Annotated in this window: 104 protein-coding genes, 2 tRNA genes and 1 pseudogene (2 of these 107 cut by a window edge); 54 read left to right on the top strand and 53 right to left on the bottom strand. The window is 47.6% G+C overall.

The window, feature by feature from the left end; translation table 11 throughout:
• Positions 1-518: the 3' portion of a glycosyltransferase gene (locus ACHZA2_RS03985; RefSeq protein WP_394698479.1), read on the top strand. It extends 496 nt beyond the left edge of the window; 518 of the gene's 1,014 nt are visible here — the last part of the coding sequence; the start codon falls outside the window, past its left edge; its stop codon occupies positions 516-518.
• A 193-nt stretch (positions 519-711) separates the two neighbouring features.
• Here ACHZA2_RS03985 and ACHZA2_RS03980 read toward each other — a convergent pair whose 3' ends face one another.
• From ACHZA2_RS03980 to ACHZA2_RS03970, 3 genes are all read right to left on the bottom strand, one after another.
• Positions 712-1,839 (bottom strand): glycosyltransferase, encoded by a 1,128-nt coding sequence (locus ACHZA2_RS03980; protein ID WP_319578617.1) that lies wholly within the window; start codon positions 1,837-1,839, stop codon positions 712-714.
• A gap of 290 nt (positions 1,840-2,129) precedes the next feature.
• Entirely contained in the window at positions 2,130-4,049 is a 1,920-nt protein-coding gene (locus ACHZA2_RS03975; protein WP_319578616.1) for an FG-GAP-like repeat-containing protein, read from the bottom strand.
• A gap of 595 nt (positions 4,050-4,644) precedes the next feature.
• Positions 4,645-6,258 (bottom strand): hypothetical protein, encoded by a 1,614-nt coding sequence (locus ACHZA2_RS03970; protein ID WP_319578615.1) that lies wholly within the window; start codon positions 6,256-6,258, stop codon positions 4,645-4,647.
• A 145-nt stretch (positions 6,259-6,403) separates the two neighbouring features.
• On the opposite strand from ACHZA2_RS03970, the pseudogene ACHZA2_RS03965 reads away from it, so the two are divergent.
• The 3 genes and pseudogenes from ACHZA2_RS03965 to ACHZA2_RS03955 all read left to right on the top strand — a co-directional run bounded on the left by ACHZA2_RS03965 (position 6,404) and on the right by ACHZA2_RS03955 (position 10,988).
• Positions 6,404-7,318, top strand: a pseudogene (locus ACHZA2_RS03965) (IS5 family transposase).
• Positions 7,319-7,866: 548 nt separating this feature from the next.
• Positions 7,867-10,800 carry a C25 family peptidase propeptide domain-containing protein gene (locus tag ACHZA2_RS03960; protein WP_319578614.1) on the top strand — a complete coding sequence of 978 codons (2,934 nt, stop codon included), beginning with the start codon at positions 7,867-7,869 and terminating at the stop codon, positions 10,798-10,800.
• Between the two features lie 65 nt (positions 10,801-10,865).
• Positions 10,866-10,988, top strand: a complete 123-nt coding sequence (locus ACHZA2_RS03955) for a hypothetical protein (RefSeq protein ID WP_319578613.1) — start codon at positions 10,866-10,868, stop codon at positions 10,986-10,988.
• Between the two features lie 1,086 nt (positions 10,989-12,074).
• Here the strand turns inward: ACHZA2_RS03955 and ACHZA2_RS03950 are convergent.
• The 10 genes from ACHZA2_RS03950 to ACHZA2_RS03905 all read right to left on the bottom strand — a co-directional run bounded on the left by ACHZA2_RS03950 (position 12,075) and on the right by ACHZA2_RS03905 (position 25,565).
• Positions 12,075-14,543 carry a S8 family serine peptidase gene (locus ACHZA2_RS03950; protein ID WP_394698478.1) on the bottom strand — a complete coding sequence of 823 codons (2,469 nt, stop codon included), beginning with the start codon at positions 14,541-14,543 and terminating at the stop codon, positions 12,075-12,077.
• A 1,098-nt stretch (positions 14,544-15,641) separates the two neighbouring features.
• Positions 15,642-18,038 carry an oligosaccharyl transferase, archaeosortase A system-associated gene (locus tag ACHZA2_RS03945; RefSeq protein WP_319578611.1) on the bottom strand — a complete coding sequence of 799 codons (2,397 nt, stop codon included), beginning with the start codon at positions 18,036-18,038 and terminating at the stop codon, positions 15,642-15,644.
• Positions 18,039-18,093: 55 nt separating this feature from the next.
• Positions 18,094-18,657, bottom strand: a complete 564-nt coding sequence (locus tag ACHZA2_RS03940) for a flagellin (RefSeq protein WP_319578610.1) — start codon at positions 18,655-18,657, stop codon at positions 18,094-18,096.
• A gap of 1,425 nt (positions 18,658-20,082) precedes the next feature.
• Complete coding sequence (locus ACHZA2_RS03935; RefSeq protein WP_319578609.1) at positions 20,083-20,646, bottom strand: flagellin; 564 nt, start codon at positions 20,644-20,646, stop codon at positions 20,083-20,085.
• 325 nt (positions 20,647-20,971) lie between these two features.
• Complete coding sequence (locus ACHZA2_RS03930) at positions 20,972-21,535, bottom strand: flagellin (RefSeq protein ID WP_319578608.1); 564 nt, start codon at positions 21,533-21,535, stop codon at positions 20,972-20,974.
• 169 nt (positions 21,536-21,704) lie between these two features.
• Positions 21,705-21,992: a hypothetical protein gene (locus tag ACHZA2_RS03925; RefSeq protein WP_319578607.1), complete on the bottom strand. Its 288-nt coding sequence runs from the start codon at positions 21,990-21,992 to the stop codon at positions 21,705-21,707.
• 106 nt (positions 21,993-22,098) lie between these two features.
• Complete coding sequence (locus tag ACHZA2_RS03920; RefSeq protein ID WP_319578606.1) at positions 22,099-22,650, bottom strand: archaellin/type IV pilin N-terminal domain-containing protein; 552 nt, start codon at positions 22,648-22,650, stop codon at positions 22,099-22,101.
• 118 nt (positions 22,651-22,768) lie between these two features.
• Entirely contained in the window at positions 22,769-23,899 is a 1,131-nt protein-coding gene (locus ACHZA2_RS03915) for a HEAT repeat domain-containing protein (protein ID WP_319578605.1), read from the bottom strand.
• Between the two features lie 71 nt (positions 23,900-23,970).
• Positions 23,971-24,951: a hypothetical protein gene (locus ACHZA2_RS03910; protein WP_319578604.1), complete on the bottom strand. Its 981-nt coding sequence runs from the start codon at positions 24,949-24,951 to the stop codon at positions 23,971-23,973.
• A 68-nt stretch (positions 24,952-25,019) separates the two neighbouring features.
• Positions 25,020-25,565 (bottom strand): acylphosphatase, encoded by a 546-nt coding sequence (locus ACHZA2_RS03905; protein WP_319578603.1) that lies wholly within the window; start codon positions 25,563-25,565, stop codon positions 25,020-25,022.
• 159 nt (positions 25,566-25,724) lie between these two features.
• Here ACHZA2_RS03905 and ACHZA2_RS03900 point away from each other — a divergent pair, with 159 nt between their 5' ends.
• The 3 genes from ACHZA2_RS03900 to ACHZA2_RS03890 all read left to right on the top strand — a co-directional run bounded on the left by ACHZA2_RS03900 (position 25,725) and on the right by ACHZA2_RS03890 (position 27,060).
• Positions 25,725-26,162, top strand: coding sequence for a nucleotidyltransferase domain-containing protein (locus ACHZA2_RS03900; RefSeq protein WP_319580936.1), 438 nt, complete (start codon positions 25,725-25,727; stop codon positions 26,160-26,162).
• Complete coding sequence (locus ACHZA2_RS03895; protein WP_319578602.1) at positions 26,159-26,569, top strand: DUF86 domain-containing protein; 411 nt, start codon at positions 26,159-26,161, stop codon at positions 26,567-26,569. The genes ACHZA2_RS03900 and ACHZA2_RS03895 overlap by 4 nt, the downstream gene beginning before the upstream one ends.
• A gap of 92 nt (positions 26,570-26,661) precedes the next feature.
• The gene (locus ACHZA2_RS03890; protein ID WP_319540059.1) at positions 26,662-27,060 is read left to right on the top strand and encodes a tetratricopeptide repeat protein; all 399 of its coding nucleotides are present in this window, start codon (positions 26,662-26,664) and stop codon (positions 27,058-27,060) included.
• Positions 27,061-27,073: 13 nt separating this feature from the next.
• Here ACHZA2_RS03890 and ACHZA2_RS03885 read toward each other — a convergent pair whose 3' ends face one another.
• Both ACHZA2_RS03885 and ACHZA2_RS03880 read right to left on the bottom strand, forming a co-directional pair.
• Positions 27,074-27,541, bottom strand: coding sequence for a DUF5814 domain-containing protein (locus ACHZA2_RS03885; RefSeq protein WP_319540060.1), 468 nt, complete (start codon positions 27,539-27,541; stop codon positions 27,074-27,076).
• On the bottom strand, positions 27,538-28,179 hold the full coding sequence (locus tag ACHZA2_RS03880) for a DUF2150 family protein (RefSeq protein WP_319540061.1): 642 nt from the start codon (positions 28,177-28,179) through the stop codon (positions 27,538-27,540). The genes ACHZA2_RS03885 and ACHZA2_RS03880 overlap by 4 nt, the downstream gene beginning before the upstream one ends.
• 122 nt (positions 28,180-28,301) lie before the next feature.
• Here ACHZA2_RS03880 and thiI point away from each other — a divergent pair, with 122 nt between their 5' ends.
• Positions 28,302-29,507, top strand: coding sequence for a tRNA uracil 4-sulfurtransferase ThiI (thiI, locus tag ACHZA2_RS03875; protein WP_319578601.1), 1,206 nt, complete (start codon positions 28,302-28,304; stop codon positions 29,505-29,507).
• Between the two features lie 51 nt (positions 29,508-29,558).
• Here thiI and pscS read toward each other — a convergent pair whose 3' ends face one another.
• Both pscS and ACHZA2_RS03865 read right to left on the bottom strand, forming a co-directional pair.
• Positions 29,559-30,740 (bottom strand): O-phospho-L-seryl-tRNA:Cys-tRNA synthase, encoded by a 1,182-nt coding sequence (gene pscS, locus ACHZA2_RS03870; RefSeq protein ID WP_319578600.1) that lies wholly within the window; start codon positions 30,738-30,740, stop codon positions 29,559-29,561.
• Positions 30,737-30,919 (bottom strand): hypothetical protein, encoded by a 183-nt coding sequence (locus ACHZA2_RS03865; protein ID WP_319540064.1) that lies wholly within the window; start codon positions 30,917-30,919, stop codon positions 30,737-30,739. Before ACHZA2_RS03865 ends, pscS begins: the two co-directional genes overlap by 4 nt.
• Positions 30,920-31,036: 117 nt before the next feature.
• On the opposite strand from ACHZA2_RS03865, the gene ACHZA2_RS03860 reads away from it, so the two are divergent.
• Positions 31,037-32,539 (top strand): ATP-binding protein, encoded by a 1,503-nt coding sequence (locus ACHZA2_RS03860; protein WP_319578599.1) that lies wholly within the window; start codon positions 31,037-31,039, stop codon positions 32,537-32,539.
• Between the two features lie 32 nt (positions 32,540-32,571).
• Here the strand turns inward: ACHZA2_RS03860 and ACHZA2_RS03855 are convergent, their stop codons facing one another.
• The 10 genes from ACHZA2_RS03855 to argH all read right to left on the bottom strand — a co-directional run bounded on the left by ACHZA2_RS03855 (position 32,572) and on the right by argH (position 42,465).
• Positions 32,572-33,432 (bottom strand): formate/nitrite transporter family protein, encoded by an 861-nt coding sequence (locus tag ACHZA2_RS03855; RefSeq protein ID WP_319578598.1) that lies wholly within the window; start codon positions 33,430-33,432, stop codon positions 32,572-32,574.
• A gap of 73 nt (positions 33,433-33,505) precedes the next feature.
• Positions 33,506-35,251, bottom strand: a complete 1,746-nt coding sequence (locus tag ACHZA2_RS03850) for a DUF2070 family protein (protein ID WP_319578597.1) — start codon at positions 35,249-35,251, stop codon at positions 33,506-33,508.
• A gap of 11 nt (positions 35,252-35,262) precedes the next feature.
• Complete coding sequence (locus tag ACHZA2_RS03845; RefSeq protein ID WP_319578596.1) at positions 35,263-36,165, bottom strand: PfkB family carbohydrate kinase; 903 nt, start codon at positions 36,163-36,165, stop codon at positions 35,263-35,265.
• The gene (locus tag ACHZA2_RS03840; RefSeq protein ID WP_319540069.1) at positions 36,162-36,500 is read right to left on the bottom strand and encodes a DUF555 domain-containing protein; all 339 of its coding nucleotides are present in this window, start codon (positions 36,498-36,500) and stop codon (positions 36,162-36,164) included. The genes ACHZA2_RS03845 and ACHZA2_RS03840 overlap by 4 nt, the downstream gene beginning before the upstream one ends.
• A gap of 39 nt (positions 36,501-36,539) precedes the next feature.
• Positions 36,540-37,067, bottom strand: a complete 528-nt coding sequence (locus tag ACHZA2_RS03835; RefSeq protein ID WP_319540070.1) for a nitroreductase family protein — start codon at positions 37,065-37,067, stop codon at positions 36,540-36,542.
• On the bottom strand, positions 37,054-37,410 hold the full coding sequence (locus tag ACHZA2_RS03830) for a hypothetical protein (RefSeq protein ID WP_319578595.1): 357 nt from the start codon (positions 37,408-37,410) through the stop codon (positions 37,054-37,056). The genes ACHZA2_RS03835 and ACHZA2_RS03830 overlap by 14 nt, the downstream gene beginning before the upstream one ends.
• 66 nt (positions 37,411-37,476) lie before the next feature.
• Entirely contained in the window at positions 37,477-37,821 is a 345-nt protein-coding gene (locus ACHZA2_RS03825; RefSeq protein WP_319540072.1) for a DUF5350 domain-containing protein, read from the bottom strand.
• 77 nt (positions 37,822-37,898) lie between these two features.
• Positions 37,899-39,749: a Glu-tRNA(Gln) amidotransferase subunit GatE gene (gene gatE / locus ACHZA2_RS03820; protein ID WP_319578594.1), complete on the bottom strand. Its 1,851-nt coding sequence runs from the start codon at positions 39,747-39,749 to the stop codon at positions 37,899-37,901.
• Entirely contained in the window at positions 39,746-40,990 is a 1,245-nt protein-coding gene (gatD, locus tag ACHZA2_RS03815) for a Glu-tRNA(Gln) amidotransferase subunit GatD (RefSeq protein ID WP_319578593.1), read from the bottom strand. Before gatD ends, gatE begins: the two co-directional genes overlap by 4 nt.
• On the bottom strand, positions 40,987-42,465 hold the full coding sequence (gene argH, locus ACHZA2_RS03810) for an argininosuccinate lyase (protein WP_319578592.1): 1,479 nt from the start codon (positions 42,463-42,465) through the stop codon (positions 40,987-40,989). The genes gatD and argH overlap by 4 nt, the downstream gene beginning before the upstream one ends.
• A 361-nt stretch (positions 42,466-42,826) precedes the next feature.
• Between argH and ACHZA2_RS03805 the strand changes: the two genes are divergently transcribed.
• The 14 genes from ACHZA2_RS03805 (at position 42,827) to ACHZA2_RS03740 (ending at position 54,084) form a co-directional block, all read left to right on the top strand.
• Positions 42,827-43,900: an ABC transporter substrate-binding protein gene (locus tag ACHZA2_RS03805; RefSeq protein WP_319578591.1), complete on the top strand. Its 1,074-nt coding sequence runs from the start codon at positions 42,827-42,829 to the stop codon at positions 43,898-43,900.
• A gap of 145 nt (positions 43,901-44,045) precedes the next feature.
• A complete protein-coding gene (locus ACHZA2_RS03800; protein ID WP_319540077.1) occupies positions 44,046-44,834 on the top strand; it encodes an ABC transporter permease in 789 nt (262 codons plus the stop codon).
• Positions 44,834-45,601: an ABC transporter ATP-binding protein gene (locus ACHZA2_RS03795; protein WP_319540078.1), complete on the top strand. Its 768-nt coding sequence runs from the start codon at positions 44,834-44,836 to the stop codon at positions 45,599-45,601. The genes ACHZA2_RS03800 and ACHZA2_RS03795 overlap by 1 nt, the downstream gene beginning before the upstream one ends.
• A 53-nt stretch (positions 45,602-45,654) precedes the next feature.
• On the top strand, positions 45,655-46,167 hold the full coding sequence (locus tag ACHZA2_RS03790) for a 50S ribosomal protein L16 (protein WP_319540079.1): 513 nt from the start codon (positions 45,655-45,657) through the stop codon (positions 46,165-46,167).
• A gap of 107 nt (positions 46,168-46,274) precedes the next feature.
• The gene (locus tag ACHZA2_RS03785; RefSeq protein WP_319578590.1) at positions 46,275-47,114 is read left to right on the top strand and encodes a fumarate hydratase; all 840 of its coding nucleotides are present in this window, start codon (positions 46,275-46,277) and stop codon (positions 47,112-47,114) included.
• A complete protein-coding gene (locus ACHZA2_RS03780) occupies positions 47,111-47,686 on the top strand; it encodes a FumA C-terminus/TtdB family hydratase beta subunit (protein ID WP_319578589.1) in 576 nt (191 codons plus the stop codon). Before ACHZA2_RS03785 ends, ACHZA2_RS03780 begins: the two co-directional genes overlap by 4 nt.
• Positions 47,683-47,955, top strand: coding sequence for a ferredoxin family protein (locus ACHZA2_RS03775; RefSeq protein WP_319578588.1), 273 nt, complete (start codon positions 47,683-47,685; stop codon positions 47,953-47,955). The genes ACHZA2_RS03780 and ACHZA2_RS03775 overlap by 4 nt, the downstream gene beginning before the upstream one ends.
• Positions 47,952-49,067, top strand: a complete 1,116-nt coding sequence (locus tag ACHZA2_RS03770) for a 2-oxoacid:acceptor oxidoreductase subunit alpha (protein ID WP_319578587.1) — start codon at positions 47,952-47,954, stop codon at positions 49,065-49,067. Before ACHZA2_RS03775 ends, ACHZA2_RS03770 begins: the two co-directional genes overlap by 4 nt.
• On the top strand, positions 49,064-49,855 hold the full coding sequence (locus tag ACHZA2_RS03765; RefSeq protein WP_319540084.1) for a thiamine pyrophosphate-dependent enzyme: 792 nt from the start codon (positions 49,064-49,066) through the stop codon (positions 49,853-49,855). Before ACHZA2_RS03770 ends, ACHZA2_RS03765 begins: the two co-directional genes overlap by 4 nt.
• Positions 49,845-50,378 carry a 2-oxoacid:ferredoxin oxidoreductase subunit gamma gene (locus tag ACHZA2_RS03760; RefSeq protein ID WP_319580935.1) on the top strand — a complete coding sequence of 178 codons (534 nt, stop codon included), beginning with the start codon at positions 49,845-49,847 and terminating at the stop codon, positions 50,376-50,378. The genes ACHZA2_RS03765 and ACHZA2_RS03760 overlap by 11 nt, the downstream gene beginning before the upstream one ends.
• Positions 50,379-50,390: 12 nt before the next feature.
• A complete protein-coding gene (locus ACHZA2_RS03755) occupies positions 50,391-51,476 on the top strand; it encodes an ATP-grasp domain-containing protein (RefSeq protein ID WP_319578586.1) in 1,086 nt (361 codons plus the stop codon).
• Positions 51,473-52,339, top strand: coding sequence for a succinate--CoA ligase subunit alpha (sucD, locus tag ACHZA2_RS03750; RefSeq protein WP_319540086.1), 867 nt, complete (start codon positions 51,473-51,475; stop codon positions 52,337-52,339). Before ACHZA2_RS03755 ends, sucD begins: the two co-directional genes overlap by 4 nt.
• A gap of 5 nt (positions 52,340-52,344) precedes the next feature.
• Complete coding sequence (locus tag ACHZA2_RS03745; protein WP_319578585.1) at positions 52,345-53,325, top strand: hypothetical protein; 981 nt, start codon at positions 52,345-52,347, stop codon at positions 53,323-53,325.
• A 3-nt stretch (positions 53,326-53,328) separates the two neighbouring features.
• Complete coding sequence (locus ACHZA2_RS03740; RefSeq protein ID WP_319578584.1) at positions 53,329-54,084, top strand: heparan-alpha-glucosaminide N-acetyltransferase; 756 nt, start codon at positions 53,329-53,331, stop codon at positions 54,082-54,084.
• A gap of 24 nt (positions 54,085-54,108) precedes the next feature.
• On the opposite strand, the gene ACHZA2_RS03735 is transcribed toward ACHZA2_RS03740, so the two are convergent.
• Positions 54,109-54,870, bottom strand: a complete 762-nt coding sequence (locus ACHZA2_RS03735) for a tetratricopeptide repeat protein (protein ID WP_319578583.1) — start codon at positions 54,868-54,870, stop codon at positions 54,109-54,111.
• 65 nt (positions 54,871-54,935) lie between these two features.
• A complete protein-coding gene (gene ade / locus ACHZA2_RS03730) occupies positions 54,936-56,603 on the bottom strand; it encodes an adenine deaminase (protein ID WP_319578582.1) in 1,668 nt (555 codons plus the stop codon).
• Positions 56,604-56,846: 243 nt separating this feature from the next.
• On the opposite strand from ade, the gene ACHZA2_RS03725 reads away from it, so the two are divergent.
• The 12 genes from ACHZA2_RS03725 to ACHZA2_RS03670 all read left to right on the top strand — a co-directional run bounded on the left by ACHZA2_RS03725 (position 56,847) and on the right by ACHZA2_RS03670 (position 69,981).
• Positions 56,847-57,746, top strand: coding sequence for a hypothetical protein (locus tag ACHZA2_RS03725; RefSeq protein ID WP_319578581.1), 900 nt, complete (start codon positions 56,847-56,849; stop codon positions 57,744-57,746).
• Positions 57,747-57,754: 8 nt separating this feature from the next.
• Positions 57,755-58,243 carry a hypothetical protein gene (locus ACHZA2_RS03720; RefSeq protein ID WP_319578580.1) on the top strand — a complete coding sequence of 163 codons (489 nt, stop codon included), beginning with the start codon at positions 57,755-57,757 and terminating at the stop codon, positions 58,241-58,243.
• A gap of 15 nt (positions 58,244-58,258) precedes the next feature.
• The gene (locus ACHZA2_RS03715; RefSeq protein WP_319578579.1) at positions 58,259-58,741 is read left to right on the top strand and encodes a hypothetical protein; all 483 of its coding nucleotides are present in this window, start codon (positions 58,259-58,261) and stop codon (positions 58,739-58,741) included.
• A gap of 58 nt (positions 58,742-58,799) precedes the next feature.
• Positions 58,800-59,570 carry an ATPase domain-containing protein gene (locus tag ACHZA2_RS03710; RefSeq protein ID WP_109968305.1) on the top strand — a complete coding sequence of 257 codons (771 nt, stop codon included), beginning with the start codon at positions 58,800-58,802 and terminating at the stop codon, positions 59,568-59,570.
• A 2-nt stretch (positions 59,571-59,572) separates the two neighbouring features.
• Positions 59,573-61,435, top strand: a complete 1,863-nt coding sequence (locus ACHZA2_RS03705) for a type II/IV secretion system ATPase subunit (protein WP_319540094.1) — start codon at positions 59,573-59,575, stop codon at positions 61,433-61,435.
• A gap of 13 nt (positions 61,436-61,448) precedes the next feature.
• Positions 61,449-63,050 carry an archaellar assembly protein FlaJ gene (flaJ, locus tag ACHZA2_RS03700; protein WP_319578578.1) on the top strand — a complete coding sequence of 534 codons (1,602 nt, stop codon included), beginning with the start codon at positions 61,449-61,451 and terminating at the stop codon, positions 63,048-63,050.
• Between the two features lie 2 nt (positions 63,051-63,052).
• A complete protein-coding gene (locus tag ACHZA2_RS03695) occupies positions 63,053-64,126 on the top strand; it encodes an MFS transporter (protein WP_319578577.1) in 1,074 nt (357 codons plus the stop codon).
• Positions 64,127-64,158: 32 nt separating this feature from the next.
• The gene (locus tag ACHZA2_RS03690) at positions 64,159-64,980 is read left to right on the top strand and encodes a CheF family chemotaxis protein (protein WP_319540097.1); all 822 of its coding nucleotides are present in this window, start codon (positions 64,159-64,161) and stop codon (positions 64,978-64,980) included.
• Between the two features lie 68 nt (positions 64,981-65,048).
• Entirely contained in the window at positions 65,049-65,414 is a 366-nt protein-coding gene (locus tag ACHZA2_RS03685) for a response regulator (protein WP_109968301.1), read from the top strand.
• A 1-nt stretch (position 65,415) separates the two neighbouring features.
• Positions 65,416-66,444 (top strand): chemotaxis-specific protein-glutamate methyltransferase CheB, encoded by a 1,029-nt coding sequence (gene cheB / locus ACHZA2_RS03680; protein WP_319578576.1) that lies wholly within the window; start codon positions 65,416-65,418, stop codon positions 66,442-66,444.
• A gap of 3 nt (positions 66,445-66,447) precedes the next feature.
• Positions 66,448-69,459: a chemotaxis protein CheW gene (locus ACHZA2_RS03675; RefSeq protein WP_319578575.1), complete on the top strand. Its 3,012-nt coding sequence runs from the start codon at positions 66,448-66,450 to the stop codon at positions 69,457-69,459.
• Positions 69,460-69,477: 18 nt separating this feature from the next.
• Complete coding sequence (locus tag ACHZA2_RS03670; RefSeq protein ID WP_319540100.1) at positions 69,478-69,981, top strand: chemotaxis protein CheD; 504 nt, start codon at positions 69,478-69,480, stop codon at positions 69,979-69,981.
• Positions 69,982-70,003: 22 nt separating this feature from the next.
• On the opposite strand, the gene ACHZA2_RS03665 is transcribed toward ACHZA2_RS03670, so the two are convergent.
• On the bottom strand, positions 70,004-71,758 hold the full coding sequence (locus tag ACHZA2_RS03665) for a tetratricopeptide repeat protein (protein ID WP_319578574.1): 1,755 nt from the start codon (positions 71,756-71,758) through the stop codon (positions 70,004-70,006).
• Between the two features lie 139 nt (positions 71,759-71,897).
• Positions 71,898-72,446, bottom strand: coding sequence for a pyruvoyl-dependent arginine decarboxylase (locus tag ACHZA2_RS03660; RefSeq protein ID WP_319540939.1), 549 nt, complete (start codon positions 72,444-72,446; stop codon positions 71,898-71,900).
• 177 nt (positions 72,447-72,623) lie between these two features.
• Here ACHZA2_RS03660 and carA point away from each other — a divergent pair, with 177 nt between their 5' ends.
• The 3 genes from carA (at position 72,624) to ACHZA2_RS03645 (ending at position 78,139) form a co-directional block, all read left to right on the top strand.
• Entirely contained in the window at positions 72,624-73,679 is a 1,056-nt protein-coding gene (gene carA / locus ACHZA2_RS03655; RefSeq protein ID WP_319578573.1) for a glutamine-hydrolyzing carbamoyl-phosphate synthase small subunit, read from the top strand.
• Positions 73,679-76,846, top strand: coding sequence for a carbamoyl-phosphate synthase large subunit (gene carB, locus ACHZA2_RS03650; protein ID WP_319578572.1), 3,168 nt, complete (start codon positions 73,679-73,681; stop codon positions 76,844-76,846). Before carA ends, carB begins: the two co-directional genes overlap by 1 nt.
• 102 nt (positions 76,847-76,948) lie before the next feature.
• On the top strand, positions 76,949-78,139 hold the full coding sequence (locus ACHZA2_RS03645; RefSeq protein ID WP_319578571.1) for an argininosuccinate synthase: 1,191 nt from the start codon (positions 76,949-76,951) through the stop codon (positions 78,137-78,139).
• Positions 78,140-78,217: 78 nt separating this feature from the next.
• Here the strand turns inward: ACHZA2_RS03645 and ACHZA2_RS03640 are convergent.
• From ACHZA2_RS03640 to ACHZA2_RS03570, 15 genes are all read right to left on the bottom strand, one after another.
• Positions 78,218-78,289, bottom strand: a tRNA-Arg gene (locus ACHZA2_RS03640).
• A 52-nt stretch (positions 78,290-78,341) separates the two neighbouring features.
• Complete coding sequence (locus ACHZA2_RS03635; protein ID WP_319578570.1) at positions 78,342-79,139, bottom strand: response regulator; 798 nt, start codon at positions 79,137-79,139, stop codon at positions 78,342-78,344.
• A gap of 158 nt (positions 79,140-79,297) precedes the next feature.
• Complete coding sequence (locus tag ACHZA2_RS03630) at positions 79,298-79,996, bottom strand: glycosyltransferase family 2 protein (RefSeq protein ID WP_319578569.1); 699 nt, start codon at positions 79,994-79,996, stop codon at positions 79,298-79,300.
• Positions 79,993-80,973, bottom strand: a complete 981-nt coding sequence (locus ACHZA2_RS03625) for a glycosyltransferase family 4 protein (RefSeq protein ID WP_319578568.1) — start codon at positions 80,971-80,973, stop codon at positions 79,993-79,995. The genes ACHZA2_RS03630 and ACHZA2_RS03625 overlap by 4 nt, the downstream gene beginning before the upstream one ends.
• Entirely contained in the window at positions 80,970-82,277 is a 1,308-nt protein-coding gene (locus ACHZA2_RS03620; RefSeq protein WP_319578567.1) for an FAD-dependent oxidoreductase, read from the bottom strand. Before ACHZA2_RS03620 ends, ACHZA2_RS03625 begins: the two co-directional genes overlap by 4 nt.
• An 88-nt stretch (positions 82,278-82,365) precedes the next feature.
• A complete protein-coding gene (locus ACHZA2_RS03615; RefSeq protein WP_319578566.1) occupies positions 82,366-82,986 on the bottom strand; it encodes an MBL fold metallo-hydrolase in 621 nt (206 codons plus the stop codon).
• Between the two features lie 93 nt (positions 82,987-83,079).
• Entirely contained in the window at positions 83,080-83,679 is a 600-nt protein-coding gene (locus ACHZA2_RS03610; RefSeq protein WP_319578565.1) for an MBL fold metallo-hydrolase, read from the bottom strand.
• A gap of 1 nt (position 83,680) precedes the next feature.
• Positions 83,681-84,292 (bottom strand): CheR family methyltransferase, encoded by a 612-nt coding sequence (locus ACHZA2_RS03605; RefSeq protein WP_319578564.1) that lies wholly within the window; start codon positions 84,290-84,292, stop codon positions 83,681-83,683.
• Positions 84,293-84,379: 87 nt separating this feature from the next.
• Positions 84,380-85,336: a DNA methyltransferase gene (locus ACHZA2_RS03600; RefSeq protein ID WP_319578563.1), complete on the bottom strand. Its 957-nt coding sequence runs from the start codon at positions 85,334-85,336 to the stop codon at positions 84,380-84,382.
• 60 nt (positions 85,337-85,396) lie between these two features.
• Positions 85,397-85,759, bottom strand: coding sequence for a response regulator (locus ACHZA2_RS03595; RefSeq protein ID WP_319578562.1), 363 nt, complete (start codon positions 85,757-85,759; stop codon positions 85,397-85,399).
• A gap of 81 nt (positions 85,760-85,840) precedes the next feature.
• Positions 85,841-86,980, bottom strand: a complete 1,140-nt coding sequence (dnaJ, locus tag ACHZA2_RS03590; protein ID WP_319578561.1) for a molecular chaperone DnaJ — start codon at positions 86,978-86,980, stop codon at positions 85,841-85,843.
• A gap of 9 nt (positions 86,981-86,989) precedes the next feature.
• The gene (gene dnaK, locus ACHZA2_RS03585; protein ID WP_319540161.1) at positions 86,990-88,837 is read right to left on the bottom strand and encodes a molecular chaperone DnaK; all 1,848 of its coding nucleotides are present in this window, start codon (positions 88,835-88,837) and stop codon (positions 86,990-86,992) included.
• 11 nt (positions 88,838-88,848) lie between these two features.
• Positions 88,849-89,397, bottom strand: coding sequence for a nucleotide exchange factor GrpE (locus tag ACHZA2_RS03580; RefSeq protein ID WP_319578560.1), 549 nt, complete (start codon positions 89,395-89,397; stop codon positions 88,849-88,851).
• Positions 89,398-89,571: 174 nt separating this feature from the next.
• Positions 89,572-89,898 carry a hypothetical protein gene (locus tag ACHZA2_RS03575; protein WP_319578559.1) on the bottom strand — a complete coding sequence of 109 codons (327 nt, stop codon included), beginning with the start codon at positions 89,896-89,898 and terminating at the stop codon, positions 89,572-89,574.
• A 162-nt stretch (positions 89,899-90,060) separates the two neighbouring features.
• Positions 90,061-90,660, bottom strand: a complete 600-nt coding sequence (locus tag ACHZA2_RS03570) for a hypothetical protein (RefSeq protein ID WP_319578558.1) — start codon at positions 90,658-90,660, stop codon at positions 90,061-90,063.
• Positions 90,661-91,016: 356 nt separating this feature from the next.
• Here ACHZA2_RS03570 and ACHZA2_RS03565 point away from each other — a divergent pair, with 356 nt between their 5' ends.
• The 3 genes from ACHZA2_RS03565 (at position 91,017) to ACHZA2_RS03555 (ending at position 93,526) form a co-directional block, all read left to right on the top strand.
• Positions 91,017-91,508 (top strand): ferritin-like domain-containing protein, encoded by a 492-nt coding sequence (locus ACHZA2_RS03565; protein ID WP_319540165.1) that lies wholly within the window; start codon positions 91,017-91,019, stop codon positions 91,506-91,508.
• Between the two features lie 156 nt (positions 91,509-91,664).
• Entirely contained in the window at positions 91,665-93,155 is a 1,491-nt protein-coding gene (gene putP, locus ACHZA2_RS03560; RefSeq protein ID WP_319578557.1) for a sodium/proline symporter PutP, read from the top strand.
• A gap of 119 nt (positions 93,156-93,274) precedes the next feature.
• On the top strand, positions 93,275-93,526 hold the full coding sequence (locus tag ACHZA2_RS03555) for a hypothetical protein (RefSeq protein ID WP_394698476.1): 252 nt from the start codon (positions 93,275-93,277) through the stop codon (positions 93,524-93,526).
• A 126-nt stretch (positions 93,527-93,652) separates the two neighbouring features.
• On the opposite strand, the gene ACHZA2_RS03550 is transcribed toward ACHZA2_RS03555, so the two are convergent.
• From ACHZA2_RS03550 to ACHZA2_RS03540, 3 genes are read right to left on the bottom strand one after another with little or no spacing between them, the layout of a single operon-like run.
• Complete coding sequence (locus ACHZA2_RS03550) at positions 93,653-94,384, bottom strand: UPF0280 family protein (protein ID WP_319578556.1); 732 nt, start codon at positions 94,382-94,384, stop codon at positions 93,653-93,655.
• Positions 94,384-94,770 (bottom strand): 4Fe-4S binding protein, encoded by a 387-nt coding sequence (locus tag ACHZA2_RS03545; RefSeq protein ID WP_319540168.1) that lies wholly within the window; start codon positions 94,768-94,770, stop codon positions 94,384-94,386. The genes ACHZA2_RS03550 and ACHZA2_RS03545 overlap by 1 nt, the downstream gene beginning before the upstream one ends.
• On the bottom strand, positions 94,767-96,278 hold the full coding sequence (locus ACHZA2_RS03540) for a homocysteine biosynthesis protein (RefSeq protein ID WP_319540169.1): 1,512 nt from the start codon (positions 96,276-96,278) through the stop codon (positions 94,767-94,769). The genes ACHZA2_RS03545 and ACHZA2_RS03540 overlap by 4 nt, the downstream gene beginning before the upstream one ends.
• 124 nt (positions 96,279-96,402) lie before the next feature.
• On the opposite strand from ACHZA2_RS03540, the gene ACHZA2_RS03535 reads away from it, so the two are divergent.
• The 6 genes from ACHZA2_RS03535 (at position 96,403) to alaS (ending at position 102,030) form a co-directional block, all read left to right on the top strand.
• Complete coding sequence (locus ACHZA2_RS03535; RefSeq protein WP_394698475.1) at positions 96,403-96,813, top strand: hypothetical protein; 411 nt, start codon at positions 96,403-96,405, stop codon at positions 96,811-96,813.
• A complete protein-coding gene (locus tag ACHZA2_RS03530) occupies positions 96,785-97,399 on the top strand; it encodes a hypothetical protein (protein ID WP_319578554.1) in 615 nt (204 codons plus the stop codon). The genes ACHZA2_RS03535 and ACHZA2_RS03530 overlap by 29 nt, the downstream gene beginning before the upstream one ends.
• 66 nt (positions 97,400-97,465) lie before the next feature.
• Positions 97,466-98,110, top strand: a complete 645-nt coding sequence (locus tag ACHZA2_RS03525) for a response regulator (protein WP_319578553.1) — start codon at positions 97,466-97,468, stop codon at positions 98,108-98,110.
• A gap of 86 nt (positions 98,111-98,196) precedes the next feature.
• Positions 98,197-98,907 (top strand): Nif3-like dinuclear metal center hexameric protein, encoded by a 711-nt coding sequence (locus tag ACHZA2_RS03520; protein WP_319578552.1) that lies wholly within the window; start codon positions 98,197-98,199, stop codon positions 98,905-98,907.
• Positions 98,904-99,242 (top strand): SWIM zinc finger family protein, encoded by a 339-nt coding sequence (locus ACHZA2_RS03515; protein WP_319578551.1) that lies wholly within the window; start codon positions 98,904-98,906, stop codon positions 99,240-99,242. Before ACHZA2_RS03520 ends, ACHZA2_RS03515 begins: the two co-directional genes overlap by 4 nt.
• 37 nt (positions 99,243-99,279) lie before the next feature.
• Complete coding sequence (gene alaS / locus ACHZA2_RS03510; RefSeq protein WP_319578550.1) at positions 99,280-102,030, top strand: alanine--tRNA ligase; 2,751 nt, start codon at positions 99,280-99,282, stop codon at positions 102,028-102,030.
• Positions 102,031-102,147: 117 nt separating this feature from the next.
• Here the strand turns inward: alaS and ACHZA2_RS03505 are convergent, their stop codons facing one another.
• The 3 genes from ACHZA2_RS03505 to ACHZA2_RS03495 all read right to left on the bottom strand — a co-directional run bounded on the left by ACHZA2_RS03505 (position 102,148) and on the right by ACHZA2_RS03495 (position 104,036).
• Positions 102,148-103,002 (bottom strand): hypothetical protein, encoded by an 855-nt coding sequence (locus ACHZA2_RS03505; RefSeq protein WP_319578549.1) that lies wholly within the window; start codon positions 103,000-103,002, stop codon positions 102,148-102,150.
• A 43-nt stretch (positions 103,003-103,045) separates the two neighbouring features.
• Entirely contained in the window at positions 103,046-103,384 is a 339-nt protein-coding gene (locus ACHZA2_RS03500) for a hypothetical protein (RefSeq protein WP_319578548.1), read from the bottom strand.
• A gap of 97 nt (positions 103,385-103,481) precedes the next feature.
• Positions 103,482-104,036, bottom strand: coding sequence for a ferritin (locus tag ACHZA2_RS03495; protein ID WP_319578547.1), 555 nt, complete (start codon positions 104,034-104,036; stop codon positions 103,482-103,484).
• 231 nt (positions 104,037-104,267) lie between these two features.
• On the opposite strand from ACHZA2_RS03495, the gene ACHZA2_RS03490 reads away from it, so the two are divergent.
• Positions 104,268-105,857 (top strand): FMN-binding glutamate synthase family protein, encoded by a 1,590-nt coding sequence (locus ACHZA2_RS03490; protein ID WP_319578546.1) that lies wholly within the window; start codon positions 104,268-104,270, stop codon positions 105,855-105,857.
• A gap of 101 nt (positions 105,858-105,958) precedes the next feature.
• On the opposite strand, the gene ACHZA2_RS03485 is transcribed toward ACHZA2_RS03490, so the two are convergent.
• The gene (locus tag ACHZA2_RS03485) at positions 105,959-107,137 is read right to left on the bottom strand and encodes a hypothetical protein (protein WP_319578545.1); all 1,179 of its coding nucleotides are present in this window, start codon (positions 107,135-107,137) and stop codon (positions 105,959-105,961) included.
• Positions 107,138-107,454: 317 nt separating this feature from the next.
• Here ACHZA2_RS03485 and ACHZA2_RS03480 point away from each other — a divergent pair.
• The 6 genes from ACHZA2_RS03480 to rpoA2 form a co-directional block, all read left to right on the top strand.
• Positions 107,455-107,528, top strand: a tRNA-Lys gene (locus tag ACHZA2_RS03480).
• Positions 107,529-107,603: 75 nt separating this feature from the next.
• On the top strand, positions 107,604-107,855 hold the full coding sequence (locus ACHZA2_RS03475) for a DNA-directed RNA polymerase subunit H (RefSeq protein ID WP_319540941.1): 252 nt from the start codon (positions 107,604-107,606) through the stop codon (positions 107,853-107,855).
• 16 nt (positions 107,856-107,871) lie between these two features.
• A complete protein-coding gene (locus ACHZA2_RS03470) occupies positions 107,872-109,431 on the top strand; it encodes a DNA-directed RNA polymerase subunit B'' (protein WP_319540181.1) in 1,560 nt (519 codons plus the stop codon).
• Complete coding sequence (rpoB, locus tag ACHZA2_RS03465) at positions 109,428-111,248, top strand: DNA-directed RNA polymerase subunit B (RefSeq protein WP_319540182.1); 1,821 nt, start codon at positions 109,428-109,430, stop codon at positions 111,246-111,248. Before ACHZA2_RS03470 ends, rpoB begins: the two co-directional genes overlap by 4 nt.
• A gap of 13 nt (positions 111,249-111,261) precedes the next feature.
• Entirely contained in the window at positions 111,262-113,922 is a 2,661-nt protein-coding gene (locus tag ACHZA2_RS03460; protein WP_319540183.1) for a DNA-directed RNA polymerase subunit A', read from the top strand.
• On the top strand, positions 113,922-115,343 hold the 5' portion of the coding sequence (rpoA2, locus tag ACHZA2_RS03455; RefSeq protein WP_394698474.1) for a DNA-directed RNA polymerase subunit A''. Its footprint extends 570 nt past the window's final position; the window shows 1,422 of its 1,992 coding nt (coding positions 1-1,422); its start codon is at positions 113,922-113,924; its stop codon lies off the right edge, out of view. Before ACHZA2_RS03460 ends, rpoA2 begins: the two co-directional genes overlap by 1 nt.

The raw sequence follows: 115,343 nt of genomic DNA, 5'->3' as shown, positions 1-115,343 counted from the left end.
ATAATATCCGTCAACATGGAATATGGACATATGGAAGACCCAAGAAGATTCAGGTGGTTGATATTCAAATAGATAGTAACACAATTGAAGATGAGTTGTTAAAAATTGATATAGGATTATGTCCTGGATTAAATAATCCCTCTCACTTTTCTTTCAAAGTAACTGAATTAATTAATAGATTTTTGGTTATTAGAACTAATCCGCATGAAAATGACTATATTATTCGGTTTAAGCAAAAAACGAATGCGGGAAGATCATTTGTATTTCATCAATTAGGAATACCTGTAATTAGTGATTTTACACCAAGTAACTTTCATATATTATCTGATCCTGAATGTGGGTATTTAGCCCATTATAAGGAGGGATGGAAACAAGCAATTATTGAATTAGCGGAATCACCACAGATGAGACAAATAATTGCAAATAATGCAAAAGAAAGATTTAATGAGTTATATGACCCAATAAAATGGACTAAAGAATTTTTAGCGAAAATCGATAAAATTAAAAAGACCTCATGAGTCTTTCGCATTCACTAAATTTATGATCTGAACAACGAAGTTGATGTAAAACTACACTTAAGAATACCCATATCTATAATCTTATTCATAAGCCTCCAATATTTCCAGTCAAATGGGAGAAAAGAGAACTATTCTATCTCTATTCGGCTTAATTCCACTGTTCTGGATAGAAACCCTCGCACTCAGCACACTATCAGTTAGAGTTATATACAGTTATAATAATTTCTTTTATTTTAGGACCGATTACATTTATATCATGATATCTTTTTATATTTTCAATTGCATTTTCTTTGAATTTCGATAAATTTTCAATTAAGATTTTAAGGTTAAATATTGGATTGGCTGTATCAATAAACAAACCTGATAGTAAATCCGGTTTTTTAATGATTTCTGGTATTCCTCCACTATCTGCACATAATATTGGTAATCCACAACTTAATGCTTCTATTACAGTATTAGGTGAACAATCATTTATAGAAGGAAATATTAACAGATCTGCTCCACGATATATTTTTGCAAGTTCATATCTATCAATAACGAGAGGAATTTGAGTGACATTAGATAATGTTTTTATCCTGTAACCAAATAGCGGATCTAATTCTTGCCTTCCAACTAAAATAAAATGGATTTCCGGGTTATTTTTTAATAACGTAGCAAATTCTAATACTGTTCCGAGTCCTTTTCGTGGCATTCCGGTAGCTGCGACATGAAGAATCTTTATTTTGCCTTTAAATTCAAATTTTTCACCTCTCTCGTTAAATATTTTTCTGTCAACGGGATTGCCTATAATAACTGGATTTTTAAGAGTCAATCCTTTTTGCAATCCAAAAATTGTTTTAACATCTGTTTCCCAGATAGTTTTACAATATTGAGATTGAAGAATTGTGATTGAAGCTTTTTGATTTAATTTGGATATAGTTTCATCATATCCATATACTTTACATAATACTAAATATCGATCATCTAATCGATGAATAATTTTTGCATGTGGATTTCGAGCCAGAATTTTATTAATACGAGCCTCATAATCTAAATTTGGGCGATAATAACGGTTTAATCCTAACAACCGTAATAAATATGGATTATAGAAATAATTAGTGCGTAAATTTAGTAAGAATTTTTCTTTTTTAGACAAATGGTATGCATAATGGGATCCCCCATTAAATATCATTATAATATCACAAGGATCTCCGTCCTTCACCAGAATAAAGTTACTATCAGTTTTTAAATAATCGTATAGAACTTGTGGATAACTTAAACCCATAAATGTGGAATTATCGGTTGTTGGGTAATCTAAAAAAACTTTGATTTTTTTCATCATAATATCGAGGAATAATTGTTTTATTGATATAATAAATAATTATTCCTTTAATTTCAGTTCTTTCATCTATATCTTCAGTTTCCCTTAAAAATATTTTTTTGCCTCTAAATGACAGAAATATAGTGGCTCATCGCGGAAAACCGTGGGTAATTTTTTTCAAATACGACATTTACTGTTCAACATACCGATGACAGAGTCCTTTACCTGACCTCTCTATCCTAACTGGGAGGGAATAATCCCCTCTTTTTGCATGGCGGGTTTTTCATACAAAATTAAATGCAGAGAAGGTCTCACCACAACACACCAACAATAGGTATATCTCCATTGACTCCATAGTTAATCGTTTTATATGTGGTTCCGGATGAGGAGGCTAAATACCATTTCCCGGTACTTGGTCTGTATACTCCAACTTCATCCATCCCATCATCATTCCAATCTCCAATTACAGGTATGTCCGAACTCACTCCATAACTAAACGATTTATACGTGGTTCCCGAGGGGGAGGCTAAAAACCATTTCCCGGTACTAGGTCTGTATACTCCAACTTCATCAATCCCATCACCATTCCAATCTCCAACTACTGGCGTATCTGCACTCGCTCCATAACTAAACGATTTATATGTGGTTCCCGAGGGGGAGGCTAAATACCATTTCCCAGTACTAGGTCTGAATACTCCAACTTCGTCAAACCCATCACCATTCCAATCTCCCATAACAGGGGTGTCCGAACTCACTCCATAACTAAACGATTTATTCGTGGTTCCGGATGAGGAGGCTAAATACCAAACACCTCCGGAAGGACGCCAGACGCCGATATTATCAGGAAATGCAGACCCAGTTATTGTAAATCCATTTGTGAGTGTTACCGATTGGTTATCGGGATTTGTAACAACAACATTCCAGGTTCCTGGTAGTGCTCCGGTTATTGGGAATGTGCATGTGATCTTGGAAGAATTGAGGACAGAAACAGATGTTGCGGATATTTTTGTTGATCCGGAAGACGTAATCATATTTGCTGAATTGGACCTGATGAGGTTAACTGATGCGTCAGACTGGAAGTTTGTACCTGCGAGATTGGTGATTTTGACTGATGCGGTATTCGGGGCGGTAGAGGGAGTAATACTGGAGATGGTGGGAGTTGTGATCCAATTAATTGTGTACTTAAAGAAAAACATGTTCCAATCATTATTTATTTTCCACACGTAATCAGAATCCATTTTCATAAGAAATGTTCCGTCAGGATGGGCGTCATTCACTCCCCAACTATTCAAAACCGTCCAAGTCCTTGAATTTAAATCATATCCAACAATAAGCATCATATGGCAGAACTCTTTTTCATATGAAAAACTTTTCCGACAATCGGGTTCATATATATTATTCCCCTCATTAACCCAAAAATTATTAAAATCTCCCCAACTACCGCTCTTTCTATTATCAGGAAAAGCCATATTTAGCACAACTGGCTTTCCCTCATCTATACTATCTCTTATCCAATCAATCGCCTGTTCTTTAGTAGTAAAATCATATTGGGGTATGAAATTGAAATTTGAAAAAGAATAGTTTGGTATAGTTGAAATATCCCCTAAATGGGCGGATTTCTCATATGGATTATCGAAATCTTGGTAATCTGCATTTGCATTACTCGAAGGAATGAAACATTTAATGTTTGGATTTCCGAAATCCTTACTGTTATAAAAATTAGTAAGATCAGACAGATATCCACCTGCCCCAGCATATCTTCCAGAGTAATAAAAATATCGATCTACATATCCGATAGAAAGTTTATCACTTATTCCGGTACTGATATTATGGTCGATCTCCACTGCCCCTGTACACGCCCAGACCCAGCAGTTACCGTAAGACCCTTGATTTCTATTTTTAATGTCAGTCCATGGTAAATAATCATATAATGAGTTAAAATATTCGTCACGTGATAAAATTTTTAATTCAGGAGCCTTTTCTGTGCTGAGCCGTATCAACTGATTTTTCTCTTTTCTCATATCATCAGTCACTTCAATAGGCTTATAGTCAAATCCGAGTAATTCAGTAGAATTATTCGTTGTTCCACCTTCATCTACAACGGTTTTGGTATAAACCACAGTTTGTTCTGCGACTGATCCGATTGAAAAACCGATGCAGATAATAAATAATGAAACAAAGAAAAAAATTATATATTTTTTCATCAACAAATTTAATAATTTTCGTTTCATAGTATTAACACCAGACCTTTTTTCAGAAATATATCCACCTGAAAGTATATGATTTAATAAATATATATTGGAGTGATCAAATTAACATATGAAAATAAGAGAAAATATCAAATTATATATTTTCATGGAAGAACGAACCGAATCCATTATCTCTCCGAAATGATAGGAAACTAGACCAATAATTACTGGATACTATCATTTTATGAGAAATCAGCAAACTCGATCTTCTCCTCGCCAAAGGTTAACTCAATAATCATGTTGATAAACTCGACACGCTACAAGGTGTACTCGGAGATATGGAACTCTTCGCAGATCTCGTGTGACATCTTAAGGTACTGTCTCACCGAGCCTTTATGCCACGGTCGGGATTACTGTTCCTCCACACCTACATTTTCCTGACTGCGGTATACGCCGGTAACTAGTGTTGCACTTGTAGTCCTGACTTCTGCTGTATATATTCACGATATTGAATGAACCAATTGTAATACTAGTGCCCCTCGTCATTTAAATTTGAGAGTAATTCCCCTTGTAAATGATATTGAAAATTAAGAGACGACAAGCACTAGTTTGTTCCAAAATTAAATTGAGGAAATTTTCACCACACACCAACAACAGGTGTATCTCCATTTTTTCCATAGTCAAAGGATTTGTTTGTGGTTCCTGAGGAAGAGGCTAAATACCATTTCCCAGTACTTGGTCTGAATACTCCAACTTCTTCAATCCCATCACCATTCCAATCTCCAACTACTGGTATATCTGTACTCACTCCATAACTAAAGGATTTGAATGTGGATCCGGATGAGGAGGCTAAATACCATTTCCCAGTGCTTGGTCTGAATACTCCAATTTTTGTAATGGGCGTCCCTCCCAGTTTCACTACCCAAGCGTCAGTCAATGAATTTTTTCCACTTACATCGCCATCGGTGGAATTTGTTACCCCAGCGACAATATAACCTCCCTCACTTGTCTGTTGAATACTATTTGCTTGATCATTTAGAGAGCCGCCAAGACATTTTTGCCATTCGATAGTACCGGTACTTGAGAGTTTTACCACCCAGTAATCACCATTTCCGTGGTTACCAGATACATCCCCATCATTTGAGAATGAATATCCCCCGACAATATAACCGTCATCACTGGTCTGTTGAATACCAGTTGCTTGATCATTTAGAGAACCACCAAGACATTTCTGCCATTCGATAGTACCGGTACTGGAGAGTTTTACCACCCAGGCATCAGTAACTCCATGGTTTCCGGATACATCGCCATCTGTTGAATTTGTCCAACCTGCGACAATGTATCCACTGTCACTTGTTTTTTGAATGGCATTTGCCTGATCATCAAGAGTACCACCGAGACATTTCTGCCATCGTATACTACCAGCACTATTAAGATTTACCACCCATTCATCATATCCACCATGATTTCCTGATACATTTCCATCGTTTTTATTTGTATACCCTGCAACGATATACCCGCCATCATCCAATAGTTGAATGCTTTTTGCATTACTACATTGAATTCTATCTAACCCACTAGGATAACTCACCCACTGAATCTCCCCTGTGTTATTGAGTTTTGATATCCACCAACAATCACAACGGTATCTATCGCGTCCGGCTACAATATATCCACCATCACTTGTTTGTTGGATGCTATTAATGGCCTTATAATAATGATCTGTGGTATACACTTTGTACCATTCGACAGCACCGGTGCTTGCAAGTTTCTCCACAAAGGCCATATTACTACCGGAAACGTGTCCCGCTACGATATATCCACCATCACTGGTCTGACTCACGCAAGTAGAATAAGGAACACTCCAAAACCAAAGATCTTGTTCCCATGTGCTATCGCCTGCGGCGTCAAGTTTTAAATTAAAAAAATAATCCCCATACCCTTGGTCTTTTCCTTTGTCCCCGGTAACAATATATCCACCATCATTTGTTTGTTGGATATCGCTTGCCCAATCATTATAAATACCGCCATAGCATCTCTCCCAAGAAATGGAAGGTGCAGTGGTGCTTGGTACAGAAACATCACCCATTACTGATTCAGTCTCTCCTGTTGAAAAATTTTGTAACCTATGCTGTTGATTAGACTGGGTTGAATCAGCGGAAACCAGTGAAAAGATCACGAAAAAAGTAATAAGAATAGAAAGCATTAAGCAGAGATTTTTTTTTATAAATACCACAACCAATAGATACATATTATTAAATTATCTTTATAATACAATCGATATCAACTCATTAGTGTCTGTCGTCTCTTAATTTTCAAAACAGTTACCCCCGAAGAATTACTCTTAAGAGAACAGTGCATAATCCCTTTTTATCTAAGTTTGTTGAATAATAAATATCTGTTTTTCTTCGTTTTTCCTTTCACAAAAATATCAAAAAGAAGTAACTCTTGGAAATCGTTTGGGTGAAATAGAAAAAACTTGATTGGGAAAAATTCAGTTCAATCATCGCGTATTTTTTCAATGATGACCATATTGATGGTAGTAGACCTCACACAGATGAGATATTTTTGATCAAACTTAGTTCTCCCACAGTGGCATGGTCTCTCTGATTATGAATTTGAAATCCAAATTCTTGATAGGGCGTCTTTCCAACTTTTTCTGGGTTATCCGGAATCAATTTCTGATCGGTCTACTATTTGGAGATTCAGAGAGAGATTGATCAAAACAACAGGGAAGAAGCAATATGGAAGGAACTTCAGAGACAGATCGATGAACGCGGTTTTACCATTAAATGAGGTATGATTCAAGATGGTACATTTATCCTTCCAGATCCTGGTCCTGGTAAATCGGACAAACCAGGAGACGATGAAGCGAAAAAGAGAAGATCAAAAGATGGAACTTGCGCAAAGAAAGGTCAAAAAACGCACTTTGGGTATAAACTCCAACAATAGTTGATAAGGAAACTCAACTAATCCGACGTTTCGCTACAACTACAGCAAACGTACATGATAACCAAGTGGATCTTTCTGAACCTGGTGAAATTGTTTATCGAGATCGAGGATACTTTGGTGCAACTGTAAGAGGTTCAATGGATAAAACGATGAAGAAAGCAACTCGCAATCACCCAATATCTGCCAAAGATAAAAGAAGAAATAAAGCAATATCCCGCGTTCGTTCTCTCGTTGAAAGACCATATGTAGTGATCAAAAGAATCTTTCATGTTGGTCATATGATGACAACAACAGTTGAGAGAGTTAACCTAAAAAACATGTTTACGTGCTTATCATATGATCTATATAGGATTAGTTGAAACTCATCCCTAACTCAACCGAGTTCAGGTATAATTATTCACCCAACTAAAATTGTCAGATATTACGGATAAATGATATCTTGAAGGATTGGTCAAGAGCCCTTTGACATATTCAAGGGTGAAATACCTTTTGTTGTGAGTTTTTGTAGAAAAGCAGTTTTTAGGGCCGGCAACTAAATAACTGCGCTATGAGGACAATATGGGATTCTATGGTATTAATTAACGTTTCGTCTTCTGAATCGGGCTGTGATTGAGCACAGCAAATATATTGCACTTACTTATATGATTATCCATGGATATAAATCATAATCCGCTATTTTCTAACTTGATATTTTAGAGCTAATGGGAATATTTATATGATGGGGTTAATCAATTTTACAGCATAATCCTGACACTACCGGATTCGGTTCCTCTCTAGAAATATTGAATTATTCCATGACCAAAATTATCTGCAAAGGTATTAGTATATAATTATTGAGGGAAAAATGAACCAAAAAACCAGCATTTCTTTTTTTTCATTGATGCATCTAGTTATATGTATTCTTTTGATGACCATTATTATTCCCGCTGTATGTTTAACTGAAAACACTACCGGATCAAATGAATCGGGTTTTATCTCATCCATATCGGGATCAAACATAAGTCAGATTCCCCCATCCTCAAATAATTACAGGGATTTAAATAGGTCTAATGTATTATTCAGAAGAGAGGGAGTACAGCCAGATGACACCAATCAAACAAGTGGAACCGTTCATGTATCTGCAGTCAGCAACTCTAGTGGGATCACCGGGATACTGAACTCATCCCCATCGGTCTCAACTCAACAATATAATAACTCTGTATCAACAACAAATTCAATCAGAGTAAATTTAAACGCATCAGATTACTCAATTATTACAGATACTGATGGTTCAGATAAAATTCAGATGAATAATTACTCATCACTAATGAAACCTGGAGAACCAATGCTACCTCATATGTTATTTAATATTCTTCTTCCTCCAGAGGCAAACACTTCAAGTTTGCAGTTTACGATAATATCCGCTGATACCCGGGAATTGGAGGGGATATATAATATTACACCCGCAGGAATTCCTATGATCGCTGGTAATGAAGAAAAATTGGTGTATAATCAGAGTCTGGAAAACTGGACTGCAAAAAATGTAGTCGATGGAAAAAACCTCAGCATTTATGGAAGTAATGGAAAATACCCGGAGAGTATCGTTGAGTTACTTCCCTATTCACAAATGAGAAAGTGGCTTTATACAAAAGTGGATTTTGTACCAATTCAATATAATCCTGTATCAAAGAAACTCTTTCTTACTGAAAACGTGGTTATTGAAATCAACTATACCCTTTCTTCAACCCCTCTATCATCATCCTTAGAGATGGATACTGTTATGGATGATGTTGCCTCCACTATGTTCACTAATTTTGAACTGGCAAATGGTTGGTATGATCTAAATGGTAATACAAGTACTAGCGCAACAACCTATGATTATGTCATAGTAACAACAAACTTAATTGAAACTAATAGTGCCAAATTGAGTAATTTTGTTACGTATCAACAAGATCTAGGGCATACCGTAAAAGTAATCACCGAAGATGAGTATGGAAGTTTGACAGGTGATGATACCTCCGATAAAATCAGGCAATGGTTGAAAAATAATTATTCTGCCATGGGGATAAAGGATGTCCTTTTAATTGGTAATCCTTACCCTAATACAGGGGATGTCCCCATGAAGATGTGTTATCCGAAACCTACAACAACATATCAAGAAGCACCAACCGATTATTATTATGCTGATTTGACGGGCAATTGGGATATTGATGGAGATGGATACTATGGTGAATATTCGGATTATACAACATCAGGAGGAGTAGATTTAACCGCTGATGTATATGTTGGCAGAATACCGGTATATGATGCTGCATATATAACTTTAGATACGATATTGCAGAAGATTATGGACTATGGAGCATCTTCTACGAGTTGGCGCAAAACGACATTATTACCTATGTCATTCTCTGATCCCTATACTGACGGAGCGAAGCTGAGTGAACAGATGCGGACTGATTATTTAACAAGTGCTGGTTACAGTTCGTATAGGATGTATGAGCAGGGAAGTACATGTTCTGAAGCAAATTCCGCATATACATCTGAACAGGAACTCATAGGAGGGACCGGAGTGAGGGATATATGGGCTACGAATGATTATGGGATTGTCTGCTGGTGGGGACATGGTAATTACTATGGTGCTTATGTAGGATATGGCTCGAGCACATGCTCAGGTTCAGCCTTTATGACGAGCAGTTACGCCACCAGTCTTGATGATGAGCATCCTGCTTTTGTCTATCAAAACTCCTGTAATAATGGGCAGCCAGAATATTTAGGAAATCTAGGATATGCACTCCTGAAAAATGGTGCGATTACAACAGTTTCTGCATCGAGAGTATCCTGGTACTATGTGGGTCAGTCTTCGTTTGATGGTACTGGTAGTAATGCAGGAATTGGATATAATTATATTGAAAAACTAGTTCAGGAGATTCCAGCAGGAAAGGCATTATTCCAGACAAAGCAGGCTTTGGTCATAGATCCATATGTTTTAATGAACGTATATGATTTTAACCTGTATGGTGATCCATCAGTGTATACGACCCTGACCCTGCCCACTAACGGGTGTGATAAAATCGGCATCTGGCGTCCGTTCGGAGGTATTTGGTATTTAACTTCCTCCTCCGGATCCACGAATAAATCGTTTAGTTATGGAGTGAGTTCGGACATCCCTGTAATTGGAGATTGGAATGGTGATGGGATTGATGAAGTTGGAGTATATAGATCCAGTATTGGAAAATGGTATTTAGCCTCCCCCTCGGGAACCACATATAAATCGTTTAGTTATGGAGTGAGTTCGGACACCCCTGTAATTGGAGATTGGAATGGTGATGGGATTGATGAAGTTGGAGTATATAGACCCAGTATTGGAAAATGGTATTTAGCCTCCCCCTCGGGAACCACGTATAAATCGTTTAGTTATGGAGTGAGTTCGGACACCCCTGTAATTGGAGATTGGAATGGTGATGGGTCTGATGAAGTTGGAGTATATAGACCCAGTATTGGAAAATGGTATTTAGCCTCCTCCTCCGGGACCACGTATAAATCGTTTAGTTATGGAGTGAGTTCGGACACCCCTGTAATTGGAGATTGGAATGGTGATGGGTTTGATGAAGTTGGAGTATATAGACCCAGTATTGGAAAATGGTATTTAGCCTCCTCCTCTGAAACCACGTATAAATCGTTTAGCTATGGAGTAAGTTCGGACACCCCTGTAATTGGGGATTGGAATGGTGATGGGTTTGATGAAGTTGGGGTATACAGACCCAGTATTGGAAAATGGTATTTAGCCTCCTCCTCCGGAAATACATATAAATCGTATTACTATGGAGGAAATGGAGATACACCTGTTGTTGGTGTGTGGTGAGAGTTTCCTGATTTATTTTTGTTACATATCAAGTGCAACACCAGCAACCGCCAGATGCCACTTTCATGAGAAATGCCCGGTGTGGAGGGAGTGTGATCCCGAGCGTGCATGAAGGCTCAGTGAAGAAGTACCTCAAGATGTTACAGGAGATCTGCGAAGAGTTCCAGATATCCGAGTACACCCTGTAACGTATGAAGGTTATCAACATGGATATTTGGTGTGCTCAACCTTCGGCGAGCAGAAGATCGAACCGTATGGGCATGCTGATTTCAATTATTATTGATTCCTGGAAACACGTAACGATTTTATGATGCCAGATGGGTATCCTAAGATTATTCTCTAATAGGACTTACGCAGTACCTCTTTGAAAAAACCGTATGATGTAGCCATCAGGCTCCCCTGATGAAAAACAGTTAAGTAATCAGGTATGAGTGAATAATGGGCAGAGCAGGCTGTTCTAAATTGAGGATTTGATCCTGGGAAAATCTAACCGTTAAATTGCTCTCGCAGGCTACCGTACGATGTAGATTGCGGATGACAAATTGGCCTGTAAGGCAATTCATATGCCCATCACCTCTGATATTTATGACCGAACAGATACAAGTAGCCCTTGGTCTTGACCTTCACAAGTCCTTCATCGTGGCAACTATTATGACATTAACTGGTGATAAGATAATCAACTGATTTGATAGAACGCAATCTGGTCTCATTGCATTTAAAAACTGGCTAATCTCCTATAATGAGGAGGCTGTTGGTTACGAATCAACAAGTGACTACTGGGTTAGGATCTTCGATCTTCTTAGCCCAATTTGTAAGGTAATTGTGGGGAATGCTCGTTAGTATGAGATTGTCTCGTCAGAAACCGGTTAAAAGAATCATGTTCAATGCTGATACCAATCTCGGAATAATAATCAGCGGCTTTTGCGAAAGAGACATCACATTGAGCTGCCATTAAAAATGAAATGTAGTCTTTGTCATCACATTTTGGAAATGGAGGTATGAATTATTTTTATTGCACTAATAATATATTGATCTTTTGGCCGAAAACCGTTTCGCGTAAGTCCTATGTGCTATGGACACTCAAGAGAGAAGTAAAAGGGTATCGGAATAATGAGAATCACCATTATATTTCTTCGACTCGGAAAATTCGAACTCTCTGAAATAGCCTGACTTATAAAATTATCAAATATTACTACATGGACGAGATTAACTTACTCATAAAATGTTAGGTATGGCCAATATTGTATTGATCATATTGGATTATTTCTGGAGTTTTATGAGAGACATACTGGAATAATATCATCTTTATTGTCAGAATTTATATCCCCAGTTACGAGATTCATAATATTATCTTTAATACTAATTTTCAGATCTGTGATTGCATCAATATTATTATCTATATAAATAATATTCGCAGATGTACTGTATAATCCGATATCTGATATATTATCTCCATTGAAATCCCCTATATATGGGATATCTGATGAGTGACCCCATAAAAATTTCTTATCAGTTACGGAATCTGCTGAATAATCAAAGAACCACATCCCTGTTGAAGGTCTGTATAGGCAAATATCAGATATCTCATCTCCATTAAAATCACCTGATAATGGACTATCTCCTGAACTCCCCCATAAAAATTTCTTATCAGTTACGGAATCTGCTGAATAATCAAAGAACCACATCCCTGTTGAAGGTCTGAATAGGCAAATGTCAGATATCCCATCTCCATTAAAATCACCTGATAATGGACTATCTCCTGAACTCCCCCATGAAAATTTCTTATCAGTTACGGAATCTGCAGAATAATCAAAAAACCATGTCCCTGTAGATGGCCTAAATAAACATATATCTGATACCCCATCTCCATTATAGTCACCAAGTAATGGTATGTCCGATTTTGATCCCCAACTAATTTGTTTATCTGTAGTAGAATCATTGTTATTATTGAATTGCCAATAACCGTTGAAAAGAATTAGGTCATCATTTGTATTCTCACTAAAATTTAACCCACTCAATGGAGTACTTCCAATATTTCCCCAATTAACGTTATTTAAGAGAGAGTTTAGAGCAGAATTTTTTAACCAATAAATATTTGGGTATTCGGTTAATGTATTATATAAATTTGCTCTCCCTCCAGACACACATTTATTGTATAAAGAATCTTTTATATCCACTCCCTTAATAAATGCCTTTTTTAGTTGAGTAATATTATATAAAGGTGCAACAGATTTCATCAACGCAGCCAGTCCCGCAACATGGGGTGTCGCCATTGAGGTCCCGGACATATACTGGTATGAACTCCCTGGTTTGCAACTATAGATACTCAATCCCGGAGCAGCTACATCTACTGTAGTGGGCCCATAATTTGACCACGAGACTAGATTATCACTTGAATCTGTCATTGCCACTGACACAATATTTGCACAGGAAAGGCCAGCCGGTGAAAAGGTGTAACTATCAATGTTCACCCCGTCATTTCCTGCTGCACACAAAAATATAGCATCAGAATACGAATTTATCGCAGACTGGAGTGCGGTATCTGTTCCATAGCCCCCCCAGGAGTTGGAAAATATCCTGACACCCCGGGCATATCCCCAGGCAAATGCACTCAAAGCATCGCTTGTATATCCGTACCCTCCGGAATTAAGAAATTTAAGGGGCATAATTTTTGAATTCCATGTAACCCCAGCAATTCCCGCCCCGTTATTTCCGATAGCAGCAATCGATCCTGCACAATGTGTTCCATGGCCATTGTCATCCATAGGGTCTGCATCATTATTTACAAAGTCATACCCCGAGATACAGTTTGCCGCAAGGTCAGGATGAGTATAATCAACCCCGGTGTCAACCACCGCCACTGTTACGCTGGATGATCCGGTCGAAACCGCCCAGGCACTTGGGCAAGCCATTTTGACCATATCCCACTGGTAACTATAATAGGGATCATTTGGCCAGGACAATGTTGTTGTATTATTTCCCTGTGCTGCACGCATTACCCCGGACGGCACCGGTGGTGAAGAATAATTTGATGATACAAACCCTGATTCCCTGCTCTTGTTCCGGTAGTTCGAAAAGTTATCAGCGACTGAAGTCACTGCCGCGGCATTTGTCTCATTGCAGGCTTGATAAATATAATCCGGTTGTGCATATGCAACATTTGAATTATTTGTATAATATTGGATGGCTGCATCAACCGTTGTGTCATTTGGAATTTTTACAAGTTGGATGCCAGACAGCCCAAGGGTACTCTCATCGGCGAGAATAGTTGCCTGAATATCTGCATTGAGAGTAGCAGAAACCTGTGATACCCCTCCCATTGCAGATATGGTATCTGTTTTATATTGCACAAGAACCCGGTCTGGAACATAAGATCTATTCAGAGTAGGGCTTTTACTAACGAGTTGTGTCTGATTTGATGGAGATATTTGGTTAGCAGTTTGCCGGTAATGTATTGAATTGGCAGATTGGATATTATATGAAGCATTTGCCATCGCTGAAACAGAACTGGAATTATTTGCTGTGAATTGAGATGATGAACCTATGTCAGCGAAACATCCCATTATCATAGTTATGCAAAGAAGAAGCGATAATATTTTTAATATTTGTTTCATGATGCACATCCCCCCTAATACTATAAATATTAATTTAAATATATATGTCTGCCGTTCTCTTGATAATATTTGATAAGAAGTATTCATCCGCCTGCTCCCAAAAAACATTATATATGACTTTTCTCTCATCAAAGTGATTGTGTTGGTTATTCCTGAAGGCTTTCCTGGAAAGTACCTTTCGATTGCATCTGTAGAACCCTTAAATTATGCTCTATTTGAGAAATTAAACCTTATTTGGCGGTACCAAATCAATGAGGGTTTCCCAGGGAAAAAATATCGATGAATGAGCATTATTTGTAAAAATGGTCACAATTATTGTTTTTATAACGGCATCTGGTACTACCTACATATTAAAACGATGTAGATATTGACTAATCGTACGATCTCTAAATAGCGACCCGCTATAGGAACATTCCAGATCTTCAATTTTGGGATAGTTTTCACTTCTGTCTCTAATATTTATAATCTAAATGGCTGTAGTTGAATGGGAAGAAGAGATTACTCTCTTCCCCCTTCTAAGGACCGTACGTCATAAATAGAAAATTTGTAATCACTATGCAAACTGTAAGTCATCATATTCCTCCCTTTATCAACATTAAATCGATTATTGGAGATATTGGGCTGTGATCAATGGATCACTTTGTGAATGATGATAAAATATTATTCAATTACCAAAAATTCCAGATCTATCAATAATGGGAAATTATTTATTTCGTAGAATAAATCCCCTAGTGCCCCTTGTCATCTAAAATTCATATCAAAATGCCTAGAGAATCGATTCGAAAATAAAGTGACGAGAGGCACTAGTGATCAAATCTACTCTGTTCAGGTATGTGAACCTTTCAATTCATGCGGCTCAAGCACCTTACAACCTCAATTTCGGTTGAAAAACCGTTTCGCGTAAATTCTATATGAGTTTGACACTTACTGAAGCCCTTTTGACCTATCGGGAAAAGGTTTCGATTGAGAAGATATTCAACTCTCTCAAAAAACGAGATCGAGATCAAACCATTGCTTGTCTGAACCGATAACAATATTTATGAGGCATTAACCGCTGGATTTATCGGTAATGACCTAGGTAATTACTGATGATAAAAAACTTCAGATTTTGTTTATTCCCACATTTCAGATCTAAATTATCACAGTAAATCCTTCCAATGGATGAATATCCATTTTCAGTTATCAAGTGGGGCACTGCCAAAAAAAGAGGTCTATGAACAATAAATATTAATCCTCTAAAATATTATGTTCCCAAATTTCTATCTCCTTGCCACTTTCTGATATCCGGTAGGGTCCCGTTGCATGAACAAATCCCTCTCTTGGTTCGGTTGAGTAAGGTACTATAAATGTTCCATTATCACTCTGTTGCCGGTACGTAAACTCCCTGCCCTCGTTTGTCACAAGGTTGAGTTCAATGGTTCCTTCTCCTGGAATCACCGCTCCCTTAACTCGTTCAAAAATTTTGACTTTTCTAATATCATGTTTAGATGTCGCAGAAACTGATGTGTTAGACTCCCACACTAACTGATAGTGCTGTAATGCTTCAGTTGATTCAAGTGGGACATTGATCTCGGGTGACACTATTGGATCAGGTCCGGCCCATGGGAAATATGCAATCATATCAGTTCCGGGAATAGCGGTTCCTGTGTCATTTCCAACTACAGGTTTCTCACCTTTTGTTGCCGATCCATCAAAGACATGAAGCCTGGTAATCATGCTCCGGTAAAAAGGTTCTTTAAATCCGATGTCGTTGTGCGAGGTATTATTAACGGGATCTGTAACTGCTACATATCCAAAGTAATCATTTACTGTCTGATTGGAGTTGTAAGTCTGAAGCATCACTGCCAGATTATCAAAGAGCATGCTTGAATCGGTGATGACATATCTTGCTTTTGTGTCTGTTGCCTGTTTTTCGGCTGCACTCTCATTTGGTGAAAGGAAAAATTCAGCGGCTTCCTGAGCGTGTGACTGGAAGGGATCTGCAATAACCGGCCGGTGTGAGAAAAAATTCATAACATGGCCTGATTCCCACCATGAAAGAAGGCCATATGCTTCTGGTGAATATGGAAACGGTTTTTGGGGCTGATATATATTTGTATAATTAATGCCCGGATCAGGTGAGTGTGTATTGAGCCACATCATCCCCTCTATCATATCCTCTGAAGCTGTGTATGGTGAATAATCTGTTGATGCGATCATAAATGAGAAGATGCCGAACATAAGGAGTATTGCGCAAAGCATAAATGATCCGATGAGTACTCCGGCAGAATTTTTATTGACGGGTTGCTGTTTCTCTTCTTCCTCAATATGAGGCATTACTTGACCGAAATTAAATATCTTCGAGATAACCAGGCTGCTGACTAAAACAAACGGTACGGCAAGATAATACTCATAACGTACGTGGGTGATGGTTGCGGCCAGGCATACCAGTGCCCAGACACTAACATATCCCGCAGATACTTCTCTTTCCTTGAGCCAGTGGTATATTAATACGATTATTCCACAGGCGAACAGAATCAGCAACAGATTGTATGTCTGAAAAGCGTTTACTAAGTCCCAGGCCTGCATCTCTCCCACTGGTATATACTCGTTTGGAAAAAAGAAAAAATTTGTAAAAAGATCTACTGTACGATAAAATAAGGTAGGAAGTAGAACAAACGGGCCGATTACACCGATTGCAAGGAAAATGAAGTAGATGCCCAGACTGGTTTTTTGGTTCTGACTGATTTTATGAGATAGAGCCCCTATGATCCATAGGCCAATTGAAATAAGTGGCACTATTACAAGGAATTCTGCAAGTTCAAAAGGGCTCATTACATATCCTTCACCTCCGGGAAGACCCAGGATGGCAAGGATAATTGGACCAATCAGGCTTACTCCAAAGACCAGGATATTGGTGATAATTATGTTGTTCTCCTCTGTTTTGGTAGCAAAGGTGATGAACATGTGGATAATCGTGAAAATGAGACAAACAATGACCAGTAGTAATATTATGACTGAGTTCAGAACTCCTGCTGCCAGAAACAAACCCGCAGCGATGCTGAATGCAATGGTTTTATGCCGTTCTTGTTGATATGAACTTCTTAAGGCAAGTATATAGAGGAGAGCAAATGCTGCACTAATTAATATCTCCAAGCAGTGATGATCGTAATTTCCATAGAGGGTTCTGATCAAAAAGTTACCTGGAAGGACTGTTAGGATCAGTACAGTAATGACTCCGGTTTTCTGATCATAGATTGTTCTTCCTAAAAAATATCCCACTGGGATGGTCAGTACAAAACAGATTACTGGTATCCATGAGACGAGAGGGATCATTGTTTCCGGAGTGGTCAATCCTGTTGCAAGGCAGAGGAGAGATCCGATCCATGGAAGAAAAGGTCCCCAGTCGATGGGTTTTCCCTGTGGAAAATTAGTCATCGGATCGAACCATATCTGCGATGGAAAATGGGTGAGTGTAAGTTCTGTCTGTTTGAGTGCATACCAGGGATCAGTAAAGAGGACTTTTGGAAATCCCTCCAATAAAAGGCTGGATGGCTGGTATCTAAGCCAGATTCCGAATATTGTGAATAATACTATGAGAACTGGAATGAAAACTCGTTTGTTGGAGGACAACTTCTCTATCATTGGTTGATAGAGGATATGTAAGAATACTATTTAGGTTGCGCGAAAAAAGGTGGGGTTATATGATAACTCCGCCGTTGTATCCGGTTGCGAGGGTCTTTGCCACAAGGGTTGATGCTCCGATCTTTGGTTTAATTTCAAAGGTGAAACTACCGCCTGCTGCTGGACCCCCGGTAATTGACGGGGTAGTCGATGTATAGCCACTTATAGTTGCAGTAACTTGTGCTCTATCTCCTGCTGCCAAAACTCGGGATGCAAAATTAGCTACGCTAGTCTCGTCCGAAAGAGCTGATGCTGGAATTGCATATACTGCACCATTGTTTACAGTTAGTAAAAATGCCACGTCAGCCAATTTCTGGGGTTGTCCACCCTGTGGAATTGAGAGATAAAACTGGATTGCCGATAATTTTGAAGTTCCAGTATCCCATGTTCCATATAACTGTCCATCCAGCACAATATTTGATGTTGACTGCTTGATACCTGAGTATGTGACTTCCTGTGATTTCTGGGTTGCAAAAAATCCTGCTCCTAACATAACGTAGGAGAACACTGCGGCAACGACAACAAACGCAATTAGCACGATTGCTGCCTCAAGGCCTGAAAATGCTGAGTCCTTATTCATGATCTTTACCTCACTGGTTCACCCAGTAGTAACTCCAATTGTCATTCAAGGATATAATAGTTTCTTTATTTTATGTTGAATGAAACTTAAGGTAATGTAGAATTCTTTAGATCTGTTCTGAATCCATTTAACACTGAAATTAATCATTCGTTTCCTAAACGAATGAGTTCTTTCGCAATCCGCCCTTGATCTGTACTCTTTTCGGAAATTTGGTTTGAGTCAGTTCTGATAACGAAGATACATACCAACCTGCTTTTCCTTACCTTTATTAGCAAGAAACAATAATTGATCTCCAATATTGCCTCGAACGTCTCCCCCTTTCGTCCACTTTTTGTTGACCCAAAGATCTATTTTCTCAATTGTCCATCTCTGTTATGGACTGCGTTCTTGTAGGGGTCGATTAATGGTTTGATTTTGAAAATCCTCCAATATCCCGCATAAATCATAAAGGAATCATAGCCACTATCCAGTTGAACTGTCTACCATGCTTTGATTTATTGTACTGACAATTTCAGCTAATGGCATTGCATATGGGGCATCATGATCATTACCTTCAGAAAAAATTCCATGTAGTGGAAACTCATTTAGAAGAAATATGTGAAATTTGTGCATCTTACACCCGTAATGATGATTATATTCTGCATATTTGTCATCTCTTAATGCTTGACTAGGCATTGAATTAACCATTCCATGGCCGTTCTGAATAGTTTAACACGCAATGGTTCCATTTATTCGCATGATTTTCTTTAAACCATCCTATTTAACCGATTGTATGTAAAATTATGCAAATTACTTCCTGAGAGAATATGAAACCTTTCAGGTTCTTATTCGGGAATTCCAAGAGCAATACAATCTTCAATTGTGAGTGATTTGATGAATTTTCGGTAGGATTGTTTTCGAAAAGAAAGAACGATCAAGAGTTTGAATAATAATAATGGGGGATATAGCCACTTTCGAGATTGGTTATAGTTGAGTGAGTATGTAATTCAGTTTTAATTAGAGGGAAATCCATTGTTTGAGTAAATAACAATTGTACATTAGTTGCTACATTTCCAATATAATCTGATGTATTTTCTTCGTTTAAGCCAACGAGCATTGGTGCGAGTTTCAATAGAATATATAGATGCCGAAAGTATGTGCCTCGACTATTAACGAAACGATTAGTGAGTTGAGAATCGCGAGATTATCCAAACGATTGAAATAGTGCCCCCTTCATTGGAGACCCTCTTATATATAGTCCGTACGATGTGATGATTTAATCAGGTCTTAAAGTATGAATACTTCGTCGCTTCAATTCAATTGTAACTATATTATCTTGGGATCGTAAATTGAACCCCTTTATTGCAGAATAGTAAGATTCAAGTAACTGAAGCAGACACTCACAGATTACTATTAGATATGTGAAGAACCAAAAAAAGGGCTGGGTTATATGATAACTCCACCGTTGTATCCGGTTGCAAGGGTCTTTGCTACAAGGGTTGATGCTCCGATCTTTGGTTTAATTTCAAAGGTGAAACTACCGCCTGCTGCTGGACCCCCAGTAATTGCTGGAGAAGTTGATGTGTAGCCACTGATAGTTGCAGTAACTTGTGCTCTATCTCCTGCTGCTAAAACTCTGGATGCAAAATTAGCTACGCTAGTCTCGTCAGAAAGGGCTGATGCTGGAATTGCATATACTGCACCATTGTTTACAGTAAGTAAAAATGCCACTTCAGACAATTTCTGGGGTTGTCCACCCTGTGGAATTGAGAGATAAAACTGGATTGCCGATAATTTTGAAGTTCCAGTATCCCATGTTCCATATAACTGTCCATCAAGCACCACATTTGATGTTGACTGCTTGATACCTGAGTATGTGACTTCCTGTGATTTCTGGGTTGCAAAAAAACCTGCTCCTAACATAACGTAGGAGAACACTGCGGCAACAACAACAAACGCAATTAGCACGATTGCTGCTTCAAGGCCTGAAAATGCTGAATCCTTGTTCATGATCTACACCTGACCGGTTCACCCGGTTAAAATTTTATTACCCTGCTAGGGTATATAAGTTTCTTTTTTTGAAGTGGGATGTAACATATCGATCCCATCGGATGTTTCATTCAACGTTTCTGATATATATGTCCGTACAATGGATTCCTTAATCAGGTCTTAAAGTATGAATACTTTGTCGCAATGAATTCAATTGTAAGCACACTATTATCATGGGATCGAAAGCTGAACCCCTTTATTACAGAATAGTAAGTATCAAGTAACTGAAGCAGATTCTCACAGATTGATATTAGATATGTGAAGAACCAGAAAAAAAAGTGCTGGGTTATATAATAACTCCACCGTTGTATCCGGTTGCAAGGGTCTTGGCGACAAGAGTTGATGCTCCGATCTTTGGTTTAATTTCAAAGGTGAAACTACCGCCTGCTGCTGGACCTCCTGTAATTGACGGAGTAGTCGATGTGTAGCCACTTATAGTTGCAGTAACTTGTGCTCTATCTCCTGCTGCCAAAACTCTGGATGCAAAATTAGCTACGCTAGTCTCGTCAGAAAGAGCTGATGCTGGAATTGCATATACTGCACCATTGTTTACAGTAAGTAAAAATGCCACTTCAGACAATTTCTGGGGTTGCCCACCCTGTGGAATTGAGAGATAAAACTGGATTGCCGATAATTTTGAAGTTCCAGTATCCCATGTTCCATATAACTGTCCATCAAGCACCACATTTGATGTTGACTGCTTGATACCTGAGTATGTGACTTCCTGTGATTTCTGGGTTGCAAAAAAACCTGCTCCTAACATAACGTAGGAGAACACTGCGGCAACGACAACAAACGCAATTAGCACGATTGCTGCCTCAAGGCCTGAAAATGCTGAATCCTTGTTCATGATCTACACCTCACCGGTTCACCCGGTTGAAGTTCATATTATCGTGTTAGGGTATAAGAGTTTCTTTTTTAATGTGGAATGAAACTTATCGATCTCAACAGAGGTTTCATTCAACGTTTCGAATATATGTATCATCATACAATGGATGCTATAATCAGGTCTTAAAGCATCAATTCTTCGTCGCTTTGAATTCAATTGTAAGCAAATTATTATATCTTGGGATACTGAACTGACTCCCTTTATTGTAGAATAGTAAATACCAAGTAACTGAAGCCGATTCTCCCAGGTTGATATTATATCTGTGAAGAACCTGAATAAAAAGTGCTGGGTTATATGATAACTCCGCCTTGCATCCGGTTGCAAGGGTCTTACCGACAAGAGTTGAAACTTCAATCTTTGGTTTAATCTCAAAGATGAAACTACCGCTTGCTGCTGAATCCTTGTTTATGATCTGCACCTCACCGTTTCACCCGATTAAATAAAGTTAGGTTTCATATATTGGGTAGTGGCCGAAAAATCTATCCCCTGGAAAATAAATTCAGGGTATATAATGATTTTTTTGTTTATTGCAGAACTACCCCGCCATTGTATGAGTCTGCAAGATAATATTTTACAAATGTACTTGCCCCCAGTTGCGGTTTTACTTCAATGGTAAACCAACCACCAGGTATTGGGCCATTTACGTGACCTAATGTTACGACTCGTTTCTCACCTGGCCTCATAATCGATGATCCATCCGCTCCGAATTCAGTCGCACTGTATGTTGAACCTCCGCTATAGGAATATTCTCGTAATTCATTGATATCTTTTGAATGAGTGTACACAATCTTCATCTTCGAAAGATCCTGTGGTTGCCCGGTTTCTAAGATGCCCATAGCAAATCTCACTGAATCAAGGGCCCCTCCACTTGATTCAAGAGTTGCATAGACACTTCCCTCAATATATACGCTCGAACCTGCCTGTTTGACCCCCCCCGAAACCTGCTTCTCACTTTCCTGAGCTGCAAAAAATCCACTATTCAAGACACTTATCGCAAAGAAAGCTGCTACAACTACGAATGCAATTACAACGATTGCTGCTTCAAGCCCACTGAATCCACTTTCTTTTTCTGACATATTATCCCCGATTTATATCTTGTAAGCAACCTAATAATTGTTACTGTTTAACCTTTTCACTCTCATGAAACACTCTAAACAAACTTCAATTTGAAGTTTTTTTCAGAATGTTTCATCATCATCTGCGAGCCGAAGGTTCATGGCTGACTTTTTTTAATTCTTCTTCAGCTCTCATCCTGACTGATACATCTGAATCATTAAGACAGATTTGAATTAACTCTCTCTGTTCTTCTGAGGTCCCAATTCTGGCTATTGCCCGTATTGCTCTGATCCTTACGCCCGCATCATGATCTTTAAGGGCTTGAACAAGATATGGCAAAACCTTGTGTTCTCCAATTCTCCCCAAAGTTTTTATTGCCTCCCTCCGGACATATACATTCTGGTCACCTGCCAGATCCATGATAAGATCTGGTGAAGAATTACTGGAAGCTGTTATTCTTAACGCTATGAGGACACCCACCCTTACTCTCCAGTCCACATTACGCCCTGCAATCTGAAGTTCATGATTTGAGACCTCTCCAAGATGACCGAGTGCCTCTGCACTTTCTTCCCTAACAATCCGATCAGTATCACAAAGTGCTTTAATGAGAGGAATAACTGCCTTTGAAGAACCAGTCTTTCCAAGTGCATCCGCTGCGGCCCGTCTCACCATGATGCTAGGGTCATGAAGAGCGGCAATTAATGGTAAGACTGCTCTTTCATCGCTAATACCACTTAATGCCCCTATTGCCTCCTCACGAATCTCCTCATCAGTATGAGAGAGTCTTGAGACAATATCATCAAAATCTCTCTGCCACGACTCATTGACATCTTTTTTATCTTTGATTCCTTCTGATGATCTGATAATGAGATCACTGATAACGGTCTCGACTAATCGTCTGTCCTTCACGTAAAGAAGAAATACAACAAATATCGCAAGATCGAGGCCCGTATAAAGTATGATAAAGAGTGGAGGAAATGGATATCCAAAAAGACCTGCACAGAGCCAGAATACGCCAAGGAGTAGGCCAATTATCATAACCAGCCTAAGGCCAGATTTTGGAAACCATAGAGCAAGCAAGATAATAGGAACCAGATAAAGGTGTGGAATAAATATATACACGAAGAGAAAATCGGTCTGATGATTGAATATCAGAAAGAAAATTGATGCAAATAATGAGACTAGTGATAGTAAAATAATAATTGATAATTTTCCGGACTCTATGATCTGTTGATTCTGAAACAGGTAATGATTAAGAAGTCTCATCATCTGAACTTATTTACCCTCTCTAGTTGATGACCTCTTAAGTTTATTCCTCAGTATTTCCCGCTTCTCTTTGGTTACACTTCCCCAAAAATCGTCATTCTTGCTTCCTTCTCATACTCTTCCTGCATCTTCATTGCATTCTGTTGATGCTCACTCGTCTCCCAGAAGTAGTATTTCTCGATCTGCATCAGTTTGATCCACCGGTTTGTGATCTCCTCGACAAAATTATAAATCACCGGGTATGTCTCTGCTCTTGGATTCTCACAGGTCTGGGCAACTTTCATCTCTTTAGTAATATTCACCATAGCATCCCCGACAAGTTTGGTCTGATACCAGGGATTCTTCTGCCACCGGTGAGTGAGCATCTCCATAAGATTGAGATTCTTGAACTTCTTCATCTCCGGGATATTGATCATCGGGTTGAGTTTCATCTCGCTCATGACCTCACCCAGAATTAAATCCCTTCCATAGAACATCCCATTGTGCATGACAAAGTATCGCCGGGGGATGAAGTCCTTGAACGAAACAAGATCATGCATATCACGCATACTTTCCTTCATCAGGAAGTAGACTTGAGCATTGCGCATAACCGGACAGAGTTTTGAGACCACAATGTTCGCCATTAGTGTCCACGGGAGCTCAGTCAGGGTCTCGTGAAACAGCATATATAGATAGAACATCAGTTTCTTTTTGATCCAGAAATCAAGGTGCCTGGTCTTCTCATCTTTCAGGACATCAAGATAGATCTGCTCCATTCCAATCGTTGCTGATTTACTGTCAAATGAAAGGACACGGTATCCTGCGTTTTTTGCAGCAATACCTTTGAGAAGGAGTTTTATTGCATTCTGGGCAATAACGAAATCCTTCAGCATTCCAATCTGTTGATTTGAAAAGACAATGACATTGCGCCCGGATTGGTACGAATACTGATCAAGTAAAAGCCCCTTCTTTGGAGCATCCTGTTTCCGCTGAAGGTGTATCCGTGTATCCAACTGTTCCTCTACATGATCGAGGAGAGACTGAAGAGAAGAGGATATCTCGTATTTATTCTCCATGAGCTTAAATTGATCTTGATGATACTATTATATATGGGTATCATTTTGCAGTATACGAAAAATTCTCTTTATGACCTTGCGGAGTTCATAATTCCCGCCTGAATCAAGGCTGATCTGATCTCTCTGAGCTCCTCTTTTACCTCAGCAATCTCTGATGTAAGGGTTTTATCGAGATCATAACGTATCCCTTTCACCTCATTAAGAGTCTCTTTCTGCAGTGATATCGTTTCTTTACCTAAATCTATTGCAGTATCCTGCTTCTTCTCCATTCTGGAAAGAACTGCTATTGCTGAATCAAACCGTTCTGCCAGTTCCTCATCGGGAGTTCCCCGGACGATCTCAAAATATTTATATTCGCCAGTATGGGGCAATTTAGAAATTTCTAAAGTTTCAACAAAAACAGGGTATTCCTGAATTCTGATATCATTTTTGAACCGTTCGAGATCTTCTGGTATCCCTTCTGCAATAATCCGGACATCATATCCCTCAAGGTTCAGAATGCAACCGGTAATGTGGTTGCGACGGGCAATCCCCTGAATGAGATGGTGATACCCTACTCTTTGAATAGTGCCACAAACGAGAATATTCCATCGTTTAGGCTGTTGGGTATTCATATATGATGCAAGGATACCTGAAATTAAATTACTTCTGTCAAATCTCAATTCCTGCATTATTTCCGGTTTTTATCGGATATTTCTTATGGGGAATACAATTCAATCCTGTCATCATTAATAAAGTTAGCAGTTCAACAAAGTATTCAGGAGTTGAAGAAGATGAATCCCCTGCCCGAAACCTTCCCTCCGTTGCAGGAGAAGATAATAATGGATATTCGTTCATCATTATCCGATTGGGACTTCATCTGTACTGGTTATTTATTTGGATCCTTCCTTCGTTCAGATACATGGCATGATATTGATCTTGCTCTTTATCTTTTTTCTAATCCTGATCCTTTCGAGAGGTATAAACTTATAAGCCGGATTGGTCAGGCCGTTGAAAAAACAATTAATCCGAGAATTCATGTTGATGTCCGTATCATGAACAGAGCTCCGGTATCCTTTGTCTATGAGGTTCTATCAACCGGGCTGCTCCTTATAAGCAATGATGATGAAAAAACAGCAGAATTTGAGGCAGATATTCTTATCAGATATCTGGATATTCAACCATGGAATGAGTCCCTTGATCAGTGGTTCCGGGAGGCTCTGGCAGGATGAATACTACAGATGTCATCCGGGAATTAACGATTGCTCTTTCAGACTGGGAGCGGTACGAATCCATCCCGAAAGAGAAATTTCTTACTGATCGGGATACCCAGAATATGGTGTTGCATGCCATGTTTCTAGCTATTCAGGCTGGAATAGATGCCGGAGCCTGGCTTATTGCCACTCGCAAAATTCCAGTGAAACCCTCTTCATACCGTGAAACATTTGAGATACTGGAGAAGTATGGCGTGCTTGAACCAGATCTCAGTTCAGCTCTGGCAGCACTCTCCTCCTTTCGCAACATACTGATTCACCAGTACTCTATTCTGGACCTGGAAGAAACATGGGAGGTTCTGATCCATGAAAGAGAATATTTAAACCGGTTTGTTGGTATCCTGATTCGTTCTCCCTCCTCATAATCAACTTTTCAAATGGGTTTGATTCTGGAATTATTCCCCATATTCTCAAATACTCCCGGGACAAGTATCATATACGCGAATCAGGTGAACTGATGGCTGAAAATACCACCAAAAAGCTCCTGAGCAAACGGGATGAACTCCTCAATAAGGCAGATGCGCTGGCGCTTGAGGCTGATCAACTCTCGTACCAGGGCAAATATGAAGAGGCAGTCGAAAGGTATGATCAGGCTCTTGCCATATATCCTTCGAACCCTGACCTCTGGGCATTCAAGGCAATCACCCTCTCCGGCGGCCTCGGAAGAAATGAAGAAGCCTACGAGTGCTGGGAACGGGCTAAAAAACTGGACCATGTGCTAGCAGATGCAATTGCTGTGACCGGATCAGAAGTTGCCACAGTGCAGGAAAAGGATCTGACCGACTTCAAGGGCAGCACTGCAGAGCGTATCAGAAGTCTTGTCAAGCAGCAGGCAATGGACAAGAAAAAGAGATAATATTTTTTTGAAGTTATCCCGAAACCGGGATTCCTTTTTCTATCGCTTCGATGTGATCTTCAGTCCGTATCTGCACTTGGCGAATACTGGTCTGCTCAGCAACATCCCGAATCGCTTCAAGCAGATGGACTGACTCTTCAAGGTAACTAAGAATATCAGCAGCGTAGATCTCAATCCCGTACTCTTCCAGAAGAAACTCACTGATCTGCCGATGATCAAGTCCGGATTCACGCAGTTCTATGATCTCAATGGCAAACTTGCGCTCCGGGCATCCACAATTCGGGCTTTCCCTGCATTTGCATGTTACAAATGCCTTTATGAAAGCCATGATCTGTTCACGGGTTGGACGATCAAACGCATCATACGGGATCGAGAATAATGTCTCAATCACCGCACCATGAAAGGCTCCTTCAGGCAGTCGGTATCCTGCCAGCCGTCCGAGCTGCCTGTGATACCGCAGTCGCGCCCGTGCTGCAATCAAGAAGTTTCGCCTGCTTCCTCGTCAAAGTTCTTCAGGGTTGCAAGTGCCTCGTTGATGGTCTCAACCTCTATAAGCCACTCATCAAACATGCCGGGATCATCACTCTCCTTGATATACCGTCCGCAGCATGACTTCCCGTTGATCACATTTGCGCCGATGGTCGCAGCAACCTCGAGTATCTCTTCCATCTGCTCTTCATCGATTGACTTTCCTTTCTTGACCAGGGCTTTGATATCCTCGTCAAATCCTCCTTCTATGAATTTCTTGGATGCTGCGAAGAGCACGAGCATTGAAAACTGAAGCGAGGCAATGACCTCTTCAAGATCCCCTTCAACCGCCTGGTTCAGAACGATCTCCTCCACGTCACTGATTCGCTGGATTGCTTCGTCCTTTGAAAACCGGTTATTCTGGAAGAGTTTGATGATCTTCAGAACCTCGATACAGATATCCTGGTTAAAACTGGAGAGCATCTGGAAGCCTTCAGGCATCTCCTCGTCATCACCGCTTCCTTCAAAATCAGCCTCGCTGAGTGCCTTGATCCAATTCTCCCAGCGCTCCTGGCTGTAGAATATATAAAAGAGCTTCAGCGGCGCTTCATCCTGAGCAGGGGCAGCGTCCTTCTTCTTTTTTGGAGCCATTACGTACACCTGACCGTCTGATCGTATAGTCTTTGTTCCTGATCAACAGGTCTGACCATCTTCTTTACCTCCGGGATGATTAGCCTTTTCATAGCACAAACTACCTATCACGGATAGCGCAAATGTATGAGCATCCAATGGAGAATGGAAAGTCAGGCGCTGTTATGATCCGCTTTGGCGAACTCTTTCTGAAGAGTGAGCCGGTCCGGCGACAGTTCATGAAAGTGCTCATAGGCAATATCAGATCTGCACTGACAAGTCATGGGATCGAATATACTCTCACGGACAACCGGAGCCGGATCCTTGTAAGATCAGAAACGCCTGAAGCGTTGGTTCCTCTCCTCAGCCATATCTTTGGAGTCGTGGACATAGCCCCCGCTCTTCTGACTACCTCATCACTCCCTGACCTATGCAACGCAGCCGGGAAACTCGCACGAAAAAATCTGAATCCCGGAATGAGTTTTGCAATCCGGGCGCGTAGGGATCAGGTCCCTGGTTTCACCAGCCAGGAGTTAGGGGCAGAAGCTGGTGGAACAGTACTTGAAACGGTACCTGGAGTACGGGTTGATCTGACTCATCCTGATTATGAGATCTATCTTGAAGCCCGGAAAGAGGGTGGGATTGCATATGATATCCGGATACCGGGTCCGGGAGGATTGCCTTATGGCACCCAGGGCTCTGTCCTGTCTCTGCTCTCCGCAGGGATCGACTCTCCTGTTGCAAGCTGGATGATAATGAAACGGGGAGTAAAGATACATTTCCTGTATATTGACACTGGCAGATGGGCCGGCTCTGATTGTTACAAAAATGTTCTTCGAAACCTGGCTGCACTCTCATCATGGGTGCCGGGGATTCAACTGGCTCTGCATGTTGTCCATGCCCAGCCATTATATGATACACTCATGAATGAGTGTGAGCCACGATACCGGTGTGTCTTGTGTAAGCGGGGCATGTTTATGCTTGCTGAAGAATATGCAACAGAGCGCAATCATCAGGCAATTGTCACCGGTGACAACCTCGGCCAGGTAGCAACCCAGACTCTGCAGAATATTGTCACCATATCCTCTGCAGTAACCATCCCGATCCTGCGTCCGCTGATCGGATATGATAAAGAGGACATCATCACGCTCGCACGCAAGATTGGGACCTTCACTAATGAGCCGGGGAACACCTCCTGCGGGGTTGTTCCGCCAAAACCTGCAACCGCAGCAGAAATCACTCTGATTAAGGAACTGGAAGAAAAACTCCAAATTCGATCGATGATACCCTCTCTTCTGGATTCCAGAGAGCGAATTGCAGCGTTGAATGGAAAGATTATGACAGATTAATCTGGTCAGTAGTTTTTCGAAAAAGTGAATCTGTGTTGATATCAGCACGGGTTATGACTTTACTGGTAATCCTTCCTCTTTTGCAATCTCCACAAACATATCCCCGACATATTGTGCCTGTTCATCGGTGAGCCCGTAGGGATTAAATTTCCATACCTTCGTTGACCCGGCAATGATCCCGGTGATCCCCCTCTCCCGAAGGGCACTGAGCAGGAAGAACCCTTTTTTCTTATGGGTCTTTGCAACCTTGTCAAATGATTCTGTGGTGTTCATCCTGGTTAGCGGATGTTTCCGGGGATATTCGCTCATCACCTTTGTGCCTTCGATTGAACAGAGAGCATCCACGATCTGGTTACATCGCTTCAGGTGGGTATCGAACTGATTCACCCGCTCTTTCACATGCGGGAACGATGCCATCATTCCTATAGAAGTAACACCCATCAGCGTGCACCCCATCATCTCGACCTCCTTGACTCCGAAGGTCCTGCCGGTGATATCCCCTTTTACCTTTGTGGTCCTGAAGAGTTTATCAGCCCATTCTGATGTGGTAGCAAGCATGCCTGATGGTGCAGGGGCCGCCATGCTCTTGTGCCCGGAACCCACGAGAAAGTCAGCGCCGATCTTCTTCCCGTCCACCGGCATGATCCCCACTGTGTATGCACCATTACACAGAACTGGTACATCATACTGGTGAGCAACTTTGGCAATCTCCTGTACCGGATGGAGATTGCCATACTGGTAGTCCACCTCTTCCACGTACAAAAGTGTCGGTGATCTCCCGGCAGCACGGGTGACATCCTCGATTCGTGAAGCCACTGCATCAGCAGTGATGATCTGTGAATCATCTGGCGGCACCTCATGGGGGACCCCTCCGACCTGCTCGACTGAGAGAAACTCTGTGTAGTGCGAAAATGCCGTGAGGAGTACCGGATCATCTTTGCTTACAACAGTGTCTGCAACTGCCTGGAATCCGCGTCTTGCTCCTGGCACAAGTCTCGCAACGTCCATGTTGACAAAGGCAGCAAGATCGTCGTGGAACTTTGCGAGAGGTGGCTTTTTGATACAATCCAGTCTGAAAGGTTTCTCGCAGTTGTCACATACCGAGTACCCGTCTCCGTACGCGAGAACTGCTTTCATGGCGTCAACAGTGAGTCTTCCACCAGCCTGTATGGGATCCAGGTTGATATAGAGTTCCTCGATAAGCCTGGTATCGATCCCTTCTCCGCAGTTCATGATACAAGTTCCTCTTTCAGGATGTTGATCTGCTTCTCAAGTTTCTCGAGAGTTTTTGCTGTCTTTCCTTTCTGCTCTGCTGATAACGTATGAAGAGGTGCGGTCTCCCGAAGCACCCCTCTTATCTCACAAAGCAGGAACAACCCCTGAAATACTGCTTCTGCTGCTCTTCTTGACATATTTTTCCATAACCCCCTCAGGTGGATTATATATTTTGATGAATGCTGTTATCTATCTGCTCTCTTTTCCAGGAAGATCAATATGCTCTTATCAGCCTGGCTCTTTCTCAGTATCATATGACCAGTGGCAGGCTGCTGGACAACAGGCTTACTGGCACCAGCGTGCTTCATTATATCTTCAGGACTCCTGCTGATTCTCCTATGAGTATTGGAGATCTGGTGGTTGTGGACGATCAACAGAACCAGACCCGTTTTTTTGCACGGATAACCGGAATAGGTCATGATGAGCAGTCAGGGACTGGTGATACAATTGGTGATACTTCGCTGGTAATGACAGCGTATCCGATCGGGTGCATCGGTGTGGATGAGGTCTTCAGACGTCCCAGAGTCATGCCTTCGAGGTATTCTTCAGTCAGGACACTGGCACCTGATGATATTTCATATCTGAACAGATTCATGGGTGAGATCGAGGTAGGTCTCGTGGTCAGTGGACAGCGCCCTATTCCTGAACTCCCGGTGCGGATACCTGCCAAAGTTCTCTCCCAGCATATGGGTGTTTTTGCAACTACAGGGATGGGAAAAAGCAACTACATGAAGGTCTTCTGTGCCTCGGCAATCTCCGCACGACTGTTCGGTCTTCTCATCATCGATCCACACGGTGAATATGCGGCAGGAATGAGTTCAGATTTCGAGAGCCGCGGACTGCTCCATCATCAGGATGCAGATACCGGCCTCTCTGTCTATTCAATTCAGAATGAGATCGTCAGGACCGAACTTGATATGAAACAGCTCCTGATCAGCCATGATGACATGGACATCACTGATCTTACGCTCCTCTTTGATCTCCTACCAACTGAACGTGAGGTCATGAACCTTCTTACGCCGTTTCCCGGTCATGACATCATAGACTTCTTCATGAACGAGGATGTGGAGTCACTTCCGTCTCACGTCAAAACAACTGCATACATCGGTGATCATCAGGATATTGCCCAGCGTGTCAGAAGTGCCAACCCTGATGCACTCCGGGTTGTGCAGCGACAGATTCAGACTCTGGTTGACATCTCCTCTGCCTTTCTGCACAAAACCACTTCATCTGTTCCTGAGATCATTGAAGACCTCCTCGCAAACAAGGTGGTGCTGATTGACATTCCCCGCATGAGTGAGGTGGCTGAACTTTTTCTCCTCTCTGTCATCTCACGGGCCGTGCTGAATACATACAAAAATGTCGTACAATCTGGACGCGCCGGTGAGGATGAACCACACAGGGTTCTTCTGACCATTGAGGAGGCACAGAGGGTGCTTTCCATGGAATCAGAGAAAACCGGAATCTTCAGACAGATCGCGATGGAAGGAAGAAAGTTCGGGGTAGGCCTGTGTGCGATCACACAGCAGCCCAAGAACATCGACCCCCGGGTTCTTGCCCAGATGAACACGTTTGTGATCATGGGCCTTGCCGATCGTCAGGATCGTGAGACGATCGCTTCCTCAGCGAAACATGATCTCCGGGTCCTGGACCTTGAGATTCAGACCCTTGACCGTGGTGATGCAATCATCTCCACGATTGGGATCCCGTTTCCGGTCAGTTGTCATGTCCACCGGTACGAGGATTACATTGTGTGAATATGTGCGTGAGTATTGGTAGAGATTTACCTCTACCCTTCCAGTTCTTTTTTGAATGAGAACCAGTATAAAAGTCCTGCAAAGAAGAGACCACCTATCAGGTTTCCGATCGAGACCGGAATCAGGTTACCCCACATCGTGCTCCACCCTAGGTTTGCAATCCCTGGCCCGACCTGCGCAACCTGAAGCGGTGTGAGTCCTCCTGCGGTAAAGAGACCGGCTGGTATCAGGTACATGTTTGTCACCGCATGTTCAAGACCGCTTGCCGTCATTGCCATCACCGGGAACCAGATCCCCACTATCTTCCCGATGACATCATCAGCACATAGGGCAAGGAGCACGCCTAGGTTGACCAGCCATCCGGCAGCAAGTGAACTTCCGATCAGAGAGAAGAACCCGGCCACTCCCACGGCGTTGCACTTCGCAGAGGCGATGCCCACGGTTGCGATCCCTGCAGTTGTGGCACTTGTAAGGCCTGATGGATCGGTTGATGTCAATGGGCCTGCAGCCATGAGTGCAGCAAAGAAGATGGCACCCAGAAAGTTACCGGCCCATACCAGCGCCCAGAGGCGAACAACCATCATCCATGAGATCTGCTCCCTGCAGGCAGCAAGCGGTGCAAGCATCGCATCTCCTGTGAAGAGTTCTGCGCCGGTCAGAACTGTCAGGATCACACCGAGTGGGAAGACCGCTCCTCCGATGAACCTGACCATCCCTGCACCGAGTGTCAGTTCCATTCCGGTAGTGACTGCAATCAGGAGAGCTGCCCCCATTCCAATGTAAGCGCCTGACATCGCAGACCTGAGCAGAAGATTCCATACAGGAAGCTGAACCTTGTAGACACCAAGATCAGATCCTGCCGGAAGAATAGAAACTGGCGAATGATAACTCATTGTCCCCTCCCTGGCTGAAAGACCATCTTTCTGAGTTGGATATGCTTGTTCATATTCACTTCCTCACTGCTGATCACGAGAGAGCCATGTACGCGATTACTGACAACACAACTGTCAGCAGGAGCATTCCTCCGCTGATTGGAATTATGTAGACCAGGATTGTGTTCACGATGCTTGCGAGCTGGGCGATGGAGTCTGACCCGAAGATCACTACACCTTCACATGACGCTGTGCTGCCTGCCGCAGTTGCAGGTGAAAGATCATCAAGTGCCTTCGCAACTCCGTCGTCGATGAACGGCATCAGTGCAGCAGGAGGAACACGAAGACCCACCGGGTTCTTTCCTGATATGGTGTTGACCACATGGGTATCGGTAGTCATAATCTCGGCCTCATCGACCATGGTGAGCACTTCATCCCTGATCTCCTCCCGTGCCCCTGATGCCATGTTGTTCCCATCAAGGAGGATATATGCGGTCTTCTGACCGCTGACTTCTGTGATCAGCACCTGAAGTCCGATGTCTCCGATACCTGCTGTCCTGGGGTACGGGAGTGGGATATGTGCATAGCCAACTGATAGGGCTGAAGTCTCCGTCTGGTCCCATTTGTCAAAAGCCTGGCAGGCAGCAGTGAAGTACTCGTGGGCGGTCCGTGTCCCCGGACGAATTGATGCTATCTCATCACCGATGCAGTTGTGTGCATCAACGAATCCGATATGCGGAGTTCTCCTGTGTCCTTCGCAGAGGATTGCATGACCGATGCAGAAATCAAGATCTTCAGTCTTGTCAGGAGAACGGGTACTGACCATCAGGAGTGTATCACCGATCCTCTGGTAAAGGAGGGAAACCGACCCTTCGGTTATCCGCGTGGATATACAGGCAACTCCGGTATACTCGAGATGGTCTCGAGTCAGGTTGACAGCATCTACCAACTTCTGGATCTCTGATTCTGAGACGAGGTTGAAGTCATGGGTTGCACATCCGTGTGCCACCATCACCTCCTCCTCGAACTGTTCGCGCAGGATAGCCGGAAGGTTCCCGCCACCGATCTCCCCCATAGGTCCGGGATGAACATTAGGAATTGTGAAGATGAGATCCTGCTTTCCGGGACGCCTGAAGAAGATGCTCACCTGGGGGACGAAGGCCTCCTCCCCGATGCCACGGAAGAACTCCTCCATGCTCCGTGATCCATCGGTCAGGTGTGCAATAAATGCGTTGAGAAACTCAAGCCCCCTGATCCTGAATGCACGGTACAGTGGGCGGTCAATAAGCCATATAAGAATGGCAAAGCCGGTTCCGAAGAGGAGAAACAGGACCGGGGCCAGAGTCACAAATGGCTGGGGGAAGATGAACAGGCCACCCACGTAACCAGTGAGGCTCTGGATCAGCGCCGGTGTTATCACCCTGTTCATCCGGTAGTCTGCTATCGAGACCAGGATCAGAAGTCTGAGGCCGAAGATAAACCCAAGTGCGATAGCAAAGATGAGTGCCAGAAAATCCCTGAGCACGATAAGACCTATCAGCGTGATCAGTGCTGAGAAGAGAGTACAGGATACTGCCAGCAGCGCACTTCGATTCCATGTCATCTGCCTGCCGATCATAGTGATCAGCGGCCTTGTTGTGATGAGTGCGGCAAGCCCTGGCACAATAAAACAGAGAATCCCGAAAAACCGGTATTGTGGTGAGAGACGCCATGATATCGCCTCGATGAGCAGCCCGAGGAGGACAAGGATCAGAATTGACTTCGGCCATCCCGGTGCCGTGAAGATGTACCGCGACATCGACTCGATCTTGACTGCACTCTCTGTCCTCCCCTGTTGCATACTTCCTCCGTTCAGGTGCGTCGTGATCCTTCTGGGTCTGGTAACGGACCAAACGTATCGGCGTACCGTGCTTTCATGCGGGTCCGGTCTGGAAGCGCTGTCTGGCATCCTGCCTGCTCCACGATAAATGACGCCGTGACGGTTCCTACTTTTGCTGCTGTAACCGTGTCATATCCTTCAGCATAGGCGGTCAGGAACCCGGCGCGAAATCCATCTCCTGCCCCAGTTGGATCAACGCAAGGCACTGTCACTGCAGGAATTGTTGTGGTAGTACCCTGCTCTGTGATCAGGCACCCGTCACCACTTCTCGTCTCGATCGAGATTGGGACCTTTTTCACCAGATCTTCATGTGAAATTCCCAGCGTTTTGCACATCCCGACATACTCATGCTGGTTTGCGATCAGAATTTCGATGTTCTCAAGGATCACCTGCAGGTGCTCTTTGGTATACCGGTGGATATCCTGACCTGGATCAAAGCTTGAAAATGCAGCCAGCTCTGCAACCCTGACATTAAATGCAGGGTCTGCTGTTGCCATGTGAACAAACTCAAGCCTCGGTGCCTGTTCAGTCTCGAATGCCCGTGACGCTCCCCACTCAAAGAATGTCATCTGCGCGCCATTCGGATCCGTGAACATAAACGCTGTTGCAGTATTTGCATCAGGAACAACGAAGAACCGCTTATCAATCTTCAGCTGGTCCATCCATTTGTCATACTCACTGCCTGCAAACTCTCCTCCTACTGCACTTATGAGAGCTGCTTCTCCACCGAGCACCGCAATTCCTGCAGCAATATTCGCAGCTCCCCCTCCGAAGAATACCTTCCGGTCAAGAACTGAAGAGGAGGCGTTGGGTGATGGAAGGTGGGAAACCTTGCAGATGTGATCCACTGCGGTATGTCCGACGACCTCTATCATAACTCCTGCACTTCCACGATCTCAAGTGGGACGTCACGCAGCGCCTTTCCCACCACCGATCTGGCGATTCGCCCGGCATGCTCTGATGAGTCAGCCTTGAAGACCTTCATCTCCATCCGCATCCCCACAAGTGCAGTCCGTGCAATCAGTAACGCACAGGGGAGTTCTTCATCACACGAAGGGCAGGCGATCACTCCAGCCTCAACATCCACGAACTTGGCGGTAGGGTTTAGTCTCTTTCCTGCCTCACTGATCGCAATTCCGATCGCGTCATCAACAGACTTGACATCCTTGATGACCCATGCCGATTCCAGCACTACCAGATAATCTGTCATTCCTTCTCGCGGGTGGACGGATCTACCGACAGGAGCCGGTTACCACTCGTCCTGATGTATGTGTTCCTGCACGTCTTTGCGTGCTGGTGATATTGCTGCTTCTGCTCCGTATCCAAGAGCAAGCAGGGTGACCGGTCTGATGTGGTTTGGAAGTTTGAGAATATCCCGCACCTGATCATCGTCAAATCCTGATGTCCAGCAGGTTGCAAGGCCTGCAGCGTGAGCACCGAGCATCAGATAAGTCGCAACGATTGATGCCTCCTCAAGCGCATAGAGGATACCCCGTTCACTGTAGCGTGCCATTGACCTGACATAGTTTGCACAGACCACAAGGACCACGGGGGCATGAGCGATGTGTTCCTGGTTCAGTGCAGCATCAGCGAGAAACTCGCGCACTGATGGATCGCGTACCACCACGATATCCCATGACTCTACATTTCCTGCTGAAGGGGCCCTTGGTCCCAGTTTCAGGATTGCATCAAGAAGTTCAGGCTCTATTTCACGGTCCTGATACTGCCTGACTGAGGTTCTGCCTGAAAGAAACTGTCCGAAATCAGATAAATTCATGTTTTTCCAGTTCCTGCCAGGAGTGCTGCGCCACGGTGGTAGCAGCACTGATAGAAGATCCGATCTGCCTGACTGCGCCATCAAAGTCACTGCTTTCGACAAGACTGATGGCTCCGTTCAGGGCATCAATTGCCCGTTGGAAATCAGGCAGGTTTGTTGAACGAAGTGCGAACTGAAGTTCCATCCGTACCGACTCGAGACACTGCAGGACAATCTTCATGCCCCCCGTCCGTTCAGCGTCCTTCAAACCTGAAAGGACGGTGATCAGTTGTGAGGCGATCATCAACTCAGACTTGGATCGCTCCCCGTACTGAAATGCAGATACTGCGAGTTTCTTATCCATAGTACTTACTGTCCTGCTGACTTAATGTAGCCTGCCAGCCGCAAAAAAAGGGTTCAGATATTCAGGTTATTTGGAACGGGTCTTTGGTCCGAGCATTGAGACCTTTGCTCTGGTGATTCTGCGGCGGGCTGCCATGGTTCTGAGATCCTGTGGCTGTCCCGGGCTTGAACGCCCGCGGCCGCCACGTCCTCCGCGACCTCCACGTCCTGCTGGTGCAGAGCCTCCTGCTCTTCCGTCACGACCTCCACGTCCACGGTTTGCATTGCGCTCAAGTTTCTTGAGTGCAGCCTGTGCCTTGAAACGCTGGTTCGGCCCTGGCTTCTTGGCTGCTGCTTCTTTCCTGGGAACGAGTCTGATCTGACCCTTGCTCCCTTTTACCTGGTTCCATTCTGTTGTGCCTGTCTTGCCCATTCAGATCACCTATAAAATGCCTATACTATTGCTGGTTCTCATCAATTAAAGGTTATTCATATTCTCGTCTTACTGCATTATCCATTCAGGACTTTCGCAATGGCCGTCTGGAGTGCCTGGCTCACTGCTTTCCCATCCACAGACCCTCTGACTTCTTTCATGACAACACCCATCAGCGGGCCTGCTGCAGCAGCCCCGCGTTCCCTTACAAACCCTATTCGCTCTTCCACAATCCGCAGAACTATCCCATCCAGATCTGATGCTGATACTGCGGGCGCCAGGGTTGAAAGAGCAGCCTCAAGATCTTTTCCTTCAGCGAGGGTTGTCAGGAGTGCCGGCATGGCTTCCTTGGCTGCCCGGCCTTCCTGAATAACATCAAGCACGCTCCTGATAGCATCATCACGTACTGTGTCCACAGAAACTCCCTCCCTGCTCAGTTCACGCAGGGTTGAGTTGAATGCACGTTCCGCAATACTGGCCTTAATCCCGGCAGCAACAGCCTCTTCAAACGCTAGTGATCGCTCTGAATATGCAATCTGTCTGGCAACCTCTCTTGCAAACCCGTACTCCTTCATGAACCGCTCAATCCTGTCACTGAGCAATTCCGGAAGTTTCAACCCCTCCCAGTCTTCACGTGTGACCCTGACCGGAAGGACATCTGTCTCAGGGTACATGCGCGCAGCGCCTGGAAGAGGACGCATGTATGATGTTGATCCTTCTTCAAGCATCTTTCGCGTTTCTTTGGGGATGCCCTCAAATGCAAGGTTGGCCCGTCTGATGATCTGTTTTATCGCACATCTGCACTTTTCAGGAGTATCTGCAACAATGATCACGCAGTCATCCTCACCTGCAGACAGGGCGCTCTTCAGCGCTCCAACTTCCTCTTCTGTTACCCCGTATGCAGGCAGTTCATCGGTGTGGAAGAGTCCGCCGACTCCGCATTTCTTTGCGTAGTCAGACATCTCGCTCCCGAGTCGTCTTCCCGGCTGGATCTCCCTGCCTACAAGTCCTGCGAACCTGTTGAGCCTGATGGCAAGGATCATCTTTGCCTTCTTCAGGATTTTGCTCCCGCTCTCTTTGAAGAGACCGGTCACATCAACCGGCTCGGTCTCAACAGATGCGCCGCGTGCAATGAGATCATCCCTGATTGTAAGAAGTTCAACCTGACGTCTCACCTCGCGCCTTACAACCTCGGCAAGCAGATCAAGTTCCTGGACACCTTTGATCTCAACCCTGCCGCCATCACGGATCGAGACATTGACATCCTGCCGGATTGTCCCGATCCCCCGTTTCACCCGCCCGGTTGATCTGAGATACATACCGATGAGTGCTGCAGTCTCCTGAACCGCTTCAGGAGTGTGCAGGCAGGGAGCTGTGGTTATCTCAATGAGTGGAATGCCGAGCCTGTCAAGTGAGAATGTAGCGTCTTCCAGTCTCTGTGCTGCCTCCTCCTCAAGGCAGACCGTCTCAATGACTCCTCCTGACGGGAGATGACCATTCATCGCAACAAGGGCAGTCCGCTGGAATCCTGATGTGTTTGATCCATCGATGACAAGTTTACGCATCGTGTGGATCTCGGGAACCGGTGACATTCCGGTGAGTTTTGCAATGGTCAGAACGATATCAAGTGCCTCCCTGTTAAGGGGGGTTGGTGGTTCTTCATCGTTCTCGACTAGGCAGGTACTGTCATACTGGAGGTACCGAAACCTCCTGACCTGCATCATCTCTTCTTCAGCTGCGCGGTCAAGCTCTCCAAGTTCTGACCTGGTTGCCCGCAGGTACCGGAAGAATTCACCACTGGATTCATCGGCCTCCCTGATCGTAGTCGGGCACCGGCAGAAGAGTTTTGTTGTTGTGTTGAGCTGCTGGTGGATCTCGATACCTGCAACAAGCCCGAGTCCTTCATAATCTGTTGGTGAGCGGGTCATGCGAGAGACCTCCTGTCAATCTCACCAACCAAATCCGCCAGGAGCATCTCCCTCACCCGCTCCGGTGAAGAAGTGTTTCCGAGGACCCACATGAGTTTCACAAGCGCTGCCTCGGGGAGCATATCCTCTCCTTCGATCACTCCGATGGAGAGGAGATCTCTCCCGGTATCATACACCCGGTCACAGACCCTCCCGTTCAGACATTGTGAGGTCATGACTACTGTTGTCCCGTCTTGCATCAGATCGTCAAGCCGTTTGATAAACAGGCTGCTCACATGACCAAGGCCGGTTCCGGCAAGCACGATTCCCTTGTATCCGGTGTATGCAGAGAGGATTGCAGGATCCATTCCCGGGTAATAAGAGATGAGTGCACAGCGCTCCTCCAGGTTGTCGGCGAGCACAAGGTCTCTGCTTCCTCTGGTCACTGCTTCTGGAGTTAATGTCACAGTGAGATCAGGATATGTTACGGTTCCGAGAGGAGGAATTCCGTGGCTCCGAAATGCATCACGTCTTGAGGTATGCATCTTCCTGACCCTGGTTCCCCGGTGAATGGCACAACTGTCATCACTCGTGCCTGCGTGCATGATCACCACCACTTCTCCCAGATCAGAGGTTGCAGCCTTTGCCGCACAGAGACCGTTCATCAGGTTGTCACTGCTTGGTCGGTCTGCTGATCGCTGCGAACCGACAAAGACGATCGGAACTGGCGTCTGCACCATGAAACTGACTGCAGCCGCACTGTACGCCATGGTATCGGTTCCATGGGTTACAATGATTCCCGTGGCCCCGCCCTTGATCTCGTCATGAATTGCTCTCGCGAGCTGCTGCCAGATGGCCGGCGTCATGTTCTCTGAGAGGATGTTACAGAGTTGGACCGCACTGAACTGTGCTATTGAGGACAGGCCCGGTATTGCATGAAGGATATCGGTAGCCCTGAACTGGCTGGTCACGGCCCCGGTCCGGTAATCGATCCTGCTTGCTATCGTTCCACCCGTTGAGACGATGGTAACCCTGGGGAGACTCACATTCTGTGCTACCTCCACAGGCTCAACAGGCTCTGTAACCGCCTGACTCGAAAGCAGTGAGCAGTCCTCCTCACGAACACCAATGTTATACCCTGATCCCAGTTTTACTACAGCCATGCCGTCACGGCTGGTGATAAAAGATCCTTCAGTACTGGCTTCTCCTACCTTGCAACTGACCAGATCCCCGGTCGAAAACGCACTCTCATTTAAACTCATGACTCTGTTATCCTCTTCGCTTCCCTGATGAGACGGGCTATCGCCTCTTCCACGCGTGTTACTCTCCGGATGAGTGCTGCCTCATCCTCTGCAAGTATCTTCTCCCGTTCTGAAATCGCCTCTTCAGTTGCAGAATCTGCCGGTCCTCCCGGCCATCTCCTGATTTTTACTCCGGCCACGGGGTCAAGGGCATCATCAATAATTGTCTGTGTGAGACCTCGTGAAGAGAGACTGGCCCCGGTCACTTCAACTGCTGCTTCGTCCAGGGTCTTCAGATCCATAGTTCCTTGACGCACAGCATGCCCGACGATATGGTGGGCGGTTCTGAACGGAATGCCGTACTGGCGCACCAGCTGATCAGCAACCTCGGTGGCAGTTGAGAACCCTTTCCCAGCTTCTTCTGCCATCCTGCCGGTGTCAAACCTGGCCGTTCTGATCATTCCTGCCAGAAGATCGATGTCCCGTCTGATACCGCTGATGCCCCTCCAGAGGTGCGGGTTTAGATCCTGTAGATCCCGATTGTATGACATGGGGAGCCCCTTGGTGATCGTGATCGCTGATACAAACTCACCGAGGAGACTCCCGGCACGTGACCTCAGGATCTCAGCCACATCAGGATTCTTCTTCTGCGGCATGATGGAACTGGTGGAGCAGTATATCTCGTGCAGGTCAACGAATCTGACAAACGCCGAGCTCCAGATGACCAGTTCCTCGCAGAACCGGGAGAGGGTGGTGAGCAGGATTGTATCAGCGGCCAGGATCTCACCTGCTGTGTCACGTCCTGCAACCGCATCCATGGTATTCAGCACGAGGCCGTCAAACCCGAGAAGCTCGGCTGTCATCGCTCTGTCTATCGGGTACCCGGTTGAGGCAAATGCGGCTGCACCAAGGGGAGATAAGTTCACCCGAGCAAGGGCGTCTGAAAGCCGGGAAAAATCCCTTCCGAATGCCTGTTCATAGGCGAGAAGATGATGAGCCAGTGTGGTTGGCTGGGCGTGCTGGAGATGGGTGAATCCTGGCATGATCGCGGAACTGAACTCACGGGCACGTGTGATGAGAACTCTGCGTAACCTGATAAGGGCATGGAGTTGTTCAAATATTTCAGTCCGCGTTCTGATCCTGATGCAGGTGGCAACCTCATCGTTGCGTGATCTCCCGATATGCAGCCTCCCTCCTGCCTCGGCACCTGCCTCTCTGGTCAGTCCTGACTCGATACCTGCATGTATATCCTCATACTGATCATCGAAAGCCTCTGCGGGAACTCCTTCCTGAAACATCCTGAGCAGCGGTTTCATCAGGGCTGTTGCTATCTCATCTGTTACAATCCCCTGTCTGTTCAGCATAAGCAGATGAGCCATGTCAACCAGCAGATCCGGCTCTGCGATGAACCGGTCAGCTTCCATCGATGAAAGGAACGACTCAATGTCACGGGTCCGCTCCCCGCCGAGGCGGCCCTGCCTTATCACGTCTTTCATCTGGTATATCCTCCGTTATGTCTGCACAGCTTCTTCAGAAGGGAATCAACCCCACAAGAATTCCTGCAACGGTGATTATATCTCATAAAATAACCGGTATCCTTCCTTACAGTACGCCATCCGTACTTCAAATTAGTTATCGTATTGCCAAAATGATAGGAGAAGATCAGGCACAGGTATGAGAACAATCTCTGCCCTTCTTCTAATCGAGCTCATGAGGTACATCAGTCACCGTCTCATGCTTTTAGAGGGCAAATATTTGTTGATGTTTGATCCTATGGTATCAATCGAGTATCATTACTGGGAATCCCAGCGACGAATTTAAGTCTGTGCCCATCCCAGATTTGTGCCACAGGAGTGTATGATGAAACGGACATTCGCCCTTCTCGCCGTTCTTGCCCTGATGGCAGGAATGGTATTCCTCTGCGGCTGTACTTCAGCGCCGCAGAAGTCTGAAACCGCGGCAAAAGAGACAACCGCCCCGGTAAAAGCTGAAGCCACCCAGGCACCTGCAAAGGCAGCACAAACAGGACCAAAGACCGTCCTGAACATCGGGTATCAGCCAAGTACTCACCAGATGGCATTCATGACTGCCTACAGCAAGGGCATGTACAATGAGTCCCTCTCCGGAGTAGGCATCAAAGAAGTGAAACCATTTAACTTCCCGACTGGAGCACCTGAAATGCAGGCCATGCTCGCCGGTGATCTTGACATCGCCTATGTTGGATCTGCCCCGTTTGTAACTGCAGTCGCCACCGGTCTTGATGCAAAGATCATTGGTGCAGTGCAGACCCAGGGATCTGATCTTGTCCTGCGGAATGGCCTGACCTATTCAAAGCCGTCAGACCTGAAAGGCCTCAAGATCGCAACTTTCCCGGCAGGCACCATTCAGGATACCATCCTGCGGACCTGGCTCAAGCAGCAGGGTCTTGATGACACCAAGGATGTCGAGATTGTGGCAATGGGTCCGGGAGATGCAACCACCGCAATCATCGCAGGTAAAGTAGATGCAGCCTTCCTGCCGGCACCATCCCCGACAACGGTTGAGGATGCAGGTGCAGGAAAGATCATTGTCCATTCAGGCGAGATGGCTCCGGAGCATGCCTGCTGTGTTCTTGTGGCAAGTGGCGATATGATCCGCAACCACCCTGACATTGTAAAGGCAGTTCTCGCTGTTCACCAGAATGCAACCGAATATAACAAGAAGAACAGTGAAGAGGCAGCCGGATACATGGCATCCTTGACCGGGATGAATGCCTCAACCATTACGCGCTCTCTGAAGGAGTGGGATGGTCAGTGGGTATCAGATCCAAACATCATTATCAAGTCTGTCTCCGGATATGCAACCGAACAACAGGCTCTCGGGTACATCAAAAAGAACGTGACCGAGCAGGAACTCTTCGACATCAGTTTCTGGAAACAGATCAGCCAGTAATCAGATCCAGGTACGGACCTGTTGCCATATGGCATCAGAGCCCCTACCCATACTTTTTCCTGCTCTTTTCTGTAACATATACTCAGAAAGGTACCATGCCCTGCCTGTCTCGTCATGGTATCATCTGAATAATTGAGATATTTGTATGGGGACAAACACATCACCCGGGAAACAGTCACCAGTCTGGCTGGTGATCTCGCTCACGGCTGCAGTCATCTTCTGGCAGATTATTGCAGATTATGTTGTAAGAAACAAATTCATTCTGCCTTCTTTCACTGACACCTTTGCGGCTCTGATTCAACTCTGGGGTGGTGGAACGATATGGGTCGACATCTGGACCAGCCTGATGCATTTTGCAATCGGTCTCCTACTTGCGCTTGCGGTCGGGGTGCCTATAGGGATCTGCATCGGGTGGTTTGAGCGGATCAACAAGCTGCTCGATCCCCTGATCGAGATCATCCGCCCTATTCCGCCCCTGGCGTGGATCCCGTTTGCGATCGTCTGGTTCGGACTCACAGATTTCTCTGCGGGTTTTGTGATCTTCATCGGGTCGGTCTTTCCGATTCTTATCAACACCTATGAGGGGTTCAGGAGTGTTCCCCGGGTCTTTGTAGAGGCCGGGAGGATGCTTGGCTGCACCAGCAGCATCTCCCTCATCAGGTACATCGCCCTCCCTGCCGCTCTTCCACATCTGGCTGCAGGGTTTCGGATCGCTTCAGGCGTTGCATGGATGTGTCTCGTTGCAGCCGAGATGTTCGGAGTCTCACGGTTTGGGCTTGGTCAGAAGATCTGGTGGTATTACAACCTGCACCAGATGGACAGCGTCCTCGTCTACATGCTGCTTCTCGGGTTCATCGGCCTGTTCATAGACTATCTCTTCAGATACGGGATTGATCACAGTCTCCTGCGCTGGCGGGTTGGGGAGGTAAACTGATGGGCAGCGTCGAGATCTCAGATATTAAGAGAGAGTTTACCCGTGATGACGGACTCACGGTCCAGGCTATCAGCGGCGTCAGCCTCTCAATTGCTGATGATGAGTTCGTCTCGTTTGTTGGGCCTTCAGGTTGCGGGAAGACCACCCTTCTGCGAATCATTGCCGGACTGGATCAGGCAACCTCCGGTACGGTTCTGGTTGATGGAAACAGGATTGCAGGTCCGAGCCCTAAAGTTGGGATGGTGTTTCAGGAGTACTCGCTCTTCCCCTGGCGAAATATCCTGGATAATGTAGCCTTTGGACCTGAAATGCGGGGTCTTTCAAAGGTTGAGCGATATGATCTTGCGCGCAGGTATATCTCGCTCGTCGGCCTTGAACAGTTTGAGAAGAGTTATCCGTATGAACTCTCAGGGGGAATGCGTCAGCGTGTAGCAATTGCCCGTGCTCTCGCAAATGATCCTGATCTCCTTCTGATGGATGAGCCCTTCGGAGCATTAGATGCACAGACCCGAAACAAGATGCAGTCAGAGCTCCTTGAGATCTGGGGACGGTCAAAGAAGACGATCCTGTTTGTCACCCACAGTGTGGATGAAGCGGTCTTCCTCTCTGATCGGATCGTGGTGATGAGTCCGCGACCCGGGAAGATTCGTTCGGTTGTTCAGGTACCGATTCCGCGACCCCGGGATCGGACTGCATCAGAGTTTGGAAGCCTCAGGCGTGATGTACTCGGTCTTATCGAGGAACAGTCACGGCAGGCAAATGATTAATAGGAATTTTGTCCATTTACTAAAGCACATATACCACTGAGGAGATTCGTCCGATGGTCAGAAAGCCAAACTGCATGTACAGGAAACTCGCAAAGAAGGCATATACCCGTAAGGAATACATGGGTGGTGTCCCAGGGATCAAGGTTGTCCAGTTCGATATGGGCAACCTTACCGCCGAGTTTCCAATGTCTGTCCACCTTATCGTGGACGAGAGCTGCCAGATACGACACTCTGCTCTTGAAGCAGCACGTATGAGCATCAACAGGAAGCTGAACAAGGAACTCGGAAGGAGCAACTACCACCTGAAGCTGCGCACCTATCCGCACCACGTTCTGCGTGAGAACAAGCAGGCAACCGGGGCCGGTGCAGACCGTGTTTCACAGGGTATGCGCCTTGCCTTCGGAAAGGCTGTCGGTACTGCAGCACGTGTGATTCCTGGTCAGAAGATCTACACCTGCTTTGCAAACCCGCAGAGCATAGAAAAAGTGAAGGATGCCCTTCGTCACGGTGGCCACAAACTTCCGTCCCCGACTCACCTTGAGATCGACATCAAGGACGAAGCCTGAACAATAATCCATACTATCGCCGGTCATCGATGATCGGCCTCTCTTTTTCTTTGTTCTTCATGTGTCTTTCTGCTCATTTTATATAGTGAACAAGGGGACTCGTACGTATGTCTTCGGCGGATATCCCTGACCTTTTTGACCGCATTGCGGCGGCAACTGCCAAAGCGATCCGTATTGCTGAGATCACACTGCCCCCTGATGTTATGAGCCGGATCGTTGCAGCATCAGAGAATGAGACAAGCCCTGTAGCCAGACGGGAACTTATGCACATTCTGGAAAACATCAGGCTTGCAGAAGAGCGGCAGGCACCAATCTGTCAGGACACCGGTATCCCAGTTATCTATCTCACCCTCCCTCCCGACATCTCCTACACTCCTGCTATTACTGAAGCAGTCAGGAAAGGAGTCAGGGAAGCGACCGAGAAGATACCTCTCAGGCCGAACCTTGTTGATCCGATAAGCAGGCACAATACAGGAACTAATACAAGTGCAGATATGCCTGCCGTCCATATTACCGCCGGAGACCGGCTGCAGGTGACAGTTCTTCCCAAAGGAGCAGGTTCCGAGAATGTCTCCAGGCTCAAGATGTTTACACCTACTGAAAAGGATCGAATACCTGAGTTTATTGTTGAGACAGCTCTTCTTGCAGGAGGAAGACCATGCCCGCCGATCATACTCGGAGTCGGCATCGGTGGTACCTTTGATGGTGCAGCATCTCTTGCCAAAGAAGCTCTTCTTGAACCTCTTGATCAGATGACCTCTGAAGAAGAGGAAATCTGCCGCAGTGTCAACGATCTCGGGATCGGTCCGATGGGTCTTGGCGGAAAGACCACCTGTCTTGGTGTTAAAATAAAGTCTGCCGGATGTCACACTGCCTCGCTCCCGGTTGCAGTCAACATCCAGTGCTGGGCTGCACGGCGAGCAACCGTGGAGGTGTCACTCTCATGACTTCTCCTGATCCGATCGAACTGAAGACTCCGCTCGGAGATGAGATCCTCTCCCTGAATGCCGGCGATCTGGTGACACTCACGGGCAGTGTCTATACAGCCCGCGACGAAGCACACCTGCGAATGCAGGAGGAGGGTATCCCGTTCGATCCAAAGGGGGCAGTGATCTATCACTGCGGTCCGGTTGTACAGAATAACAAGATTGTGGTCGCCGGACCCACAACCTCAGCCCGTATGAATCCTCTTACCGGATTTGTGCTGGATGCCGGAGTGAAAGGGCTCATCGGGAAAGGAGGGATGTCATCAGTAGTCAGGGATCAACTGCAAGGCCGGGCCATATATTTCGCGTTCACCGGTGGTTGTGCAAATCTTGCAGCAGCGAGGATGGAACTTGAAGGGGTCTCCTATGAGGATCTCGGGATGGCAGAGGCAATATGGCAGATCAGGCTTGATCATCTCCCCCTTGTTGTTGCAATGGATGCACACGGAGGCGACCTCTTTGCTGCTGTAGAGCGGTCAGCACATGAAGTATTTCAGCGTGCGTACCCAACTTGTACGGGAACCCGACGATGAAACTCGAGATTGACGAGTCCCGGTGCAAGGGGTGCAATCTTTGCACGATGGTCTGCCCATACCGGATCTATCAGCCGGGAAAAGTGCCGAACCGCCGGGGAATCTATGTCCCTCATCTGGATCGACCGGAACGATGCCCGAACTGTCGCCTTCAGCAGATATACGGGAGACGGCTCTGTGGTGTCTGTGCGTTGATGTGTCCTGATCAGGCGATAAGGTGGGAGAAAGAGAAACCGTACGAACCTCATAACGTGGTGATTGAGTATTGACCAGGCTTGAGTTTATGCAGGGGAACATCGCCTGTGCAGAGGGAGCACTTGCTGCAGGCTGTACCTTCTTTGCCGGTTACCCGATCACCCCTTCCACTGAAGTAGCAGAACACATGGCAGCAAAACTGTCAAAGAGAAACGGCTGCTTTATTCAGATGGAGGATGAGATCGCAAGCATGGCTGCAATCATCGGAGCAGCCTGGACCGGAGTCAGGACCATGACTGCAACCTCGGGCCCTGGCTTCTCGCTGATGATGGAGAATATCGGGTACGCGGTGATGTCAGAAACACCCTGTGTGCTGGTCAATGTGCAGAGGGGTGGTCCGTCAACCGGGCAGCCGACCATGGCAGCCCAGGGTGATATGATGCAGGTCAGGTTTGGATCGCACGGCGACTTCAGTATCATTGCACTCTCTCCTTCAACGGTCCAGGAGTGTTTTGAACTGACTGCAAAGGCATTCAACCTTGCAGACCGGTTCAGATGCCCTGTCTTCGTCATGGCCGACGAGGTCATCGGCCACATGCGTGAGAGGATCACCATCCCTGACAGTGTTCAGATAGTAAGGACAAAACCTCTAAAAGATGGCATGCTGCCGTTCACACCCGAAGAAGATCTCATCCCCGGGTTTGCTGCCTTCGGTACCGGCAGAAAGATCCCGGTGACCGGTCTGACCCACAATGAGAAGGGATATCCGGACTCAACTCACCCGGCCAGGCATGATGCTCTCGTCCGCAGACTCGTCGACAAGGTAGAGAATGCACGTCACCAAATTGCAGACTTTGAGATCGTTAATGAAGATGCTGAATACGTCTTTGTATGTTATGGCTCCCCGGTCAGAACCGTGCAGGAGGTTGTCCAGCGTACAAAAACGCTGGGCACCGGGTATCTGCAACTCAGAATTGTCTGGCCGTTCCCTGAAGATCTCTTACACAGATTCCCGAATGTGAAGGCCTTCATCGTCCCTGAACTCAATCTCGGTATGATATCCCGTGAGATCGAGCGTCATGTACGTGTCCCGGTCATATCAGCAGGAAAGATCGGGGGAGAACTTCACTCACCTGATGAACTCATCGCGATTGTTGAGAATCTTCGCTCCGGAGGTGCTCCATGAGGGATGAGTGGCTTAGGAAAGACCGGCTCCCTCATATATACTGTGCCGGATGTGGGAACGGCACGATCATCAACTGTGTACTAGAAGCGGTCGACCAGATCGGCTGGAACATGGATGAGACTGTCTTTGTATCCGGTATCGGGTGTTCTTCTCGTGCACCTGGCTATATCCTGACTGACTCGCTCCATACAACACATGGGAGGGCACTTGCCTTTGCCACCGGTGTGAAGATGGCAAATCCGTCGCTGCATGTGGTGGTCTTCACCGGGGATGGGGACCTGTCAGCGATCGGGGGAAATCACTTCATCCATGCCTGCAGGAGAAATATCGATCTCACCGTCGTCTGCATGAATAACTACATCTATGGAATGACCGGTGGCCAGGGAAGTCCGACGACTCCTATAGGGAAGACGTCAACCACTACGCCGTACGGTGCCGAGGAGACACCATTTGATCTGGCAGAACTTGCGGTCGCTGCCGGGGCGAATTATGTGGCACGCTGGACTTCCTTTCATGTTAAGAATCTGACCCAGGCCGTTCTTGACGGGATGAATACACCTGGATTCTCGTTTATCGAGGTAAGGTGCCAGTGTCCTACCTCATTTGGACGCCGGAACAAATACAGACAGCCTGGGGATTTCATAACCTATCTGCGTGAAAGTGCCATCCTGAAGGAACGATGGGATCAGACCACCGCTCCCGGTGATGAACTTCCTCAGGATAAATTCCTGGTCGGAGAGTATGTCCGAAGAAAACGGCCTGCCATGGGGGTCCCTCATGAGGCATGAGGTCAGGTTCTCCGGGTTTGGTGGCCAGGGGATCATCCTGAGTGCGGTCATTCTTGGCAGGGCCGCAGCCCTCTATGATAACCGGTACGCTGTTCAGACTCAGGTATACGGGCCTGAAGCAAGGGGAGGTGCATCCATGAGCCAGGTGGTCATCGATGATGAACCGATCCTCTTCCCTAAAGTGAAGATCCCGAACCTATTTGTCATCATGAGCCAGGAAGGGTTTGAGAAGTACGGCAAAAATGCCTCTGTCGAGGCAACGATGCTGCTCGATTCAGGTCTGGTTCATGACCGCCCTGCCTGCAGGTACATTGAGATCCCGGCGACCCGGGAGGCTAAAGAGAAACTCGGCCGGGATATCGTTGCCAACATAATCATGCTTGGCAGTCTGACTGAGGCCACTGGTGTAGTCTCTAAAGAAGCGCTTGAGAAGGCTATCCTGGCAAGTGTTCCAAAAGGCACAGAAGAACTGAACCTTAATGCAATGCGCCTTGGGTTTGCATTGGCCTCACCTGATCAGTAAGGAGAAACCTGGATGAAGTTACTGGAATATGAAGCAAAAGAGATTCTGAAAGAAGCAGGTATCCCGGTCCCTAAAGGGATCCTTATCCGTGCGGGTGATGATGCAGGAGCCGGAGCTGCACAGATCGGGGAACTGGTTGTTGTCAAGGCGCAGGTTGATGTTGGTGGCCGGGGTAAGGCAGGAGGAATCCAGATGGCCGACTCTTCAACAGTCCAGGAGGTTTCAGACCGCCTGCTTGGATCACGGATCAAGGATGTTCCGGTCCATGCCGTGCTGGTTGAGGAACGAATCGCAATTGAGCATGAATATTACCTCTCCATCTCCATCGACCGCTCATCAGGATCTCCACTCATCCTCTTCACTTCCAGCGGAGGTGTTGAGATCGAGGAGGTTGCCCAAACCAATCCTGATGCAATCAGGCGGGCAGTTGTTCACCCTCTCCTGTCTGATGTTCCGGGATACACTATCAGGTACCTTCTGAATGGGGCACCCAAGGAACTGGGTCCGGTTATCAATAAACTCTACCTGGTGTTCAGGTGCCGTGATGCTCTGCTTGCCGAGATCAATCCGCTGGTGACAACTCCATCCGGGGTATATGCGGCAGATGCCAAGATCATCGTCGACGATAATGCCCTCGCGAGGCAGGGTATCTCTGAGAATCGTGACCTTACTGACCGTGAGCGTAAGGCTGAAGAGTATGGGTTCTCGTTCGTTGAACTGGATGGTTCCATCGGTGTGATCGGAAACGGTGCAGGCCTTACGATGGCAACTGTGGATCTGATCACCGTGCTTGGAGGAAAGCCTGCCAACTTCTTAGATGTCGGTGGTGGCGCTGACCGGGTGAGGGTTGCTCATGCTGTTCGGCTCCTTGGATCCATGCCCGGAGTCTCGGTGATCATTGTCAATCTTCTCGGTGGGATCACCCGCTGCGATGAAGTGGCTGCCGGCATCATTGAGGCCGGAGTTGGTCAGCAGGTGATCGTCAGACTAGCCGGTACCAACGAAGAGGAAGGAAGGACTATGCTGAACAAATACGGGTACCGGATGCTTGATACCATGGAAGAGGCAGTGGCTGCTGCTGTCGAGGTGGCACGATGATCTACGCGGACAGGAACACCCGGGTCATTGTTCAGGGCGCCACCGGTAACCAGGGATCGTTTCACATCGGCAGGATGAATCAGTATGCACAGTCAGTCGGCGGGTCTGGAGTTGTGGCAGGAGTCACACCCGGAAAAGGTGGCCAGGAGTCTGGAGGGGTTCCTGTTTATAACAGTGTTCACGAGGCTGCTGATTCCCATGATGCAACTGCTAGTGTCATGTTTGTGCCCGGGGCAGCGGCCGGGGACTCGATCATGGAGGCAGCAGATGCAGGACTTGACCTTGTGATTGCCATAACTGAGCATATTCCTGTTCATGATGTGATGAAGGCATGTGCCTACGCAGAGATGCGGGACTGCACGGTCATCGGCCCCAACTGCCCGGGTCTCCTCTGTCCGGGAGAGATCAGCATGGGAATCATGCCTTCGCATCTGTATACACGCGGCCCGGTTGGTGTCATCTCCAGGAGCGGGACCCTCACCTATGAGGTGGTTCATGAACTCACTCGGGCGGGGATCGGGCAGAGCAGTGTGGTAGGGATTGGGGGCGATCCTGTTATCGGTCAGACGTTTGCTGATGTTCTGGACAGATTTTCTGAAGATCCCCAGACAAAGGCAGTCGTGCTTCTCGGTGAACTTGGAGGGAATCTTGAAGAGGAAGGAGCACGAATGGCTGACCTGCCTGTTGTTGTCTTCATCGCCGGAACAACGGCTCCTCCGGAGAAGAGAATGGGTCATGCAGGAGCCATTGTATCAGGCGGTGAAGGGGATGCAAAATCAAAAATACAACGCCTGAAGTCGCTGGGTATTCCTGTTGCCTCCCGGCTCTCTGAGATACCCGGTCTGATCAAAGAGATGGTGTAATAGGTATGTCAATTCTTGATAACATCAAAGGGCCCCGTGGTGATGAGGGGGATCCAAATGGTGGGAAGTTCAACCCGTTCAAACTCCTTGATATCGGAGAGATCATGGTCCGGTATACTGACGGGATCAGGATCAAGGACTTTGTATTTCTCGCAGTTCTCACCAGCGAACGGCTCATCCTGATCGACAGTGCCAGACAGGGCACCGGGCAGATAACAAAGGAGATACCGTTCTCTGTGATCAAACAGGCTGAACTTGAACGAGATGAGCGGGATCGCCCAAGCCTTGCTATCTCAATGGAAGTAGGTGGGCAGCAACGCGTAATGCGACTTGTCTTCACCGGGCTTATCAGCGAACCCGAGACCGAATGCAGAGAGTGGTTTACTGCAATCAACGGATACCCGCCTGAACGGATTGAAAAGCAGGAGATCAGGTTGGATGAACCAGTGACCTCTCCAGCACAGGAACAGCGAACATACCCGGAGCCGGTAATGCAGCAGCAGCCTGCACCTGAATTACCTCAAGTGAGTTATGTCCCCCCTCCAGTACATCAGGCTCCTCCGGTTCCCACCCTTTCCCCGGAAGTGATCCAGCCTGTATCCCCGCCGGTTCCGATCGCGTATGAACCTCAGGCAGATGAGATAAGAGCCCCTGAACCGATTCAACCTCCTGCCCCGGCTTATCGGCAGCCACCTCCACCAGAGCCTGTAAAACCGGCTCTCCGTGCTGAACCTGCACCAGTTGTTCCAAGAGTTCCCTCAGTCCCCCCGGCAGCAAAAAAGGTTCCTCCCTCAATTCCGGTCCAGGAAGGTTCTGTCCGCATCATCATGGAAAAGCCGGATATCTCCCCTGTTCGGTTACGTGCAGAACCTGCAGGAGAGAAACAACAGAAGGGAAGTATATCCTGGAAGTATTGTATCCAGTGCGGCTCACGAATTCCTTCGCAGTCACGGTTTTGCCAGTCCTGCGGAAGTCAACAGACCTGATTGATGACAAAAGCCCCGGTGCGTGCCAGGTATGTTGAACTGGATGCAGCCCGGGGAGTTGCCATCTGCATGATGGTGATATTCCATCTCGTTTTTGATCTCTCCTTCTTCTCGATCTATCTAGTTGAGACATCACATGGTTTCTGGCGGCTGTTTGGATACATGACCGCCGCCCTGTTTGTGCTCATTGCCGGAGTTGCGGTTGCACTTCGTGCAGGAAGAACTCCCCCATCTATTGCAGGGTTTACTCGTGCCCTCCCATTTTTTAGAAGAGGCATTTTTCTTATCGGGGTCGGACTTCTTGTCACTGTTGGGACCTGTATCTTCCTGCATGGAGAAGGATACGTGCTCTTTGGCATCCTGCAGCTCATTGGGACCTCAACGATCCTCGCCCCACTCTTCTTCAGGCTTGGAAAAAAAACAGTAATTCCGGGCATCATAATTCTCCTTGCCGGATGGATGATCACCCTCCCGAACGGCCCAATCTGGTTGTTATGGGCTGGCATTCACCCGGTTGACTATATCTCCGTGGATTACACACCACTGATTCCCTGGTTTGGTGTGTTCCTCGTGGGTATGGCAATGGGGGCATGGTTGTATCCTAATGGCCTTCGTTCGTTCTGGTTGCCGGTATGGGTTGAACAGATGTTTCACATTCCATCCATTCCGGGAAGATATTCACTCATTATCTATCTGGTACACCAGCCGGTGCTGCTGCTCATCCTGTCTGGACTATACGGAAAAATACCTGGGATATAAAATCCCGGAAACAGATCTAAAGGGTTACCTTCTGAATGATATCGCTGCTGCTGCACCTATCACTGACAGTATAACAATTGCTGCCGGCAGAGGAGTTTTTTTGCCTGCTGATTGAACCGGAGCAGATGAAGTAATGTTTGAGAGGTTCTTCTCCACTGCCTTAAGCCGGTCTTTTGCCATCGTGAGATTTTTGTCCAGATCGACCGCATGCTTCAGAACATCAGCAGCACCAGTGAGGTTTCCAGTCTTTTCATAGACAGTTCCGAGATAATACCACCCGATTGCACTCTTTGGGTCAGATCTTGTTGCCCTCTCAAGAGCATCAGCGGCCCCGGTATAATTCTGCTGTTCATATCTGACGACCCCTATGTTGCGCCAGGCAATTGTCATGTTTGGATTGAAACTGATTGCCTTCTCATACGCTGCTATCTCCTCTGACTTATTTCCAAGCATTCCAAGTGTGTAACCCAGATTGTACCATCCTTCAGAGTCTGTTGAGTTCAGGCGGGTTGCGTTCTCCAACGCTGCCTTTGCTTCTGTATATCTCTTTTGTGTTGTAAGTGTCAGACCCAGATTGTTCCAGGCATCAGACATGTTTGGATCCATACTGACTGCAATCTGGTATTCACGGGTTGCGTTATCCACAATACCAAAACTATAGAACGCATTTCCCATCTCAAAGTGGTCTCTGGCAGTTTTCAGAGTAGTATCGGAATCTGCCAATACCTGGCCGGACACGAACAGGATAGAGATACTGATCAAAAGCAGCAGGATTATTTTTCGCATAATTTATCTGTAGAAAGTTGAAGTGAATGAGGATAAGGGTGCCGGGTTAGCCAGTCCACTCTCTGTTATGTTTCGCCATCATCAATGAACAGGGGAACATGTGCAAAAGTTTTGCAGTCAAACACTCCTCCTGGGGTAATCCGCAGGGCTGGTATCACTGTCAGTGAGAGAAATGAGAGATACATAAATGGATTTGTGATGGCACCGATCATATCAGTCATCGTATTGAGCTGTGTTAACTGCTCAAAAACTCTGGAATATGGATCCTCGGACATCAGACCTGCGCCGGATAATGGCAGAGTTGTAGAGACTCCGTCGTGAACACAGACCATCCCTCCCCGGTGTCTGATAACTTCACGACAGGCCTGAAGGATCTCTTCATCTGAAGTTCCTGCTGCAATGACATGATGTGAATCATGTGCTACACTACCTGCGATAGCACCTTCTGTTAATTTCAGACCATGCACAAGCCCGGTACCCACCCTGCTGTTATCGTACCTTGAGGCTGCCACAACCTTGAGTATATCCCTGCCTGGGTCAATAAACGATTCTCCTGATATTTCATATGTAAGCGATTCGGTAGCAATCTGCCCAGGAATAATCCCGATAACCCGGGCAATCCCCTCCCCTCTGATCCGAATCTCTTCTACTGTAGGGACACGTGATCTGAACAGGTACTCGCAGGCTGGTGGAGGCAGGTAGGGAAGATCCCTGATCTCCTTTCCCTGTTTAAAGGTCCTGATCACATTACAGGAGTTTACATCGTCAATAACACAGAAGTCTGCAAGCCTGCCCGGAGTGAGGGCTCCACGATCATGTAATCCAAATCGTTCAGCTGGTGAGAGGGTCGCCATGCGGTAAGCGAGTTCGGGTTCAAGACCTGATGCAATTGCTTTTCTGATGCAGTCGTCGATGTGACCTGTTTCGACTAACATGTCTGCATGCCGGTCATCTGTACAGAATGAACACCGGTCTGCGGTGTTGGCAGAGACGATCGGAAGAAGAGGTTTTAGATTCTTCTCCGTTGAACCTTCTCTGATATACAAATACATCCCCGCCCTTATCTTTTCAAGACCTTCTTCTAATGAGATTGTCTCGTGATCTGACTGAATGCCTGCCGCTATATACGCCTGAAGATCCGGACCGGTAAGAAAAGGGGCATGACCTTCACGGATAACTGACAAAGCGAGTTTCCTGATCACCTCAGGATCCTGATTCAGTGTTCCTGGCACGTTCATCATCTCTCCAAGTCCTATGACACCTTCCCTGCCGATGAACTCAGCAAGATCTTCAGCCTTCAGTATCTCAAATGATTCATCAAGTGGCGTTGCAGGAACACAGGAAGGAAGAGTAAAGAGAAGATCAAGAGGGGAGTCTTTCCGGGTTGAAAGCATGTATTCAATACCTGCCATTCCGCAGACATTTGCGATCTCGTGAGGGTCTGCAATCACGGTGGTAGTTCCGTGCATAAGCACAACCCGGGCATACTCGACAGGGGTGAGCAGTGAACTCTCAATATGTACATGGGCATCGATCAACCCCGGAATAACTGCCATCCCGTGAAAATCAAGTTCATGCACTCCCTGGTATTTACCTATACCTGCAACCCTGCCGTCCTGAATTGCGAGTGAATTCTCCTCCCATTCCCTGATGAAGGGATTGAAGATATGAGCGTTGGTAACAACCAGATCAGCTGGCCTGACGCCTCGTGCGACATCGATTATTGTTCTCATCTCATTGTACCAAGAATGATTTTACTATCGGCAGAGTTCTGTGCCTGATCGCATTTAAAAATATATCATTTACACTCGGTTTTGAAGGGTATTGTGTGGTGGTAAAATCATGACAGATCATGACATAATTGAACTTTGAAGATCTCTGGAATAATTCTGAATTTTAATAAAATCTTTTTATAATAATCCTTATTTTTCAGGTCCTAACTATTAAATATCTCAGATAGTAACTGATAGATCACTATGGCAGTCAACCAGGCGCAGGTCGACAGCATCATCTCGTCAGCGTCTTCGGAAGATCCGGAGATTCAACTTCTTAAGCTGAGGGACGAGGTAGAACTGCTCAAGACCTCGATCAAGCGCCTGCTCATAGACATTCGTGAACGAATGAACGATGCGGAAAACCCGCTTGTTCAGGCCCTCAAAGGTAACCCGGTGGAGTTTGTGGGGCAGCATGCCTCAACACCAACTCCAATGGAGGGGTACATCGATGATTATGACGAGGAACCAGCGGTTGAAACGATATCGGAGAGCAGTTCAATGAGTGATGAACCTGATATGATGGAGTCGGCCGGAGGAGCCGGACCTATGGACAGCGGGGGGCTGTCCATGGGAGGCAGTGGAAACCAGATGGCAGGAGTATCTTCTGCTCTCTCTTCACTCGCTGCAGAAAAGGGAATGCTTGAATCATTACGGAACCAGTTATTTGCAGAACCTGCCCAGCGTGATCAGACCAAACCCAAAAAGCCGCGTGAGAAGGTGAAAATTCAAAAGGTATACAGCCTGTTCGAGTGGACATCCAGTAATGTCAAACGGTACGGGCATGATCGTGTTGACCTTATGCTCGAATCATACAAAGAGATGGGCCACATATCAGATGATCACTGCAAACAGGTCAAGGATATTGCGCGTTTAATGGCCCCATCTATTGGAGAAGTTCATGAGATGAAGGCGGATGAGTTTGTTCTCGCATTGTACGAACTGAACCGCATTCTGCAGCCTGAGGATCCGGGTCTTGACCGTGACATGCTTGATGTCCTGATTGAGAAGCGGAAGGTCTCTGCTCCTGCAGGCAGACTTGAGGATGCAGAGAACCTCAGCGAAGACGACTCGGAATTTGAATATATTCCAACCCGCGAGTAATCTGAACAATGGCTGGAGAAGCGATATCGTCATCGATTCTTCTGATTGGGGCGGCAGTGGGGGCTGCCTTCCTGATTGCTGCGATATTGCCAGCTATCTTTTCGGCAGGTGATACCTTTGGAGCAGTATCAAAATCAGCTGAAAATAAAATGACGACTGATTTTAGAATTATCAACACGTATGCATCTGTTTCTCCATCTGCGAATGTGACGGTTTGGATGAAAAATGTTGGCGCAAATCGGCTTTCAATATATGATATTCAAAAATCAGATATCTTTTATGGAGTAAATAATGCTCAGGTTACTGATTTGTCATACCCAGATGGGTTTGGATATGGCCTGACAGATACTACTAATAACGGGTATTGGGATGTCGGAGAGACATTACAAGTGAGTGTAAAAAGTCCGGGCACGATTAATAATGGAGACCCGATTTACTTTTCATTCACTACTCCGAATGGTGTCCGTCGTTTGACCACATTCTCTACGAACATCTGATCGGAGTTACCTGATGTGGCATCATCTCTAATAACCGGGGCAGCAGCATTACTTCTGATTTTAATCGGAGGGTATGTGGTTGCTGCCGGAATTCTGATGATTGCTGAATCAACAATGAACTCTCAGATTGAGATGAGTGCTATTCAGGACTCTTTGCATCAATCACAAATTCATATCGATTCAACCACAGTTGGCTATAATACGAAATGGTGGCTTGTTGTAGATCTGAATAATACCGGCAGCACCACTTATAGAGGGTCTGATTTATCCCGATTTGATATGTATGTCTATCAGGGTATCGGGACAAAAACCTTGAGTAGGTATACAAGTGCCAGCTCCCCGGGATTCACATATGATTTTTTGAATGACAAAGTAAACAAAAATATGTGGGATCCATCAGAAACTCTTGAACTTCGCATTAACTTAACAGATGATAGGATCCCGAACTGGACCAAGGTTGTCACACCAAATGGGATCACTGCTTCTACCAATCTCTGATACCTTTAGGAATATCTATTAACCTCACTGCAGAGTAGTACTACGGGGGAATTCATACATGGCAGAACTCGATCTCTCAGCCGGCTCTGAGGGTCAGTCGGCAGATATTTCAGAGCTTCTCGGAAAGGAAGAGAAGCGGATTCTGACAACAGGAAATGCGGAGATCGATAAAAAGATCGCTGATGGACTACCGCTTGGTTCACTGATTCTCATAGAGGGTGAGAATGATACCGGGAAGAGCGTTTTTACCCAGCAGATCATCTCCGGAAGCATGCGCAATAATCTGCGTGTGGATCTCTTCTCAACAGAACTGACCACGAAGAGTTTTCTTACCCAGATGGAGTCAATGTCACTTGACATATCTGACTTCTTTGCGTGGGGATATATCCGTCTCTTTCACTGCCACCTTGTAGAGTTCAAGTGGACTCCTGATGCGATGAATGACATCCTTGAACGGATCATTATGCATGTCAAGTTCAGTAATGCTGATGTCGCAATCATCGATTCACTCACAATATTTACTGAATATACCAGTCAGGAAGCGGTTCTCTCGTTCCTGACACAGGCGAAAAACATCTGTGATCAGGGAAAGACCATCCTTATCACGATGCACAGTTATGCCTTCTCTGATGAAACCCTCACCAGGGTCAGGTCGATCTGTGATGCCCACCTTCTGATGATGCGTAAGTTGATGGGTGACAAGTATGTCATGGTCCTTGAAGTGGTGAAGGTCAGGGGTGCACGAAAGACAACGGGTAACCTGGTAAGTTTCGAAGTACACCCCGGTTATGGGATGAAGATCATCCCGGTCTCCCTGGCAAAAGTCTGATCATGGCAAGATTGATCATCCAGGGGAAGGCCCCCTTTCAGGAGGCAGAGAGTCATGACACTGAAGAGTGTCTCATAAACCCTGATTCCTGTGCTCTCTACCGTATGCTCCCTGCCAATGCCAAGGAGTATGCCAAAAATTACCCGCATCTTCTTGAATACCTTCATATATTCCCTGTGGATGAATTTGGTATTCCGCTCTTTTTTTCGGAATTAAAGCGTGATCTCAAAGGCATCAAGGATCCCAACCTGATCTATCCGGCAAAGCCACCGATCTTTATCCATATCTTCTTTGATCCGACTGATGTCAGGAATTATTATATCCCGATTGAACCGTCATTTCTTCACAATATCGGCAACCTTCTTCCGGCAATAGAGTACAGGCTCGTTGATCTTCTTGATGCTCTTGATGAGGATCCGGTCACTGCAGAAGAGAGGACTGTGGTCCTGAAAAGGCTCCTCAGACAGGTTCTTTACGTAAAAAAACCAGGGCAGGCAATAGATCCCTCACTTCTTAAAATAGAAGGGCCACAATCATTTTCTGACAAGTTCAAATCATTTCTCTCAACTGATCTGACTGCAAAAGAAGAGCCTGAAGAGAGTCATATCTTTACCGATGTTCCTCATCTGGCAGATGGAAGGATCATTGTCAGTCCTCAGGAGTTTGAAGCAATCGAGTACCAGATGATCAGGGATAAGATCGATGTCGGAGTTCTCTTCCCCTTTATCTCTGATAACTTTATTGAAGATATCACCTGTGATGGTCTGGGCCCGATCTTCATCGAGCATAAGATCTTCAAAGGTCTGAAATCTGTTGTAGGATTTGATTCAGAACCTCTTCTTGATGATTTTTGTATCAAATTAGCAGAAAAATCCAGGCGTCCAATCACCTACCGAAATCCGATTGTTGATGCGACTCTACCGGATGGGTCCCGTATCAATATTGTATACTCATCTGAGATCAGCAGGAGAGGGAGTAACTTCACCATACGTAAGGCAATGGATGATGTCATCTCCATTACCAAACTGGTTGAGTTTGGAACCTGCAGTTATTCCCTTGCAGCATATCTCTGGATCTGTATAGAAAACGGGATGTCCATGTTCATGTCTGGCGAGACTGCGAGTGGCAAGACAACAAGTATGAATGCACTTACCACGTTCATCTCACCTGAAGGGAAGATTGTTAGTATAGAAGATACACCGGAAGTGATGATCCCTCACCGGAATTGGTCACGAGAAGTTTCCAAAGGGAAAGGAAAAGGTGAAGGTGAGGGAGGGGATGTAACCATGTTCGATCTGCTCCGAGCAGCACTTCGTCAGCGCCCGAATATGATCATTGTTGGAGAGATCCGTGGAGTTGAAGGAGCAGTTGCTTTTGGTGCCATGCAGACCGGTCACCCTGTGATGTCGACGTTCCACGCTGCATCGGTAGAAAAACTTATCCAGCGTCTTACCGGTGATCCGATCAGTATTCCAAAAACTTTCATTGATAATTTAAATCTGGTGGTTATTCAGAGTGCGGTGAGAAGACCTGATGGAAGTATGGTGCGTCGTCAGCTGGCCGTAAGTGAACTTGTTGGGTATGATCCGGAGAGCGGTGGTTTCTCCTTCGTGCAGGTATTCACCTGGGACCCGGTCACCGATACTCACGAATTCACAGGGAAAGGTTCGAGTTATCTTCTGGAGAGCAAGATCGCAACAATGCTTGGTATTCCTGAACATAAAAAAGCCCAGATCTATATGGAAGTCGAAAAACGTGCCAAGATTCTTGAGCGACTTCACAAAGCCGGATACACTGATTTTATGGAACTTCATAACATGCTGACTAAGCTCAAGAAGCAAGGCCTGCTCAATATCGAAATATAAGGAATTGAATATCGTGCTAGAGAGTCTTCTGGATCGGATACGACAGTCAAATAACGGGACTATTCCGTTTGAAGGGACTGTTCAGGCCTTTCGGGCCAAGATGTATAAATTTTTTGTTGAAGACAAGATGATGGGCTCTGATCTGCTCTTCATGCTCACCTACATGGCTGCGATCATCACTGCCAATGCATCCCGACCTGAGATCTTTGCCTATACCGGAGCACGTCGTGAGTATGTCTCAACCAAGTTCATTTATCGTGCAGATATTCTGGTCAAACGATGGGGGTATAGCTATGTTGAGGCACTTGTCAATGTAGCAAAAAAGATCCAGAACGAGATGCTCTTCTCAATGGTCAACCGGTATGCAAACGCGATCGAGTCAGGGGTTCCGGATGAGGATTTCCTGACCCGTGAACTTGATACAATCCGAAATGTGTACCGGTCAACATATGAGCAGGGTCTTGAGATGCTGAAGAAATGGGGTGATGCCTATGTCTCTATGCTCTTCTCGGGCTCTCTGGTCGGCATCATCATCATGGTCTCAATTGCAATATACGCCCCAACTGATGTGCAGGGAACATTGTCTGTCTCGTATCTTATCATATTCTCAATATCGGTGCTTGGGATCACTACGATGTACAAAGCAGTCCCCGGTGATCCAAAGACCCACGGACTTCCGCAGGGCTCTCCTGAACAGAATATGGTTCATCGGATGGAGCGTAAGGTTGTCCCGATACTTGCCATAATTGTAATCTTGCTCCTGCTACTCGGGATGAATTACGGGCTCATTCTCATGCTCATCGGGATGCTGCTCTTCCCACTTGGAGTCATCGGCTTCATCGATGATGGTAACATCACACTCAGAGATGCAGAGTTTCCTACATTCATCCGCAGTGTCGGTGCAATTCAGGGTGGAAAGGGGACAACAATGGCCCCGGCACTTGCAGACATTGATAAAAAATCCTTGAAGTACCTGGAACCTCTGGTCAACGGAGTGTACACCAAACTTAACCTTGGCCTCAGTGACAAGCAGAGCTGGCAGCGGTTCATAAATGACAGCGGGAGTTATCTGATCTACAAGTACCTGAATATCTACCGTGATTCTATTCAGATAGGCGGAAAAGCTGAGAAGATCGGTGAGATTGTCAGTTCGTCCATGCTTGATCAGGTCCTTCTGCGTGAACACCGGCACACCCTGTCGATGGGTTTTATTGTTCTTCTCGTTCCTATGCACGCAATGATGGTGGGGATCTTCCTCTTTCTCTTTCAGATCCTGGTTATTATGTCTGATGCCATCACATCAAAGATGGCTACTCTTGGGGAGAGCAGTGCAGCGCTGACAGCCGGCCAGGGAGCTTCGATTGCCTCATCTGTTTCGGGAAGTCTCTTCGTGTTCGCAAACTTTGATTCAAAAGTAATCGGCACGTACGTGGTGATCACTATCACCATGCTGACGATAGCGAACATATTTGCCGGAAAAGTAGTTTATGGCGGGGATAAATCTCTAATCTACTTTTTTGCAAGTCTTCTCTGTGCAACAACCGGAATAATCTATATAATTGCCCCGATCATTATCGGAATCTTCTTCAAGATTCCCACCTTTGAAGGAGTATAAAGATGGTGCAATTAACTGACTCAACCCGCCGTCTCATCATCTTTGTTACGATAGTGCTCGGCGGTTCAATTCTCCTGATATTTGATATCCCGGTTCTTTACCTGATGATGGTCGTGATCGGACTAGCGATCGGTCTGATGGTTGCAACCGGTATGCTCATCCTCTCTGAAGTGATCAAAGATCTGCGGATACGACTTAAAAACCGAAAGCCGAAACCAAAGAAGTCAAAACCAAAGAGTGAGAAGACATCTGCATCAAAAGGTGCCGGTGGGGGTTTCTTTTCAGGCCTGATGCAAAAACTTCCAAAGATGCCGTCTCTCCCTTCTGTGAACCTTTCTCTTCCAAAGTCTTCCGGAAAACCTGATAAGAAAGAAAAGCCTGCTAAAAAGCAGAAGACGGAAGAGCCGGATGAAGCCGGAGACATATCAGGGTCTGGCTCATCTGTTTCAGGTGAATCCCGGAAAAATGAGGATAATATTGGAGATGATCTGCTTGACGGGCTGGATCTTGATGACAGTCTGGATATCGATGCTGAACTTGAGTCCGTGAATCCTGAGTTTGATTCGGTGCGGACACCCTACGGTGATACCGATGTCATGCAGGAACTTCCCTCTGAAGAACAGGTTCGCAGGATGGATATCACCACGAGCGCTGAAGAGGAGGATGTGGTGCTTGACACTGAAGAACCCTCTGATGAGATCGATGAGATCTACTCAAGTACGATAGAGATCGGATCCGATTCAGGTGGTGAGATCATCTCAACTATGGAGGGTGGTGATTCAATCAGCGGAAGTGATCTCGCCTCTTACAGTTCTTCTGAAGATACCCCCTATATGTACGGGGGAGAGGATGACTCTGGGGGAGGGGAAGAACAGTTCGAGTTATCCCAGGGCAAAGGTGGCCTTGGTGACGATGACCTGATCGCTTCGCTCAAGGCCGATATCAGCGATCTGAAGAAACGTGATGATGATGTGCTGCTCAGGGATCTCAAGGATGTCCATGTTACTGCCGAAGAACTGGCAGAAGAACTTGAGGATATCATGAAAATCATTACTAAAAAAGCAAAGAACAAATAATAGCGGCATAGATATTTCAGTACAGGGGTTCAATGGCAGAAGTTCCGGTCAAACTGGAGAAAGGCGGTTCCTGGGTTACATCAAAGATCGAGATAGCCAAGGATAGTCTCATCCTCAAGGATCCATACAATCTTGAGATCTCCTTCCGGAGTATTGTTGATCTCCAGCAACGGGGTCAGGTAGACACCCTCATCGTTACTGGTTCAGACAAATCTGAAAAGATATACAAGATTGCATCAGTCGAGAAGGTTCTGCAGGTTCTGAACAAGAAGATCATCATGGCCTGCAATGCCTACCGGCTAATGGCACACTTTATGTCACCTGCCATCAGGGGTGGTGTTCTGGTCACCAATGCGAAGTGGGAGAAGGGGGCTATAGCAGTTCTCAAGACCGGTATATGGTTTGTGAGTCAGGAGAAGATGATCTGTGTTCCGCTCAAGGAAGTTGCCAGTCTTGAACTGACCAAGCGTGAACTGCAACACAAGAAACTTGATGTGGTGAAGGTTGATCACCTTGAGAATAGTGAGGTGGTGACCTCGTTCGTACTCTGTCCGCTCTCTACACTTCAGGTCCTGTATAACTTCCTTCGTGATGCAACCAAGGAGATGGACATGAAGGGCTCCGAACTGGATCAGCTTGATGCCCAGACTGCCCAGGTTGCCATGCTCATCTACAGCGGTATGGACACGAAGTCAATTGAGAACATGCTGAGCCTCTCTGCCAAAGAACTGGACGTTATTTACGATACTCTTTTGAAGTTGAAGCTGGTCGATGTGGTGATGATCCGCAAAGAAGTACAGCTCACCCCGAAAGGGGTTAGATACATAACTGATGCATTGAAACCACCGTCATAAGACTGGCTTCAATACAAAATACTTTTACCAGTACGCAGCTTCTTAATCATAGGAGGAAGCGTTCACCTATGGGAAGAATCCTCATTGTCGATGATACCCTCTTTATGCGGACATTATTAAAAAATATCCTCTCTGCCGGTGGACACGAGATTGTGGGAGAGGCAGAGGATGGAGATATTGGTGTGAACAAGTACCGGGATCTGAAACCAGATCTTGTTACCATGGATGTTGTCATGCCAAAGATGAATGGAATTGAGGCCTTGAAAGCGATCAAGACCCTCGATACCAACGCCAAGGTCATTATGTGTACGGCGGTTGGTCAGGAACAGATGGTAAAACTGGCGATTAAAAGTGGCGCCAGAGGATACATAGTTAAGCCATTCCAGGCTCCCAAAGTCCTTGAGGAGATCGCCAACGTTCTTGGTGCATCGTAACATGATTCGGGTTCTCATCATCGACGACTCTCTCTTTATCAGGACAGTAGTACAGGATATGCTGGCCGGCGATCCTGAAATTCAGGTCGTCGGGGTTGCCTCAGATGGAATGGAGGCTCTTGAGAAGATTCGTGAGTTAAAACCAGATCTCATCACGCTTGATATTGAGATGCCCAAGCTTGATGGGATCGGTGTGCTGGAGAGAAAACGTGAGTTCTCACCATTTCCCCGCACTCTCATGCTGAGTTCTCTCACCTCTGAAGGTGCTGAGATGACCAAGAAGGCGATGTCACTTGGTGCTGATGATTTCATGTTAAAACCCCGGGGAATTAAAAATATCCGGGAAATTGGCGCTGAACTGAGATCAAAGATCAAAAACATCTGCACAATCGCCTACGTCACTTCAAAACCAGCATCGAAGGATGAGATCGCAAAAAATATCGTGCTCATAGGATCCTCTGCAGGAGGACCGCCGATGCTTGATGTGGTTGTCTCCAACCTGCCTGCGGATCTGAATGCTGCTGTTATCATAACTCAGCACATGCCAAAGGGTGGTTTTACTGCTGCACTGGCAGCACGGCTAGATCGTATCTCCCCGCTTCGGATTAAGGAGACCGAGAATGGTGACATTCTCAAACGTGGCATGGTCTTCATCTCAAAGGCTGGGTATCACACCATTGTTTCATCATACCTTGACAAGGGGGGTGTGCAGGGTGGTAAGATCGTGCATGCTGACTCTCCTCCGGTACATAATGTGAAACCAGCGGTTGACAAGACGTTTGTCTCTGCAGCCCAGGTGTTTGGTGGCAGAAGTGTCTCTGCTATCCTGTCCGGGATGGGTAATGATGGTGGAGAAGGGACTGAAGCCATAAAAAAAGCAGGAGGCATCACTATTGTCTGCAGGCAGGAAGACTGTCTGGTATACGGGATGGCCAGGTCTGCACTCCAGCGAGAAGCTGTTGATCATGTAATGCCTCTGAAAAATATTCCCGGAAAGATCGAAGAGTTTGTTAAAAGCATCTCAGGGTGATGAATGTCAGATCTTGACGCATACCGAAGCCTGTATGTTGCTGAATCACGGGAGAACCATGAAGGCATTGTCAGTAACCTTCTGATTCTTGAGCAGGGGACCGACTCTCATGCCATTGATGAGATATTCCGCTCTGCACATTCACTGAAGGGTATGTCTGCCTCCATGGGTTTTATGCACATGGAGGAGATCTGTCATGCACTTGAAGATGTATTCTCCCAGATCCGTAGTGGCAACCTGCAGGTAAGCCAGGCTCTCATGGATGATCTGCTCGCCGGAGTTGATGACATTGAGGCTATGATCGATGATGTCGAGGCTGGCGGGGACGGGCTTCTAGAACATCGCGAGGCTCGTGTTTCTGCATTGAAAGCCTGGTTATCAGGTTCGGTTGCGGCGCCGGCTTCAGGGGGAAAGAAGGATTCTGAAGAGTCAGGAGCTCCGGTCTCTCCTGAGCCTGCCGGTGACATGTACGAAAACCCAGCATATGAGTCATACGATCAGGCTGGCAATATTGAATATAACCTTCATATCGAACTCTCACCAGAAGTAGACAGCAAAAACCTGCGCTCGATGCTGATCCTTCAGAACCTGGAGAGTATAGGTGTCATCTCTGCAATTTCTCCTGAAAGAACCATAGTAGAAGATGATCCTGTATTTGAAGGGACTATCGATCTCACCCTTGTCACCAATGCAGGAAAGCAGGCAGTAGAAACAATTTTAGCGATATCTGACATCAGATCGTTTTCACTGACAGAAACAGAGTCACTCACTCAACCTGGTAATGCTGCGATATTGGCACCTGGTTCAGAGCATGAGAAGCGATATGCGATCCATATCGAACTTTCTCCTGCGGTTGACTCGAAAAATCTTCGTGCCATGCTGATTCTCCAGAATCTCGAGTCACATGGTACCCTCACAAACTTCTCACCGCGTCGTGAAGTGATTGAGGATAGTGGAACCTTTTCAGGTATCTTTGATCTTGAACTTAATGGTTCAGAGATATCTGAAGAGAGTGTCAAAGCATATCTAAAAGGATCTGACATTAAAAGTTCATCGTTCACTCCTATTCAGGAGGTATCAGGTCCGGGTCTGGCAGGTATCGGGCTGGAGGATCATCAGAACGGAACGCTTGCCCCTTCTCGTATCTCTGCTGGTGAAAAAGTCGAGAAGAAACGTGAAGTCAAGAACATCAGGGTGGACATCGATCGGCTCGACCATATGATGAATCTGGTTGAGGATCTGGTGATCAACCGTGGCAGGCTTGAGCAGATCGCCCAGGAGTACAAGATCAAGGAACTTGATGAAACCCTCAACATGGTGGGGAGATCTGTTGCTGATCTCCAGGTCATGATGATGGACATCAGGATGATTCCGCTCAACCATATCTTCAACCGGTTCCCGCGGACCGTCCGTGATATTGCAACCAAAGAGGGAAAAGAGGTTGATTTCATTGTCGAAGGTGGTGACACTGAACTTGATCGGAGTGTGATGGATGGCCTCAATGATCCCCTTCTTCACCTGATCAGAAACGGACTGGATCATGGGATTGAGCCACCTGATGTTCGTATTAAGAACGGAAAACCTCCGAAAGGGACCCTTAAGCTCTCAGCTTCACGTGACAAAGATAATGTTGTCATCGTCATAGAGGACGATGGGGCAGGCATCAACCAGGAGAAGATCAAGAAGAAGGCACTTGAGCGCGGCCTCGCAACCGAAGATGCGCTGGCTGCCATGTCAGAGACAGAGATCAACGATCTCCTCTTCCTTCCCGGCTTCTCCACTGCCGATAAGATCACCGATATCAGCGGCAGAGGGGTCGGACTTGATGTGGTCAAGACAACCATTGCCTCTCTGCAGGGAACGATCAAACTGGAGTCTGTGTTCGGGCAGGGAAGCCGGTTTGAGCTTGTCCTCCCGCCGACCATGGCAATTGTCATGGTGATGATGATCAGGATCAACAATCGCAGGTGTGCGATCCCGATCACCAATGTGGCTGAAGTGGCGAGTCTTGCAGCCTTCCCGATCCAGAACATCGGCCATGGAGAAGGGATTCTGATGCGCGATGAGATCATCGTTCTCTACCGGCTGGATGACATGTTTGGCAGGTCTCAGAATGAAGAGGTCATCGTGGTTCTGCAGAACCAGAACCGGAAGGGTGCCATCATTGCTGATCTTATTGAAGGCCAGCAGGAGGTTGTCATCAAGCCTCTCTCCAAGTTCGTGGGTACATGTGATGGAGTAAGCGGGGTCACGATTCCCGGAGATGGTGAGGTTGTTCCTGTTCTTGATGTCAAGGCGATACTGCGGGAAAGTTCAGGTCAGAAAGCAGCAAGGAAGAGTTCAGGCAGAAGGGTGAAGAAGGTCATGAAGAACAATGTGATATCTGACGTAGAGCATCTGATAACCGACATGCAAGCCGATGAACTGCGTGAACTCGGTAATATCGGCGCATCCCACGCAGCGACCACACTCTCCACTATCCTGAATACCCTGATCTCGATTCATGTGCCTGAGATCATTCTTGTGCAACTTCAGAATCTCCGGTATTATCTGGATGATGTAGCAGCAGCAATGGTTGTGTTCCAGATCCAGGGTCAGTTGGCAGGAAACGGGTACATCATCATACATATTCCAAAAGAGTCTATCATCAGACTGACGAGCATTATGCTTGGTCAGAGTGTCTCTGAAAGGGAGATCGATGATATGGATAAGAGTGCCCTTAACGAGATCGGCAACATCATGACCTCCTCATTCCTGGATGCATGTGCAACCCTGCTCTCGATCATCATGATCCCGTCACCCCCGTCCATGGTTATTGACATGCCTCATGCAGCACTTCAGACGATCATCGCCACCCAGGAGATCGATGAAAACGTGGATGAGGTGGTACTCTTCAAGACCGAACTTCAATGTGCTGAGTACAACATCAGCGCAAACATTATTCTGCTTCCCAGCAAAGGGCTGCTCAACGAGTTGTTTGCGCGAATGGACAGTGTGATCTCCACATCCGGATAATCCAGTTCAGGTTGTAGCATGACGACACCGCCGATATTAACACGGGATCAGAAAGATCTGATCATCATTGGCATTGGTGAGTGGTCGGTAGGAAGTTCGGTGATGACTTCTATCGGCCTTGGGTCATGTGTAGGTCTGATCCTTCATGATGAAGAGAAGAAGATCGGCGGACTTGCTCATGTCATGCTCCCGAAATCGAGTGGCAAACCCGGAGAGCGTGAGGGTAAGTACGCTGATACCGCGGTTACGATTCTTCTCAAGGATCTTGCAGTTAAGGGCGTTAAGAGTTCTTCATTGAAGGCGAAACTGGCAGGTGGCGCCTCTATGTTTCAGAATTTTTCAGGAAATCTCAACATCGGCGAGCGGAATGTTGATGCCTTACGTGACCTTCTCAAGGCAAACTCGATACCGATCATCAGGGAAGACATCGGTGGAACAGTAGGCCGCACAATAACCTATTTTCCAAAAGAAGGGGGACGCCTTGTTATCCGTCAGGCTGATGGCGCCATCCGTGAGATATAATCTGTTTTTACGAAAAAAAGTGTTATTGGCCCTGAGCTGAATCTTCAATAATCTTCTCAAGCATTCGCACGATCTCCTGAAGAACCGGGGGATTTGGAAGCATGAAGATGTTCAGATTGAGTTCATGCTCATCACAGAGCAGTTCGGTTCTGAAGAAGACGACATTATCGTATAGGATGTTGCTCTCCTTGATGATCAGGTCAAAGACATTTTTTGGCAGGTCAAATATTGTCCGGGGTGGAGAGGGGAGCATGATGATCCCGAGCAGTTCTGCAGTCCCGTCCAGAAATGCAGAGACCATGATATTACCGATCTCTGTGATGGCACTCTCATCCATCTCGTTCAGTTCCCGTGCCGGATCTGCAGGCATACCAAGCATGATACTTGTCATGAGCACGACAGACTCTCTGGGAACGTGCAGGATAACATATCCGGCCTTCGCCATCTGCCCTTCCATGGTAAATATGCCCATGGCAGAATTTTCCTGAGAGATCTCTGCATTGATATGTTCAAAATCCGTGATGCTGATCTCAGGAACATTCAGCATGATTGGCGTGTTCAGCATGGTGGAGAGCGTAGTTGCTGCATGAGACGCTCCGATATTTCCAAGTTCCCGCAGAGCGTCTTTCTGGTCATCGTTAAGATCGACCCTTATCCCACTGGATTGTGCCGGACTCATTTCGTTCTTCTCTCCACTTAATGGTGCACTACCTGTATGCGGTACCTGATCCTGCTCTGTTGATGCCGGTTCAGGAGCGGGCGATGCAGCCTGACCTTCGTCTATAATATCATCCTGGTACTGCATCAGGATGCTGCTGACAATATCATCACTGCTGGCGGGTGGCTGGCTTGATACAACTGGCGGAGCCTGTGGTTCCGGAGTTTTGGGTTCTTCCTTTTCAGGAATCATATCCCCAGTGTCGGTCTTCTGTCCTTTATCTGAAGATTTCCCAGAGCTCATCAGATCACTGTACTGATCAAGAATAGACCGGATCATCTCATCTTCAGACTTTGGTTTTTCCGGTGTTGCACTATCCTCCTTTGATGAGGTGGATCCGGGCATGTTCACTACTGCTTCTTTCTCTGGGACGGGAGGAGCTGACTGATGATCCTCCTCTGGTTTCACTTCTAAGCTGATAGGTGGTATCTTACCAGATGATACCAGTGGGGGGGCATCGTCCTCATGCCCCTGATGCAGATCATCTGAAGTCATTCCTCTGCATCTGTCAAGGTGTTCCTGCGCAACAGGGTCTTTTGGGAAGATGTCAAGGGCATCGGTAAAGGCACCTGCAGCTGCTGCCCACTCTTTAAGCTCTTCGTAACTGATACCTATCTTCAGGTGCGGTTCGATGAAATCAGGATGAATTCTGCTTGCCTGTTTGAAATACTGGATTGCAGCATAATAGTTGCCCTGCTTCATCTGCAGGTTTCCCCACTCAAGGTACCTGAGAAAGATCTCCTCTCCCGGCCTTCCTCGTACTTGTGGGGATGCAGTCCGCCTTTCTTCCTCCGGACTCATCAGAAGACTAAGGTTCTTCCTTGCGATCGGGTTATCAGGATCAATATCCAGTGCTGTGATGAAGCATTTCTGGGCATGCGAGAACCGGCCCATTTTTGCGTACACATATCCCAGGTTTGTTATGGCCGTAATATTTCCCGGGTCTGTTGTATATGCCCGCCTGAAATACGTTGACGCCCGCTCGTAGTCACGTCGAAGAAGAGCATCCTCCCCCCGCCTGAGAAGATTTTTCAGTTCACGCCTATTAGCGGTGTCCATAGTCGCTCAATACCCCATCCCTGTCTAATTCATTCAGGGTTCCATATCATACCGGAATCCTGATAGTAGAACTATTTGGTGTATAGATTAAATATATTGCGTAATTATGTTCTTTCTGTGGATAACCTCGCATATGGGGTTATTCCATTACAAATACTGCTGCAGCGATTACCGTTGTCCACTTCCCTGAAACATCCCCTTTTGCTGACTGACAGATGTGCGAGGTCTCGATGATCTTGCCGCTGGCCTTATAGATCTGTTCCCGCTCCTGCCAGGCTGTGTCAGGATCAAATTCTATCCCAAGTGTGGTGGCCAGCATCGTTGCTGCCAGATCCTCTGCATACTCCCCTGACTGGGTTTCAGTCTCACCATAGGTGTGATGTTCAGAGAGGTATCCGTAATGATCCTGCTCTTTAGGCAGAGCAAGTCCGACTGCAGCACTGACCAGGCGGTTTGGTTCATTGGTATCCGCCCGTGCCATAACTGCATAGACGATCTCACCCGGGTTCAGACTCCGAAGTCCTTCAAGCCTGGTAACTTCAGTGCACTTGGGTGGAAATATTGATGATACATAGACGAGGTTGAACATCTCAATACCCGCAGATCGGAGTGCAGCTTCGAAGGAGGCCAGCCGATCTTTGTGAATGCCGACACCCCGGGTAAAAAAGACTCTTCTTGGAACGCTCATCATCTCATGATTCTACCGCCGTGTTCTTAAGATTGTTCTTAAGATCACTGTGAAGAATAAATTGTTCCGGTGTTCCTGAATTTTATATTTATTCAAGGAACCAGGATAAATGAATCAGAAATTTTTCGTAAGGTATCGTTATTACGTTTTCATGCTCACTGATATGGGACTTATACCATGAAGGCTGCGCTCGGATTAGAGGATGGACGATATTTTATCGGCGAGGGATTCGGGGTTGAGGGAGAGACAACCGGCGAGCTGGTCTTCAGCACGCAGATGACAGGGTATATGGAAGCGATGACCGACCCCAGTTATCACGGCCAGATTCTTCTCTTCACCTACCCCCTTATTGGAAATTATGGAGTTGACAGAGAAAATTTTCAGAACCCCCGCGTATGGGCATCTGGGTGTGTTGTTCACGAGCTCTGCACGCAGCCGGCAGGCAGGACTACACTCTCCCAGTTTTTTGAGGAAGAAGGTCTCCTCGGGATCACGGGTGTTGATACACGTCATCTGACCATCAGCATCAGGGAAGAGGGGACGGTCCGTGCAGGGGTCATCGTGGGCAGTGACGACGGTGAAGAGGCGGTAAAACTCGCCAGATCAGCACCAGATATCACGACACAGTCGTTGATCCCTGAGGTATCATGCAAAGAGCCATGGCATATGAAAGGCAGTGGACCAAAGGTGGCGGTGATCGATCTCGGTGTGAAGAAGAATATTCTGCAGAGTTTAAGCAGCCGGAATGCGGACCTTCACATCTTTCCGCATGATGCAAAGCCGGATGAGATACTTACATGCAAACCTGATGCACTTTTTATCAGCAACGGCCCTGGTGATCCGGTCCAGGCAACCGGAGCGATCCATGCAGTGAAAAACCTGGCTGGTGAACTGCCAGTGTTCGGGATATGCATGGGCAATCAGATCTGCGGCCTTGCGCTCGGCGGAGAGACACAGAAGATGAAGTTTGGCCACCGCGGGGCAAATCAGCCGGTCAGGTACAAAGATGGCCGGATTGCAATCTCTTCACAAAACCACGGATTCGTTGTGATGGGCGAGTCTCTTCCTGAAGGGTGCCAGGTCACGTTTACCAACTGCAATGACGGAACACTCGAAGGATTTGAGGATGAGTATCTTGAGCTCTTCTGTGTTCAGTTCCATCCGGAGGCTCATGCCGGGCCGCATGATACTGAGAAGATGTACTTTGATATGATGATGCGGAGGCTCATCTGATGCCAAAAGATCCATCAATCAAGAAAGTGATCCTCATCGGATCAGGCCCGATCCAGATCGGTCAGGCTGCTGAGTTTGATTTTTCAGGATCGCAGGCTTGTCGTGCACTTCGTGAAGAAGGTGTTGAGGTAGTACTTGTCAACAGTAATCCGGCAACAATTCAGACCGACCCTGACACTGCGGACATCATCTACGTTGAGCCCCTTCAGGCAGATGTGATCGCGAAGATCATCGCGAAAGAGAAACCTGATGGAATAATGTCTGGGATGGGCGGCCAGACCGGACTCAACCTTACCGCCGAGCTTGCCGAGATGGGTGCACTTGAGGGCGTCCGGATCCTGGGGACCCCGCTCAAGGCGATCTATGAAGGAGAAGACCGTGAGAAGTTCAGAGATCTGATGCAGCGGATCGGTGAGCCGGTCCCGAAGTCCATGATCGTCAGTTCCCTCTCCCAGCTCGATGAGGCGGCAAAAGTCGTCGGATTCCCTGCAATCATCAGACCAGCGTATACCCTCGGCGGGGCTGGCGGCGGAATCGCATACAATGAAGATGATCTCCGCCGAATCACCGAACTCGGACTTGGGAAATCCCGAATTCACCAGGTGCTTGTCGAAGAGAGTGTGGCAGGATGGAAAGAGGTCGAGTTCGAGGTGATGCGTGACGCCAATGACACCTGCATCACCATCTGCGGGATGGAAAATGTGGATCCGATGGGAGTCCACACCGGTGAGAGCGTGGTTGTTGCCCCGATACTGACCCTCCGCGATGACGAGTTCAATGTCCTTCGTGATGCTGCACTCAAGATCATTCGTGCTCTTGATGTGCAGGGCGGCTGCAACATCCAGTTCGGGTTTAAGAAAGACAAGGAGTACCGGGTCATTGAGGTGAATCCACGTGTTTCACGTTCTTCAGCCCTTGCCTCGAAGGCAACAGGCTATCCTATTGCACGGGTTGCTGCGAAGATTGCCATCGGTCTCAGGCTTGATGAGATCCTCAACACCGTGACTGGGAAGACTCCGGCATCGTTTGAGCCATCGATCGATTATGTCGTTGTCAAGGTTCCGCGGTGGCCGTTTGACAAGTTCAAGACCGCTGACCGGACGCTCACCACTGCTATGAAGTCCACCGGTGAGGTGATGGCTATCGGCAGATGTGTAGAGGAAGCGTTCAAGAAAGCTCTTCGTTCTCTTGACAATGATGTTGATCGCCACACCAATCATGGTGAGATTCGCATGATCCTCTCGCGGCCGACAGATGAGCGTTTTGCAACGCTTTTTGATGCGTTCAGGGAGGACTTCAGTCTTGATGAGGTAACTGACCTAACCAAAATCACTCCGTTCTGGCTCGAGAAGATCAGGAACATTATCGATCTTGAGCGTGTCCTGACAACAGGAGGTACAGACGATCAGATCAAGCTTGCCAAAAGGTATGGTTTCTCTACGAGTGAGATCAGCACTCTGACGAAACGAAGTGAGGAAGAGATCACAACCCTCTGTGGCTCACCTTCTTACAAGATGGTGGACACCTGTGCTGCCGAGTTTCCTGCCCAGACTCCGTACTTCTATTCTACCTGGGGTGATGTACGGTGTGAGATGCAGCCTTCAGAAAAGAAGAAGGTTATGATTCTTGGTTCCGGTCCGATCAGGATCGGTCAGGGGATCGAGTTTGATTACTGCACGGTTCATGCAGTCACCGCCCTTCGTGAGATGGGTGTCGAGGTGCATGTGGTCAATAATAATCCTGAGACTGTCTCAACCGATTTTGACACCTCTGACCGTCTCTTCTTCGAGCCGATGACACTTGAGGATGTGATGAACATTCTCAAAAAGGACGAGTACGACGGTGTGATGGTTCAGTTTGGTGGGCAGAACGCCGTGAACCTTGCAGTTCCTCTCCGTGATGAGATGGCGCGGGTTGGGCTCAGGACACGTATTCTTGGATCAACGCCTGATGCCATGGACATGGCAGAGGATCGTGACCGGTTCAGCGTTCTCCTTGATGATCTCCATATTCCCTCCCCGCCAAATGGTTCGGCAACCTCTGAAGACGAAGCACTGGCAACCGCCGAAAAGATCGGGTACCCGGCACTGGTCAGGCCCTCCTACGTGCTTGGTGGCAGGGCAATGGAGATTGTGCATGACACTACTGAACTCACCGCATACATAAGGGAAGCAGTCAAGGTCTCCCGAAGCCACCCGGTTCTTATCGACCGGTTCCTGCAGAATGCTATAGAACTTGATGTCGATGCAGTCTGTGACGGAACCGATGTGCTCATTGGCGGGATCATGGAACATATCGAGGCTGCCGGTGTTCACAGCGGCGATTCAGCCTGTGTTATCCCGACCCAGTCCCTCCCGCCTGAAATTCTTGATACTGTCCGTGACTATACACGCAAACTTGCCCTTGGTCTCGGTGTGGTCGGGCTTGTAAATATTCAGTTTGCTGTTCAGGGCTCGGTGGTCTATGTGCTTGAAGCAAATCCGCGGGCCAGCAGGACTGTTCCGTTTGTTGCAAAGGCAACCGGCATTCCCCTGGCCAAAATTGCTGCACGTGTGATGATGGGTACGCGGCTCTCTGATATGCCCTATCAGGAGAGGCAGATCAAGCACGTTGCTGTCAAGGAAGTACTTCTGCCCTTCAACAAGCTCCCTGGTGTTGACACCGTTCTTGGTCCTGAAATGAAGAGTACCGGCGAGGTGATGGGTATTGATTATGACTTTGGACGTGCGTATTACAAGGCCAGTATAGCAGCCCACAACCGCCTTCCGCGTTCGGGAAACGTTTTTATTTCGATAACCCAGGATCTCAAGGATCACATCCTCCCAATTGCCAGGGCATTTCATGAAAACGGGCTCAAGATCTATGGCACAAGTGGCACTGTCGAGTATCTCAACAGCCATGGTATCCCCTCGAACCTTGTCCGCAAGATCCAGGAAGGTTCACCAAATGTGATCGACATGCTCAGGGGCGGAGAGATCAGTCTCATCATCAACGTCTTTGCCGATCGCAGGGCACGACAGGATCACATCCAGATCATGCGGACCGCTGTAGACTACGGGGTACCCTATATTACAACCATCCAGGCAGCCCTTGCAGCTGCTGAAGCGATCAACACAGTCAGGGTTGAAAACCTGACTATTGAACCCCTCCAGCACTACATCTCTTGATCTTCTCTCTTTCACCCGACAGGCAGAAAACCTGCGGGAGTTTTTTCTTTTCTTCAGGTTCATATATCTAAGGATTATTCACAATTTTCCGGAGATATTTACATGGGCAAAGGCACTGTAGTTCTTGCATATTCGGGTGGACTTGATACTTCGATCTGTATTCCATTGCTAAAAGAACAGTATGGGTATGATCGCGTCGTCACCGTGGCAGCAAACGTTGGCCAGCGTGACGAAGAGATAGCCGTTGCTGAGGAGAAGGGAAAGAAACTTGCAGACCGGCATTACACTGTAGATCTCAAGCAGGAGTTTGTGGACCGGTGTCTGTTCCCCTCGATCCGTGCCAATGGTCTCTATGAAGGATACCCAATGGGAACTTCCCTTGCAAGACCGATTATCGCTGAAGCGGTTGTTGAGATCGCAAAGAAAGAGGGGGCAACCGCTGTAGCTCACGGCTGCACTGGGAAAGGAAACGACCAACTCAGGTTCGATGTTGTCTTCAGGTCAGCAGGTCTTGATGTTGTTGCTCCGATTCGTGAGAACAACATGACCCGTGAGTGGGAGATAGAGTATGCAGAACAGCATGGCGTTCCGGTCCCGGTCAACAAGGAAAAACCCTGGTCTGTTGATGAGAACCTCTGGTCGCGAAGTGTTGAGGGAGGTCATCTCGAAGAGCCTGATTTTCATCCACCTGAAGAGATCTATGCCTGGACCATTTCACCAATACATGCTCCTGAAACTCCACTTGATATCACACTGACCTTTGAGAAGGGACTTCCGGTTGCTATGAACGGAAACAAGATGTCAGGATATGATCTGATCCGTGAGATGAACCAGATTGCAGGAAGTCACGGAATCGGCAGAAATGATATGATGGAGAACCGGGTTCTGGGGATCAAAGCCCGTGAGATCTATGAGCATCCTGCAGCAACGGTCCTGCTTACGGCACATGCCGATCTTGAGCGGCTCGTCCTCACACGGGAAGAGTACGCCTTTAAACAGTCCGTGGATGCGAAATGGGCCCAACTTGCATATTACGGTCTGATCTATGAACCTCTCTGGGATGCCCTGAATGCCTTCATTGACACGACCCAGCAGCGGGTGAACGGGACTGTGGATCTCCGGCTCTATAAAGGGACTGTCACTGTACTCGGCCGGTCATCACCAGACTCATTCTATTCAATTGATGTAGCATCCTTTGATTCGAAGCTGATTGATCAGACTGATGCCATCGGGTTCTCGCATTACTACGGACTCCAGGCACGACTGGTCAGAGCGAAGATGAAGAAAAACTAATTTTTTCACTCTTTTTTAAAAATAAATTCATTATTGAATCGATATTGGATACACAAAAAAAAAAAGAAAAAAATGTAGCGCCCCGGCCGGGACTTGAACCCGGGTCAAAAGCTCCGCAGGCTTCTAGGATATCCACTACCCTACCGGGACTGAGGTGCTTATACAAGTGAGTCATGAGGAGAGATAAACCCTCCTGTCTGAATCATACTTCGTTCTTCATCTTCATATGCATCCGGACCATCACTCCGATGGTCTCGTTTGCTGCATCCCTGATAGACGATGACTGAATCACAACATGTCTGAAGGTTCCGTCCTTCATCTTGACTGCGATGTGCTGTTTTATTCCAAGGACCAGACTCTCTCTGATGACATCCTGGAATGTATCGGTGAAGATGGTATTCTGTCTGGTATCGTAAAATGTCAGGAACTTTCCGATCGGATCATTGATCACATCATTGCGTGACACATTGAGGATATGCTCTCCATACGGATTGATGAAGAGAATTCTTCCCCTGATATCAAGGATGAAATATGCGTCGAGCTCTGAAAGCGCAGCTCGCGCAACCCTGCGAATCTTACTGAACTGGAAGTCTTTGGATCGTTTGAGCAGCCGATCATTATGCAGTGCGATCTCAATATTTGAGTAGAGGTCTTTTGCACTGAATGGTTTGATGATAAAACTTGCAGGTTCGGCATGGGCTGCACGGTTCAGTGTCTTCTCATCATCCTGGGCCGAAAGGAAGATAACCGGAATTCTGAATATTGCGGTGATGTATTTTGTCGCAGTGATTCCGTCGATCTTTCCTGCGAGATTGATATCCATCAGTACGATATCTGGCAGATGTTCGGCGACCTTGTAGAGTGCCTCTTCACCGGTACTAACCTTCGCGGTTATTACGTACTCACGCTGAAGGAGAAATCTCTCGATCAGCGATGCGATGATCTCATCATCCTCAACGATGAGTACCTCGGTGAGTGCGTTTTTTGGATGGTCAAACATTACCTGTACCTGCCTGTTAGCGTGCGGGATAGTATCAGACTATTATAGGATTGTCTATTCATGTTTAAGAACCATTCCAGCCTGATGCGAAGATATCCCGATCTGGTGAGATCTTTTGCATTATATCACTGGCTTCTGGTTCTGAAAAAAGATGCTATTTAGCGGTATTCACGCCTCGTATATGAGTACTTATCAGCGTCTCCTCCATGAAAGACGATGTAAAACCACTCGTACACTGATTTCAATGCACCAAACTGATCATACCGTCTCATAGAGAAGCCCACCCACAGTCGCCTGTCAAACGTAATCTTCCCTTCTCTCTTCATCCGGTGAGCAACTTCCAGATCATCACCGGCATCAGAAACCCGGTACATCCCTGCTCTCATGAATGCATCACGTCTGAATGCACTATTACATCCAAGAGTAAAGAGGATCGTTCCGGTCAGATACCCGATACCTGCAAAGGTGTTTGCAAAGAAGAGGTACAACCGGTTCTTGAGAGTGCGTTCTATTGGTCTGACAGGGCCGTAGATCATCACAACCTTGGGATCTGCGAAACCTTGCTCGATCCGCTCAAGCCAGTCAGGTGGTAGATACGTATCAGCGTCGGTGGTCACCAGGATCTCTCCTCTTGCCTTCATTGCACCGTCATTGCGGGCACCCCCTACCTTCGGGCTGGTCTGGATGAAGACTGTGTCAGCATACTTCTCTGCAATCTCGCGGGTTTTATCTTTTGATCCGCCATCGACAACGATTATCTCGTAGCGATCCCTGGGCAGAGTCTGGTGAGAGAGCGAGGAGAGGCACCCATCGATCCGCTCTTCTTCGTTAAATGAAGGAACAATTACTGATATCATGTGTTGAAAATCTCCTGGTATAGTTTGATATGTGCAGAACAGACGTCCGTGATATCATACCGTGATGAAGCTTCCCGTGAATGTGCCGCACATGTCCTCAACGAAGTTACATCCCTGATCTCGCGTTCTGCATCGGTAACAGTTGAAAAGTACCTGATCGTATCACCGTATACCTCATGGAATTCAGGGATACTTCTCGCGACAACCGGCAGACCACAAGCCTGTGCTTCTAATACTGCCAGCCCAAACGTCTCTGCAAATGTCGGCATAAAGAAGATGTCTGCAGCACAGTATGCTTCAGCGATATCGCGGACAAACCCGGTGAACATGACATTGTCAGTTCGTTGCTGAATGAGCCACTTGATCTTCAGGTAATCTTTGGATGCAAGGCCGTATGGAAATCCTCCTACCCAGACAAACCTTGTATCTGGATTTCTGGATGCAAGTTCCATGAAGTCATAAAACCCTTTCCGCGGGCTTACCTGTGCCACGGTCAGGATCATCTGTTCATCCTCACCAATTCCATGCATCTCCCTGAATGCAGTCCGCTTTTCCGGTGACGGCTGAAAGTAACTCCTGTTGATTCCGTTTGGAATCCTCGTTACCGGTACATCGGGCACCATCTCCTGAACCTCCTGTTCACATGATTCAGATATGGTCACGATATGATCGAATTTACGGTAGATGTCAGGGTATCGTTTGTTGATCGCCTTGGTGAGAGCAAGATTGCCGATGTTTACCCGTGGAGTCGAATGGGCGGTGAGGATTCTTTTACCACCTGAAAGTCTCCGGTTGAGAAGAGCAATCGGACCGAAGGTGTGGTAATGGGAGATGTCGGCATCGTACCTGAACCGCTCCCACGTGAGGTTCAGATCAGACTCCTGTTTCAGGGTTTTATACAGGGTGCGGGCCACGGTTGAACATCCGATGTACTTGAAGAGGAACATGTCTTCGACGACAAAGTTGACATCCATCATGAGCTCCTTACAAAATCAAAGACTGATCTGATGACCCCGTCCATGTTAAGGTACTCAAACTGGGAGAATCGTCCGACAAGAGATATGTTGGCTGATGAGAAGTGTTCCTTAATAATCTTCATATTCTGCTGCCATGCGAGATCGTACACGACATAGGCAAACCGGTGCCGAACTGAAAGGGCGGACCTGACCTGATCCGGGTCAAGGATTCCTGCAGTTGCCAGAGCATTGATCGTCTCCCTTACAACTTCTGCATCGCTCATCTGATCAATCTGATCTCCGGCATTGTAGGTGATCTCAGCGAGGATTGATGAACACCCATCCGGAGCAACCTCTGTTGAGAAGTTTGATGGGAATGATATTCTGTTTGCGGCTGTTCCCTCTTTCTCAGGAATGTACATCCAGGAGAAGGGGAGTGTCTGCCCGTTCATCCCGATTCCTACGCAGACGATCGAGTTGTATTTGAGATCGCTGATGGCAGTACTGACCTTTTCAGGAAGATCACTCAGGCATGATTGTAGTATCTGGAGAGGCAGGGTGCTGATCAATCTGTCGGCCCTGATTGTTTCAGTTCCGTTGCTGATCTCCCACCCGTCTCCGGTTTTCTGAATGTCAGTTACCGTAAACCCGGTCCTGATCCGATCCGATACCGGACGAGCAATCGCCTCAATAAGTGCTTCAATCCCCCCCGTCACCGGGTACGAAAAGACTGCCTGATGTGCATATCCTTCGGTCTCAACTCCGACAGCAGCTTTTATAATATCTTCTACCGGCGGACGGGGAACACGACCCTCAACCCAGTGAGCAGAGATCTGATCGAGTGGGTAATTCCATATCTTCTCATTATAGGGAACCAGGTATGCTTCTGCAATGCCTTTTCCAAATGTACGATAGATCCACTCACTGAAATTTTTTGGATCTTTCAGTTCACCTTTCTCGTGGGCAACGAGTGTTCTGATGAATTCATTCAGACAGACAAAACAGTCCTCTTTGGGAAGTTCACTCAGTCCGTTCTCGAAGGGATATTTAATATAACGATTTTTATAAAAAATTTTTGTATCTCTCTTTCGTTCACCCCGGTTCTCTTCGAGAACCTGATGCATAAATGAAAGAACCTCCTGATCCCGGGAGAAGATGATATGAGAACCGCCGATATCAAACGTGAAGCCATCAGTAGTGATGGATTTGCAGAGACCCCCGATATGGGAGTCCTGTTCAAGCACCAGAATATCTTCACCCTGTTTGGAAAGGAGGTGGGCCAGGGTTACCCCTGTAAGTCCGCCTCCAAGGATTGCTGTCTTCACCTCTCATAAATGGGCGGTGTAGAAATAAAGTGATACCTGCCAGAAAAACAATTCGAATCTGATTTTTCATAGATTAAGAGGGGTCGGATCAGAGTACCCTGCTTTTCCGCAGGTTTCTGAGTGACTGATCCAGGATCCTGTTGCAGTCTTTGGCGATCACATCTCCGTGACCTGGGTAGATTGTACGCACCGGGAGTTGGACAAGTTTCTCAAATGCTTTGACGAACGATAGTTCATACGTTCCTTCAGTTCCCCAGATCATCAGGGGAGAATCGCCAGAAAAGAGCACCTGTTCTTCTTGGCAGTAGATACAGATCGAGTCGGTACTGTGTCCGGGAACGTGGATGAGGTTAAAATTATTTCCGTTCACCTGCACGGTCTCCCCTCCTTTTATCACGTGATCAATTCCGTTCAGGTACGCAGAATATGCATATGTGGTCACCTGCCAGGTTCCTCTGATATCCCTGAGTATCTTGGTGTGATCATAATGGCTGTGGGTCAGTATCACCTGACATACAGGCTGTCTCCCCATCTCATACTCGATCTGCTTAAGTGCTGGAAGAATCAGAGGATCGCATCCGGTATCGATGAGAATTCCGCAGTTTTTTCCGTCATAAGATTCTGAATCGCTATCAGGTAATGACGGGGAACAGAGGTAAGCATTTGAGGTGTAGACTTCAGACTTCGCGGTCAGGTTTCTTACCTCCATACCGTTGTGCCTCCTCTCTCCTGCCTGCAGTTGATCAGTCCTGGTTCAATGGGTTTTATCCATATAAGGACCCCGGTCCCCTTCATGACCAATTCAGACAAACTTGCTCCTCTTCAGGTTGCGCAGTGACTCTTCAAGCATGTGTCTGACTCCTTCACGGATGGGATCTCCATGACCGGGATAGATCTCTCTCACCTCGTACGAGCAGATCTGCTCAAAAACCGGGAGAAAAGCAGGGTCGTATACACCGTCATCTGTGTAGATTCGTATAGGGATATCTCCTGAAAAGAGAACTCCGTCGTCATGGCAGAAGTAACAGACTGAATCCTCACTATGAGTCCTTCCCCAGATCACCTCGCAGTTGTGATCCCCGATATAGACAACCTGTCTGTCATCCAATGGGATTATCCCCTGTACCCTGCTCTCCGGATGGGCGTAGACCGGAACCGGGTATCTGTCAAGGATCTCATGAAGAAGTCCTGCATGATCAAAGTGCGAATGGGTGAGAAAGATCTGGTCAACTGGTTTCTTTCCAATACCTGTCCGGATGGATCTGAGTTCTCCAAGTATGCTCACATCACGGCCGACATCGATGAGACTGCTTTGATCACTCAGCTGCAGGTAATCACCGGTAATGTGGTAGACATTGGAGGTATACTCAGTGCTCTGTCCGGTCAGGTTTCGGATCTGCATATTATCTCACGAGTTTTCTGAATATCTGTGCGTTCATGACGATCTGCTCAAACTTTTCGTTCAGTTCATCTGGTAACTTCTGAGTGTGCTCATGAAGCATAAAACCCCCTTCTTCAAGTGCATTGTAGAACATCATCCATACTTTCATCCTCTCTTCTGCTGAGAAGTGAAGGAGAACATTTTTACAGATGATCAGGTGAACTCCTGTTCTGATCGGCTCAAAGGACAGGAGATCATGCTGCTGGAACTCAACAGCATTTCTGATCTCCTCTGAAATGATACGCTGTGAGGGATCATCGGTGACAGGAGAAAAGTATCGTGCCAGAATGCCCTCGGGAATCCTTTCCAGATCTTTTAGGGGATATTTCCCCTCGCTGATTATCTTTCCGTAGTTTCCGTACTGATCCAGATCAGTTGCGTAGATCCTGACATTTCTGAACAGGTACGGGCCGATGATCTCGCGGAGGATGATCGCAAATGTGTAGGGCTCCTGCCCCATTGCACATCCAGCACTCCATATTGTTATTCGTGATCTGCTCTGGATATAGGGGTGTACATGTTCTATTGCCAGACGAAGGGTCTGGGCATCTCTGAAAAAGAATGTAAATGCCATATGTTCTCTGAAAGAGCAGCCTCGTAATGACCTTGAACTCTCTTCTATTGTTCGGATCAACCTTTATGATATGTATGACTGATCCAGTCAGTGTGTTATCACAAGAATACGTCTGGTGAGACTTCGGTGTACCCGCTGTTCGAAATATTCACAGATCGTGAAATACTCTGCAACGAGTGGTCTGATATCCCGGTGAGTCACAATCACCGATCTCATGGCAGGCTTTGTGACCCTGAGTATCTCTCCAAGAGCACTCTGGTACAGTTCCTCAAGTGCTGATCCGATGATGAATACTGACTGCCCGTATGGTAGATCTGATACCACATGATCGATTGAGTTGTCAGGGAATGGAAGGTATCTGACATCGGCGATGGCTGCCTTTGATCCAGGCAGGTTCAGTCGTGTTCCCTGAATCATAAAGGGATCTGCATCAGTCCCAATTGCATTGCACCCGATAAGTTCTGCTTCTATCTGGGTCCCTCCTGTTCCACAGAAGGGATCCAGAACCGTCTCCCCAGGCATTGCATTGGCAAGGTTCACGAGGGAACGGATCATCCGTGGCATCATCACACCTGGGTGGAAGAACTCTCGGTTGCCGGGTTTTCGCTCATGGTACGGGCCACGATCGAGTTCCCAGAGTACTTCTCCGAAATAGATCCTGTCTCCTGAAGCAATGGCACGAAACACCTTTTCCGGTGCTGATACAGAGACAGGCCCTTCGATGTGCGTCCCGATAAGCCGCTCCATCTGGGTGGTTGAGAGGTTCATCTCTGAACCGTCCATCTTTTTTACTCTCCCACAGAATGGCTGGTCAGATGTGAGGGAGAGATCGGTCAGCATCCTGGTGAATGACTCTTCGGTAGCAGAACAATCTCCCAGGTACCGCATCACCCGGTGCGTGTATGCAAGCCTCTGGACAGATCCCGGATCAGGTATATCAACGATCGCAACCTGGAGCCGGTGATCGATCACTCTGCCCAGGCACGATATTTCAGCCCTGGGGATCTCCGGATGTTCGCCCCAGAGCTCAAAGATCAGTTTCACTGTCTACTGTTGGCCGGGAATGCATAAAAGATGTGGAATTATCAGAAGAGGCGAGTCAGGTTATGATGCAAGGGCAGCGTTGATCTTCTCGTTCAGACTCTCCTGTGTGAAAGGTTTTACAATGTACCCTTTTGCCCCGGAGGAGATTGCTTCCTGTACATGGTGTGACTGTTCTGATGCCGTGCACATGATAATTTTTGCGTCACTCTTCAGTTCTTTGATCTTTTTTAAAACAGCAAGTCCGTCCATATCAGGCATCAGGATATCAAGTATGACCAGATCAGGAGAGAGCCGCAAAAAAAGATCTATCGCCTGCTCTCCGGTCTCCGCCTCACCTACTACCTCATGCCCTCCTTTTTTTGCCATGATGCCGATGAGCCTGCGCATATATGCTGCATCGTCAACAAGAAGGAGATTGCCCATAATATGTAATTTACGCCTAAATCCAATTAAGGGTTTTCATAAAGAGATTGAAGGTGGCTCTTGCCACCTCATTACTGACTGTTAACTTCCGCCAAGAATTGACTCAAAGAATCCTTTCTTATCTCCATCACTTCGGGGCTTGTGCCCTTCATGTGCAAGGATCTTCTCGTACAACTCTTTGACCTCACCATGGATATTTTTCGGAATGACGACCTCTACAAGGACAAGGAGATCGCCATGTCTTCCTCTCCGCCTGACTCCTTCTCCTGCAACTCTGAGACGTTTTCCTCCCTGGGTGCCTGCAGGAACTTTCACGTCGAGTTTCCGGTTATCGATCGTCTCTATCTCAACCGATGTTCCGAGGACTGCCTGGGCCGGTGAGATCTGAACTTTGGTCCCGAGATTGTCACCTTCACGCTGGAATCGGGAGTCAGGTTTGACATGCATCTCGATGTAGAGATCTCCGTTCGGGGCACCATGATCACCTGCCTCGCCGTACCCATCCATCCTCAAGCGCATTCCGGTATCTACACCGGCAGGGATATGCACTGATACCTTTCTACGGACCTTGGAATGGCCGGTACCATGACATGTGGAGCAGGGTTTTTCAGGTACTTTTCCCCGTCCGTGACAGAGGTCACAGGTTCCCTGCCTGACAAAGTTACCGAAGGGAGTCTGGGTCTGCTGTCTGATCTGCCCTGATCCGCCACACTTGGGGCAGTTTTTCAGGTTCCGGTTCTCACTGCCTGTTCCTTCACAGGTCTGACAAGCCTCAGCATGCATCACCTCGATCTCTTTGTCGAGCCCGAATGTGGCATCCTTCAGTGTGATGTCCAGCCGCATGAGGAGGTCATCACCCCTCCGCGGCCCACGCTGTCTTCCGCCTCCGAACCCTCCAAAGATGTCGCTGGCAAAGTCGAAGATATCTCCAAATCCTGAGAAGTCTGCGTTAAACCCTCCGCTGTACCCCCCGCCGCCGTAGGATCCCTTGGAGGCGTTGGTGAAGTTTTCATGCCCCATCTGATCGTACTGGGCCCGCTTCTGGGCATCAGACAGAACACTGTACGCCTCGTTGATCTCCTTGAATTTGTCCTCTGCTCCGGGATCCTTGTTTACGTCAGGGTGGTACTTACGGGCAAGGTTGCGGTAGGCCTTCTTGATCTCCTTATCATCGGCTGTCCGTGAGACGCCGAGTCTGTCGTAGTAATCTCCCGCAACCATGATTCAGGTTCACTCCTTCTTCTCGGTGAAGTCAGCATCAACGACGTTGTCGTCAGAAGGTCCTGAGCTCTGCTGTTCTCCTGCGCCTCCGGCCTGCTGCTGGGCTGCCTGATCCTGCTGAACCTTCTGGTAGATCTTAGTGGTGATGGTGTAGACAGCCTCGGTCAGAGCTTCCATCGCCTTTTTGATCTGCTCAGAGTCGGTTCCCTCGAGTGCCTTCTTGACTGTATCGATCTGTTCACGAACCTTGGTCTTGTCTTCCTCTTCGATCTTGTCCTCAGACTCTTTCAGGAGTTTCTCAGCAGAGAAGACTGCCATATCGGCACTGTTGCGGACCTCGATCTCCTCTTTCTTCTTGGTGTCCTCTTCCTCGAACTTCTTTGCGTCGTCAACCATCCGCTCGATCTCATCATCAGAGAGCTTCTTGCTGCCCTTGATGGTGATCTTCTGCTCGTTACCGGTGCCGAGGTCTTTGGCAGATACATGGATGATACCGTTTGCATCGATATCGAAGGTGACCTCGATCTGGGGGATGCCGCGTGGTGCAGGTGGGATACCGGTCAGCATGAACTTCCCGAGCGTGAAGTTGTCAGCTGCAAGTTTTCGCTCACCCTGAACAACATGAATCTCAACGGAAGTCTGGTTGTCTGCTGCAGTGGAGAAGACCTGGCTCTTCTTGGTGGGGATGGTTGTGTTCCGATCGATGATCGGGGTTGCGATTCCACCAAGGGTCTCGATCGAGAGGGTCAGCGGGGCTACATCGAGCAGAACGATATCACTGGTCTCACCGCCGAGTACGCCTCCCTGAATCGCTGCACCAACAGCAACACACTCATCAGGGTTGATTCCCTTGTCTGGTTCTTTTCCAAGGATCTCCTTGACCTTCTGCTGAACGAGCGGGACACGGGTGGAACCTCCTACGAGGAGCACATGATCGATATCAGACGGGGTCATGCCTGCATCTGAAAGTGCCTGCTTGACCGGTCCGATGGTACTCTCAACCAGGTTACCGATGAGCTGCTCGAACTTAGATTTTGTCAGGTCGATGTCCAGGAATTTCGGACCGCTTGAGTCGGTGGTGATGTATGGCAGGTTTACATTGGTCTTCTGCTTCTGTGAAAGTTCGATCTTTGCGTTCTCGGATGCATCACGCAGGCGTTGCATGGCCATCGGGTCCTTGGTCAGGTCGATGCCCTCCTTCCTCTTGAACTCCTCGACCAGGAAGTCAGTGACTAACTTATCAAAGTCGTCGCCACCAAGATGGTTGTTACCCGCGGTTGCCTTAACCTCGAAGACTCCGTCACCAAGGGTCAGGATTGAGACATCGAATGTACCGCCACCAAGGTCGTATACCAGAACAGTCTTGTCCTCTTCTTTGTCGATACCGTAGGCAAGGGCACTTGCAGTCGGTTCGTTGATGATACGGAGAACTTCAAGGCCTGCAATAGTTCCTGCATCCTTGGTTGCCTGTCGCTGGGCATCATTGAAGTACGCAGGGACGGTGATGACTGCTTTCTTGATCTCATCCCCAAGATATGCCTCAGCATCACTCTTGAGTTTCTGAAGGATCATCGCAGAGATCTCCTGAGCGCTGAAGTTCTTTCCGTTGAGATTGAACTTCTTGTCAGTTCCCATATTGCGTTTTACCGATATGATCGTGTTCTGGTGGTTGGTGATGGCCTGACGCTTTGCAAGGCTGCCGACCAGTCTTTCTCCATCCTTGGTGAAGGCTACGACTGATGGAGTGGTTCTGCCACCTTCAGCGTTTGGAATGACGACTGCCTTTCCACCCTCCATGATCGACATGCATGAGTTGGTTGTCCCTAGATCGATACCCAGAATTTTTTCACTAGCCATTTTTATTACTCCTATGATTGTTCTGCTTCGTTTCCGCGTGATACTGTAACTTTTGCCGGTCTGATAACTTTGCTGCTTAAGCAGTAGCCTTTACAGACTTCATCACAGACGATCCCTTCATCCTTATCGGATGGAATATAGGCGATCGCCTCATGACGGGTTGGATCAAATTTTTCACCAGATGATTCATAAGACACGATCCCCTGCCTGTCAAGAACATTTTCAAGTAGTTTCTTGATCTGGTTCATCCCTTCATGGTCGGCGCCCTCTGAAACAAGTGCACGTTCAAGGCTGTCAGCAACCTCAAGCATGTCTTTTGCAAACCGTTCGATTGCTGAGCTGGTGCGTGACTCAATATCACGGGCACTTCTTTTTCGGAAATTTTCAAAGTCAGCTGCAAGTCTGAGATAACGGTTGTGGAGTTCATCGTACTCACCCTGCAGGATCTCAAGGGGAGTGCGTTCATCCTGTGGAGGAGATTCCTCAGGAGTCAGTTCTCCGGCTTCACCCTGATCTTCTCTGGGTTCCTGCGGAGCCCCTTCATCTGCGGAATTAATCATACGTGGTCACCATATCTGTTGTAATGTAGTTCTATATATTTGTTTTTCAACATTCGTTATCAATACTACATAATGATTGCTCGGTCAGCGCATATATATCTAAAAATTGAATCTATATTTCAAAAATGCGTTCAAAAAATTCAATTTCAAAAATGCGTCATGACTAACTTTAAGTTAATGCGAGATCTGCCAGAATAAACCGGTTAATACCGAAACTCCATTAGCACAGAGCGAACAGATTCCGGCGTATCGCATACCTATTCCAGCTAACTGGCAGATCAGGATTATCTCTGCCAGTATCACTCCTGCTTCAAGCGGGATCAGCTGAATATCAAGAACGATAAATCCGTAATTCATCAGGGGGTTGGTGACAGCGTTGATGTGTACTGTGTAGACAAAAAGGTTGAGAGGATCTCTTCTGATCAACAGCAACAAGACCAGGTATTCAGTGATGATGGTTCCGATCAATGCAGATACCAGTGAAAGTAAGAGGTGGTTCACCAGATTCTCCGTCTGATCAGAATGAGAATGATGAACAAACCCGATAGGAAGGGAACAAAAAAGAACCAGAGGTTGAGAAGAAGAAGATCAAGGCTGTGCATCATCTGGTTCTTCTGACTAATTTATCCGTTCTGGTTGTCTGACTGCGTATGAACACTACAGTCAGATCTTCTCCAGCAGTGTATCTGGTGAGAACATCTGGTTGATATCATTCAAAGGATCTGAGTTGTTCTCCTCCGGTTTACTCTGCTCGAACTCTTCTGAACTTGTGCCATTTTCATACTGGTAGATAGTCTTCAGTCTGGTTACATTCATGGTCCTGTTACTGATCTTATCTATCCTGAGCAGAACGGTAAGGTTTCGAACCGCCAATGTCTCATTGAGGGTGGTTGCCACAGGAAGCAGCAGGTCCGATGTTGCCATCGGAGCAGATTCAAAATATGCAGAGAGGTTCTTCTTCTCGTGATCTGATGAGCTGAGTTCTGCCCTGATTGCAGGATCCAGATCATTCTGTCTGATCGCATGCAGGACAAATCCATCCAGTTTGTACCCGCCACCAAATGTTCCATTGATCACCAGTGAGGGATACTCATAATTCCAGATCTCACTGCTTGTCAGGAATTGGTAATCAGGAAACGCCTCAGTGTTGTTGATGATGTACTGGTAGGTCTGTTGTTTCATGCCCGTAACTGCGATGTCAGCCTCCAGGGGCATGATCAACAGTCCTGTCAACATGAGTACAATGATGATGGATGTTCGCATACTCTCTCCTGGAGGTTATTTTGTCAGCACAAGGAAAGAGTTTGTGGGTCTGGAATGATGGCGCAGATCACCCTGAAATATGATGAATGTGGCTGGGTTTATTTTTCCACCACGCCCGGGTTGATGATGAGTACGCATTATTTGAACACTTTGATCTGTTTCTGGCAGATATTTTTCAATCGGTGAAATTTCACCAAAAAACCTCTGATTATTCCGCGCTCCAGTGGAAACCAAGGGGTCCGAAAAATTTCAGCCAACCACTGGCATCCATATAATAAATTTCGATCTGCTTCTGGTGACTTCTTCAGATCATTGATCAGCTCTTTCTATATTTCCAGAGATCAATGAGGTAAATTATGGGAACGAAAGGACGCATGATCGTCGGCATGGACGTTGATGAGCTCATCGGGCTGCTCAACAAAGCCCTGAGCGATGAGTGGCTTGCGTACTATCAGTACTGGATCGGAGCCAAGGTGGTGAAGGGACCGACCAAGGATGCGGTGATGGCTGAACTTGTCCAGCATGCAACCGAGGAACTTGGACATGCAGATATGATCGCACTCCGGATTATGCAACTTGGGGGAACTCCGGTTCTTGAACCCAAAGAATGGTACAACCTGACAAACTGCGGGTATGATGTCCCGTCCGATCCCTTTGTCAGAGCCATCCTTGAGCAGAACATCAAGGGAGAACGGTGTGCGATTGAGACCTACAACAGACTGATGGCAGTAGTCAAAGACAAGGATCCGATCACATACAACATGGTGCTGACTATCATATCACAGGAGGTTGAACACGAAGAAGATCTTCAGGGTCTGCTCGAGGATCTTGAAGTCATCCTGAAATAGAGATCTCCTGCACTTTTTTTTGTTTCTGACTCCGGTTCAAGTACTCATCTTATAATTACTTTCCGGGGCAACCGCTTCACCTGCGCTTGGTGTAACCATCCAGTAATCATCTCTGTAAGCCCGGCTGGTTACAATTCGCACATGTGGAGAACCTCTATGGTCAACGCTGATATTGGCATCATTGCCGCATTTGTTGTGTATCTTGCCCTAATGCTCAGCATCGGTGCATTATACTATAAAAAAACACACAATGTTTCTGATTATATCCTGGGAAGCAGAGGTCTGAATAAATATGTTGCTTCGCTCAGTGCTGAAGCATCTGATATGAGTGGGTGGCTTCTCATCGGTCTGCCAGGCCTGGCGTACGCATCAGGTATGCAGGCAGGATGGGTTGCCCTGGGTCTCATCATTGGAACATTTTTGAACTGGAAATTAGTAGCAAAACGTCTGCGTATCTACACACAAGAGGCCGGGGATTCTCTCACCCTGCCTGAGTTTTTTAAGAACCGGTTTCATGACAAGTCAGATATCATCGGCGGAATATGTGCGATCTTCATCCTGATATTCTTCCTTCTGTATACGTCTGCCCAGTTTGTCTCTACAGGCAAACTCTTCAACACAGTCTTCGGGATTGATTACACGACAGCCCTTCTAATCGGCTCTCTTATCGTTGTGGTTTACACCTTTATCGGAGGGTTTATGGCGGTATGCTGGACTGACTTCTTCCAGGGCCTTCTCATGCTCTTTGCCATCCTGATTGTTCCTATTGCGGCGATAGGTCTCCTTGGTGGGCCGGTTGCAACAATCGATACGATCAATGCAGCAAATCCAAATCTGCTCAATCCGTTTGCTGATGCTGATGGGACTCCACTTACCGCGATAGCCATCATCTCTCTTATGGCGTGGGGTCTCGGATACTTTGGCCAGCCCCATATCCTTGTCAGGTTTATGGCCATCCGTGATCCAAAAGAGATTGCTCATGCCCGGACAGTTGCAATGATCTGGGTAATTCTCTCCCTTATAGCAGCAGTTGCAATCGGTCTCGTGGGAAAGGTCTTCCTTTCACAACCACTTGTGGGGTCAGCATCAGAAACAGTATTCATGGTGATGACTGATCAGATCTTCTTCTCGTTCCTAGCCGGGATAATCCTCTGTGGTATTCTTGCAGCAATTATGAGCACTGCATCCTCACAACTTCTGGTTACCTCCTCTGCTGTATCAGAAGATCTCTACAGGACTTACGTGCGTCCGCATGCAAGTGAAAAAGAAGGAGTATGGGTGAGCAGGATATCAGTGCTTGTCGCTGCAGGCATTGCTATTCTTCTTGGTCTCAACCCTGACAGCCTTGTGTACGGTATTGTCTCCTATGCGTGGGCAGGATTTGGAGCTGCCTTTGGTCCGGCACTGCTGATGGCCCTCTTCTGGCGACGCATGACAAAAGCTGGTGCCCTTGCCGGAATTATCAGCGGTGGTGTGACCGTTCTCATCTGGAAACAACTCAACCTATTCAATCTGTACGAGATCGTACCAGGATTTATTATTGCTCTCATTGCGATCTATGTTGTCAGCATGCTGACTCCTGCACCAGATTCATCTGTCATTGCAGTCTTTGATGATGTTGAAACGGCTGACAAAAACTCGAACTGAGATCTGATACACTCCGGTCATCTCGACCGGGAACATTTTTTATGTGTTATCTGATAGTGGCCCTGAGCTCGCTATGGATAAATTGTATAACCTCTGGTGCATAACGGTACTATTGCATAATGCAGGGTGAAGAAACGTCCACTAATCAGCCTCACTCAGTAAAAGGTAACCGACCGCACTGCTTTTACCTCTGGTATCTACATGGAAAAGCAGTCTGCTCAGAGGAGAACCTTAACCGTTCCTGTGCGTACCCGTTCTGGAATTGCCCGGTGAGATCTGAAACTCCTGATATCAGAAACAATATCGGAAATGAATCTGTATCGGCAGGTATTCCGCAGGAAAAGATCTACAAAGAGTTGGGCTCAGCCTGAATCGGTTACTCCGTCATTACCTCATTGTGGTAATCCGGATGAGACAGTCTCTCTGGATAGTAGTATCAGAATAGTTGATACAGGGTCTTGCTTCCAGGTGCCTGTTAGTTTCCTGGTTTGAGATTCTTATCGGTGATCGCCCGGACTGGTAATCCCACCGGCAGTTATGAGGCTCTCGTCAACAGTTGCCAGAATTATTTTTGGAATCTCTCCCCATATCACGCTTTTATCTCCGAAGACTGCAAAGACTCCGTCGATACCTACTGGCAATCTCTCCAGGCATCTGTGATCTTCAGGTGTGAGTTCGTTGCACACAGCGGTTGCCACAGCATCTGCAAGAATGGGATCAGGGCTGAAGACTGTGACACTATCTGCAACCCCAAGTGATATCGAGGGGCCCACAGTTGCCGATGAAGTACAGATTCCATATATTCCTGAAGTTGGCCTTACAAGAAATGCATATTTTCCTGATAGGGGTGATTCACCTGCAAAAAGTCCGATGGTTACCTCACGGTCAGTGACCAGAGCAATATCTCCACCGTTATCTATCAGGCAGAACTTGCATCCCTGTGTGATCACATTCTGGAGTGCAAAGGTGGCAACCGCCCCTGCGACCGCTGCCATGGGCCCGACCCCGGCTTTCTCTGCGGCATCTGCCATCCGGTTGATGATTGGGGATGTCGTGGTTACTGCAAGTGGATCAAAGCTTGTTCTGAAAAAGGGATCAACGAGGATATACCTTTCAACCTCATGCCTTGCATCGGCAAGACCCTGGCATGCGATCCTGATATCTTCGTCTCGATCTGCCACTATTGTGGCTATCGTCTCATGTAACTCGAAATGATACCTGACTGACATCAGATATCATTGTTTGAAAGGGCCTGGTGTGGGCAGGCAATTACACACCTGCCACAGAGTATACAGCGTTTTGTCTCAACCTGAAGTTCCCATTCACTGTTAAATGAGAATACCTCCTTCGGACAGACACTGATGCAGGAACCGCAGTCAACGCATTCATCGCGATCATGGCGGATTCCCTCTTCAAGGATACTTACTTCTGCACCGAGGCTCCGCATCTTTTCACTGACGAGTTTACAGGATTCGTCAGGAACGTCTACCAGGGCCTCTTCTCCTTCATGTGCATCTGATCGTGCCCGGTCAACATTGATCAGCACTCCGGTATCCTTGACAACCTCGGCAATTATCGGCCTGCTCTTATGTGAAAGTTTTACCAGAAGTTTCATACTCCCTGACCTCCGGGTTTGAAGAGTTTACCGAGATCACTTGCATGAAGGATGGCAATGCACTGGTTCTGTGCATCCACGACCGGAAGAGCACTGATCCGGTGGTGATCCAGTTTTTGTGCTGCGATATCAACCGGCTCATCTGACCGTGTTGTGATCACATTCCTGGTCATGACATCCTTTACCCGAACCCTGCGTTCCGGATGAGCGACCGCCTTGGCGACATCGAACGTGGTTACCACTCCGACAAGTCTGCCCTGTTCGTTGAGTACCGGCAGATGATTTGTCTCGCCTTTCAGAAGTTTTCTGGCTGCTTCGGGTATCTCTTCATCCTCCTTGATCGTGACAACCTTTCGCTGCATGATCTCCTGGACCAGTGCAACCTTCCGGGTCTCTCTCATCGGCTTGACCTGCTTTGAGGGGTCAAGACGTCTGGTCGGAAGACACAGTGTCATCTGTCCATCTTCGATCCACTGCTTCAGGGTTCTGGCAACCTTCAGGGCATTCCGGTAACTGGAGAGAGACGAGGTCCTGACCTCTTCCCCGTTGAGATCGATCCTGCCGGTTTTCAGATCAGCATAACTGACCTGAGTAATGACCGGCCGGCTTCTTGAGGGGACTCCGTAATCCTTGATACTTACCGGGATCTCCTCATCCCTGATCGCGGTTCTCCTGACCACCTCGATATCAAGGACCGGTAGGGGAACACCGACTCCCATGTACAGGGTCGGACCGTACCGGTACATATATGCGGCTCTGAGGAAGTCGGTGGACATCTCGTTCATGTCGGCAGTTGTCATCAGGGTCCCGAAGTTTCCTGCAGAAGAGTGCTGCGTTCCCTCACCGACAACCATCCCTGGTGCACCCCCGAGGAGGATCGGCACTCCGCTTCCAATGAGCCTGAGGGCAGGATCGTTGCAGAGTGGGTTCAGAGTCCCTGCACCTGAATATGTCACATTCCCTGAGTGGGGAAGGAGGGTCCCCATGTAGGTGTAAAGGGTGTCATCTGAAGTATTGGTTGCTCCGTCGTACCGCTGGTAGGCGTTGCGTGGATTGACCATGATCGCCTGGTTGAGATCTTCAAGCCGAATTTCGGTGGTAATATTGCGGCGTGGATAACAGTCCGATCCCGAGGATTGTGCCCTGAGTTCGATCGCTTTTCCTGCGATGAAATCCTCGATAACATGAGCCCCCCCATAACTCTCAGCCCTGGTGACTGATTTGTTTGTGGCTCCGATGTAGGTGTCAACAGCTGCAATACCCCCGTATGCATCTACATCATTGAGCCAGATCCGTTCCATCTTAATGGGGGGTTCTGCATGACCAAAATTGAGGAATGCACCTGAGGAACACATGGCCCCGAAGGTCCCGGTGGTTACTACATCCACCTCTTTGAGGGCTCCTTCTTCCCCGAGTTCACTGACAATTGCAGGCATCTCATCGGCAGTGACCACCCTGGCTGATCCCTCCCGTATCCGCCGGTTGATCTCATCGATGCTTTTATCCATACTACTATCTTGTTCGCGGTCAGATCAGTTATATATTCTTAATGAATAATTCAGCAAGAGGCGAAAATGAAGATTTCCAGAGGAATTGTGCGTATTGAGATCAGTTCGAGTCTGGCACATGCAGATGATGAGGGCATCTATGCGTGACAGCATTCGTGTCCTGTTGTATGGTGTACTGACCTGGCTCATTCCGTTTCTGCTGGCAATACCCTTCTATTCTGGCGGAGAACTCCTGATCGATCAGCAACTTTTCAAGAGCATCATGATCATCATTGGGTCTCTTACCGGAGCAGTCCTGATCGCTCACCTCTTCAGGGTCATGAGTTGGGAGTATCTGACTGCCGGATATGTCACTGCTGTGGCGTGGTTTTTGATAAACTGGGCACTTGATATTCTGATCCTGATCCCCCTGAGTGGACTCGATCTGATCTCCTATACATCCCAGATTGGACTTAGGTATCTCCTCATTCCTGTGATGACGATAATGGCCGGGGTAGTGGCTGATCATGCAACAAAAAAAGGATCCAGAATCTAAGACCCCCGTTTCAGACATCGATCAGGATGCCGCTGATCAGACGGGAATTTCTGTCAACTCTCCAGTTCAGGAGTTTCTCCCAGCACTCTGGTATCTGCTTGCTGATCGAATCGCCCCGAAGTTCTGTTGCAGGTATCCGTCCCCTCTTCAGCAGATATTTCAGGCTGCGGTCAGGGAGGTCTCACGTGATGACGGGGATTTGGACAGGGCAGTGTCCTGGTTACATGATATTGTCACAAATGCACCTGCAGAAGAGATGATATTCGAGCAGGCCGGCCAACTCCTGAACATCATCGAATGGAGGCGTATGTATCATCCCTCATGGTTTGCACCGGGAAGCAGGGGTCGCAGGCTGAAACCAGGAAGATGTTCTGAATATATCAGCCATGCCATAGTACTGCTCCAGACCGGATCTGATAAAGATGCACTTGATCTGACAGAAAAGATCCTTGACTCTTCAGAACCTGCTTCAGATGATCAGTTCCTTGTATATCTTATCCGTTCAGCGGTCTTCATCTGCAGCGGAGAGGTTGCAAAGGGTGAAGCAGAACTTGCCAGAATAACCCGGAAGAACCTCCCGAATTGAGGGGACGAAAGTGTTTTTCCCTCTTTCATACACATGATAGTTGATACGGGCAGGGGTCGGGCGCTCATGGGTCAGAAACAGAAGAAGATACTGATAATCGACGACGAGGCAGTATTCAGGGAGGCACAGAGTGAAGCACTGACCAGGTGTGGATACACCTGTAATGCAGTGGAAAATGCAGGGTACGGGATACAGCGCCTGAAGTCTGAACACTACGATCTCGTGCTTCTGGATATCATGATGGATCCCCTTGATGGGTGGGATACGCTTGATCTGATCAAGAACCTTCCTCAGGGACCGGAGATTCCGGTCTTTATGTCATCAGCAAAAGTTGTGTTTGCAGATGAGATACTCCGATTCGGAGAACAGATCAGTGGATTTATAAAAAAACCCTTTGTTGACTCTGAAATTTGTGAGTACATCAACTCGTTCTTTGAGTGGTACGATGCTGTCCTCTCTGATGCTTCTGGTGCAGAATCAAAAGGGGTTCCTTCTGATGTATGTGCTGAATGGATTCTTCTGTCACGGCAGATTCGTGCATTAAAAGGACTGAAAGAGATCGTGAACCCCCGATGTATCCCGGATGAGACTGAATCTGAAGAGGTGATATTTGCACGCAAACTTAAAGAGATTCAGCAGCTCATCGATGAGAAGATGCAGAAGCGTGCATCTATCATTCATGATCATCCTCCACTTCTTCTCAGGGGCTGATCTTTACCAATGAACCGTTCAGGCATGCCTTACCTGCCATCATTTGTAGTCCTGCTGCTCAGAAGAATGACATGTGACGGGAGAAGATGATGTACCTGGATGACATTATCCGCGATCTGGAAGCCTTCGCCCCGCCCGAACTGGCTGAACCGTTTGATCAGGGAAAGATTGGTCTGATTGTCGAGGGGAAGCATGAGATTACCAAGGTTTGTACCTGTCTTGATGTCACTGCATCAGTCGTCAGGCAGGCGATAGAACTCGGGTCAGATCTGATTGTTGCCCATCATACTCCCTTCTGGTATCCCCTTACCAGTATAAAGGGATCAGATGCCTCACTGCTTCGTGATCTTCTCAGCATTGGAATCAATGTGTATGTCATGCATACCAACTACGACCTGGCAGTGAACGGGGTGAATCATTGTCTGGCCGGCCTGCTCGGACTTGGTTCTCTCCGTTCTCTCTCACTCGGGGTGGTTGGAGACTGTCATCTCACTCCTTCAATGATCGCTGATCATCTTGGAACTTCACTCCGGATCTGGGGCAGTGTCGGTGATATCAGGCGGCTTGCTGTCGTTGGGGGATCTGGCTTTGATCCTGTACTGATCAATGAAGCTGCTGCTGCAGGAGCACAGGCCTTTCTCTCTGCAGAACTGAAGCATTCTGTTGCAAGGGCTTCGCCAATTCCCCTCCTGGAAGCAACACACTATTCACTTGAAGCCCCGGCCATGCGTATCCTTGCAGGCAGAATGGGTTGGACCTACATCGATGATCCACCTGCATTGAGCACATATCCATGAGTGATCCTCTCTCGGATCTTGCTGCCGGCTCTCCCCTCAATGATTGGATGAGGAAGAGGATCGGTGCTTATTACAAGAGCCGGGGAAAGAAGGCACTTGACATCGTTGACCAGGACAGGGTCAAACGGTATCGTGACTTTTTTGTGGTTGTGGGCGACACCGGGGAATACGTGGTCGAGGATGACTTCTGTTCCTGTGATGATTTTCTCCATCGTGGCGGACGTTGCGCTCATATTCTTGCTGTAAAGATGGCACGGATAACCGGCAGGTTTGAACTGATCGATCTCTGGTATCACGAAGATCTTGCAGCCGGCCCGGGTAGTACAGCCTTATAGAAGGCAGGAGAATAGCTAAGGCACTGCGGGAATCTTCATGATGGAAGAAGAATATCAGCTCGAATACTTCCGTACCCAGGATATGGTACGGAAGGTCTGTACCTCGTGCGGGAAAGCGTTCTGGACGAGGGACCCCGAGCGAACGGTCTGTGGGGATGCCCCTTGCGAACCTTATCAGTTTATTGGAAACCCTCTCTTCAGAGCTCACACCGTTGATCAGATGAGGGAAGCATACCTCTCCTTCTATGAGAAGGAAGGTCATACCCGGATATCCCGCTATCCTGTGGCAGCGCGGTGGCGTGATGATATTTATCTTACCATCGCTTCGATCGCTGATTTCCAGCCTTTCGTAACCAGCGGTGTTGTTCCACCGCCGGCAAACCCGTTGACAATTTCACAGCCCTGCATCCGCCTCAATGATCTCGACTCAGTCGGAAGATCAGGCCGGCATCTGACCTGCTTTGAGATGATGGCTCATCACGCCTTCAACACAAACGGAAAAGAGGTATACTGGAAGGATCGCACGGTTGAACTCTGCGACCAGTTCCTTGCAAGCATCGGTGCTGACATGAACCGGGTGACCTACAAGGAACACCCATGGATCGGTGGAGGAAATGCCGGGCCGAGTGTCGAGGTTCTCATCGGCGGGCTTGAAGTGGCAACCCTGGTCTTCATGAGTCTTGGAAAGCAGAAGACCGACAAGGCTCCGGTTATGCTCGAAGGGACCCCGTACTATCCGATGAACCTCAGAATTGTGGATACCGGGTACGGACTTGAACGCCTGGTCTGGGCTTCAAAAGGATCGCCTACAATCTATGATGCCGTCTTCCCTGAAATGGTCAGCCAGGTGATGCAGGAAGCAGGGCTTGGTCACCGTCTCAACGATCCTGACTTCATCCATATCCTCGGGGAGAATGCCAAGTTTGCAGGTCTCATGGACATCTCGGGTCAGCGGATCTTTGAGCTTAGGCAGAAAGTTGCTGATCAGATCAATATTCCTGTTGAGAAACTGGAGAAGATGATCGCCCCAGTGGAGAGTGTGTATGCCATTGTGGATCACACCCGCTGCCTCTCGTACATGCTTGGGGACTGTATTGTTCCCTCGAATGTCAAGGATGGATACCTTGCACGGCTTGTGATCAGACGGACGCTCAGGATGATGCGTGACCTGAACATAGACAGCGGTTTCCTTGGTGAGATGGTCAGCAAGCAGATGAAGATCATCGGGACCGAGAGGTTCGAACAGGATCCTGAAGTGGTCAGTGAGATCATCGAGCGTGAGATCGATAAGTACAGAACGACCATGGAGAGGGGAACCAGGACTGTTGAACGGCTTGCACAGACCTACAAGAAGAAGTGTGAGAAGATCCCGCTCAGCGAGATGGTCACTCTCTATGACTCTCATGGTATCCCACCAGAGATGGTCAGGGATCTTGCTTCAGAACAGGGTGCTGTTGTCGATCTGCCTGATGATTTCTACTCACAGATTGCAGACATGCATTCTGAATCTGAACGCGAGCCAGAACGTAATCCTCTCTATGACTACCTTGACCGGCTTGCCCACCTTCCTGAAACCAGAAGACTGTATTATGAGAAACAGGGTTCAATGGAGTTCGAGGCAAAAGTTCTCGATGTTCTGGATAATCAGTATGTAGTCCTTGATGCCACCCTCTATTATCCTGAAGGTGGTGGTCAGCCTGGTGACACCGGTCTTCTCCTGGCACCAGACGGGCTTACGATCCGTGTTGAGGACACGATAAAACTCGGAGAGTCGATCCTCCATAAAATATCCGGAGGAAACCTACAGGCAGGCGATACAGTCCGTGGGATCATCGACGAGGAACGGCGCCTCTCCCTGATGAGACATCACACGGCAACCCATATTCTTCTACATGCTGCCCAGGAGGTGCTTGGCGCCCATATACATCAGGCCGGTGCCCAGAAGGGTGAGACCAGTTCACGCATGGATCTTCGCCATTACAAACATATCACACCTGCAGAACTCAAGAAGATCGAGGCTGTTGCTAACCGGCTGGTGATGGCCAACACACCAACTTCGATTGCCTGGGAAGACCGGACTGATGCAGAGCAGAAGTACGGGTTCTGTCTGTACCAGGGAGGAGTTCCGCCAGGTTCACGGATCAGGATCGTCAAGGTTGCCGGTGATATTGAGGCGTGTGCCGGAACACACTGCGCCCACACCGGTGATGTTGGTCTCATCAAGATCATCAGGGTCGAACACATACAGGATGGAATCGAGCGCCTCGAGTTTGCTGCAGGTCTTGCAGCAGTGCAGTACCTCCACTGGATGGAGGACCTTCTTACCGGAGCATCAGAGGCCTTTTCAGTCCAGAACGAAGCACTTCCTGCCACAGCCCAGCGGTTTTTTGGTGAATGGAAAGATCAGCGGAAAGAGATCGAGCGGCTCTCTGCAAAGGTCAGTGAGCTCGAACTCAAGAACCTGACTCCGGAAGAGATCAATGGAAAGAGCATTCTGATCAAACGTATCGATCTCCCGTCTGTTGAACTGGTGAAGATTGCCACAAGCATCTCTGCTTCAGGCGGAGTGGCCCTGCTTATTGCAGGTGGCGAAACGGCACGAGCAGTTGTTGCAAGTGGAGTAGATGGAATCAAAGCCGGTGATCTGATCGCTGCAGTATGCACAATCCTTGGTGGAAAAGGTGGCGGAAAACCTAACCTTGCTCAGGGTGGCGGGCCGGATGTGGCAAAGATCGATCAGGCCCTTGTATCAGGCCGTGACCAGATCATAACCGCTCTGAATACCTGATTGTTCCTGGAAAAACAGGCGAAAATATCCGCAAAACCCTCTCTTTTTGCTCTTCATATCCTCTGTATGATCCGGATATCTGACTGATTCATGAAAAAAGCAGGAGATGATGTATGATTATTCTCTCCGAAACAAGGCAGATGCAACTAGAAGACTGCAGACTCCGATGACTCCTGGCAGTGGTGATTTGGTTGGTGCAGGTAGTGGTGTCTGGGTAGGAGTACTTTTGGTCTCATTGGGAGTTATTGTTGGGGTAACAGTAACAGTCTGCGTTGGAGTAACAGTTGGTGTACTCTTCTCTCCTCCGGTGACGTTAACAGAGTTCTCACTGATAAAACCCTTTTTATCAGAGAGGCTGATCTGATACTCTCCTGCTTCAGTGACTGGTATCCTGGTGGAAAAATGCCCATCTTTGTCTGCATACCCGGGGCTTGTAATCAACTGCTGGGGTCCGAAGGTGAAGTTATCCGGACCAAATGCACGGAGGGTGATCACACTATTATCCATGTCTTTGATCTTCCCGGTTACAACCAGAGCTGTTTCGATATCCTGTGTCTGGGCCGACTCCAGGACCAGCTCATCTGAGCGGTCTACAATCATCACAACCCTGCGGGTGACCGATGCAGAGCCCAGTGAACTTTCTACGAACTCTTTCCCGTCTGAAATAATATTGTGAATTTCGAGTTTATACTGCCCCTTCTGGAGATCACGGGTCTCAAAATCTGTCCTGAATAACCTGCTCTGATCAACTATCACTTTCTGTCTGGCGACTTCCCCTGCAGTATATTTCGAGTAGAAGAGAACGATATCAAAATGGGTATTTTCAGGAAACGATGTTTCTCCGGTGACTGTCAGAGGGACACCGGCATTGACATGATCCGGTGCATCAATGGTAATAATATATGCATCAACACTGCAGATCAGGGCTGATACAATGAGGAGGAGGATGATAATCCGGGATCTGAATGACATACCAAGAGATCTGATCCCAGAATATTAGGCCTTATCGCCCGGTTCAGTCACACTCCATGGCATACCGTGCTCCTATCTTATGTGCTGTCTCCTGGCCAGAAATTTTCCTGATCCTCTCCTCCAGGCGGAAGAAGTATTCCGGCGAGAGGCAATGCAGACTCTCTTCCCCGGTGAGCATCAGATCGATCAGGTACCTGAACTCATCATCAGAGAGTCGTCCGATCCGTGCGTCAAAATCATCTACATCTTTTGAGTAATGGTTGGCAACCGGGGGGAGGAGTGATTTATACGCCACGCCGGATCCTCTGCAGGCTTCACCGCTGAATTCAGGCGCCATGGCTGTGAGAAGTATGAGATCCTGTTCTCTGAGTACCCGTACCATACTCAGTTCATTGATTTTCTCCTGATATCCGAACTTCGGCGCAACCAGGTGATCCTGCAGTCTCCTGAAAAAAATGAAAATGAAAAATCATTGTGATTTAAGTGCTTGTTGATGCCGGAGGGGTATACACACGGGTAGCCATCTCCTTGTCAAGCATGTACAGCAACCCGACACCTTTCTCCTGGCTTATCATCTTCAGTTGATCAAGAGTATTACGTGCGTTCTCTTCTTCTTCCACCTGTTCGCTGACAAACCACTGCAGGAAGTTCACAGTTGCATGATCCTTTTCACTCATAGCCAGGTCCACCAGGTTGTTTATCAGTCCGGTTACCTTCAGTTCATGTTCAAGTTGGGCTTCAAACGCGTCCTGCGGACTTTTCCATGATGATGGTGGTGCCTGAACAGGCTGCAGCACGGCACGCCCACCCCGTGCGCATAGATAATCAAAGAACTTCAGGGCATGATCGCGCTCTTCCATCGCCTGAATGCGTTCCCAGCTGGCAAACCCCTTCAGTCCGGCTGAGTCAAACCATGATGACATTGAGAGGTACAGGTATGCTGAGTAGAACTCTGCATTTATCTGATCATTAATCGCTTTTTCGAGTTTAGGGTTCATTGCTCCCTTTGGTGAAGCCTTTCGTACTGGTGCCATGTGTGCTGATAAGCTCTGTTCATATATATTGGTGAGGTGGTTATTCAAAAAGCCCAGGATGTAACCCGACAACTTCCTTCTATCCAAACACCTTAAAATTATCCATTTTTTTTAAGAACGAGAGAAGGAAAGGGATTATACCTCACTGCGATCTACTTCTGTTATCCGGCATCCTTTCGGACCGGAGTTGTGAGTTCCCGCACGTGGATACATGTGCAGGGGAGATGCCTCATGAATTTGAAACGTCCTAATTCCAATGAAGCCGTAGGCACAGTGAATCGTTCAAAAGACGTGGTGCCCATGTCGGGAATGTGTTCCCGGTGTGTTGACGGATGTAAAGGCGCCTGTGATATCTGGCTTGCATCGTTCCGTGGCCGTGAAGTTCTGTATCCCGGGCCTTTTGGTGAGGTCACTGCAGGGGCAGACAAAAACTACCCGATCGATTACTCTCATCTGAATATTCATGGCTATGCTGTCGGGGCAAACGGACTGCCTGATGGTGTGACAGCAAATCCTGACACCGCTGTTTTTGATGATGTCAACACCGAGGTTGATTACGGCTGGGACATCAAAGTCAAGATGAAAGTTCCAATCTTCACCGGTGCACTGGGCTCCACTGATATTGCACGAATCAACTGGGAGCACTTTGCCATTGGTGCAGCCATCTCCGGTGTCACCCTTGTCTGTGGTGAGAATGTTTGTGGTGTCGATCCCCAGATGACTCTTGGCTCAGATAAGAAAGTGGCTTCATCACCTGAAATGGATCGCCGCATCAATACGTACAAAAAGTTCCACCAGGGATATGGAGAAATTCTTGTCCAACTGAACGTCGAGGATACCAGGCTTGGAACTGCAGAATATGTTGCGTCCAAGCACAACCTTGAAACGATCGAGCTCAAATGGGGTCAGGGTGCCAAGTGTATCGGTGGCGAGATTAAGGTTAAGGATCTTGCACGTGCCCAGGAACTCAAGAAGCGTGGATACATTGTTCTCCCCGACCCGACCCGTTCTGATGTCCAGGCATCATACAAGGCCGGAGCAATCAAGGAGTTTGAACGCCACTCACGGCTTGGGTTTGTCTCCAAGGAAGGATTCCTTGAGGAAGTGGATCGTCTCCGTGGGATCGGGTTCAAGCGTGTGACCCTCAAGACCGGTGCATACTCCATGAAAGAACTCGCCATGGCAATCAGGTGGAGTTCTGAAGCAAAGATCGACCTCCTCACCATCGACGGAGCACCGGGAGGCACTGGTATGAGCCCATGGCCGATGATGAACGAGTGGGGTATCCCGACCTTCTACATCCAGTCACTGGCGTACCAGATGGCATGTGATCTCCAGAAGAAGGGAATGCGGGTTCCTGACCTTGCAATTGCAGGTGGGTTTGCTGACGAGGCAAATGCATTCAAGGCTCTCGCCATGGGTGCACCGTACTTCAAGGCAGTCTGTATGGGCCGTGGCCTCATGATTCCGGGAATGGTCGGCAAGAACATCGAAAAGTGGCTCAAGGCCGGGGAGCTCCCGAAGAGTGTCTCCAAGTATGGTTCATCGGTTCCTGAGATCTTTGTTGCATACGAAGAACTCAAGGAGAAGTTCGGAGCCAAGATGGATGAGATTCCGCTCGGTGCCCTGGGTATCTACACCTATGCACAGAAGTTCAAGACCGGCATGTCACAGATCATGGCAGGAAGCCGGAACTTCTCGTTCAAGTCAGTCTCGCGCAGAGACCTGATGGCACTCACTCCTGAGGCTGCAGATGTTTCAGGGATTCCGTATGTGATGGAAGCATACCGGGATGAGGCTTGGGATATCCTCCTTCAATAACTGCAGGAAATGCATCAGACTCCCTGCAGGGGAATCCCTTTTTTTAATACCTGTTCTTAGTCAGGTACACCGTAATGCCTGCTATAACCCTGATCATATGATTATGACTGGGGCGGAGTTGTCTGCCCGGTGGTAAAACAGTACTTAGCAAGCGCATCGATCACTTTTATCGAGATTCCCGCCCCGAGTTCTGGCTCCATTGACTCAAGCCAGACAAAGAAACCGACTTTCGGAGGGGTCTTCCGCTCAAATTTGAAACACCCCTGACCGTCAAAGACCATCTTATAATACTCCTTCTTCTGCCGCAGTCTGAAGTAGATGAGCGGGGTGTAGTCTGGCAGATCTGCTGCGAGGATCATCTTGGAGAACTGCTCAGCAATATCCTCGGGAGAGAGGCTCTTGTCTTTGTATGTGAATCGGTACCGCTCACAAAGCCGTTTTATTGTTGATGGATACAGCCGGCCGAAGAGGATCTTCTTGACCAGAGTTGCAGTCCGGTGAGGCGATGGGAATGCGGGCATGGCGTCCCCTTCAGGAAGGTGGGTGAAGACCCATTCGCGCTCAAGGTCGTGGAAGATCTTGTATGACAGAGGGTTTGCGAGCTCAAGACTTGTGGCCCTTACTGTTTTTCCAGCAGGAAGGACCGGCTTCATGGTATTTTTGTTCCAGGTTCCTGAAATGTGCGTCCTGAATGTTTCACATGCCTGGGTACAGATTGAGAGATGCTCTTCTGATCCGAGAACTTTTCTGCCACCTTTGTAGTTTGTGAGGGGAAATGAGGTTATCAGGATGAAGGTGACCGCCTTCAGATTGAAGAGGTAGCGGATCATCTGTTTTTTGTAGTAGATCTCCTGCATAAAATCCTTGAGATCAGACGGTGATGTGACCACTTCCACAAAAACCAGTGAGTTATCATGTTTGATGAGCAGGAGATCGAACTCTGCAAGGTCCTGCCCGTTTCCCCGAAGGGTGATATCCCCGTTTCGCGAGTAGAAGAACCCATCCTGTCCGAGTGCAGGGATCTCTTTCTTTCCCCTTACGTCTGCCCCTTTTAGAACCACTGCCTTGATAACATTTGTACGGGATGCAAGATCAAGAAAGAGTTCATACGAGATCATCTCAAACCAGCGACCTTCGGCAGACCGCATGTATGAGATCTCCTCTGAGAAGAGGTTCTGCCGTTCAATCCGTGAAAGGTGCCTGACTGCCCTTATTGCGTGCTCCTTTCTCGGTTGACAGAGTTTTTTGTTCTCTTCTATCCATCGGCTGAGTTCATCCATGATGCCCAGCCTGTATTAGCCATATTGGTACCACTCAGTATCGCCCCTGAAAAAACGGAATCTCTGAGTAACTATTGGCCTATAGGATCCGGGATCCCTTCAGCTATCTTGACGTATGAACAGTGATTCCAGTAAAACTGTTTATCTGATCCTGCATATATGTTATACACGCGCCGGTATGCTGTTCATTATCCTGCTGAATTGACCAGGTTTCAAGCAGGTATGGTGAACCTGGCCGGTCTGGAAATGAATGGAAAGAGCAAACCTTTATCCCTCATCGCAGCCTCTTTATGATGCTACAAGAGAGATGAGAAAGTGGGTTCGTAGCTCAGTTTGGCAGAGCGCCTGGCTTTTAACCAGGTGGTCGGGGGTTCAAATCCCCTCGAGCCCGTTCCACTTGCAGTTGTGGTTTTTTCGTGCACAGATTTTTTAATCGAATTGCAGTCGCAATCGAGGGGGTATGGCGTTGAACGCCGAGCTGAATGTACTTAAGCATGAGATGGTACCAGAGCACAGTATCATGAGCGATGACGATGTCAAAGCGCTCTTTTCCAAGTATAATATCGGACAGGAACACCTGCCCAAGATATATCATGATGATCCGGCAGTGCTGGCCATAGGGGCCCGGATCAATGACGTCATCAAGATCGTCAGAAAGAGTATGACCGCCGGTCGTGCAGAGTCCTACCGTCAGGTAGTAAAGAGACCCAAGAAGTGAGCCTGGGGCTGATCTTTTGATTGATAGGAGCATCCTTTCACAGGCATATTTTGCCCGGGACCATGTAGCCCGGCATCAGCTGGATTCGTTCAATTATTTTCTGACTCATAATCTGCATAAGGTCGTTGAAGAGCAGCGGGTTATTGAAACAGATATTGAGTCACGGGGTAAAGGAAACGAACCGGTATCGGTTGAGCTAGGAGACCTGAAAATATTACGGCCCCTTGTCAGGGAAGCAGACGGTTCGCAGTCTGAACTCTTCCCTGGGGAGGCGAGGCTGCGCAATATCACATACGCAGCGCCGATTCAGCTGGATCTTACCCTTGTTCAGGGTGGAGTCCGCCAGGAACCGGTGACCGCTACCATCGGGCAACTCCCGATCATGGTAGGATCAGTAGCCTGCAATCTGTCAGGCCTGACCGAAGAGGAGCGTGTCTCTCATGGTGAGGATCCGCTCGATCCCGGGGCCTATTTCATTGTCAACGGAACAGAGCGGGTTCTAATGACGCTCGAGGATCTTGCCTCAAACAAGATCATGACCGAGTACACCGAGAGATACAACGAGCGCATTTATGTTGCAAAAGTGTTCTCCCAGTTCAGGGGATATCGTGCCCTCGTGGTTGTGGAACGTAACCGCAAGAACCTGCTTGAGGTCACCTTCCCGTCTGTTGCCGGTCATCTTCGGTTCGTGGACCTGATGCGTGCTCTCGGGATGACCAGCGATGCAGAGGTTGTCAAGGCTGTCTCAACTGACGAGGAGATCCTCACCTTCATGATGCAGAATCTTGAAGAGAGCGAGTGCGACTCGGTCGAGTGCGGAGTGATGTATGTCGGTAAGAAACTGGCACCAAACCAGACCCGCGACTACCAGAAGAAACGGGCAGAATTTGTGCTTGACAACTACCTGCTTCCGCATCTCAACTACATGATGCCGCGGTTTGTACATGAGGAGGACGAGGAGCAGATGAAGATCGTCCGCTCTGTCAGACTTGCAAAGGCACACTTCCTCGGACGTATGGCTGAGGCCTGCTTTGATCTCGTACTGGATCGCCGGCGTATCGATGATAAAGATCACTACGCAAACAAACGGCTCAAACTCGCGGGGGACCTTATGGAGGATCTCTTCCGTATCTCCCTCAACCGGCTGACCCGTGATATCAAATACCAGCTCGAGCGTGCCAGCATGAGACACCGCGACCTCTCAATAGCAACCGCGGTCCGTGCCGATGTGCTGACCGAGCGATTGCTCCACCCGCTTGCCACCGGTAACTGGGTAGGAGGAAGGACCGGTGTGTCGCAGCTCCTTGACCGTATTGATCACATGAGTGTGCTCTCACACCTCCGCCGTGTCATCTCCCCGCTCTCTCGTTCCCAACCTCACTTTGAGGCTCGTGATCTGCATCCAACCCAGTGGGGACGGATCTGTCCGAGTGAAACCCCTGAAGGTCCGAACTGTGGTCTGGTGAAGAACTTCGCCCAGATGGTTGAGATCAGCAAGGGAGTATATGACGATGAAGAGATCATCAGGATGCTCTACGGCCTCGGTGTTGAACAGATCAGAGGTGAGCTTCAGTGATAGAGACAAAATCCCGTGTGTTCGTTGATGGGGCACTCATCGGCCTTGTCGATGATCCCAAGGATCTGGTCCAGAAGATCAGAACCATGCGCAGGCAGGGTGTCATCTCAACCGAGGTGAACTGTTCGCACAAGGAGTTCAACGGCGATATCATCATCCATACCGATCGCGGGCGTGCCCGCAGACCGTTGATCGTTCTTCAGGATGGGAAACCAATGATCACTGAGGACGATCTCCTGAAACTGAAAAACAAGGAGATCGCGTTTCTTGATCTGATTACCAGCGGTGTTATCGAGTTCGTGGATGCTGAAGAGGAAGAAGATCTCTTCATCGCAATGACGCCCGATGATATTACTCCTGCTCACACTCATCTTGAGATCGATCCGTCACTGATTCTTGGTATTGGGGCAGCACATGTCCCGTTCCCTGAACACAACGCATCACCGCGTGTAACGATGGGTGCAGGAATGGTCAAGCAGGCGCTCGGGTTTGCGAACGCTAATATGAAACTCAGGCCTGATACCCGTGGCCACCTGCTTCACTACGTTCAGAAGCCTCTCGTGTACACTCAGACATCAGAAGGAATCGGGTCCGATGATCGTGCCGCAGGTCAGAACTTCGTGGTTGCCATCCTCTCGTACGAAGGGTACAACATTGAAGATGCTCTCATCTTCAACAAGGCCTCAATCGACCGTGGTCTTGGTAGATCCCACTTTTTAAGAACATACGAGGGTGAAGAGCGCCGGTATCCTGGAGGTCAGATCGACCGTATCCAGGTTCCTGACGAGGATGTGGTCGGTGCCCATGGTGCAGACTATTATGCAAATCTGGATGATGACGGAATCATCAACCCGGAGACTGTTGTTAACGAGAAGGATGTCATTATTGGCAAGACTTCTCCACCCCGTTTCCTGGAAGAGCCAAGCTCTGAACTGATTACTGTTGAGAAACGGCGTGACACCTCGGTCACCATGCGAAGTAATGAGCATGGTATCGTTGACACTGTCATCCTGACCGAAGGAGAGAACAACTCCAAGCTCGTCAAGGTCAGAACCCGTGACCTCCGAATACCCGAGGTTGGCGACAAGTTCGCATCACGCCACGGGCAGAAAGGAGTTATCGGACTCATCACTCCTGCCGTGGACATGCCGTTCACCGAGTCAGGGATGCAGCCTGATCTTGTCATCAATCCGCATGCAATTCCGTCTCGTATGACCATCGGGCATATGCTTGAGATGCTTGGTGGCAAGGTCGGATCGCTCGAAGGTCACAGGGTGAACGGAACCGCCTTCTCCGGAGCGAGAGAGGAAGACCTCCGTGGTTCACTCAAAGCATTCGGGTTCTCCCACACCGGGCGTCAGGCTATGTGGGATGGAATCACCGGCAGGAGATTCCAGGCAGATATCTACATCGGTGTCATCTACTACCAGAAACTCTACCACATGGTATCTTCGAAGATGCACGCACGTTCACGCGGTCCTGTTCAGGTTCTGACCCGTCAGCCAACTGAAGGTCGTGCCCGTGAAGGAGGTCTTCGTTTTGGTGAGATGGAACGTGATGTGATGATCGGACACGGAGCAGCAATGGCTCTCAAAGAGCGTCTGCTTGAAGAGTCAGATAAGGTCACCGAGTTTGTCTGCGCCAACTGTGGTATGGTCGCAATGCTTGACCGGAAGATGAACATCACCCGTTGCCTCAATTGTGGCAATGAGACTGATATCTATCCTGTTGAGATGAGTTATGCCTTCAAACTCCTCCTCGATGAGATGAAGAGTATGATGATTGCACCCCGTCTCAACCTTGAGGATGTTGTATAAGGAGGAGTGAAACATGGCAAGCCCAAAACGAATTGGGAGGATCGAGTTCGGTCTCCTCTCCCCGAAAGAGATCCGCCAGATGAGCGTCCGCAAGATCATCTGGGCTGATACCTATGATGATGACGGGTTCCCGTATCCTCAGGGTCTCATGGATCTGCACCTTGGTGTCATCGACCCCGGTCTGCGGTGCAAGACCTGCAGCCAGAAGGCCGGTGAATGCCCCGGTCACTTCGGTCACATCGAGCTCGCGAAGCCGGTCATTCACGTGGGATATACTCGTCTGATCAGGAAACTGCTCAGGGTTACCTGCCGTGAATGTGGCCGCCTCCTCCTCTCACCCGAAGAGATCGAGAAGATCATGGGTCCCGAAGATGAGAGCAGCGGTGACTCTCTCTCAGAGAAGGATGTCAAAAAGGAACGTATTTGCCCTCACTGCGGTGAACAGCAGCTCAAGATTAACTTTGAGAAACCAACCACATTTGCTGAGGTCACCACCGATGACCGTGGTAAAAAGGTCGAAAACAAGCTGACTCCTGCAGATATCAGAGCACGGCTTGAGAAGATTCCTGATGAAGACCTGATTCACCTTGGAATCGAGCCTTCGGTTGCACGCCCTGAGTGGACGATCCTCACCGTGCTCCCGGTTCCCCCGGTCACGATGCGTCCATCCATTATCTTGGAGAACGGTCAGCGGTCTGAGGATGATCTCACCCACAAACTTGTGGATATCATTCGTATCAACCAGCGGTTCAAAGAGAATCAGGATGCTGGAGCACCACAACTGATCATCGAGGATCTCTGGGAACTGCTCCAGTACCATGTCACCACGTACATGGATAACGAGGTGGCAGGATGTCCACCTGCACGTCACCGGTCAGGAAGGCCGCTCAAGACACTCTCACAGCGTCTGAAAGGAAAGGACGGTCGTTTCCGTGGCAGTCTTTCTGGTAAGCGTGTTAACTTCTCCTCGCGTACTGTCATCTCCCCAAGCCCGAACCTCTCGGTTAACGAAGTTGGTATCCCGCTCAAGATCGCCAATGAGATGACCATCCCTGTTCAAGCCACCATATACAATATCGACGAGCTCCGACAGATCGTCAAGATAGGTCCTGAGAGACCTGGCGTGAAGAGTCCGTGCGGTGCTAACTATGTCATCAGGCCTGACAAGCGGCGTATCAGGCTGGTGAAGGGAACCGGAGCAGAAGACGGGAACCTTGAATTCGTATCAGAACAGATTGAACCCGGCTGGATCGTCGAGCGTCACCTTCGTGACGGCGACATCGTTCTCTTCAACCGTCAGCCTTCCCTGCACCGGATGTCCATCATGGCCCACTGGGTCAAACTGATGGATGGAAAGACATTCAGGCTCAATCCTGCAGTATGTCCTCCCTATAACGCAGATTTTGATGGTGATGAGATGAACCTGCATATTCCTCAAACCGAGGAGGCACGGGCAGAGGCAGCAATGCTCGCAAGTGTGCAGGAGAACATTCTCTCACCGCGTTTCGGCGGTCCGATCATCGGTGGTATTCACGATCATATCTCCGGAATCTTCCTGCTTACGCATATGGTAAGATGGTTCACCAAGGGTGAGGCTATCGATCTTCTCAAAAACAATAATGTAGATCGCCTTGGAAAACCTGGGAAGGTCGAGGATGGTGTTGAATACTGGAGTAACAAGCAGGTCTTCTCCAGGATTCTCCCGTCTGATCTGAACATGGTCTTCCAGGCATCATCCTGTAAGAACTGTGAGAAGTGCATGAAAGCCGAGTGCGATCGTGATGCGTACGTTCAGATTCGAGATGGAAACCTCATCTCCGGTGTCATCGACAAGCGTGCCGTTGGGGCATTTGATGGTGCAATCCTTCACAGGATCATCAGGCAGTACCAGTATTCACGCGCAGCCCGGTTCATTGATGATGTCACCAGGCTCTCTATTCGCGCCATCATGCATGACGGTTTCACATTCGGTATTGATGATGAAGACCTCTCCAAGAGTGACTATGGTCAGATTCGTGAGGTCCTTGCCCAGGCTGCTGAAGATGTGAACCGGAGGATCAAGATCTTTGAAGATGGTCAGCTCGAGCCAATGCCGGGCAGGACTCCTGAAGAGACTCTTGAGATGCAGATCATGCAGGTGCTTGGAAAGGCTCGTGATAACACTGGTGAGATTGCAGGCCGTCACCTTGGTCTCTCAAACTCGGCAGTGGTCATGGCTGTATCCGGAGCCCGTGGTTCGATGTTGAACCTGACCCAGATGGCAGGTTGTGTCGGACAGCAGGCAGTTCGTGGTGAGCGTATCATGAGAGGGTACGAAGACCGTACGCTCCCGCATTTCAAGAAAGATGAACGTGGGGCGATGGGTCACGGGTTTGTGATGAACAGTTACAAGTCCGGTCTCAACCCGACTGAGTTCTTCTTCCATGCAATCGGAGGTCGTGAAGGTCTTGTGGACACTGCAGTCCGTACTTCACAGTCAGGTTACCTCCAGCGGCGTATGATCAACGCTCTGCAGGATCTCAAGGTTGCATATGATGGTTCAGTCCGGACCACCGGCGGTCGTATCATCCAGATTGAGTACGGTGAAGACTCAACAGATCCGATGAAGAGTTCGTTTGGTGAGCCTGTGGATGTCGAAGGTATTGTGGGCAACATTCTCAAGGAGGAGATCTGATGATGGGAGAACTTCCCGATATCTCGGCAGAGGCAGCCAAGGTTGTGCTCAAATATTTTGAAGAGCACCGCGTTAAACGCCGATTCCCAGAAGATGTTCCTGACCATATCCGTGAGATTCTCATGGAGATGGTTGAGTGGGTGATGAAGGAGGAGGAAGGGGTAGAAGACTCCCTTCTTGATGATCAGGCCTTCATCGCAAGGATGGAAGATCTTATCCATGCAGAGAAGTTTTATGAGTGGCTAAATGACCGCTTTTATCAGCTGACCCTGCAGGATCATGAACCCGAGAGCGAGAATGAGAGTGAAGAAATTCCTCCCGTCGAAGGCGAGGTCATCATCACCCCGATCCGAAAGACCAAACTTACCAATCAGGATAAGAAGGCAATCGAGATCAGGGAGTTCTTTGCAGATCACATCCTGACCACAGATAAGATTCCGGAGATTCCAGAAAGGATAGAGAAACTCCTGAAGGAGCAGATCAAGGAGTTCAAGAAGGATGAGAACCCGAACTTCAGGCTGACTCAGAAGCAGTATAATGTTTTCCTCGGAGAACAGCTGAAGCAGGGCAACTTCGAGAACTGGCTTGTCCAGGCATTCCCTCTGTCTGCAGATCTAGGTAAAGGCGATATCCCGGTACGTCGCGAGGAACCGGTTGAAGCGATGAAGATCCCCGACTGGGTCGATCTCTCGCGGTTTGAGACACTTGACCGGTTCCAGCAGGATAAGTACAGGGAACTGCTTCGCGATCACCTGCCGAGAATTGAGGAACTGGTAGAGCATCCAGAAGCACTTGCCAGGATCAATAACCGGTTCTTTGGTATCCTTGAACCAAATCTTCCCCACCGTACCAATACTGCACTTGCCAAGATCGTGATTAAGCGTGAGATCGAAGGAATTGATGCCCCTCAACGGTTCATTACCGATGATCAGTTTGTAGGGATCATGGCACAGGTGCTCAAGGAGTACAAGCACACCAGGATCGAACCGTGTGAAGCTGTAGGTGTGATCGCTGCTCAGTCCATTGGTGAGCCTGGTACCCAGATGACCATGCGTACCTTCCACTACGCTGGTGTGGCCGAGATCAACGTTACCCTCGGTCTGCCCCGTCTTATCGAGATCATGGATGCCAGAAAGGAGCCATCCACCCCGACTATGACGATCTATCTGCGTGAAGGATATGCTGCCGACCGTGACAAGGCCAGGCAGGTCTCATGGCAGATTGAGGCGGCTCCACTCCAGGAGTTTGGTGATATCACCACCGATATGGCTAAGATGCAGATCGTGGTTCACCTCAACAAACAGGTCTGTGACAAGCGGAAGATCAGTATCAAGGAGATCCTTGAAGCCGGGCCTAAGAAGATCCGTGAGCGCCGCCACTACCGTGACTTTGATCATGAGATCGATGAGGCCAATGGTTTC

Source organism: uncultured Methanospirillum sp., from assembly GCF_963668415.2.
Lineage (GTDB): Archaea > Halobacteriota > Methanomicrobia > Methanomicrobiales > Methanospirillaceae > Methanospirillum.
This window is presented reverse-complemented; position numbering and strand designations above follow the sequence as displayed.

Bases quoted from the DNA above. Each gene is read 5' to 3' on its own strand.
- ACHZA2_RS03835 (WP_319540070.1), bottom strand. From the start codon at position 37,067: ATGAATTTATCTGATTTCGGACAGTTTCTTTCAGGCAGAACCTCAGTC.
- ACHZA2_RS03530 (WP_319578554.1), top strand. From the start codon at position 96,785: ATGCAACAAAAAAAGGATCCAGAATCTAAGACCCCCGTTTCAGACATC.
- ACHZA2_RS03495 (WP_319578547.1), bottom strand. From the start codon at position 104,036: ATGGCACCAGTACGAAAGGCTTCACCAAAGGGAGCAATGAACCCTAAA.
- ACHZA2_RS03905 (WP_319578603.1), bottom strand. From the start codon at position 25,565: ATGAATACCCAACAGCCTAAACGATGGAATATTCTCGTTTGTGGCACT.
- ACHZA2_RS03705 (WP_319540094.1), top strand. From the start codon at position 59,573: ATGGCAAGATTGATCATCCAGGGGAAGGCCCCCTTTCAGGAGGCAGAG.
- ACHZA2_RS03765 (WP_319540084.1), top strand. From the start codon at position 49,064: ATGAGGGATGAGTGGCTTAGGAAAGACCGGCTCCCTCATATATACTGT.
- ACHZA2_RS03980 (WP_319578617.1), bottom strand. From the start codon at position 1,839: ATGATGAAAAAAATCAAAGTTTTTTTAGATTACCCAACAACCGATAAT.
- ACHZA2_RS03555 (WP_394698476.1), top strand. From the start codon at position 93,275: ATGCAGGGTGAAGAAACGTCCACTAATCAGCCTCACTCAGTAAAAGGT.
- ACHZA2_RS03865 (WP_319540064.1), bottom strand. From the start codon at position 30,919: ATGTCAAGAAGAGCAGCAGAAGCAGTATTTCAGGGGTTGTTCCTGCTT.
- ACHZA2_RS03740 (WP_319578584.1), top strand. From the start codon at position 53,329: ATGACAAAAGCCCCGGTGCGTGCCAGGTATGTTGAACTGGATGCAGCC.
- ACHZA2_RS03490 (WP_319578546.1), top strand. From the start codon at position 104,268: ATGAATTTGAAACGTCCTAATTCCAATGAAGCCGTAGGCACAGTGAAT.
- gatD (WP_319578593.1), bottom strand. From the start codon at position 40,990: ATGAGTTTAAATGAGAGTGCGTTTTCGACCGGGGATCTGGTCAGTTGC.
- ACHZA2_RS03670 (WP_319540100.1), top strand. From the start codon at position 69,478: ATGACGACACCGCCGATATTAACACGGGATCAGAAAGATCTGATCATC.
- thiI (WP_319578601.1), top strand. From the start codon at position 28,302: ATGTATGAGCATCCAATGGAGAATGGAAAGTCAGGCGCTGTTATGATC.
- ACHZA2_RS03505 (WP_319578549.1), bottom strand. From the start codon at position 103,002: ATGTCATTCAGATCCCGGATTATCATCCTCCTCCTCATTGTATCAGCC.
- ACHZA2_RS03800 (WP_319540077.1), top strand. From the start codon at position 44,046: ATGGGGACAAACACATCACCCGGGAAACAGTCACCAGTCTGGCTGGTG.
- ACHZA2_RS03840 (WP_319540069.1), bottom strand. From the start codon at position 36,500: ATGACAGATTATCTGGTAGTGCTGGAATCGGCATGGGTCATCAAGGAT.
- ACHZA2_RS03540 (WP_319540169.1), bottom strand. From the start codon at position 96,278: ATGGATAAAAGCATCGATGAGATCAACCGGCGGATACGGGAGGGATCA.
- ACHZA2_RS03695 (WP_319578577.1), top strand. From the start codon at position 63,053: ATGGTGCAATTAACTGACTCAACCCGCCGTCTCATCATCTTTGTTACG.
- gatE (WP_319578594.1), bottom strand. From the start codon at position 39,749: ATGACCCGCTCACCAACAGATTATGAAGGACTCGGGCTTGTTGCAGGT.
- ACHZA2_RS03520 (WP_319578552.1), top strand. From the start codon at position 98,197: ATGATGTACCTGGATGACATTATCCGCGATCTGGAAGCCTTCGCCCCG.
- ACHZA2_RS03935 (WP_319578609.1), bottom strand. From the start codon at position 20,646: ATGAACAAGGATTCAGCATTTTCAGGCCTTGAAGCAGCAATCGTGCTA.
- ACHZA2_RS03825 (WP_319540072.1), bottom strand. From the start codon at position 37,821: ATGGGCAAGACAGGCACAACAGAATGGAACCAGGTAAAAGGGAGCAAG.
- ACHZA2_RS03930 (WP_319578608.1), bottom strand. From the start codon at position 21,535: ATGAACAAGGATTCAGCATTTTCAGGCCTTGAGGCAGCAATCGTGCTA.
- cheB (WP_319578576.1), top strand. From the start codon at position 65,416: ATGATTCGGGTTCTCATCATCGACGACTCTCTCTTTATCAGGACAGTA.
- ACHZA2_RS03805 (WP_319578591.1), top strand. From the start codon at position 42,827: ATGATGAAACGGACATTCGCCCTTCTCGCCGTTCTTGCCCTGATGGCA.
- ACHZA2_RS03745 (WP_319578585.1), top strand. From the start codon at position 52,345: ATGTCAATTCTTGATAACATCAAAGGGCCCCGTGGTGATGAGGGGGAT.
- ACHZA2_RS03895 (WP_319578602.1), top strand. From the start codon at position 26,159: ATGAATACTACAGATGTCATCCGGGAATTAACGATTGCTCTTTCAGAC.
- ACHZA2_RS03690 (WP_319540097.1), top strand. From the start codon at position 64,159: ATGGCAGAAGTTCCGGTCAAACTGGAGAAAGGCGGTTCCTGGGTTACA.
- ACHZA2_RS03960 (WP_319578614.1), top strand. From the start codon at position 7,867: ATGACCATTATTATTCCCGCTGTATGTTTAACTGAAAACACTACCGGA.
- ACHZA2_RS03605 (WP_319578564.1), bottom strand. From the start codon at position 84,292: ATGGCATTTACATTCTTTTTCAGAGATGCCCAGACCCTTCGTCTGGCA.
- ACHZA2_RS03565 (WP_319540165.1), top strand. From the start codon at position 91,017: ATGGGAACGAAAGGACGCATGATCGTCGGCATGGACGTTGATGAGCTC.
- ACHZA2_RS03725 (WP_319578581.1), top strand. From the start codon at position 56,847: ATGGCAGTCAACCAGGCGCAGGTCGACAGCATCATCTCGTCAGCGTCT.
- ACHZA2_RS03900 (WP_319580936.1), top strand. From the start codon at position 25,725: ATGAATCCCCTGCCCGAAACCTTCCCTCCGTTGCAGGAGAAGATAATA.
- ACHZA2_RS03860 (WP_319578599.1), top strand. From the start codon at position 31,037: ATGACCAGTGGCAGGCTGCTGGACAACAGGCTTACTGGCACCAGCGTG.
- ACHZA2_RS03630 (WP_319578569.1), bottom strand. From the start codon at position 79,996: ATGATATCAGTAATTGTTCCTTCATTTAACGAAGAAGAGCGGATCGAT.
- ACHZA2_RS03915 (WP_319578605.1), bottom strand. From the start codon at position 23,899: ATGATGAGACTTCTTAATCATTACCTGTTTCAGAATCAACAGATCATA.
- ACHZA2_RS03955 (WP_319578613.1), top strand. From the start codon at position 10,866: ATGAGAAATGCCCGGTGTGGAGGGAGTGTGATCCCGAGCGTGCATGAA.
- ACHZA2_RS03665 (WP_319578574.1), bottom strand. From the start codon at position 71,758: ATGGACACCGCTAATAGGCGTGAACTGAAAAATCTTCTCAGGCGGGGG.
- ACHZA2_RS03570 (WP_319578558.1), bottom strand. From the start codon at position 90,660: ATGCGAACATCCATCATCATTGTACTCATGTTGACAGGACTGTTGATC.
- ACHZA2_RS03775 (WP_319578588.1), top strand. From the start codon at position 47,683: ATGAAACTCGAGATTGACGAGTCCCGGTGCAAGGGGTGCAATCTTTGC.
- ACHZA2_RS03545 (WP_319540168.1), bottom strand. From the start codon at position 94,770: ATGAAACTTCTGGTAAAACTTTCACATAAGAGCAGGCCGATAATTGCC.
- dnaK (WP_319540161.1), bottom strand. From the start codon at position 88,837: ATGGCTAGTGAAAAAATTCTGGGTATCGATCTAGGGACAACCAACTCA.
- pscS (WP_319578600.1), bottom strand. From the start codon at position 30,740: ATGAACTGCGGAGAAGGGATCGATACCAGGCTTATCGAGGAACTCTAT.
- ACHZA2_RS03685 (WP_109968301.1), top strand. From the start codon at position 65,049: ATGGGAAGAATCCTCATTGTCGATGATACCCTCTTTATGCGGACATTA.
- ACHZA2_RS03790 (WP_319540079.1), top strand. From the start codon at position 45,655: ATGGTCAGAAAGCCAAACTGCATGTACAGGAAACTCGCAAAGAAGGCA.
- ACHZA2_RS03890 (WP_319540059.1), top strand. From the start codon at position 26,662: ATGGCTGAAAATACCACCAAAAAGCTCCTGAGCAAACGGGATGAACTC.
- ACHZA2_RS03675 (WP_319578575.1), top strand. From the start codon at position 66,448: ATGTCAGATCTTGACGCATACCGAAGCCTGTATGTTGCTGAATCACGG.
- ACHZA2_RS03535 (WP_394698475.1), top strand. From the start codon at position 96,403: ATGATGAGGGCATCTATGCGTGACAGCATTCGTGTCCTGTTGTATGGT.
- ACHZA2_RS03500 (WP_319578548.1), bottom strand. From the start codon at position 103,384: ATGGTACGGGTACTCAGAGAACAGGATCTCATACTTCTCACAGCCATG.
- ACHZA2_RS03460 (WP_319540183.1), top strand. From the start codon at position 111,262: ATGGCAAGCCCAAAACGAATTGGGAGGATCGAGTTCGGTCTCCTCTCC.
- ACHZA2_RS03595 (WP_319578562.1), bottom strand. From the start codon at position 85,759: ATGGGCAATCTCCTTCTTGTTGACGATGCAGCATATATGCGCAGGCTC.
- ACHZA2_RS03880 (WP_319540061.1), bottom strand. From the start codon at position 28,179: ATGGCTCCAAAAAAGAAGAAGGACGCTGCCCCTGCTCAGGATGAAGCG.
- ACHZA2_RS03795 (WP_319540078.1), top strand. From the start codon at position 44,834: ATGGGCAGCGTCGAGATCTCAGATATTAAGAGAGAGTTTACCCGTGAT.
- ACHZA2_RS03845 (WP_319578596.1), bottom strand. From the start codon at position 36,165: ATGATAGAGGTCGTCGGACATACCGCAGTGGATCACATCTGCAAGGTT.
- sucD (WP_319540086.1), top strand. From the start codon at position 51,473: ATGATCTACGCGGACAGGAACACCCGGGTCATTGTTCAGGGCGCCACC.
- ACHZA2_RS03660 (WP_319540939.1), bottom strand. From the start codon at position 72,446: ATGAGCGTTCCAAGAAGAGTCTTTTTTACCCGGGGTGTCGGCATTCAC.
- ACHZA2_RS03720 (WP_319578580.1), top strand. From the start codon at position 57,755: ATGGCTGGAGAAGCGATATCGTCATCGATTCTTCTGATTGGGGCGGCA.
- argH (WP_319578592.1), bottom strand. From the start codon at position 42,465: ATGAAAGACGTGATAAGGCAGGGCCGCCTCGGCGGGGAGCGGACCCGT.
- ACHZA2_RS03855 (WP_319578598.1), bottom strand. From the start codon at position 33,432: ATGAGTTATCATTCGCCAGTTTCTATTCTTCCGGCAGGATCTGATCTT.
- ACHZA2_RS03755 (WP_319578586.1), top strand. From the start codon at position 50,391: ATGAAGTTACTGGAATATGAAGCAAAAGAGATTCTGAAAGAAGCAGGT.
- ACHZA2_RS03580 (WP_319578560.1), bottom strand. From the start codon at position 89,397: ATGATTAATTCCGCAGATGAAGGGGCTCCGCAGGAACCCAGAGAAGAT.
- carA (WP_319578573.1), top strand. From the start codon at position 72,624: ATGAAGGCTGCGCTCGGATTAGAGGATGGACGATATTTTATCGGCGAG.
- ACHZA2_RS03550 (WP_319578556.1), bottom strand. From the start codon at position 94,384: ATGTCAGTCAGGTATCATTTCGAGTTACATGAGACGATAGCCACAATA.
- ACHZA2_RS03710 (WP_109968305.1), top strand. From the start codon at position 58,800: ATGGCAGAACTCGATCTCTCAGCCGGCTCTGAGGGTCAGTCGGCAGAT.
- ACHZA2_RS03760 (WP_319580935.1), top strand. From the start codon at position 49,845: ATGAGGCATGAGGTCAGGTTCTCCGGGTTTGGTGGCCAGGGGATCATC.
- ACHZA2_RS03645 (WP_319578571.1), top strand. From the start codon at position 76,949: ATGGGCAAAGGCACTGTAGTTCTTGCATATTCGGGTGGACTTGATACT.
- ACHZA2_RS03945 (WP_319578611.1), bottom strand. From the start codon at position 18,038: ATGATAGAGAAGTTGTCCTCCAACAAACGAGTTTTCATTCCAGTTCTC.
- dnaJ (WP_319578561.1), bottom strand. From the start codon at position 86,980: ATGGTTGCGGGAGATTACTACGACAGACTCGGCGTCTCACGGACAGCC.
- ACHZA2_RS03970 (WP_319578615.1), bottom strand. From the start codon at position 6,258: ATGTATCTATTGGTTGTGGTATTTATAAAAAAAAATCTCTGCTTAATG.
- carB (WP_319578572.1), top strand. From the start codon at position 73,679: ATGCCAAAAGATCCATCAATCAAGAAAGTGATCCTCATCGGATCAGGC.
- ACHZA2_RS03525 (WP_319578553.1), top strand. From the start codon at position 97,466: ATGGGTCAGAAACAGAAGAAGATACTGATAATCGACGACGAGGCAGTA.
- ACHZA2_RS03515 (WP_319578551.1), top strand. From the start codon at position 98,904: ATGAGTGATCCTCTCTCGGATCTTGCTGCCGGCTCTCCCCTCAATGAT.
- ACHZA2_RS03485 (WP_319578545.1), bottom strand. From the start codon at position 107,137: ATGGATGAACTCAGCCGATGGATAGAAGAGAACAAAAAACTCTGTCAA.
- ACHZA2_RS03625 (WP_319578568.1), bottom strand. From the start codon at position 80,973: ATGATGGATGTCAACTTTGTCGTCGAAGACATGTTCCTCTTCAAGTAC.
- ACHZA2_RS03785 (WP_319578590.1), top strand. From the start codon at position 46,275: ATGTCTTCGGCGGATATCCCTGACCTTTTTGACCGCATTGCGGCGGCA.
- ACHZA2_RS03920 (WP_319578606.1), bottom strand. From the start codon at position 22,650: ATGTCAGAAAAAGAAAGTGGATTCAGTGGGCTTGAAGCAGCAATCGTT.
- ACHZA2_RS03910 (WP_319578604.1), bottom strand. From the start codon at position 24,951: ATGGAGAATAAATACGAGATATCCTCTTCTCTTCAGTCTCTCCTCGAT.
- putP (WP_319578557.1), top strand. From the start codon at position 91,665: ATGGTCAACGCTGATATTGGCATCATTGCCGCATTTGTTGTGTATCTT.
- ade (WP_319578582.1), bottom strand. From the start codon at position 56,603: ATGAGAACAATAATCGATGTCGCACGAGGCGTCAGGCCAGCTGATCTG.
- ACHZA2_RS03780 (WP_319578589.1), top strand. From the start codon at position 47,111: ATGACTTCTCCTGATCCGATCGAACTGAAGACTCCGCTCGGAGATGAG.
- ACHZA2_RS03735 (WP_319578583.1), bottom strand. From the start codon at position 54,870: ATGCGAAAAATAATCCTGCTGCTTTTGATCAGTATCTCTATCCTGTTC.
- ACHZA2_RS03940 (WP_319578610.1), bottom strand. From the start codon at position 18,657: ATGAATAAGGACTCAGCATTTTCAGGCCTTGAGGCAGCAATCGTGCTA.
- ACHZA2_RS03950 (WP_394698478.1), bottom strand. From the start codon at position 14,543: ATGAGAGAAAAGTCATATATAATGTTTTTTGGGAGCAGGCGGATGAAT.
- ACHZA2_RS03610 (WP_319578565.1), bottom strand. From the start codon at position 83,679: ATGCAGATCCGAAACCTGACCGGACAGAGCACTGAGTATACCTCCAAT.
- ACHZA2_RS03830 (WP_319578595.1), bottom strand. From the start codon at position 37,410: ATGGATAAGAAACTCGCAGTATCTGCATTTCAGTACGGGGAGCGATCC.
- ACHZA2_RS03975 (WP_319578616.1), bottom strand. From the start codon at position 4,049: ATGAAACGAAAATTATTAAATTTGTTGATGAAAAAATATATAATTTTT.
- ACHZA2_RS03635 (WP_319578570.1), bottom strand. From the start codon at position 79,139: ATGTTTGACCATCCAAAAAACGCACTCACCGAGGTACTCATCGTTGAG.
- alaS (WP_319578550.1), top strand. From the start codon at position 99,280: ATGATGGAAGAAGAATATCAGCTCGAATACTTCCGTACCCAGGATATG.
- ACHZA2_RS03615 (WP_319578566.1), bottom strand. From the start codon at position 82,986: ATGGAGGTAAGAAACCTGACCGCGAAGTCTGAAGTCTACACCTCAAAT.
- ACHZA2_RS03850 (WP_319578597.1), bottom strand. From the start codon at position 35,251: ATGCAACAGGGGAGGACAGAGAGTGCAGTCAAGATCGAGTCGATGTCG.